The 113,122-nt window shown below is 65.3% G+C and carries 97 protein-coding genes, 1 tRNA gene and 4 pseudogenes (2 of these 102 running past the window's edge); 48 read left to right on the top strand and 54 right to left on the bottom strand.

The window, feature by feature from the left end:
• From AQ611_RS13720 to AQ611_RS13700, 5 genes are all read right to left on the bottom strand, one after another.
• Positions 1-1,039, bottom strand: the 5' portion of a protein-coding gene (locus tag AQ611_RS13720; RefSeq protein WP_059520582.1) for a porin. Its footprint begins 68 nt before the window's first position; only the first 1,039 of its 1,107 coding nucleotides appear in the window; its start codon is at positions 1,037-1,039; its stop codon lies beyond the left edge, outside the window.
• Positions 1,040-1,569: 530 nt separating this feature from the next.
• A complete protein-coding gene (locus tag AQ611_RS13715) occupies positions 1,570-2,349 on the bottom strand; it encodes an ABC transporter ATP-binding protein (protein WP_059520366.1) in 780 nt (259 codons plus the stop codon).
• A gap of 16 nt (positions 2,350-2,365) precedes the next feature.
• Complete coding sequence (locus AQ611_RS13710; protein WP_059520365.1) at positions 2,366-3,079, bottom strand: ABC transporter permease; 714 nt, start codon at positions 3,077-3,079, stop codon at positions 2,366-2,368.
• Positions 3,076-3,765 carry an ABC transporter permease gene (locus tag AQ611_RS13705; RefSeq protein WP_059520364.1) on the bottom strand — a complete coding sequence of 230 codons (690 nt, stop codon included), beginning with the start codon at positions 3,763-3,765 and terminating at the stop codon, positions 3,076-3,078. The genes AQ611_RS13710 and AQ611_RS13705 overlap by 4 nt, the downstream gene beginning before the upstream one ends.
• 229 nt (positions 3,766-3,994) lie before the next feature.
• Positions 3,995-4,771 (bottom strand): ABC transporter substrate-binding protein, encoded by a 777-nt coding sequence (locus AQ611_RS13700; protein WP_069235308.1) that lies wholly within the window; start codon positions 4,769-4,771, stop codon positions 3,995-3,997.
• Between the two features lie 300 nt (positions 4,772-5,071).
• On the opposite strand from AQ611_RS13700, the gene AQ611_RS13695 reads away from it, so the two are divergent.
• On the top strand, positions 5,072-5,770 hold the full coding sequence (locus AQ611_RS13695; protein WP_069234829.1) for a pirin family protein: 699 nt from the start codon (positions 5,072-5,074) through the stop codon (positions 5,768-5,770).
• 188 nt (positions 5,771-5,958) lie between these two features.
• On the opposite strand, the gene AQ611_RS13690 is transcribed toward AQ611_RS13695, so the two are convergent.
• Positions 5,959-6,510: a Spy/CpxP family protein refolding chaperone gene (locus AQ611_RS13690; RefSeq protein ID WP_059520362.1), complete on the bottom strand. Its 552-nt coding sequence runs from the start codon at positions 6,508-6,510 to the stop codon at positions 5,959-5,961.
• A 229-nt stretch (positions 6,511-6,739) separates the two neighbouring features.
• On the opposite strand from AQ611_RS13690, the gene AQ611_RS13685 reads away from it, so the two are divergent.
• Together AQ611_RS13685 and AQ611_RS13680 are read left to right on the top strand one after the other, a co-directional pair.
• The gene (locus tag AQ611_RS13685; RefSeq protein ID WP_059520361.1) at positions 6,740-7,465 is read left to right on the top strand and encodes a response regulator; all 726 of its coding nucleotides are present in this window, start codon (positions 6,740-6,742) and stop codon (positions 7,463-7,465) included.
• Positions 7,449-8,765: an ATP-binding protein gene (locus AQ611_RS13680; protein ID WP_069234828.1), complete on the top strand. Its 1,317-nt coding sequence runs from the start codon at positions 7,449-7,451 to the stop codon at positions 8,763-8,765. Before AQ611_RS13685 ends, AQ611_RS13680 begins: the two co-directional genes overlap by 17 nt.
• A 72-nt stretch (positions 8,766-8,837) precedes the next feature.
• On the opposite strand, the gene AQ611_RS13675 is transcribed toward AQ611_RS13680, so the two are convergent.
• Positions 8,838-9,104 carry a double-stranded DNA-specific endonuclease gene (locus AQ611_RS13675; RefSeq protein WP_059520359.1) on the bottom strand — a complete coding sequence of 89 codons (267 nt, stop codon included), beginning with the start codon at positions 9,102-9,104 and terminating at the stop codon, positions 8,838-8,840.
• A 574-nt stretch (positions 9,105-9,678) separates the two neighbouring features.
• Here AQ611_RS13675 and AQ611_RS13670 point away from each other — a divergent pair.
• Both AQ611_RS13670 and AQ611_RS13665 read left to right on the top strand, forming a co-directional pair.
• Positions 9,679-11,436 carry an ABC transporter permease gene (locus tag AQ611_RS13670; RefSeq protein WP_069234827.1) on the top strand — a complete coding sequence of 586 codons (1,758 nt, stop codon included), beginning with the start codon at positions 9,679-9,681 and terminating at the stop codon, positions 11,434-11,436.
• Positions 11,437-11,495: 59 nt separating this feature from the next.
• Entirely contained in the window at positions 11,496-12,839 is a 1,344-nt protein-coding gene (locus tag AQ611_RS13665) for an ABC transporter ATP-binding protein (RefSeq protein ID WP_069234826.1), read from the top strand.
• 172 nt (positions 12,840-13,011) lie between these two features.
• On the opposite strand, the gene AQ611_RS13660 is transcribed toward AQ611_RS13665, so the two are convergent.
• Together AQ611_RS13660 and AQ611_RS13655 are read right to left on the bottom strand one after the other, a co-directional pair.
• A complete protein-coding gene (locus AQ611_RS13660; protein WP_059520356.1) occupies positions 13,012-13,518 on the bottom strand; it encodes a hypothetical protein in 507 nt (168 codons plus the stop codon).
• The gene (locus AQ611_RS13655; protein WP_069235307.1) at positions 13,515-14,078 is read right to left on the bottom strand and encodes a hypothetical protein; all 564 of its coding nucleotides are present in this window, start codon (positions 14,076-14,078) and stop codon (positions 13,515-13,517) included. The genes AQ611_RS13660 and AQ611_RS13655 overlap by 4 nt, the downstream gene beginning before the upstream one ends.
• A gap of 284 nt (positions 14,079-14,362) precedes the next feature.
• Between AQ611_RS13655 and AQ611_RS13650 the strand changes: the two genes are divergently transcribed.
• The 3 genes and pseudogenes from AQ611_RS13650 to AQ611_RS24765 form a co-directional block, all read left to right on the top strand.
• The gene (locus tag AQ611_RS13650; protein ID WP_059520355.1) at positions 14,363-14,560 is read left to right on the top strand and encodes a hypothetical protein; all 198 of its coding nucleotides are present in this window, start codon (positions 14,363-14,365) and stop codon (positions 14,558-14,560) included.
• 127 nt (positions 14,561-14,687) lie between these two features.
• Positions 14,688-16,106: an alpha,alpha-trehalose-phosphate synthase (UDP-forming) gene (gene otsA, locus AQ611_RS13645; RefSeq protein WP_069234825.1), complete on the top strand. Its 1,419-nt coding sequence runs from the start codon at positions 14,688-14,690 to the stop codon at positions 16,104-16,106.
• A 61-nt stretch (positions 16,107-16,167) separates the two neighbouring features.
• Positions 16,168-16,344 (top strand): annotated as a pseudogene (locus AQ611_RS24765) (AAA family ATPase); the annotation flags it as partial.
• 66 nt (positions 16,345-16,410) lie between these two features.
• On the opposite strand, the gene AQ611_RS13640 reads toward AQ611_RS24765, so the two are convergent.
• A complete protein-coding gene (locus tag AQ611_RS13640; protein ID WP_069234824.1) occupies positions 16,411-16,899 on the bottom strand; it encodes a hypothetical protein in 489 nt (162 codons plus the stop codon).
• A 174-nt stretch (positions 16,900-17,073) separates the two neighbouring features.
• Between AQ611_RS13640 and eco the strand changes: the two genes are divergently transcribed.
• Positions 17,074-17,616: a serine protease inhibitor ecotin gene (gene eco / locus AQ611_RS13635; protein ID WP_059520352.1), complete on the top strand. Its 543-nt coding sequence runs from the start codon at positions 17,074-17,076 to the stop codon at positions 17,614-17,616.
• Between the two features lie 186 nt (positions 17,617-17,802).
• On the opposite strand, the gene AQ611_RS13630 is transcribed toward eco, so the two are convergent.
• The gene (locus AQ611_RS13630; protein WP_059520351.1) at positions 17,803-18,027 is read right to left on the bottom strand and encodes a hypothetical protein; all 225 of its coding nucleotides are present in this window, start codon (positions 18,025-18,027) and stop codon (positions 17,803-17,805) included.
• A gap of 197 nt (positions 18,028-18,224) precedes the next feature.
• On the bottom strand, positions 18,225-19,127 hold the full coding sequence (locus tag AQ611_RS13625; RefSeq protein ID WP_059520350.1) for a choline sulfate utilization transcriptional regulator: 903 nt from the start codon (positions 19,125-19,127) through the stop codon (positions 18,225-18,227).
• Positions 19,128-19,333: 206 nt separating this feature from the next.
• Here AQ611_RS13625 and betC point away from each other — a divergent pair, with 206 nt between their 5' ends.
• The 3 genes from betC (at position 19,334) to AQ611_RS25580 (ending at position 22,425) form a co-directional block, all read left to right on the top strand.
• The gene (gene betC / locus AQ611_RS13620) at positions 19,334-20,872 is read left to right on the top strand and encodes a choline-sulfatase (protein ID WP_069234823.1); all 1,539 of its coding nucleotides are present in this window, start codon (positions 19,334-19,336) and stop codon (positions 20,870-20,872) included.
• 25 nt (positions 20,873-20,897) lie between these two features.
• A complete protein-coding gene (gene choX, locus AQ611_RS13615) occupies positions 20,898-21,860 on the top strand; it encodes a choline ABC transporter substrate-binding protein (RefSeq protein WP_083237324.1) in 963 nt (320 codons plus the stop codon).
• 139 nt (positions 21,861-21,999) lie between these two features.
• The gene (locus AQ611_RS25580; RefSeq protein ID WP_102720112.1) at positions 22,000-22,425 is read left to right on the top strand and encodes a hypothetical protein; all 426 of its coding nucleotides are present in this window, start codon (positions 22,000-22,002) and stop codon (positions 22,423-22,425) included.
• Between the two features lie 163 nt (positions 22,426-22,588).
• Here AQ611_RS25580 and AQ611_RS26735 read toward each other — a convergent pair.
• From AQ611_RS26735 to AQ611_RS26675, 3 genes and pseudogenes are all read right to left on the bottom strand, one after another.
• A pseudogene (locus AQ611_RS26735) lies at positions 22,589-22,753 on the bottom strand (integrase); the annotation flags it as partial.
• A 130-nt stretch (positions 22,754-22,883) separates the two neighbouring features.
• Positions 22,884-23,807, bottom strand: coding sequence for a hypothetical protein (locus AQ611_RS13605; RefSeq protein WP_125910541.1), 924 nt, complete (start codon positions 23,805-23,807; stop codon positions 22,884-22,886).
• 204 nt (positions 23,808-24,011) lie between these two features.
• Positions 24,012-24,929: an acyltransferase family protein gene (locus AQ611_RS26675; RefSeq protein WP_335645248.1), complete on the bottom strand. Its 918-nt coding sequence runs from the start codon at positions 24,927-24,929 to the stop codon at positions 24,012-24,014.
• Here AQ611_RS26675 and AQ611_RS13590 point away from each other — a divergent pair.
• The 4 genes and pseudogenes from AQ611_RS13590 to AQ611_RS26670 all read left to right on the top strand — a co-directional run.
• Positions 24,859-25,356 (top strand): lysozyme, encoded by a 498-nt coding sequence (locus AQ611_RS13590; protein WP_069234819.1) that lies wholly within the window; start codon positions 24,859-24,861, stop codon positions 25,354-25,356. The two genes, AQ611_RS26675 and AQ611_RS13590, sit on opposite strands and share 71 nt — an antisense overlap.
• Positions 25,356-25,847: a DUF2514 family protein gene (locus AQ611_RS13585; RefSeq protein ID WP_069234818.1), complete on the top strand. Its 492-nt coding sequence runs from the start codon at positions 25,356-25,358 to the stop codon at positions 25,845-25,847. The genes AQ611_RS13590 and AQ611_RS13585 overlap by 1 nt, the downstream gene beginning before the upstream one ends.
• A 409-nt stretch (positions 25,848-26,256) precedes the next feature.
• A complete protein-coding gene (locus AQ611_RS25575) occupies positions 26,257-27,045 on the top strand; it encodes a hypothetical protein (protein ID WP_069235305.1) in 789 nt (262 codons plus the stop codon).
• Between the two features lie 469 nt (positions 27,046-27,514).
• Positions 27,515-27,727 (top strand): annotated as a pseudogene (locus AQ611_RS26670) (DNA adenine methylase); the annotation flags it as partial.
• Positions 27,728-27,989: 262 nt separating this feature from the next.
• Here AQ611_RS26670 and AQ611_RS13570 read toward each other — a convergent pair.
• Positions 27,990-28,283, bottom strand: coding sequence for a hypothetical protein (locus tag AQ611_RS13570; protein WP_083237322.1), 294 nt, complete (start codon positions 28,281-28,283; stop codon positions 27,990-27,992).
• A 452-nt stretch (positions 28,284-28,735) separates the two neighbouring features.
• Positions 28,736-28,810, bottom strand: a tRNA-Arg gene (locus tag AQ611_RS13565).
• A 560-nt stretch (positions 28,811-29,370) separates the two neighbouring features.
• Between AQ611_RS13565 and AQ611_RS13560 the strand changes: the two genes are divergently transcribed.
• The 3 genes from AQ611_RS13560 (at position 29,371) to AQ611_RS13550 (ending at position 32,861) form a co-directional block, all read left to right on the top strand.
• The gene (locus AQ611_RS13560; protein ID WP_374755063.1) at positions 29,371-30,528 is read left to right on the top strand and encodes an HPP family protein; all 1,158 of its coding nucleotides are present in this window, start codon (positions 29,371-29,373) and stop codon (positions 30,526-30,528) included.
• An 84-nt stretch (positions 30,529-30,612) separates the two neighbouring features.
• Positions 30,613-31,026, top strand: a complete 414-nt coding sequence (locus AQ611_RS13555; RefSeq protein ID WP_069234816.1) for a MarR family winged helix-turn-helix transcriptional regulator — start codon at positions 30,613-30,615, stop codon at positions 31,024-31,026.
• A gap of 20 nt (positions 31,027-31,046) precedes the next feature.
• Positions 31,047-32,861 (top strand): chloride channel protein, encoded by a 1,815-nt coding sequence (locus tag AQ611_RS13550; protein WP_069234815.1) that lies wholly within the window; start codon positions 31,047-31,049, stop codon positions 32,859-32,861.
• Positions 32,862-33,508: 647 nt separating this feature from the next.
• Here the strand turns inward: AQ611_RS13550 and AQ611_RS13545 are convergent.
• Positions 33,509-33,691, bottom strand: coding sequence for a rubredoxin (locus AQ611_RS13545; protein ID WP_059512960.1), 183 nt, complete (start codon positions 33,689-33,691; stop codon positions 33,509-33,511).
• Positions 33,692-33,847: 156 nt separating this feature from the next.
• Here AQ611_RS13545 and AQ611_RS13540 point away from each other — a divergent pair, with 156 nt between their 5' ends.
• The 5 genes from AQ611_RS13540 (at position 33,848) to AQ611_RS13520 (ending at position 41,797) form a co-directional block, all read left to right on the top strand.
• On the top strand, positions 33,848-34,255 hold the full coding sequence (locus AQ611_RS13540; RefSeq protein ID WP_069234814.1) for a DUF4399 domain-containing protein: 408 nt from the start codon (positions 33,848-33,850) through the stop codon (positions 34,253-34,255).
• Positions 34,256-34,515: 260 nt separating this feature from the next.
• Entirely contained in the window at positions 34,516-36,480 is a 1,965-nt protein-coding gene (locus AQ611_RS13535; protein WP_069234813.1) for an ATP-binding cassette domain-containing protein, read from the top strand.
• Positions 36,481-36,667: 187 nt separating this feature from the next.
• A complete protein-coding gene (gene parE, locus AQ611_RS13530) occupies positions 36,668-38,650 on the top strand; it encodes a DNA topoisomerase IV subunit B (protein WP_059512966.1) in 1,983 nt (660 codons plus the stop codon).
• Positions 38,651-38,708: 58 nt separating this feature from the next.
• Positions 38,709-41,027, top strand: coding sequence for a DNA topoisomerase IV subunit A (parC, locus tag AQ611_RS13525; protein WP_059512968.1), 2,319 nt, complete (start codon positions 38,709-38,711; stop codon positions 41,025-41,027).
• Between the two features lie 311 nt (positions 41,028-41,338).
• A complete protein-coding gene (locus AQ611_RS13520; protein ID WP_069234812.1) occupies positions 41,339-41,797 on the top strand; it encodes a CopD family protein in 459 nt (152 codons plus the stop codon).
• A 103-nt stretch (positions 41,798-41,900) separates the two neighbouring features.
• On the opposite strand, the gene AQ611_RS13515 is transcribed toward AQ611_RS13520, so the two are convergent.
• On the bottom strand, positions 41,901-42,785 hold the full coding sequence (locus AQ611_RS13515; protein WP_069234811.1) for a LysR family transcriptional regulator: 885 nt from the start codon (positions 42,783-42,785) through the stop codon (positions 41,901-41,903).
• A gap of 93 nt (positions 42,786-42,878) precedes the next feature.
• Between AQ611_RS13515 and AQ611_RS13510 the strand changes: the two genes are divergently transcribed.
• Positions 42,879-43,334, top strand: a complete 456-nt coding sequence (locus AQ611_RS13510) for a multidrug/biocide efflux PACE transporter (protein WP_059512975.1) — start codon at positions 42,879-42,881, stop codon at positions 43,332-43,334.
• A 152-nt stretch (positions 43,335-43,486) separates the two neighbouring features.
• On the opposite strand, the gene AQ611_RS13505 is transcribed toward AQ611_RS13510, so the two are convergent.
• From AQ611_RS13505 to AQ611_RS13475, 7 genes are all read right to left on the bottom strand, one after another.
• Complete coding sequence (locus AQ611_RS13505) at positions 43,487-44,689, bottom strand: chromate transporter (RefSeq protein WP_374755064.1); 1,203 nt, start codon at positions 44,687-44,689, stop codon at positions 43,487-43,489.
• A gap of 184 nt (positions 44,690-44,873) precedes the next feature.
• Positions 44,874-47,231 carry a bifunctional diguanylate cyclase/phosphodiesterase gene (locus tag AQ611_RS13500; protein WP_069234810.1) on the bottom strand — a complete coding sequence of 786 codons (2,358 nt, stop codon included), beginning with the start codon at positions 47,229-47,231 and terminating at the stop codon, positions 44,874-44,876.
• Between the two features lie 236 nt (positions 47,232-47,467).
• Positions 47,468-48,370: a PhzF family phenazine biosynthesis protein gene (locus AQ611_RS13495; protein ID WP_069234809.1), complete on the bottom strand. Its 903-nt coding sequence runs from the start codon at positions 48,368-48,370 to the stop codon at positions 47,468-47,470.
• Between the two features lie 4 nt (positions 48,371-48,374).
• Positions 48,375-48,842, bottom strand: coding sequence for a RidA family protein (locus AQ611_RS13490; protein ID WP_059512981.1), 468 nt, complete (start codon positions 48,840-48,842; stop codon positions 48,375-48,377).
• A 90-nt stretch (positions 48,843-48,932) separates the two neighbouring features.
• Positions 48,933-50,114 (bottom strand): aminotransferase-like domain-containing protein, encoded by a 1,182-nt coding sequence (locus tag AQ611_RS13485; protein ID WP_059512983.1) that lies wholly within the window; start codon positions 50,112-50,114, stop codon positions 48,933-48,935.
• Positions 50,115-50,175: 61 nt separating this feature from the next.
• Positions 50,176-51,084 carry a DMT family transporter gene (locus AQ611_RS13480; RefSeq protein WP_059512985.1) on the bottom strand — a complete coding sequence of 303 codons (909 nt, stop codon included), beginning with the start codon at positions 51,082-51,084 and terminating at the stop codon, positions 50,176-50,178.
• Between the two features lie 43 nt (positions 51,085-51,127).
• Positions 51,128-51,814: a VOC family protein gene (locus AQ611_RS13475; protein WP_069235301.1), complete on the bottom strand. Its 687-nt coding sequence runs from the start codon at positions 51,812-51,814 to the stop codon at positions 51,128-51,130.
• Between the two features lie 297 nt (positions 51,815-52,111).
• On the opposite strand from AQ611_RS13475, the gene AQ611_RS13470 reads away from it, so the two are divergent.
• The 8 genes and pseudogenes from AQ611_RS13470 (at position 52,112) to mctP (ending at position 61,245) form a co-directional block, all read left to right on the top strand.
• Entirely contained in the window at positions 52,112-53,566 is a 1,455-nt protein-coding gene (locus tag AQ611_RS13470) for an aminotransferase-like domain-containing protein (protein WP_069234808.1), read from the top strand.
• A gap of 190 nt (positions 53,567-53,756) precedes the next feature.
• Positions 53,757-55,655: a molecular chaperone HtpG gene (gene htpG / locus AQ611_RS13465; RefSeq protein WP_069234807.1), complete on the top strand. Its 1,899-nt coding sequence runs from the start codon at positions 53,757-53,759 to the stop codon at positions 55,653-55,655.
• Positions 55,655-56,107, top strand: a pseudogene (locus tag AQ611_RS26665) (chorismate--pyruvate lyase family protein); the annotation flags it as partial. The gene htpG and the pseudogene AQ611_RS26665, both read left to right, overlap by 1 nt.
• Before the next feature lie 254 nt (positions 56,108-56,361).
• Positions 56,362-56,838, top strand: a complete 477-nt coding sequence (locus AQ611_RS13455) for a DNA-deoxyinosine glycosylase (RefSeq protein WP_059512992.1) — start codon at positions 56,362-56,364, stop codon at positions 56,836-56,838.
• 426 nt (positions 56,839-57,264) lie between these two features.
• Positions 57,265-57,723, top strand: a complete 459-nt coding sequence (locus AQ611_RS25570) for a hypothetical protein (RefSeq protein ID WP_125910309.1) — start codon at positions 57,265-57,267, stop codon at positions 57,721-57,723.
• A 347-nt stretch (positions 57,724-58,070) separates the two neighbouring features.
• Positions 58,071-58,994 carry a class I SAM-dependent methyltransferase gene (locus AQ611_RS13450; protein WP_069234805.1) on the top strand — a complete coding sequence of 308 codons (924 nt, stop codon included), beginning with the start codon at positions 58,071-58,073 and terminating at the stop codon, positions 58,992-58,994.
• 452 nt (positions 58,995-59,446) lie between these two features.
• On the top strand, positions 59,447-59,698 hold the full coding sequence (locus AQ611_RS13445; protein ID WP_069234804.1) for a DUF3311 domain-containing protein: 252 nt from the start codon (positions 59,447-59,449) through the stop codon (positions 59,696-59,698).
• On the top strand, positions 59,695-61,245 hold the full coding sequence (gene mctP, locus AQ611_RS13440; protein ID WP_069234803.1) for a monocarboxylate uptake permease MctP: 1,551 nt from the start codon (positions 59,695-59,697) through the stop codon (positions 61,243-61,245). The genes AQ611_RS13445 and mctP overlap by 4 nt, the downstream gene beginning before the upstream one ends.
• Positions 61,246-61,356: 111 nt before the next feature.
• Here mctP and AQ611_RS13435 read toward each other — a convergent pair whose 3' ends face one another.
• The 5 genes from AQ611_RS13435 to AQ611_RS13415 all read right to left on the bottom strand — a co-directional run bounded on the left by AQ611_RS13435 (position 61,357) and on the right by AQ611_RS13415 (position 66,601).
• The gene (locus AQ611_RS13435; protein WP_059513000.1) at positions 61,357-61,788 is read right to left on the bottom strand and encodes a VOC family protein; all 432 of its coding nucleotides are present in this window, start codon (positions 61,786-61,788) and stop codon (positions 61,357-61,359) included.
• Between the two features lie 232 nt (positions 61,789-62,020).
• Positions 62,021-62,974 carry a transaldolase gene (tal, locus tag AQ611_RS13430; RefSeq protein ID WP_059513002.1) on the bottom strand — a complete coding sequence of 318 codons (954 nt, stop codon included), beginning with the start codon at positions 62,972-62,974 and terminating at the stop codon, positions 62,021-62,023.
• A 158-nt stretch (positions 62,975-63,132) separates the two neighbouring features.
• Positions 63,133-64,350 (bottom strand): benzoate/H(+) symporter BenE family transporter, encoded by a 1,218-nt coding sequence (locus AQ611_RS13425; RefSeq protein WP_069234802.1) that lies wholly within the window; start codon positions 64,348-64,350, stop codon positions 63,133-63,135.
• Positions 64,351-64,506: 156 nt separating this feature from the next.
• Complete coding sequence (locus AQ611_RS13420) at positions 64,507-65,682, bottom strand: vWA domain-containing protein (RefSeq protein WP_059513006.1); 1,176 nt, start codon at positions 65,680-65,682, stop codon at positions 64,507-64,509.
• Positions 65,683-65,758: 76 nt separating this feature from the next.
• A complete protein-coding gene (locus AQ611_RS13415) occupies positions 65,759-66,601 on the bottom strand; it encodes an AAA family ATPase (RefSeq protein WP_069234801.1) in 843 nt (280 codons plus the stop codon).
• Between the two features lie 244 nt (positions 66,602-66,845).
• Between AQ611_RS13415 and AQ611_RS13410 the strand changes: the two genes are divergently transcribed.
• The gene (locus AQ611_RS13410; protein ID WP_059513010.1) at positions 66,846-67,205 is read left to right on the top strand and encodes a c-type cytochrome; all 360 of its coding nucleotides are present in this window, start codon (positions 66,846-66,848) and stop codon (positions 67,203-67,205) included.
• A 40-nt stretch (positions 67,206-67,245) separates the two neighbouring features.
• The gene (locus tag AQ611_RS13405) at positions 67,246-67,614 is read left to right on the top strand and encodes a c-type cytochrome (RefSeq protein ID WP_069234800.1); all 369 of its coding nucleotides are present in this window, start codon (positions 67,246-67,248) and stop codon (positions 67,612-67,614) included.
• A 206-nt stretch (positions 67,615-67,820) separates the two neighbouring features.
• Here AQ611_RS13405 and AQ611_RS13400 read toward each other — a convergent pair whose 3' ends face one another.
• The 3 genes from AQ611_RS13400 to rsxB form a co-directional block, all read right to left on the bottom strand.
• Positions 67,821-68,255, bottom strand: a complete 435-nt coding sequence (locus tag AQ611_RS13400) for a DUF1841 family protein (protein ID WP_069234799.1) — start codon at positions 68,253-68,255, stop codon at positions 67,821-67,823.
• 401 nt (positions 68,256-68,656) lie between these two features.
• Complete coding sequence (gene nth / locus AQ611_RS13395) at positions 68,657-69,301, bottom strand: endonuclease III (protein WP_069234798.1); 645 nt, start codon at positions 69,299-69,301, stop codon at positions 68,657-68,659.
• Positions 69,302-69,305: 4 nt separating this feature from the next.
• The gene (rsxB, locus tag AQ611_RS13390; protein ID WP_231935855.1) at positions 69,306-70,211 is read right to left on the bottom strand and encodes an electron transport complex subunit RsxB; all 906 of its coding nucleotides are present in this window, start codon (positions 70,209-70,211) and stop codon (positions 69,306-69,308) included.
• 235 nt (positions 70,212-70,446) lie between these two features.
• On the opposite strand from rsxB, the gene AQ611_RS13385 reads away from it, so the two are divergent.
• Positions 70,447-71,079 (top strand): TetR/AcrR family transcriptional regulator, encoded by a 633-nt coding sequence (locus AQ611_RS13385; RefSeq protein WP_069235299.1) that lies wholly within the window; start codon positions 70,447-70,449, stop codon positions 71,077-71,079.
• A 92-nt stretch (positions 71,080-71,171) separates the two neighbouring features.
• On the opposite strand, the gene AQ611_RS13380 is transcribed toward AQ611_RS13385, so the two are convergent.
• On the bottom strand, positions 71,172-72,674 hold the full coding sequence (locus AQ611_RS13380) for a polyhydroxyalkanoate depolymerase (RefSeq protein ID WP_069234797.1): 1,503 nt from the start codon (positions 72,672-72,674) through the stop codon (positions 71,172-71,174).
• Between the two features lie 216 nt (positions 72,675-72,890).
• Complete coding sequence (locus AQ611_RS13375; protein WP_069234796.1) at positions 72,891-74,723, bottom strand: glycoside hydrolase family 15 protein; 1,833 nt, start codon at positions 74,721-74,723, stop codon at positions 72,891-72,893.
• A gap of 236 nt (positions 74,724-74,959) precedes the next feature.
• Here AQ611_RS13375 and AQ611_RS13370 point away from each other — a divergent pair, with 236 nt between their 5' ends.
• Positions 74,960-76,138, top strand: a complete 1,179-nt coding sequence (locus AQ611_RS13370; protein WP_102720115.1) for a lactonase family protein — start codon at positions 74,960-74,962, stop codon at positions 76,136-76,138.
• Between the two features lie 177 nt (positions 76,139-76,315).
• Here AQ611_RS13370 and AQ611_RS13365 read toward each other — a convergent pair whose 3' ends face one another.
• From AQ611_RS13365 to AQ611_RS13350, 3 genes are all read right to left on the bottom strand, one after another.
• Entirely contained in the window at positions 76,316-80,791 is a 4,476-nt protein-coding gene (locus tag AQ611_RS13365) for a DNA translocase FtsK (RefSeq protein WP_069234794.1), read from the bottom strand.
• Between the two features lie 201 nt (positions 80,792-80,992).
• The gene (locus tag AQ611_RS13360) at positions 80,993-81,541 is read right to left on the bottom strand and encodes an META domain-containing protein (RefSeq protein WP_059513027.1); all 549 of its coding nucleotides are present in this window, start codon (positions 81,539-81,541) and stop codon (positions 80,993-80,995) included.
• 496 nt (positions 81,542-82,037) lie between these two features.
• Positions 82,038-82,961: an alpha/beta hydrolase family protein gene (locus AQ611_RS13350; RefSeq protein WP_069235298.1), complete on the bottom strand. Its 924-nt coding sequence runs from the start codon at positions 82,959-82,961 to the stop codon at positions 82,038-82,040.
• 555 nt (positions 82,962-83,516) lie between these two features.
• Here AQ611_RS13350 and purT point away from each other — a divergent pair.
• The 4 genes from purT (at position 83,517) to AQ611_RS13330 (ending at position 87,313) form a co-directional block, all read left to right on the top strand.
• On the top strand, positions 83,517-84,731 hold the full coding sequence (purT, locus tag AQ611_RS13345; RefSeq protein WP_069234792.1) for a formate-dependent phosphoribosylglycinamide formyltransferase: 1,215 nt from the start codon (positions 83,517-83,519) through the stop codon (positions 84,729-84,731).
• A gap of 134 nt (positions 84,732-84,865) precedes the next feature.
• On the top strand, positions 84,866-85,027 hold the full coding sequence (locus tag AQ611_RS26655; protein WP_059513272.1) for a DUF6726 family protein: 162 nt from the start codon (positions 84,866-84,868) through the stop codon (positions 85,025-85,027).
• 64 nt (positions 85,028-85,091) lie between these two features.
• Positions 85,092-85,487 carry an MliC family protein gene (locus AQ611_RS13335; RefSeq protein ID WP_069234791.1) on the top strand — a complete coding sequence of 132 codons (396 nt, stop codon included), beginning with the start codon at positions 85,092-85,094 and terminating at the stop codon, positions 85,485-85,487.
• 374 nt (positions 85,488-85,861) lie between these two features.
• Positions 85,862-87,313 (top strand): DEAD/DEAH box helicase, encoded by a 1,452-nt coding sequence (locus tag AQ611_RS13330; RefSeq protein WP_069234790.1) that lies wholly within the window; start codon positions 85,862-85,864, stop codon positions 87,311-87,313.
• A gap of 498 nt (positions 87,314-87,811) precedes the next feature.
• Here AQ611_RS13330 and gluQRS read toward each other — a convergent pair whose 3' ends face one another.
• Together gluQRS and AQ611_RS13315 are read right to left on the bottom strand one after the other, a co-directional pair.
• Complete coding sequence (gene gluQRS / locus AQ611_RS13320) at positions 87,812-88,708, bottom strand: tRNA glutamyl-Q(34) synthetase GluQRS (RefSeq protein ID WP_069234788.1); 897 nt, start codon at positions 88,706-88,708, stop codon at positions 87,812-87,814.
• 48 nt (positions 88,709-88,756) lie between these two features.
• The gene (locus AQ611_RS13315) at positions 88,757-89,638 is read right to left on the bottom strand and encodes a sulfurtransferase (RefSeq protein WP_069234787.1); all 882 of its coding nucleotides are present in this window, start codon (positions 89,636-89,638) and stop codon (positions 88,757-88,759) included.
• Between the two features lie 432 nt (positions 89,639-90,070).
• On the opposite strand from AQ611_RS13315, the gene dnaE reads away from it, so the two are divergent.
• Positions 90,071-93,607: a DNA polymerase III subunit alpha gene (gene dnaE / locus AQ611_RS13310; RefSeq protein WP_069235297.1), complete on the top strand. Its 3,537-nt coding sequence runs from the start codon at positions 90,071-90,073 to the stop codon at positions 93,605-93,607.
• A gap of 109 nt (positions 93,608-93,716) precedes the next feature.
• Complete coding sequence (locus tag AQ611_RS13305) at positions 93,717-94,853, top strand: glycosyltransferase family 9 protein (RefSeq protein ID WP_069234786.1); 1,137 nt, start codon at positions 93,717-93,719, stop codon at positions 94,851-94,853.
• On the opposite strand, the gene AQ611_RS13300 is transcribed toward AQ611_RS13305, so the two are convergent.
• Genes AQ611_RS13300 through AQ611_RS13290 form a run of 3 tightly spaced genes read right to left on the bottom strand, consistent with a single transcriptional unit; the run spans position 94,813 to position 97,783 of the window.
• On the bottom strand, positions 94,813-96,114 hold the full coding sequence (locus tag AQ611_RS13300) for an O-antigen ligase family protein (RefSeq protein ID WP_069234785.1): 1,302 nt from the start codon (positions 96,112-96,114) through the stop codon (positions 94,813-94,815). The genes AQ611_RS13305 and AQ611_RS13300 overlap by 41 nt on opposite strands.
• Positions 96,115-96,173: 59 nt before the next feature.
• A complete protein-coding gene (locus tag AQ611_RS13295) occupies positions 96,174-97,007 on the bottom strand; it encodes a glycosyltransferase family 2 protein (RefSeq protein ID WP_069234784.1) in 834 nt (277 codons plus the stop codon).
• On the bottom strand, positions 97,004-97,783 hold the full coding sequence (locus AQ611_RS13290; RefSeq protein WP_059513058.1) for a glycosyltransferase family 2 protein: 780 nt from the start codon (positions 97,781-97,783) through the stop codon (positions 97,004-97,006). Before AQ611_RS13290 ends, AQ611_RS13295 begins: the two co-directional genes overlap by 4 nt.
• Before the next feature lie 344 nt (positions 97,784-98,127).
• Between AQ611_RS13290 and msbA the strand changes: the two genes are divergently transcribed.
• A complete protein-coding gene (gene msbA / locus AQ611_RS13285) occupies positions 98,128-99,909 on the top strand; it encodes a lipid A export permease/ATP-binding protein MsbA (protein WP_059513060.1) in 1,782 nt (593 codons plus the stop codon).
• Between the two features lie 92 nt (positions 99,910-100,001).
• Here the strand turns inward: msbA and AQ611_RS13280 are convergent, their stop codons facing one another.
• The 4 genes from AQ611_RS13280 to AQ611_RS13265 all read right to left on the bottom strand — a co-directional run bounded on the left by AQ611_RS13280 (position 100,002) and on the right by AQ611_RS13265 (position 103,524).
• Positions 100,002-100,559 (bottom strand): FUSC family protein, encoded by a 558-nt coding sequence (locus AQ611_RS13280; RefSeq protein ID WP_069235296.1) that lies wholly within the window; start codon positions 100,557-100,559, stop codon positions 100,002-100,004.
• A 17-nt stretch (positions 100,560-100,576) separates the two neighbouring features.
• On the bottom strand, positions 100,577-101,845 hold the full coding sequence (locus AQ611_RS13275; protein ID WP_069234783.1) for an MFS transporter: 1,269 nt from the start codon (positions 101,843-101,845) through the stop codon (positions 100,577-100,579).
• Positions 101,842-102,822, bottom strand: coding sequence for a photosystem reaction center subunit H (locus tag AQ611_RS13270; protein ID WP_069235295.1), 981 nt, complete (start codon positions 102,820-102,822; stop codon positions 101,842-101,844). Before AQ611_RS13270 ends, AQ611_RS13275 begins: the two co-directional genes overlap by 4 nt.
• 243 nt (positions 102,823-103,065) lie before the next feature.
• Positions 103,066-103,524 carry a hypothetical protein gene (locus AQ611_RS13265; RefSeq protein ID WP_146011850.1) on the bottom strand — a complete coding sequence of 153 codons (459 nt, stop codon included), beginning with the start codon at positions 103,522-103,524 and terminating at the stop codon, positions 103,066-103,068.
• A 722-nt stretch (positions 103,525-104,246) separates the two neighbouring features.
• Here AQ611_RS13265 and AQ611_RS13260 point away from each other — a divergent pair.
• Positions 104,247-106,373: a hypothetical protein gene (locus AQ611_RS13260; protein WP_069234781.1), complete on the top strand. Its 2,127-nt coding sequence runs from the start codon at positions 104,247-104,249 to the stop codon at positions 106,371-106,373.
• A 225-nt stretch (positions 106,374-106,598) separates the two neighbouring features.
• Here AQ611_RS13260 and AQ611_RS13255 read toward each other — a convergent pair whose 3' ends face one another.
• Entirely contained in the window at positions 106,599-107,165 is a 567-nt protein-coding gene (locus tag AQ611_RS13255; RefSeq protein WP_059513066.1) for a helix-turn-helix domain-containing protein, read from the bottom strand.
• A gap of 131 nt (positions 107,166-107,296) precedes the next feature.
• On the opposite strand from AQ611_RS13255, the gene AQ611_RS13250 reads away from it, so the two are divergent.
• The 3 genes from AQ611_RS13250 (at position 107,297) to AQ611_RS13240 (ending at position 109,755) form a co-directional block, all read left to right on the top strand.
• Entirely contained in the window at positions 107,297-108,079 is a 783-nt protein-coding gene (locus tag AQ611_RS13250; RefSeq protein ID WP_059513068.1) for an aldolase, read from the top strand.
• 75 nt (positions 108,080-108,154) lie between these two features.
• On the top strand, positions 108,155-109,051 hold the full coding sequence (locus AQ611_RS13245; protein ID WP_069234780.1) for a dihydrodipicolinate synthase family protein: 897 nt from the start codon (positions 108,155-108,157) through the stop codon (positions 109,049-109,051).
• Positions 109,048-109,755 carry an MOSC domain-containing protein gene (locus tag AQ611_RS13240; protein ID WP_069234779.1) on the top strand — a complete coding sequence of 236 codons (708 nt, stop codon included), beginning with the start codon at positions 109,048-109,050 and terminating at the stop codon, positions 109,753-109,755. The genes AQ611_RS13245 and AQ611_RS13240 overlap by 4 nt, the downstream gene beginning before the upstream one ends.
• Before the next feature lie 56 nt (positions 109,756-109,811).
• Here AQ611_RS13240 and rng read toward each other — a convergent pair whose 3' ends face one another.
• The 5 genes from rng to AQ611_RS13215 all read right to left on the bottom strand — a co-directional run.
• A complete protein-coding gene (gene rng / locus AQ611_RS13235) occupies positions 109,812-111,281 on the bottom strand; it encodes a ribonuclease G (protein WP_059513072.1) in 1,470 nt (489 codons plus the stop codon).
• Positions 111,282-111,288: 7 nt separating this feature from the next.
• A complete protein-coding gene (locus tag AQ611_RS13230) occupies positions 111,289-111,918 on the bottom strand; it encodes a Maf family protein (protein WP_059513074.1) in 630 nt (209 codons plus the stop codon).
• Between the two features lie 50 nt (positions 111,919-111,968).
• The gene (gene rlmH / locus AQ611_RS13225; RefSeq protein ID WP_069234778.1) at positions 111,969-112,439 is read right to left on the bottom strand and encodes a 23S rRNA (pseudouridine(1915)-N(3))-methyltransferase RlmH; all 471 of its coding nucleotides are present in this window, start codon (positions 112,437-112,439) and stop codon (positions 111,969-111,971) included.
• An 87-nt stretch (positions 112,440-112,526) separates the two neighbouring features.
• Complete coding sequence (gene rsfS, locus AQ611_RS13220) at positions 112,527-113,009, bottom strand: ribosome silencing factor (protein ID WP_069234777.1); 483 nt, start codon at positions 113,007-113,009, stop codon at positions 112,527-112,529.
• Positions 113,010-113,012: 3 nt separating this feature from the next.
• Positions 113,013-113,122 carry the final stretch of a nicotinate-nucleotide adenylyltransferase gene (locus AQ611_RS13215; protein ID WP_069234776.1) on the bottom strand. 640 nt of this gene lie beyond the right edge of the window, so only the last 110 of its 750 coding nucleotides appear in the window; its start codon lies off the right edge, out of view; it ends in the stop codon at positions 113,013-113,015.

The raw sequence follows: 113,122 nt of genomic DNA, 5'->3' as shown, positions 1-113,122 counted from the left end.
AGCCGCCGCCTTGGATCGGGCCGCCAGGGCCTGCGTTGTTGGCCTCGAGGCCGAAGTTCGCGTTCTTGCTGTTGCGTACCGTCGCGACCTGGAAGTCGAGCAGCGTGCGCTTGGACAGGTTGTACGTGCCGCCGAGCGTGTAGATGTTCGCGTTGCCGCCGCCGTGGTTCGCGTTCACGTGATAGACGGCGGCGATCAGCGCGGCGGCCGGCGTTGCCTGCCACGTCACGCCGCCCCAGACTTGCTGGGTGCCGGTGATGCCCTGATTCGCCGGCGGCGCGCCGTCGGCGTGCGAAGCCTGGTAGGCCGCTTGCAGCTTGAATTGGCCGAGGAACACGTTCACGCCCGCAAAGTATTCGCGCGAGTAGTTGAACACGTCGTCGAGCTTGCCGTTTGCCGGATTACGCGCTTCGTCGTAGATGCCGCGGACCTGGAACAGTGAGTTCGTGTAGGTGAGCTGCAGGCCCGCGCTGCGGCCCTGGCCCGTGGTGCCGTTGCCGTTCCAGTTCGTCGCGTTCGACAGCGAATACTGGCCGTAGACGTCGAAGCCGTAGAACTTCGGCGATTGATACGAGATGTTGTTGCTCGTCTTGTTCCAGTTACGGCCGCGCACGAGCGAGGCGGTCGACCAGGCGGATTGACCGAACGGGTCGAAGTCCCACACGCCGTTCGCGATCGCGAGTTCGCGACCCAACAGCAGCGTGCCGTATGCGTCGTTCGACAGGCCGACGGTCGCCCAGCGGTTCCAGATACTGCCGCCGCCTGGGCCGCTGCCGTCCATCGTGTTGAAACTGCCTTCCAACTGGAACACGACCTTATTGCCGCCGCCGATGTCTTCCGTACCCTTCAAGCCCCAGAGGCTCGTGCCCCAATCGCCGCTTTCCGCGCGCCAGCGGTTGGTCTTTTGGCCGTTCGCGCCCACGAGACCGTTGATGTACTCGATACCGGCATCGAGACGGCCATACAGCGTCACGCTGCTTTGAGCGTGAGCCGCCACTCCGGCAGTCGCCAGCACCGCCGCGAGCATTGCTTTTTTCATCATCCCCTCCATACCCTTTGTCAAAAAAGTTAACCCGGAACTACGCGACATGCCCGGCGTTGCAGGCCGGGCAAAATGGGGTAACCAGGGAGACCACATCCGGTCGAGAGTGCGGCACGCACGTGAGCGAGCGGGTGAAAACGCTGTTTTGCGAACCCGTGCGGCCGAAGCACGCGACCTGTCGGGGTCTCCTGTTGCCATGAAGTAAAACTACATTTCATGGCTTTCGTTTTGCTACTTTGGTTACTAATTTAGCAAAAATAAAATTTTGTGGCGATGGAAATCGTTGTTTGACTAGCGCATGTCGCCAAATTGCCATAGCCGTGTGCCGCAGCGCACTCAGCGGCACTGGGACAGGCACCCGAAACCCTTGTCGTGCAAGACATTTGAGGATTCGGGCGGGAGGGGTCAAGGATTGCCACTATTGACGCTGGGCAGGCGTGGGGGTAAAGCGCGCCGATGCGGATCGGGCGAAGAATGCGTAACGAAAACGAAGGGTTGGGCGGGCGCCGGACAGCGCCCGCGGCGCATTACTTGAGGCTGCCGGACAGGAACTGCTTGAGGCGCTCGCTCTTGGTCGCGCCGAATACGTCGGCGGGCGCGCCTTGCTCCTCGACGCGCCCCTGGTGCAGGAACATCACGTGATTCGACACGTTGCGCGCGAAGCCCATCTCGTGCGTGACCACGATCATCGTGCGCCCTTCCTCCGCGAGCTTCTGCATCACCTTCAGCACTTCGCCCACCAACTCCGGGTCCAGCGCCGAGGTCGGCTCGTCGAACAGCATCACGTCCGGATGCATCGCCAGCGCGCGCGCAATCGCCACGCGCTGCTGCTGGCCGCCCGACAGATGCGACGGATACTGCTTCTCCACCCGCGGCGCGAGCCCGACCTTCTCCAGATATTCGCGCGCGCGCTCCTGCGCCTCTTTCTTCGGAATCCCGAGCACATGCACCGGCGCTTCCATCACGTTTTCCAGCACGTTCATGTGCGCCCACAGATTGAAGTGCTGGAACACCATCGCGAGCTTCGTGCGCACGCGCTGCAACTGCTTCGGATCGGCGGCCTTGAGCACGCCCGTCTTGTCCTTCGCGGTACGCACTTCCTCGCCATCGACGAAGATGCGGCCCGCGTTCGGCTGCTCGAGGAAATTGATACAGCGCAGCATCGTGCTCTTGCCCGAGCCGGACGAGCCGATCACGCTGATCACGTCGCCCGCTTGCGCGCGCAGCGATACGCCCTTCAGGACTTCATTGTTGCCGTAGCATTTGTGGAGATCGTCGACGAAAAGCTTATGCATCTGGGAGTTCATCAGAGGCGGTCCGGGTTCATTTGCCTTGCGGGCGCAGATAGGCGAGCCAGCGACGCTCGGCGCGGCGGAACAGCCACACGAGCGCAAACGAGATCGCGAGGTAGAGCAGGGCGGCGATGCCGAATGCGTGGAACGACATATAGGTCGCCGAATTGACGTCGCGCGCGATCTTCAGGATATCGGGCACGGTCGCCGTGAATGCGACGGTCGTCGCGTGCAGCATCAGGATCACTTCGTTGCTGTACAGCGGCAGTGCGCGGCGCAACGCCGACGGCAGCACGATGCGCCGATACAGCGTGAACGTCGACATCCCATAGGCGCGCGCGGCCTCGATCTCGCCATACGAGGTCGCCTTGATCGCGCCGGCGAAGATCTCGGTGGTGTACGCGCAGGTGTTCAGCGTGAATGCGAGCAGCGTGCAATGCATGCCGTCGCGGAAGAACGCATCGAGCATCGGCGTGCCGCGCACGATCTGCAAGCTATAGAGGCCGGTGTAGCAGAGCAGGAGCTGCACGTACAGCGGCGTGCCGCGAAACACGTAGGTATAGAGCCACACAGAGAACGCGAGCCATTTGCGCTTGGACACCCGCGCGACCGCAAGCGGAATCGACAGGCAGAACCCGAATCCGATCGACACGACGAGCAGCCACAGCGTGATCGTGAGGCCGGTGAATCGATACCCGTCGGTATACAGATAGTTGCGCCAGTATTCTTGGATCAGCTCGATCATAGGTCAGCCTTGCGTACACCCGTCGAATAGCGCTTCTCGAGCCACATCAGCACGAAGTTCGAGAGCGTCGTGATCGCGAGATAGATTGCGCCCGCGAGCAGCGTGAAGAAAAAGAACCGCAGCGTGCCCTTGCCCGCATCCTGCGATGCCTTCACGACGTCGGCGAGGCCGATGATCGACACGAGTGCGGTGGATTTGACGAGCACCTGCCAGTTGTTGCCGATGCCGGGCAGCGCGAAGCGCATCATCTGCGGGAACATGATGCGCGAGAACACCTGCCAGTTCGTCATTCCATACGCGCTACCCGCTTCGAGCTGGCCGCGCGGCACCGACAGGAACGCGCCGCGGAACGTCTCGGTGAAGTACGCGCCGTAGATGAAGCCGAGCACGAGCACGCCCGCCGCGAACGGATCGATGTCGATCTGATCCCAGTTCATCACGTCGGTCAGCTGGTTGAGCCAGATCTGGATGCTGTAGAAGAGCAGCAGCATCAGCACGAGATCGGGCACGCCGCGGATCAGTGTCGTGTAGAGCGTCGCGGCGCCGTTCGACAGCCGGTTCTTCGACAGTTTCGCCGCCGCGCCGAGGAGGCCGAGCAGAAACGACAGCGCGAGCGACAGCACCGCGAGCTTGACGGTTTGCCAGGTGCCGGAAAGTATCAGCGGGCCGTAGCCTTGAAGAAACATATGAAATCCTTGACGACGCGCCAGGCGCAACGCAGGCGTGCATCGCGCGTTGCGCGGGGCGCGCCGTGCATATCGAACGTATCCCGCGCCGTTCTCGCTTTCGCGTAAATGCGCCGCTCCAGTGGGCGGCGTGCGGTGTCCCGCGACCGGCGGTTGCTGCTGCGCGGGCCGCGCGCCGGTCGCGCCGTGCGGCTCACGCCGGCCTTGCGGCCGCTATCGGCCGTTGCCGTTACTTCGCCGAATAGATGCTGTACGGGAAGTATTTGCGCGACAGCTTGTCGTAGGTGCCGTCCTGATGGATCGACGCGAGCGCGCGGTTGATCATCGCTTTCAGCTCGGCGTCTTCCTTGCGCAGGCCGATCGCCGTGCCGTCGCCGAGCGTCTTCGGGTCCTGCACGGCCGGTCCCGCCCATGCGAAGCCTTTGCCGCGCGGCGTGCGCAGGAAGCCGTAGTCGGCTTGAAACTCGTCTTGCAGCGTCGCGTCGAGGCGGCCGGAGCCGAGATCCGCGTACACCTGATCCTGATTCTGGTACGACACGATCGTCACGCCCTTGGGCTCCCAATGCGCCTTCACGAAAGTCTCCTGCGTCGAACCCTGCTCGACGCCGACCCGCTTGCCCTTGAGCGACTCGACGCTCGGCACCAGCGGCGAGCCGGCCTTCGCGATCATTCGCGCGGGTGCGTCGTACAGTTTGTCGGAGAAATCGATCTGCTCGCGGCGCTTGTCGGTGACGGTCAGCGACGACACGATCACGTCGAACTTCTTCGCCTTGAGCGCGGGGATGACGCCGTCGAGATCCTGCGGTATCCAAACGCACTTGACGTTGATCCGCTTGCAGATTTCCTTGGTCAGATCCACGTCGAAACCGACGATCTCGCCGTTCGGCGCGGTCGATTCGAACGGCGGATAGCTGGCATCGACGCCGATCCGCACGGTCTTCCATTCTTTCGCGAAGGCGCCGCCCGCCGCGAAGGCGAGAGCCGCGCACAGGGCGAGCTTTTTCATGTCGTTCCTCTTGCTGACTTTCGGGTGCGTGCCGCGGTTATCGGGCCACGTGCGCCGGGCGTATTCTAGGCGGTCAAAATTCGCGTTCGTCGGCTCGACGCGGCCTGCCGCGGCGGCGGTGTTCGGCGTGAGCGGCCAAAAGCGCGGTATTTTACCCGAACGTCGGCCGCGATTTCGCGGAAATGGTCCGCGCGCCGATTGGAGCGATAGATGCAACAAATCGGTGCAGTCGGATCGATTGATGCGAGGGGGTGGCGCCCTTACATTGGAGTCATATCAATTTTGTTTGGGAGAGACGCCATGTTTCAGATCCTTCGCGCGAACGACCGCGGCCATGCGAACCACGGCTGGCTCGATACTTGGCACAGCTTTTCGTTCGCCGAGTACTACGATGCCGAGCACGTTCATTTCGGCCCGCTGCGCGTGCTCAACGACGACCGCATCGCGCCGACGCGCGGCTTCGGCATGCATCCGCACCGGGACATGGAGATCATTACGTATGTGCTCGACGGGGAGCTTGCGCACCGCGACAGCATGGGCAACGGCTCGATTATCCGGGCGGGCGACGTGCAGCGCATGAGCGCGGGTACCGGGATCGTTCATAGCGAGTACAACGCATCGCGGGATACGACGCTGCATCTGTTGCAGATCTGGTTGATTCCGACCGAGCGCGGCGGCAAGCCCGGCTACGAGGAAGTGCGCTTCACCGATGAGGACAAGCGCGGGCGGCTGCGGCTCGTCGCATCGCCGGACGGGCGCGACGGCTCGGTGTCGATGCGCGCGGATGCGTCGATCTATGCGGGTCTCGTCGACGGCGACGAGCGCATCGAGTTCGCGTTACCGCCCGGGCGGCGCGCATATGTCCATGTCGCGCGCGGCCGCGTGACGGTAAACGGCCAAGCGCTCGAGGCCGGGGACGGCGCGCGGCTGGCCGACGTCGAGACGGTCACGTTCGAGCACGGCAGCGCGGCGGAGGTGTTGTTGTTCGATCTGGCGTGATATCGGGCCGGGCGCTGCCACCGGCCGGCGCGGGCCGGGTCTGCCGCGCGAGCCGTTGCTTCGGGCAGGCGCTGAAACGCCGCGAGCGCACGCCAGTGCGCCGCGGCGTTTTTTTCAACATGCGGCAGCGTGGCCGGCCGTGCCAGCCGCGCTGTCCGCGTCACCGGGCCGACGTTGCCCGGCTCCGGTCACTGTTGCGGCGCGGCGTCGGGGGCCGGCGCGCCCTGCGCCGCGCGGCGTTGCTCCCAGCGCTCCTTCATCTTTTCGCGACGCTGCTCCATCTTCGCGAATTGCTGCTTGATCGCCGTGCTGACCGTCGTTTTCTGCTGATTGTTCAGCCCGTTGTAGAACGCGAGCCACGCGGATGCCGTCTGCTCGCGCAGTTGCGCATCTTGCTGTTCGGCTTGCTGACGCGCCGAGTGCAGCGCGCTCAGGTCGAGGATCGGCTGGTTTTGCTGCGCCTGGAACTGCCCGCGCAGCGCTTCATGGCTTTTGCGCATCGTGTCGCGGTTCTGTTTCATCGTATTGACGGCGGTCTGCCATTGCTGTTCCTGCGCAGCCGTCAGATTCAGCTTGTCGTGCAGTCGCATGATCACGCCGAACGGGCCGCCTTCCATCGAGTGGTGCGCGCCAGGGCCGCCGGGCGGCGGCGCGTCGGCAGGCGCGGCATGCGACACGGCGCTGAACGACAGGGCGAGCACGGCGGCGGCAATAGCGAGGCGGGAAGTCTTTTTCTGCATGTCAAACAACTCCTATTCTGAGAAATCCGGTATTGCGGCCGGCTTAGGGGCGGCATCGCCCGCCGGCATCCGGTAAGTTGCAGCGTAGCCAAGCGACGCCGCCGTCGTGTTACGTATGAGCAAGCTGCGTTTACGCCGCATTACGCTTGCCTTGCACGGTAACCCGCAGTAACCCTTTTGGATATTTGTTTCGTGTTCGCCCACCCACCTGCACGGTAAACTTTACGCCATGACTACCCAGATCCTCATCGTCGACGACGACCAAGAACTACGCGATTTGCTGCGCGACTATCTCGTCCGGCAAGGCATCGAGGTATCGGTGCTGCACGATGCCGCGACGCTCGAAAAGCGCCTCGAACGCGAGCGCCCCGATCTCATCGTGCTCGATCTGATGATGCCGGGCGTCGATGGCCTGAGCGCGCTGCGCCAGCTTCGCGCGGCGGGCGACGACATCCCCGTGATCATGCTGACGGCCCGCGCGGACGACGTCGATCGCATCGTCGGTCTCGAACTCGGCGCGGACGATTATCTCGGCAAGCCGTTCAATCCGCGCGAACTGCTTGCGCGCGTGCAGGCGGTGCTGCGCCGCCGCCGCGCGACGCCGTCGGCCGCCGCGCCGGAGCAGCGCGAGCCATACGCATTCGGCCGTTTCGTGCTCGATTTCCAGGCGCGCACGCTCGCCGTCGACGGCCGGCCGGCGACGCTGTCGAGCAGCGAATTCGCGCTGCTGAAGATCTTCGTCAGCCACGCGTTGCGCACGCTGACCCGCGAGCGCCTGCTCGAACTGTTGCACGGCCCCGAATACGACGGCACCGATCGCGGGATCGACGTGCAGGTATGGCGCTTGCGCCGGATTCTCGAAACCGATCCGTCGACGCCGCGTTTCATTCAGACGGTGCGGGGCCGCGGCTACGTGTTCGTGCCGAACGGCGAGGCTCATGCGCAAGCCCATTGATTCGCTGTTCGGCCGGCTTGCGCTGCTCGTCGTCTGTGTGCTGTTGCTGTCGCACTTCGCGTGGTTCTTCGCGATCAAGCTCGAACGCAACCGGGTGCAGACGCGCTATGCAGTCGAGGAGGCCGCGTTTCTCGTCGACGCGGTGCGCCAGCATGTCGAGCGCTCGCCGGATCAGCCGTTGCCGTCGCGCGTGCGGCTCGTCGCGCCGGCGAGCAGCGATGTGCCGGCCGACGGCAACGAGGACGATCTTCCGTCGCCGCTCAAGCGTTTCACCGAGGACCTGCGCGAGCGTCTGCCGTCCGGCACGCAAGTACGGGTCGGCCCGCCCGGCCATCCGCCGGTGGTATGGGTCAAGCAGCCGGACGACCGCAACTGGATCGTCGTGCCGGTACAGCCGTTGCGGCCGCCGCGTTCGTTCGACCGGATGGTGATTTGGCTCGCCATGATCTTTTCGGCCGCGGTGATGGCCGCGCTGTTCGCCGCGTGGCAATTGCAGCAGCCGCTGAGTTCGCTCGCCCGCGCGGTGGCGCGCTTCGGCCGCGGGATGGTGCCGCCGCCGCTCGCCGAGCGCGGGCCGCGCGAGTTGCGCCAGCTCACGCGGGGCTTCAATCAAATGGTGCAGCAGGTGTCGCGGGCGGAAAACGATCGCGCCGTGATGCTCGCGGGCGTCGCGCACGATCTGCGCACGCCGCTCGCGCGGATGCGGCTGCGCGCCGAGATGATGGAAGACGCGCGGCTGCGCGACGGCGTGGTGCGCGACGTCGATTCGATGACGCATATCGTCGACCAGTTCCTCGTATTTGCGCACGGCGGCGTCGATCGCAGCGAGATCGTGCCCGTCGATCAGGCGTGTGAGCGGATCGCGCGCACCTACCGCGCGGTCGCGCCGAATGCGCCTACCGTGCAGACCGAGCTGGCGGCCGGGCCGGGCTTCAAGCTGCCCACCGCGACGCTCGACCGCGTGCTGTCGAATCTGCTCGACAATGCGCATGCGTATGGCGCGCCGCCCGTGGTGATTTCGACGGCGCGGACCGCCGACGGCTACACCCTCGAGGTCAGCGATCACGGCCAGGGCATCGCGCCGCGCGATCTGGCCGATGCGACCCGGCCGTTCGTGCGCCTCGATCCGGCGCGCGGCGGCAACGGACATAGCGGGCTGGGGCTCGCGATAGTCGATCGGCTGGTGGCGCGCACGGGCGGTGCGTGCGAAGTCGGCAACCGCGAGCAGGGCGGCCTGCGGGTGGTGATGACGTTCCCGTTCGACGTGATGCCGAAGTCGGAACCGGCGACGGTGCCCTGATGCGCGCCGCGGCTGAAAGGCCGGGCGCCAGGCGGGGCGGTCGCCCGGGCTTTGCCGGGCGCCGCGGGCCGATTATTCGCCGAACAGCGTGCTGAGTGTTTCGGCGGCGTTGCTGTCGATCGTGTTGTAGGTCACGCTCGTTGCTTCGAAGATATACAGCGTTGTGTACTTGCCGAGCCGATCGAGGATCGTCTCCTGAAGGGTCTCGGGAACGATGTTCATGTTCAGATACCAAGCCGTCGACGATAGCCGCGTCTGGAACGAGCCGTACTCGTGCATTAGTTGATCGAACGCGTCGGCGTCCTGGTCGCGGCATACGATAACCAGATTTCCTGCCATTCATTTCCTCCGGCTGATTGACCATCGGCTCTTGCCGGCTCGCGCGGTTTCCCGCCGCGCTTGCGTTCGGAGCCAGCACCCATCATAACCTGCTTCGGCGCGCTGTCTGCCAGTCAGGTGTCACCGGCTGCGCCGCGTCGCCGCACGGGCGCCCGCCATGCGGGTTCCCGGCGGCACCGGATCACGGCATAATTCGGCGTTGCGGCGCAGCAGCGAGGCCAGCCGGCGCACGCCCCTCCTCGTCGATCCGTCCGTCCGCCGTCCGCTTGCCGTCCGTTTCGTCGTCCGCCTGCCGTGCGCGGGTTTTGGGCGATTGTTGCGCGGCAACGCCGGATTTCTTCGATTCGTTGCCCAAAAGGTTGTGCCTGAAATACCGGATGGTGTAGTGTCGTGCCGTCGCGAAGCCGGGTGGGTTCCGTTCGCGGGTGAAAGCCGGCGGTCTCGGTGCGCGTGCAGCCGCTTTCGCGTCGTCGCAGTCGAAATGAATTACCGCGCAAGTGCGCCTTGCCATGAGTCACATTCTCTTTCTGGCTTCTTTTATTGATTCGCACGGCTTTGCCGGGGAGGGCGCCTGATGGATCTCGGACTCCTCGATCCGAACCGCACCGCCAATGCGTCCGCATGGCGCGTATTGCCCAACCGCTGGGATTTCGTCGCGTTTCCGCTGATCATCTGCCTGATCGCGATGGCGTCGATCGGCTTTCACGAGACGATGGCGCCGATCACGACGCTCGACACGCAGAAGATCTCGCTCGATCCCGCGAATCTGCCTGAGTACGCGCTGCGCACGACGCTGCGGATGCTCGCGGCGATGGTCGCCTCGCTCGTGTTCACGCTCGTCTACGGCACGCTTGCCGCGAAGAGCCGCCGCGCGGGGATGGTGCTCGTGCCGATCCTCGACATCCTGCAGTCGGTGCCCGTGCTCGGCTACATTTCTTTTACGGTCACGTTCTTCCTCGCGCTGTTCCCGAGCCGCGTGCTCGGCGCCGAGCTGGCCGCGATCTTCGCGATCTTCACGAGCCAGGCGTGGAACATGACGTTCAGCTTCTACCAGTCGCTGCGCACGGTGCCGCGCGATCTCGACGAGGTCTCGCGCGGTTTTCACCTGACCGCGTGGCAGCGCTTCTGGAAGCTCGAAGTGCCGTTCTCGATGCCGGGCCTCATCTGGAACATGATGATGTCGATGTCGGGCGGTTGGTTCTTCGTCGTCGCCTCCGAGGCGATCACGGTCGGCAATCACACGATCACGCTGCCGGGGATCGGCGCGTATCTCGCCCAGGCGATCGCCGAGAAGAGCCTGGGCTCGGTCGGCTGGGTGATTCTGGCGATGACCGTCGTGATCCTCGCCTACGATCAATTGCTGTTCCGTCCGCTCGTCGCGTGGGCGGACAAGTTCCGGATGGAAAACACGAGTTCGGGCGACGCGCCGGAATCGTGGCTGCTCGATCTCGTGCGCCGCACGCGCCTGATCCATCAGCTTCTCGTGCCTGCCGGATGGTTCTTCGCGAAGGCCGCGCGGATTCCGCTGCGCGTGCCATCGCTCGACGCGGTCCGCTTCTCGATGCCGCGCGTCGAGAAGAAGGCGTCGCGCCTGGCCGATATCGGCTGGGCGATTCTCGTGATCGCCGGCACGCTCTACGTGGTGTGGCGCGTGGTCGCGTATGTGAAAACCGGGGTGACGCTCGACGAAGTGGGCCACGTGTTCGTGCTGGGCCTCATCACGCTGCTGCGCGTCACGCTGCTGATCGCGCTCGCGTCGCTGATCTGGGTGCCGGTCGGCGTATGGATCGGCCTGCGGCCGACGATCGCCGAGAAGGTGCAGCCGCTCGCGCAGTTTCTCGCGGCGTTTCCGGCGAACCTGTTGTTTCCGGTGTTCGTGATCGTGATCGCGCGCTACCACCTGAACGCCGACATCTGGCTGTCGCCGCTCATCGTGCTCGGCACTCAGTGGTATATCCTGTTCAACGTGATCGCGGGCGCGACCTCCTACCCGAACGATTACCGCGAGGCGGCCACTAATTTCCGTATCCGCGGCTGGCAATGGTGGCGCCAGGCGATCCTGCCGGGCATTTTCCCGTATTACGTGACGGGCGCGATCACCGCGTCGGGCGGCGCGTGGAATGCGAGCATCGTGTCCGAGTTCGTCCAATGGGGCGATACCAAGATCCAGGCGCACGGTCTCGGCGCGTACATTGCGCAGACGACGGCCGCGGGCGATTATCCGAAGATCATTCTCGGCATCGCCGTGATGTCCCTGTTCGTCACGCTGTTCAACCGCCTGTTGTGGCGTCCGCTGTATGCGTATGCCGAAGCGAAGCTTCGTCTCGATTGAGCGAGATTCGAAACCTGTCTGCCTGTCTGCCTATCGAGACCGACCGAGAGCGAAACGCGATGCAAAACCTGAATGCTGTGAACGCCCCTGTTCAGACCCCGACGCCGAGCGCGCCGCGCCTGGGCGACGAAATCCTGCGCGTCGACAACGTGAGTCGCGGCTTCAATAAGACCCAGGGCGAACTCCTCGTGCTCGACGGCGCGAACCTGTCGCTGCGCGAGGGCGAGATCGTCGGCTTGCTCGGCCGCTCGGGCTCCGGCAAGTCGACGCTGTTGCGCATCATCGCCGGCCTGATCGAACCGACGGGCGGTGAGGTCACGTATCTGGGCAAGCCGCTGTCGGGCCCGGCCGAAGGCGTCGCGATGGTGTTCCAGACCTTCGCGCTGTTTCCTTGGCTCACCGTGTTGCAGAACGTCGAGGCCGGGCTCGAGGCGCTCGGTGTCGGCGCGCGCGAGCGTCGCGAGCGCGCGCTCGCCGCGATCGACCTGATCGGTCTCGACGGCTTCGAGAACGCGTATCCGCGCGAGTTGTCGGGCGGCATGCGCCAGCGCGTGGGCTTCGCGCGCGCGTTGGTCGTCGATCCGACGCTGCTCTTGATGGACGAGCCGTTCTCCGCGCTCGACGTGCTGACCGCCGAAACACTGCGCACCGACTTGCTCGATCTGTGGACGCAGGGCCGCATGCCGATCAAATCGGTGCTGATCGTCACGCACAACATCGAGGAAGCGGTGTTCATGTGCGACCGGATTCTCGTGCTGTCGTCGAACCCGGGCCGCGTGATCGCCGAGATCAAGGTGCCGTTCAAGCACCCGCGCAATCGCCTCGACCCGGCGTTCCGCCGGCTCGTCGACGACATCTACGCGAAGATGACCGCGCGCCAGCTCGGCGAGGCGACGAAAAAGGGGCTGGAACTTGGAAGCTGGCTGCCGCGGGTGTCGACGAACCTGATGGCCGGCTTGATCGAAACGTTGGCGATGGCGCCGTACCACGGCCGCGCGGACATGCCGGAAATCGCGCGCACGCTGCATCTGGAGGTCGACGATCTGTTCCCGATCGCCGAAGTGCTGCAGCATCTCGGGTTCGCCGACGTGCGCGAGGGCGACGTGTTTCTGACCCCGCCCGGGCGCGTGTTCGCCGAGTTCGGCACGCAGGAGCGCAAGATCATGTTCGCCGAGCATCTGCTGCGCCACGTGCCGCTCGCCGCGCGGATCAAGAAGGTGCTCAACGAGCGGCCGGGGCATCGTGCGCCGCGCGTGCGCTTCGAGCAGGAGCTCGAGGATTTCCTGTCGGACGGCGCGGCCGAGGAGACGCTCGACGCGGTGATCGACTGGGGCCGGTATGGCGAGATCTTCTCGTACAACGACCAAACGGAAATCTTCAGTCTCGAGGACGTCGAGTCCTGATCCGGCGCGGGTGGCGACGCAGCCGCCGGTTGCCGTCGCTTGTCGGGATGTTTTCCGCTGGCAGCGAGGCGTGGGCGCTGCCAGCGATGTCAGCCGGTAACGGCGTGGGCAACGTATCGGATCACAGCGCTTGCGCGCGGCTTGCCGTGGCTATGCCGCTTCGGTCACCGCATCACTGCAGATTGCCCCAGCGCTCGACCGCCGGCTCCGCCGCCGCCCATTGCCAGCCATGCTGGCCTTCACATGCGCTCGCGAAATACCAGTCGGCGCGTGCGCCGTCCTTCACCGAGAACGCAAATTCCTTGCAGAGCGCAAGCGGCGTCGTGAACGCGCGCGTCACGCGTACTTCGCCTTCGCCGTTTTCGAGCGGCACGACGTTCTTTACCCGCCATGCGCGGGTCTCGCCGACCGCAAGGCCTGCCGCTGCCTGCGCGATCGCATCCTGCTGATTCTTGTGCAACTGCTTCATCGTGCGATTGACGGCTTCGTCTGTCGCGGCCTGCACCGCGATGCCGACGCCGACGCCGACCGCGGGGTTCGCGGTGACCAACCCCGTCGCGGCGCCCGCAAGCGCGCCGCTTGCCGCGCCGACCGAACCGCAGCCGGTGAGCCCGGCCGCCGCGGCGGCCAGGGCGAGGGCGGCCGCGAGCGGCAGTACCGCGCGCGTGGCCGCGCTCATTGCAGTGCTCCCCAGCGCTCGGTTGCCGGCTCCGCGGACGCCCACTTCCACGTTTGGCCGTCCCGGCAGAGCGTCGCGATATAGAAGCCCGATTGGGTCGGCGCGCCCGGTTTCGCGTTGGTGTCGACCGAAAAGACGATTTCCTTGCAGTCGAGCGGCCCGACGCTGATGAGCCGGCTGACGGTCACGCGGCCATGTTCGTCGTCTTCGATCGGGAACGAATGATGCGCCGACCACGGGGCGACGCCGCCGACGTCCAGAGGCCCGGCCGCCTCGGCGATCTTCGCCTGCGTGTAGCGGTGCGCGACGCGCTGAGTGTACTGAACGCCCGCGCGTGCGCCGGCGACGGCGCCGAGGCCGATGCCGGTTGTAACGGAGGCGTTTGTGGTGACTTTCGACGCAATGGCCGCGCCGGCGATGCCGGCGCCTGCCGTTGCTCCTTCGCTATACAGCGAGTTACAGCCCGACAAGAGTGCCGAGCACGCGGCGGCGCCGAGCACGGCCCATGCCGCCCAACTGCGCGCCCCACTGCGTGCGGGCGTTGCGATGCGATGGTTCATCCCTGATTGCGATCCTGTCTTTCTGCGCTGCGGCGCAGGCACCGCAAGCGTAGCGCCATTGTTCTGCAATTGTCCGACGAGAAATGCAAAAAATTGACAAACGCATGCCGCGCGCATCGCGCGGGCAATCTTTGGCATTGTGGTGCAAAGCAGGGCGCGGGGGTCGAATCGTTACAAATTGAATGTCATTGTTACCGCGAACTAACTGAATGGCTCCTACACTAATTGACCATGGACTGTTTCGACGGCGGCTTCGCGCCGCGCTGATCATGAGACACCCTGCCATGCGCCGCTCCAAGCGCCCCGAACCACGGGTGCGCGACGCCGGCACCGGCTCGCAGCAGCCGGTCAACGCACCGACTTCCCCCGCGCCCGCCGGCTCGGCACCCGCACATCCGTCCGACGGCGATCACAACCAGGGCGGCGCACGCCCGGAAGGGCTCGACTATCAACGCGATCTCGGCATCGATCAGGATGCGTGAACGCGTCGTTGTTACATGTGTTTGCATGTTTAACGCTTGAAATGTCGCAAGTGGCATGCGACTTGCTCGCTTCGACGGGGACGGTTTCCGTTGTACCGGGCAATCAGCAAACAGGAGGGTAGCCGTAATGAGCAGATTGATCGTGGTATCGAATCGCGTGGCGGCCGGCCAGGATGCGCGTCCGACAGCGGGCGGGCTTGCCGTGGGGGTGCTCGACGCGCTGAAGGAAACGGGCGGCATCTGGTTCGGCTGGAGCGGCGACATCGTCGGGGAGGCTGGCGAGCCGGTGATCGAGCGCGACGGCAAGGTCACCTATGCCACTGTCGGCCTGACGCGGCGTGACTATGACCAGTACTATCGGGGGTTCTCGAACGCGACGCTCTGGCCGGTGTTCCACTACCGGGTCGATCTCGCGCGTTTCGACCGGCAGGAGTACGCGGGCTATCTGCGCGTGAATTCCGCGCTCGCCAAGCAGTTGAGCGCGCTCATTCAGCCCGACGACATCATCTGGGTGCACGACTATCATCTGCTGCCGTTTGCGCATTGCTTGCGCGAACTCGGCATAAAAAATCCGATAGGCTTTTTCCTGCACATTCCGTTTCCCACGCCGGAAATTCTGCGCACGGTGCCGCCACACGAAGAACTGATCAAATTCATGTGCGCGTATGACGTGGTCGGTTTTCAAACGGAAGGCGACAAGCAGTCGTTCGTCGATTACATCGAGCGGCGTGGGCTCGGCACGTCGAGCGAAGACGGGATGCTGCATGCGCACGGCCGGGTCGTGAAGGTCGCGGCCTATCCGATCGGCATCTATCCGGACGCAATCGGCAAGGCGGCCGTCGAGTACGGATCGCGCAAGGCGGTCAAGGCGCTGCGCGATTCGATGCGCGATCGCAAGCTCGTGATCAGCGTCGATCGCCTCGATTATTCGAAGGGCTTGGTCGAGCGTTTTCAGGCGTTCGAGCGGATGCTCGCGAACGCGCCCGGCTGGCAGGGGCGCGTATCGCTCGTGCAGATCGCGCCGCCGACGCGCTCGGACGTGCAGACCTATCAGCGCATTCGCCAGACGCTCGAAGGCGAGGCGGGGCGCATCAACGGCCGTTTCGCACAGCTCGACTGGACGCCGATCCAGTATCTGAACCGCAAGTACGAGCGCAATCTGCTGATGGCGTTGTTCCGGCTGTCGCAAGTCGGCTACGTGACGCCGTTGCGAGACGGAATGAATCTCGTCGCGAAGGAGTACGTCGCATCACAGGATGCCGATAATCCGGGCGTGCTCGTGCTGTCCGAGTTCGCGGGGGCGGCGGCGGAACTGCCGGGCGCGTTGCTCGTGAATCCTTACGATTTGTCGCAGATGGCGGAATCGCTCGAGCGTGCGCTCGCGATGCCGCTCGACGAGCGGCAGGCGCGCCACGCGGACAACTTCGCGCGGCTGCGCGGCAACGATCTGTCGGTATGGCGCGATTCGTTCCTCACCGATCTGCGCAGCGTTGCGACGGCGGCATCGGTGACGCAACGCGCGGGGCGGCGCATCGCCAATGCGTGAAAAGCGCGGCGCACGCGCGGCGAGCAGCGCTGAACGCGTGCGCCGAGGTTGACGTTGACGTGTCGGGCGCGGGTTCGTCGTCACCGGCGGCCCCGGCTCGGGTAAGAGCACGTTGATCGGCGCTCCGCACGCGCGAGGCTGCGCGTGCTCGGACGAAGCGGGGCCGGGCGTGATCCGGGATCAAATCGCGATTGGCGGGCGCGCGATTGCCGGTTTCGAATCACGCGCATCGGTAGCCGTTTCGATACATCTCGTTGCAAATTGACGGCCGGCCGGTCTCTTGGACCGACCTCTCGGAACAACCTCAATGCCGGCCGCCGCCGGCTCCATCGCCGCCGCCATTGCCGCGGCCGCCTTGCCAGCCGTTGCCCCGATCGCTATGCCAATTGCCTTGCCAGCCGTTGCCGCGATCGCCGCCGCCATTGCCGCGGCCGCCTTGCCAGCCGTTGCCCCGATCGCTATGCCAATTGCCCTGCCAGCCGTTGCCGCGATCGCCGCTGTTGCCGCGGCCGCCTTGCCAGCCGTTACCGCGATCGCCATGCCCGTTGCCTTGCCAGCCATTGCCGCGATCGCCACGCCAGTTGCCGTCGCGCCAATGATCGCGGTCACGCCAGCCGCCGCCTCCACCGCCCCAAATATTGACTGTCCCGTACACGGGGGCGTAGCCCTGGTCATACACATAACCGCCGGGGTAGGCCGGCTGTCCGTAATCGTAGCCGTAGCCGCCGTCCGGCACGGCGACGCAGCCTGCAAGCAGCGCGGCGGTCCCCAACGCAATGAGCCGTTTTAGCATGGTGTTCTCCCTGTTTACTGTTTTCCCCGTCGTTTTACTGAGTTAGGAAGCCCACGCCTATACCAAGTTCGAGACGAATTGTGTCCGCACATTACAATCGCGTAAGCGATAATTGGGGCACGCAGGCGGCGCGCGTGCCGCTTCGCGCATGGTCAACTTTTTTGGGAGTACTGGATGAAGTCAGTCATTCGTTCTGCCGCCAATGCAGCTTGCGTCGCGGTATTCGCCGGCTTTTGCGGATTCGCGGTCGCGGCGAGTGAGCCGTCGCCCGACGCGGCCGCCGATGCGGCATCGGCGCCGAAACTGTCGGCCAACGACGTCAAGATGTTTCCGGCTGCCAAGCCGGGCCAGAAGCGCGTGGTGATCGCGCTGCCGGCCGAGCGTCAGGAGGACGACATCCGGGTCGAGCTGATTGTCGGCAAGACGATGCAGGTCGACTGCAATTCTCACTGGTTCGGCGGCGATCTCAAGCACGAGACCGTGCAAGGCTGGGGCTATTCGTATTATTCCCTCGCCGATGCGAAGGGCCCGGCCGCCACGCTGATGGCGTGCCCGTCGCAGGCGGCACGCGAGGACTTCGTGCCCGTCAGGGGGAGCGGTTATCTGCTGCGTTACAACAGCCGTTTGCCGATCGTCGTCTATGTGCCGAGCGGGTTCGACGTGCGCTATCGGTTGTGGTACGCGTCGAATGAAGTCGCGCGGGCCGTCGAGCGATAAACGCGGGCATTCCGGCCGCCGCGTGCGGCCGATACAGGGCGATGGCGCGCGGCCGTGCCGTCGGCGGGCACGCGAGCCGGCGCGGGCATCGCACGGGCGGCGCGGCCGTCCGGGCTGCGGGCGCCATGCCGCACGGCATCGGCCGCACGCCGCATCACGGAGCGCGGCATCATGGCCGGATGCGCGTCATTCCCAGATGCCGCGCACCGCGACAGCGACGATCACCGGCACGGAAAAGACGAGCGGAATCGCGAAGTAGGGCGCTTCACGATCGACGTACCAGCGATAAATCACCCAGGCTGCGCCGAGGCCGAACGTGACGATGCCGATCAGCACGGCGAACACGTTGAGCGCGAGGTTCGAAGGGCGCCGGCGTTTGGGCTTGACCGGATCGGGCAGGTTCGGGTTCATCGCGCTAAGGTGGGCAAGAGTCGGACGCGGCAAGCCGCTTGTGGCGCTTTGGCGCGATATCGATCATCGCAGCAAAGCGCGCCTCCGGGAACAGGCTACGCCAAAATCCAGCCGCTTGGCGGGAACCTGTGCCGGCGGCTTTGCCCGGTTTCGCGGCGTGTCGGCGTGCTTTCGGATATTTCGTTTAGCCGCGCTGATCAACCGCATTCGGCAAGCAGCCACCGCCGAAAGCGCGGCGCCGCGGCCGCTTCGGGCCGCGCGGCCGGGCAGACGAGAAAATAGCCGCGCGATGTGGTGACCGGCGCATCGAACAGCCGGACCAACTGGCCGCCTGCGACGAGTTCGTCGGTGAGCGGCGTCCAGCCAAGCGCGACACCCTGGTTCATCAGCGCGGCATGGATAACGAGCGCATAGCTGTTGAACATCATCCCGCATCGCTCGTCGGGCGCATCGAGCGACTGGGCCGAGAACCAGCCGCGCCATGACAGCCAGCGTTCGGGGTCGGTTGGCTGTACATGCAGCAACGGCAGGCCGGCCAAGCCTGACGGCGACGCGGCGTTCGGATGCGCGGCGCGAAACGCGGGCGAGCAAACGGGCGTTACCGCTTCCTGAAACAGCCGCGTCGATGCGCATGGCGCCCAGTCGCCGCTGCCGAACGCGATGGCGATATCGGCGCGGTCGCGCTGCGGATCATACGCATGCTGCGACGTGACGATCTTCACGTTCAAATCGGGCAACGCCGCTTTCAGCCGCGCGAGCCGAGGCATCAGCCAGTACGTTGCAAACCCGAAATCGGTGAGGATCGTCAGCGCTTCGCTCTCGCGGCGTGCGCGGATACCGGCACTCGCGATGCGAATCGCATCGAGGCCGTGCCGCACCGCCTCGAACAGCCGCTCGCCCTCGGGCGTGAGCGTGACGCCGCGATATCCGCGTTCGAACAGCGGCGCGCCCAGATCCGTTTCGAGTTGAACGACCCGCTGACTGACCGCCGGCTGAGTCGAGCCGAGTTCGCGCGCGGCAGCCGTGAAGCTGGCGAGGCGTGCGGCCGATTCGAATACCGCCAGCGTCTGCAGCGGCGGCAGGCGATCCTGTTCCGGCATAAGTTCCTCTTATGTTTCCATAAGCGCCCGGCGTCTTCACACGGGATATCCGAGCGGCGATAGTACGCGGGTCGGTTCCTCGACGAAACGCACGCAGGTTGCCCGCATGGAACTGTCCCTCGCGCATTGCTCGTCGCGCGGCGGACGGTGTGTCGTGCAACGTGGCGCTCCTGCGCAATCCGTCACGATTCTAGCCGCCCCGGTCCATGAGCCTTAGCAAGAAGCCGAATATCCTTATTCTGATGGCCGACCAGATGACGCCGCTTGCGTTGCGCGCATACGGCCACCGCGTATCGTCGACTCCGCGCCTCGACGCGCTCGCGCGCGAAGGCGTGGTGTTCGATTCCGCTTATTGCGCGAGCCCGTTGTGCGCGCCCGCGCGCTTCTCGATGCTGGCGGGCAAACTGCCGTCGCACATCGGCGCTTACGATAACGCGGCGGAATTTCCAGCGCAAACGCTGACGTTCGCGCACTATCTGCGCGCGGCCGGCTACCGGACGATCTTGTCCGGCAAGATGCATTTCTGCGGCGCAGATCAGCTCCACGGCTTCGAGGAGCGGCTCACGACAGACATCTATCCGGCCGATTTCGGCTGGGTGCCCGATTGGGAGCGCCCTGACGTCCGGCCTAGCTGGTATCACAACATGAGTTCGGTGATCGATGCTGGCCCCTGCGTGCGCACCAATCAGCTCGATTTCGACGACGAGGTCACGTTCACTTCGCGCCAGAAGCTTTTCGACCTTGCGCGGGAGCGGGCCGCAGGCCGCGACGAGCGGCCGTTCTGCATGGTCGCCTCGCTCACCCATCCGCACGATCCGTATGCGATCACCCGCGAATACTGGGACCGCTATCGCGACGAAGATATCGATCCGCCGCATACGTCGCTGTCGTTCGACGAAAGCGATCCGCACTCGCAGCGGCTGCGCCGCGTTTGCGAGACCGACCGCACGCCGCCAAGCGCGCAGCAAGTTCGCCACGCGCGCCGCGCGTATTACGGCGCGCTGTCGTATGTCGACGCGCAGTTCGACGCGATTCTCGATGCGCTCGCGCAAACCGGCATGGCCGGCGAGACGATCGTGATCGTCACGTCCGACCACGGCGATATGCTCGGCGAGCGCGGCCTTTGGTACAAGATGACGTTCTTCGAAGGCGGCGTGCGCGTGCCGCTGATCGTGCATGCGCCGGGGCGCTTCGCTGCGCGCCGCGTGGCGGCGTCGGTGTCGCATGTCGATCTGCTGCCTACGCTCGTCGAGCTTGCGACGGGCGAGCGGCGCACCGTGTGGCCCGATCCGGTCGACGGGCAAAGCCTCGTTGCGCATCTGCGGGGCGACGCGGGGCATGACGAGGCGATCGGCGAATATCTGGCGGAAGGGGCCGTCGCGCCGATCGTGATGCTTCGGCGCGGCGCATGCAAGTTCATCCATTCGCCGGCCGATCCGGATCAACTCTACGATCTTTCGCGCGATCCGCATGAACTGCGCAATCTGGCGGCCGATCCCGAGGCCGCGCCGCTCGCAGATGCGTTTCGCGCCGAGATCGCGCGCCGCTGGGATCTGCCCGCGCTGCATCGCGACGTGATCGCGAGCCAGCGCCGGCGCCGCTTTCATTTCGCCGCGACCACGCAAGGGCGAATCCACGCGTGGGACTGGCAGCCGTTCAACGATGCGAGCCAGCGCTACATGCGCAATCACCTTGAACTCGATGCGCTGGAGGCACTCGCACGTTTTCCGCGCGCGGCGCGCTGATCGTTCACGCCATACGGAGGTCACCATGAAAAGCCGCTGGATTGCCGCGCTGACGTGCGCGCTTGCAGGCATGCTGGCGTTGGCGCAGCCGGCGCGGCCCGCGCACGCGGCGCAACCGCAAACCTGCGAGACGGTGCGTATGGCCGGGCCGGGATGGACCGACATCGACGCGACCAACGCGGTGGCCGGCGTGATCCTGAAGGCGCTCGGCTACCGTCAGAGCGTCTCGAATCTGTCGGTGCCGATCACTTACCAGGGCCTGAAAAAAGGGCAGATCGACGTGTTCCTCGGCAACTGGATGCCCGCGCAAGGCCCGCTCGTGAAGCCGTTCGTCGACGAGCACGCGATCGACGTGCTGCACGCGAATCTGAGCGGCGCGAAGTTTACGCTCGCCGTGCCGGATTACGTCGCGGACGCCGGCGTGCGAACCTTCGCCGATCTTGCCAAGCACGCGGACCAATTCGGCCGCCGCATCTACGGGATCGAGCCGGGCGCGCCCGCGAATCAGAACATCAAGAAAATGATCGCCGACAATGCATTTGGCCTCGGCAACTGGTCGATCGTCGAGTCGAGCGAGACCGGCATGCTGACCCAGGTCGAGCGCGCCGGGCGCGACAGGAAGTGGATCGTGTTTCTCGCGTGGGAGCCGCATTTGATGAACACGAAGTTTCATCTGCACTACCTCGCGCTCGGCGATGCGTACTTCGGTCCGAACTATGGCGGCGCGACAGTCAACACGGTGACGCGCGCGGGCTTTGCCGGCGAATGCGCGAACCTGGGGCGATTCTTTACGCAACTCACGTTCGACGTCGATCTTGAGAACCGGATCATCGCGGATATGTTGCAGGACAAGCTCGATGCGTCGACAGCCGCGCGCCGCGCGCTGCAACGCAATCCCGCGCTGTGGCGTGCTTGGCTCAAGGGCGTCACGACGGTCGACGGCCGTGACGGAGTGCAGGCGGTCAATGCAGCGCTGGGGCTGCGTTGATGAAACCTTGGAGGGTGATCGGCTCCCGACGGTCTTCGTATTTCCACGTTTGAGGGCTGTCACCGATCCCAACCAACTCGGAATAGAAGTGGTCTGGCAGTTCTGCTGACAATATGTCTAATAAGACCAGGGGAACGCCATGTCCAAAATCATTAATACCGTTGTGACGGGGATTGTTACCGCTCTGTTGCCTCTGATCTCAAGTGAAGCTTCGAGCTATTTCAGCGGTAATGGTGGCACGATACGTGTCAGTAGGCTGGTGCCAATTGGCGGGGCGGAAACCACTCTGGTTTTCATCGAAAATGAATCGCAGCGAGTAGTCAATGACGTAACATTTGAGCTGCCTGCAAGCGTGCAACCCTCCCAGATAACCGCCGACACGGCGGTAAAGATTGTCGACAACGGTATTGCGAGCAATCAGGCATTGCGCACGGTGACAGTCGGACTCAGCGTTTTGACCTTGAAGCGATTCGAGTTCTTAACACGCATGAAGTGGGGTAACCGTATGACGGTCTGCGTCCTCCCGTTTATAACGCGATCGCGTTTACAGGATTGGCGGCATTGATCCAAGGGTTAATCCTAGCATTAGGCGTATATGTACTTTTAAGCACTCAGGAAGGCATCACACGAAGATTAGAGAAAGCTGAAAAAAACATGAGAGCCTCAGCGTCACACTAGCGCAGGTCCGTGCAACAAACACGAAGCCTCGCATCCTGTTGCTAGCGCGAATCCGCGACTACGCGAAAGAACTCGACTTCTGGCGAAACGCTAGCCGCCAGCCCGCGAAACCCGTGCCCCGTCATTCGCGGCTTGTAGCCCATGCGATAGAGCGCATAGAGCATGATGTTGTTCGAAATGTGGCTTCGGCCCCGCACGCTGTAAAAGGTGGATCTTGGATTGCTGTTGGGGGGAGCACTGGTCCGCGTGGAGTTTGTGGAGTCGCCGAAGTCGCAAGGTTGCTCCGGCGAGTGATTCCCCCGTCATCAACTGACACCTTTAACTGGCCTCAGCACACGAAATTCCTCACACGTCCGTTCGATTCAAGGCTGCCGTATTGTGCAGCTTTCCATCGTTTCCCCGGTAAATGCATATGGGACGATCGTTTTGACTCAGCAGCGCTGGCGAACTCGTTGCCGTGTTTGGATTAGTGTCCAGCCAAGTATCCTTTCCCCATGACTCGTTATTTATGCTTGTCAGGTAAAACAGGTTCCCGTCGCCGTTGTGGTCCAGGTGAACGAGAGCGAACCCCAGCGCCTTCGAGTACATGGCTGCCGGTGCTGCGTCCATCGCGACCAGCGCATTCACGCGTTCGTCGGCTCCCCATTGAATTCCGTTGGTCCACGTGACCCAACAGCGGTTGACTTCACTGCCATCGCCACGGTGATAAATCCAAAGCGTATCTCCGTTGACTGCCAGAGCAGGTGAGTCGGAAGTCGTCACGCCATCAATGCGCGTGTCTTTTGTCCACGCCAAGCCATTGTACTTGGTGTACCAAAGCTGATTGCTGTCACCTCCCTCGCCGCGATGCACGAGCCACAAGTAATTGCCAACTACGGCAAGGGCCGGATTTCCGGTGATGCCGACATTTTCGATGCGGGTATCTGGCTCCCATGTATAGCCGTCATCGTGGGAAGCCGTGATCCACACTTGGTTACCTTCGTTGCCTTGGCCTCGGTGGGCCAAGTACAGCGTGTTTTTGTAAATGGCCATGGCGGGGCCGCCCGACATTCCAACGCCGGGTACAAGCTTAGGTTCGCTCCATTGGGAATTGACGTATCGCGTTAAATACAATTCGCCGCTATTGTTCGGGCCTTGATACGCGATAAGGAGCCTGCCTAATAAGTAATTGATCGCCGCAGGCGTATCGCTCAGTGGATATGCTGGAACAAATTGGAAGTCGTTGTCGAGACTGGCCGACTCACCGGTAGTATGGTCAGGATTACTCATGTTTGCCTCATTTTGAAGAGTTAATAGGTTATAGGGAGATTCGGCGGCGCGATCGTGAGCCGGCGCAGGGTTTTGCGCCAATAATGGTGGCGCTCCATCGTCATGGTGACGCAGGCACACGAAGTCGGCGTTAGTAAAGGTAAGGTGAAGCTCGATTAGAATGAACCTCCCGAGATTAACCGGTTTAGGTCTACAACAGTGTGATTAGTGTTGTCTTGCCGGCAAGTTATCTCCAAGCGCGCGCTGGCTGCCGAGGAAAGCTGAAAAGCTTTTGAGTTGGAGCGCTGGTTTCTCAACACAGTGCCATGAAAGAAATGCGCAGATCATGGTTACAAGCACTGTCAGCGCAAGATGTAGGCTGAATGGAGCCGTGCGGCCTATCGCCCAAATAAGCGTCTGCTGCACCATGAATGCATAAATGTAGATGCCATAGGAGACATCTCCAAATCTGCCGAATCGACGAAGGATCGGAGTCGAAGATGATCCAATGATCACGGTAAATGGAGCGATTACAATTAGTTTAGCCAACAAATGCTGTTCAAGTATATATACGAGCGTGCCAGCCGCGACAGCAGTTATGGCAACCCATAGTTTTCGCGACTCCCACATGTCTCTGTAGAGCCATATCAGCACTCCGATGCAGAAATAGAGGCCGTATTCGCGATTCATGCTTCGATCGGCATTCGTTTCGGCATGGAAGATGCCGAACTGATAGACCAAAAAAAATAGGATCGTGGTCAGGACGAATTTCCGTTTCCGCAGACATGTCAGGAGTCCGGCGATCGCCAGATAGATGTACCAGCGAGCCTCTATAGGAATCGTCCACGTCGAACCGTTAGCCGCCTTCGGGCGGTTTTTTTCGAGGGCTTGATGAAAAGCGAAGTCATTGCGAGTGCGGTGAAAGCCGCACCTGCGGTTGGCGGCAATTTTTGGCTGTGGCTGACAAGCCACGACATCAACTGGTACGTCGCGCTTGCGACACTCGGGTACATCGGGTTGCAGGCGTACTACCTTATTCGAAACAAGGGAAAGCGAGGCGAGTGGCTGCTCGATGGCTAACGTTTCAAAGAAGACTCTCGCTGGCGTTGTGGGGGCTGCTACGGCAGCCCTTCTTTTTTCCATCGTCCCGAAGTTCGAGGGCGAGGTACTGGTCGCGCGCGCAGACCCGATCGGGATCGTCACTGCGTGCTATGGCGATACGAAGAACGTGCGCGCTGGCCAGCGCTTCACGCCAGACGAGTGCCACGCACGTCTCGAACAGCGTCTCATCGAGCATGCCGAGCCGGTGCTGAAGTGCACTCCGGTGCTGAAGGGGCACACGTATCAGCTCGCGGCGGCAGTCAGCTTCGCCTACAACGTAGGGCCGGTGGCTTACTGCGGCAGCACGACGGCAAAGCGGTTCAACGCCGGTGACTGGAAGGGCGCGTGCCGCGCGATGAACGAGGCGGACAACGGCCGTCCGCAGTGGGTGACGGTTGGCGGGCGAGTGCTGCCTGGTCTGGTGAAGCGGCGCGCGGAAGAGCGCGCTTTATGTGAGCGGGGGCTGTGATGCTGAAAACCGTATGGCCGTATCTGCTGGCCTTGCTGCTGGGTGTCGCGGCCGGCTTCGGCCTCGAGCACCTGATCAGCGCAAGGCAGATTGCCGACATGAAGGCGGTCGCGCAGAAGGCGCAACTCGAGGCCGTCGACGCGGCTCGCGCTGAAGAACGACGCCACACCGCGGCCCAACAGGAGATTGCTGAAGATGCTGCGAAACAACGTGACCGGGCGCGCGCTGATGCTGCCGCCGCTGCTTCTGCTGCTGACGGCTTGCGCAAGCAAGTCGCCGTGCTTGTCGGGCGTGCCCGCCATTCCGCCGTTACCGCCGGAAGCGCGCCAACCGGCGACGCCCTCGATTTGCTTGCCGACGTGCTCGGCCGGACTGATGCACGAGCGGGAGAGTTGGCGCGCATCGCTGATGAACGGGGCGTCGCCGGCCGGCAGTGTGAAGCCGATTACGACGCGTTGACGCGCATCACGCGAACTGAGCGGCCGCATTAGCGTGGCGATTGAGAGAAACAGGGCGACCGAGGGGCGTGCGGGAGCACGTTCCTCGACCGTTTTCCACTGTGCGTGCCAGTGAATTGGCCAAGGCCCTGCTACCTACCGGTAGGCGGGTCGGATCGTTTCCACCCACAAGTTTAAAAACGGATTTGTCAATTGTAGATAAGGGTATTAATTGAATTAGCGGCAAGTGCCATCTTGTTAATTGGTAATTTTGTTTTTATAAAAACTGTCAACTAAGATATTTATTGTGATGTAAGTGGTAAAAAATTTTGTGATTAAAGATGTGAGTTCTATTCTGAACCTTGTTGGGGAGTGGTGAGTTGTATGCGCTTGCCATTGTTCAATGAGTGTGGGCGTCAGTATGGCATATGTCCGAGTTCGTCAATAAAATTTGGAGATGATCATGGAACAAATTGAAGAGGCTGCTGAGTGGCTGAAAAGTCTGTCGCTTCCTCATGAAAAGCTCACGAGGGGGTTGAATGTCTTCAGCGACCTTCGAGCCAGTGTCGCACAAAACCCAACTTTTGCCAGTTCAACGAATGATTACGAAAAAAATGCAAAGGAGCAAGAATCGCCAGGAACGTTTCCAGTAAGTATCTACGAGGGGTTGCAGACGGTCGTGAATCTTTGTAGAACAAAGTCTGGATTCAATCCGCTAAACCCGACCGGAAGCGGTGATAATGCTCATTTTATTGCGTTCACCGATGAGGTCGCTGGTGTTCCATTTTTTTCGCTGGATAGCTCATTTAGAAAGGATATTCATCAAAGAAGTCAGAATGCCGATGAAATAATTAATTCTTTCATCAGTGGATTTTCTGGTATCGCGGAGGGTGATATTGCAAAAATAAGGAATTCGCTTAAATCCCTTGTTTCGGCGGCATTGTCATACGCGACTGCGCAGCAAACGCAGTCGAACTTCACTCAAAATATTCTAGAAGAGGGAGGCAATAAAGTTATGTTTACGCTATACGCCAGTGACTTCGCGATCGAGGCGCGAAGCGGGAAAGGGACTATTAAGTTTCAATCGCGTTACCAGCTTCGGCAGGCCCAGTATTCGCTTTCCAGGGCATCATGGAACAATATTCGAGAGTTGTTCCGTGATCGGGAGAAGACGGACGCTGAGCGTTGGCTGGGACTCATGCGCACGGAAATCAATCCCAATTCTGAACTTCGAATTCCGTGTTTTGAGTAAGCACGTTTATCACTCGTGCGTATTGTGATGAGGTAGCACTGATCCCGTTGGTACATACGAGTGCCGGTGGCAGATCTATGTCGCTGGCGCTCGAGCAACTGTTTCCTGTTGCTTGGTGGTCGCGGAAGGGAACGGAAATTGACTTGGGAGATTGCTGCTGGCTGACTGGATTAGTTGAATCTCGCGGCATCGGTTGTTCGCCGTAGCCGGTTGAAGGCGGACGAGTCGAGGGTTCCGCTTTCATTCAATTCACTCTCGGACGCACGAGTACGTGTGTCGATGTGGCGCAGTACGTGACGCGCCTGTACGACCTAAATCATGAAACCCTACTCGAGCGTCAGCCTTCCCCTACCGGTGTAGCTGGTTGCATTCCACGCATCGCGCAAATCTGTCCAGTTCAAGCGCTCGAATTCGGGCAGTTTCGTTGCCTGATCCGGGATTCGGCTCGTCAGGCATATCGTAAAGTTTGCAGCGGATGGCTGCGCGGTTTTGTTCAATCAAGGGGCGGGTGATCGTGAGTCTCAACGATCATCCGGACATTCGGTGCGTATTCGACGGATTCCACATTGAGGCTGTGCCGATCCAGTACACGGTGGTTGGCGGTGCGGCCGGGCGCGTTGACCGGCGCAAACTCATTATTTTCAGTTGGGCTGATGCAGCAGAGCCGGCTGGGTTGTTCTAATTGTGAAGATCATGGAGACGGTTGCATCAAATCGACATTGGAGGCGATTCACGGCCTTTCCTTCAAAAAAAAGTGCGCTCGTTGCGAGTGCACTGCGGAAGGCTTTTGGCCGCCAAAAGCGCGACATCCCTCTTAGGCCGTAAGAGTTGGCGGGGAGGCAGATTCCCGCCGCAACGGATATCACGACACCGATGCTGGGGCGTTGAATACCCACAGCGAAGTCTTTCACGTTGGGTGTAATCAAACACCCAATGAAACCCAACTATTCGAGCGAAACGCGGAGCTCTTTAACGTCCGGGCACGTTTCCGCTATGAAGTCGACGGCGATATCAAGGCGTCGCCAAAGTTTGGTCTTCGCCAACGCCGTTTGAACTTCGAATTCCTGACCTCGGGATGTGACTACTAGCATCTTCCACCATCGCTCGTCCTCGATCATGGTTCTAATCAGGTGTATTTCGAGATCCGTGTGCATTTGCCCGAGTAGCAACAGTTCCTTCTTTGTTACCGCCGGCATCTCTTTGCCCTTCCCAAATAACAAGGAAAGGAGTAATGCCATGTCGGCGACCTAGTTTCTACGTTTCATTCAAACTTTTTCATGTTTGATGCGATTTGTGAAAACAAATCGTATCAAACGATATGGTAAACGGTTTCGATCGTCAACGTGAATTATGATTTTTTATATTGCGAAATTTGGGGTGCGAGTAGGATGGTTGGATTTTGATTGACGGTGATGTCGGGTGCGAGACGTCACTATGCGAAGGTTCTGCGGCTTGATGTACGCGGCAAGTAGCGGCGCCGGTATTGCCGGCAGGTAATGTGAGTGCGTCTACGTCGGTGGTGACGCTGCGGCAGGATGATTGAAGGGATGACAGTCGAACTTGAGGCAGTGAAAGCGATGCCGCACCTCTGGTGGGCGACAAGGTGGTGGCGCCCAGGTGTGCGATTACGCCAGAATTACGCCAAATTAGCCGGGAAGGCTTGTCGGATAAGGCGGGGAGGTGGTGTTCCTGGTCCCCCCGACAGGAATCGAACCTGTATCTAGCGCTTAGGAGGCGCTTGTTCTATCCATTGAACTACGGGGAGCGGATAGTTTGAGAGGCATGGGGCGGCGCTTGATGAAAGCGGGTCAAACCAAGCCTTGTCCCAACTGCCTTGGCGGAATATCAGCGCGTGTGTGAATAACGTGCGCTGATATGTCATGAAGCGTGGTTGATGACTTCGCCCCAGCTGTATCGCAGCGCTGCCTTCGCTGGATGGTTACAGTCTTCAGACGAAGCAACGCAGGCTTCGATGTTGCCGATCGGCAAATGCCGGCCGAATCGATTCGGTGTCCGCCGGCGAGGACAGAGTATATCAAAGCGATATGCGTGAAGGGAATCGATGAGGGTCGGACGCTGAGCGTCGCATGCGCCGGGTTCGAAAGACGTGGACGTAGTGTGCGTCGCCGCTGAGGAGCACGCGATTGCCGATTTCCCCACACTCAGGCCTCAGGCAACGCAAAGCACAAAACATAAAACGCGCAACCCCAACCAGCGTGCGGCGAATGACGTCTTCCCATCAGGATGGTCGTCGCCAAATATATCACAATCACATATAATTTCCGCGCCCGCCGCTTGCCGGCGCACGTCGACCATCCTTCCGTCATGCCGATGCCGTTTCGCTTCGTTTTCCCGTTTGCGCAGTTATGCACGTGGCTGCACCATTTCGTTCCGCTTCCGGTTACGTTGAGCCGGCGCGAACGGCTGCGCTCCTGTATCGGCGCGTTCGTCGGTATTGCATTTGTCGGTTGCATCATGCGTGCGATGCCGGGGGAGGTCGCACATGCGCCGCTGCTCGTCGCGCCGATGGGCGCGTCCGCGGTGTTGCTGTTCGCGGTGCCCGCCAGTCCGCTCGCTCAGCCTTGGTCGTTGATCGGCGGCAATTTCGTTGCGGCGACGGTCGGTGTGGCTTGCGCGCGATGGATTGGCGATCCGGTATTTGCAGCGGCGGCGGCGATCGCGGTTGCCATCGCCGGGATGTTCGCGTTTCGATGCGTTCATCCGCCATCGGGCGCGGTTGCGCTGACGGCTGTCATTGGCGGCCCGGCGATCCATGCGTTGGGCTTTCATTTCATCGTCGTCCCGATTCTGTTGCAATCGATGGCGTTGCTTGGCGCGGCGCTCGTCTATCACGCGCTGACGGGGCACCGTTATCCGCATGGCAACGCGCTTGCGAAGCCGGGCGCGCAGCACGGCGGCCAGCCGCAGCCTGTTGCGATGGGCTTCACCCGGGCCGATCTCGAGGAGGCGCTGCGGCGACGGGACGAATGGCTCGACATTGCGCCCGACGATCTCGAAGCGTTGGTTCAGGACGCCGAAATGCACGCGTATGCGCGGACATTCGACACGCTGTCGGCCGCCGACGTGATGACCTGTCCCGCGTTGAGCGTGCGACCCGAAGCGCCGGCGTCCGCCGCGCTCGCGCTGCTGAATCGGCATCGGATCAAGGCGCTGCCGGTCGTCGATGCGTCGTCGCGCGTCGTCGGCATCGTCACCCGCGCGGACCTCGCCGCACACGGCCGCCCGCGCTGGCGCGGGGCCGTCCAGTTCGCTTCTGCGCGCGAGATCCGTTCGCTGATGGCCACGCATGTCGAAACGGTTCGCACGACGACGCCCATCGCGGCGCTCGTGCCGCTGTTCGCGGATCGGGGCCATCACCATATTCCGGTGGTCGACGCCGATCATCGGCTTGCCGGCATCGTCACGCAGTCGGATCTGATCGCGGGCCTGTACCGGCAGACGCGGATGCAGCGCGTGGCATGATCCGGCTCGGGCGGCGCGGGCCGTTTGCCGGCATTTTCATCACATTGTGATATATTTGCGCGTGCACTGATCCATGGAATCTCGATGACCGACGCTTTCCGAGTTCTACAAAAAACCGATTTCGAGCAGCTTTCGGAGTTTCGTTACCAGATGCGGCGTTTCGAGCGTTTTTCCGAACAAGCCGCGCAAAGCGAGGGCATCACGCCGCTGCAATATCTGCTGCTGCTGCATATCAAGGGTTATCCGGATCGCGAGTGGGCAACGATCGGCGAGCTGGCCGAACGGTTGCAAGCGCAACATCATGGCGTGGTCGCGCTGGTGTCGCGTTGCGAGAAGCTGGGGCTCGTCAGGCGCAAGACGAGCGATGTCGATCGGCGGCAGGTCGAAGTCCATTTGGAAAAGACCGGCGAGAAGCTGCTCGCGCGGCTCGCCGCGTTGCATCGCGCGGAGCTGAAATCCTTGCGTGGCGCATTCCAGGTGCCTCAAATCGATTATTGACCGCTCGCTTTTTCTCCATCATGTCTCTTTCCGTTTCGCACAAGCGCGATTTCGCCCCGGGCGCGCGGCTGCCGCGTCTCATCGCGCTCGCGTTCGTGATCGGCCTGACGAGCACGCTGGCCGCTTATGTGCTGCTGAATCTGATTCACCTGTTCACGAATCTGTTTTTCTTTCAGCAGTTTTCGTTCGCGGACCGCTCGCCCGCAACGAATGCGCTTGGCGCGTGGGTGGCCGTGGTGCCGGTCGCAGGCGGGCTGATCGTCGGCTGCATCGCGCGCTTCGGCTCGGACAAGATCCGCGGGCACGGCATTCCGGAGGCCATCGAGGCGATTCTGTTCGGCAAGAGCCGGATGTCGCCGAAAGTGGCGATTCTGAAGCCGCTGTCGTCGGGAATCGTGATCGGAAGCGGCGGCCCGTTCGGTGCGGAAGGGCCGATCATCATGACGGGCGGCGCGCTCGGCTCGCTGATCGCACAGTTCGTCAAGCTGACTGCGGCCGAACGCAAGACCCTGCTCGTCGCGGGCGCCGCCGCCGGCATGACCGCGGTGTTCGGCTCGCCTGTCGCGGCGGTGTTGCTCGCGGTCGAGCTGCTGCTGTTCGAATGGCGTCCGCGCAGCTTCCTGCCGGTCGCGCTCGCGTGCGCGACGGCCGGTTTCGCGCGCGCGGTGTGGTTCGACGCGGGGCCGTTGTTTCCGCTGACGAGCGCTGCGCCGACGCCGGTTGCGTTCGGTTCATGCATCGTCGCGGGGTTGCTGTCCGGCGCGCTCGCGTGCGGGCTGTCGGCCGCGCTCTACAAAACCGAGGACTGGTTCGGGAAACTGCCGGTGCATTGGATGTGGTGGCCGGCGCTCGGCGCGCTCGCGGTCGGCATCGGCGGGCTGGTCGAGCCGCGCGCGCTGGGCGTCGGCTATGACGTGATCGGCGATCTGCTGCACGGGCATCTGGCGCTGCGCATCGCGCTCGCGCTGCTGCTCGTGAAGGCGGTGATTTGGGTCGTCGCGCTCGGTTCGGGCACGTCGGGCGGGGTGCTTGCGCCGCTGCTGATGCTCGGCGCCGGACTTGGCACGTTGCTGGGGCCGGTGCTGCCAGGCGGCGAGGCCGCGCTGTGGCCGCTCGTCTGCATGGCGGCGACGCTCGGGGCCACGCTCGGCGCGCCGCTCACGGCGATCGTGTTCGCGCTCGAACTCACGCACGACGTCAACGCGCTATTGCCGTTGCTCGCCGCGACGCTCGTTGCTCACGGTTTGTCGATTGCGGTGATGAAGCGCTCGATCATGACGGAGAAAATTGCGCGGCGGGGTCATCATATCTACCGCGAGTACGGTGTCGATCCGCTCGAGCGGCACTATGTCGATGAGGTGATGGCGCAGCCGGTCGTCACGATTGACGCGGATGCGGCACTCGCCGACGTGCAAGTCGAATATTTCAGCCGCACGCAGCGTCATCGCGCTTATCCGGTGACGCGCGGCGGCGCGCTGGTGGGCATGCTGGATCGGGCGGCGTTCGAGCGCGCGATCGACGCCCTTGGCAGCCGCGCGAATGCCGGTGAAGCCGTGCGCGCCGCCGCGCCCACGCTCGCGTATGCGCTGCCGCACGAGACCTGCCGGCTCGTCGCGACGCGGCTCGCTGTGCGGGAACTGGAGCGCTTGCCGGTGGTGGCCGATGCCCGGGGCTTGCGTGTGGTGGGCATCGTCGCGCGCAGCGATCTCGTCAAGCCCGCGCTCAAGCATTTCGACGAGGAGCACAAGCGCGAGCGATTCCGGTACGCGTATGCGCCGAGGGCGAGGCGCGGTGCGAGCGCCGCGAAAGCAGTGACCGGCCGGGCTCCGCGCTGAGCCGCGCAGCGTCGCGGCGGCGGATTGTCTGCCAAGCGCCGCCGCGGCTTGGGCGGCTGCGCCCGGCGGCGCACGCCGAGCGGGCCGGTCGCGCATCCCGCCGCGGCCCGGCGGCCGCCGCGGCATAGGCGCCGCTGCTCGATGAGGGCGCGCGCCGCGCGAACCGACGCCGCCACGAGCGGGCCGAGAGAACGCCAAGCCGGCGTGAATGGCGTGACCCTCGCCGATCGGACGCGCGGTGACGAGCGCCGCTTTCGCACGGTTCGCTTCTGTTCAGTTTCCTAAATAAATCGGCTCGGCACCTGCGCACCGGGAATTGCGCGGGGAGTGGCGCTGCACGCCGGCGCGCGCAGCAAGACGGGCTTCGCCGCATGTCGACGGGCCTTCGGCCATTTTCGTAGGCCGCGTGATTTCAGCGGAAATAAAGACGCCTATCCGATTTGGACTGCGTCGTTAGCCGGGCAAGCAGGTGCTTGGCTACGCGAACCGGTGTGCGCCGCAGGCGACGGCCGCTTCCTTTGCGCTCCGGGAAAGGGGCGCTGTCGACGCGCGTCGTTCGTTGAAAGGGCGTTGCGACGCGCATGGCGCTGGCAGGCGAGGCGGGCCGACGCCTTCCCGGCGGATTCGGGCGGGCGCGCAACCGACACTCAGAATTCCACAGCCGCGAATTCTTCCTTGCTGACGTCGCACAGCGGGCATCGCCAGTCGTCCGGGATATCGGCGAACCGCGTACCGGGCGCGATGCCTTCGTCCGGCAGGCCCTCCGCTTCATTGTAGATCCAGCCGCAAATCAGGCAGACCCAGCTCTTGTATTCGATGACTTCACTCATATCGCACTCTGAAAATGACACGGCATTCGGTCCGCCCGGCGCGCGCGGCGCATCGGGGCGGGACGGCGCAATGGTACCGGAATTGCAGGAGGGATTCGTCGGCGCTTGGCGCACGGTGTATCCTTCGATAACCTTTCAACCCCATAGGAGAAAGCGATGTTCAATACCAAATGGCTGGCCGGCGCGTTTGCGGCGGCTGCGTTCGGCACATCCGCCGCCGCTTACGCGGAAACCAACGTGTATTTTGCCGAGCCGGCCAATGGTGCGACGGTCACGAGCCCCGTTCATCTGAAATTCGGTCTCGAAGGCGACATGGCCATCAAGCCCGCGGGCGACATGACGGTGAACACCGGCCACCATCATCTTTTGATCGACGGACAGCCGATTCCGAAGGGCGAAGTGATTCCCGCGAACGAACATTCGCTGCACTACGGCAAGGGGCAGACTGAGGCCGACGTGAAGCTGTCGCCCGGTCCGCATAAGTTGACGCTGCAGCTCGGCGACGGCATGCACCGCTCGTATGGGCCCGAACTGAGCCAGACGATCACGGTCAACGTCAAGTAAGCCGGCGCGCGGCTTGACGCTGCGCGTCGGGCGTCCGGGCAACCGGGCAACCGGGCATTCGGGCGCACACCGGGCGCGCCGTGGGCCGCGGCCGTCGCGAACAGGTTTTCCCGAGCCCGCCGCCCGTCAATCGGCCCGGCCGGTCGGATCGGAAAATCACCGGCCCCGCACGCGCCGGCACGGCAGGCCGTCCGGCCATGTCGGCAGCGCGTGCGGCCCCCGGTACAATGTGCGTCCGATTCCTCTTTGCTGTCTTTCCCATGTCGCTTTATTCGATCACCGGCGCGCAACTCGCGTTCGGCCATGTCGCGCTGCTCGATCACGCGGACTTTTCGCTCGAGGCCGGCGAGCGTGTCGGGCTCATCGGCCGCAACGGCGCGGGCAAATCGTCGCTGCTCAAGATCGTCGCGGAGCTGGCGAAGCCGGACGACGGCCTCGTCACGCGCCAGCAGGGGCTCGTGACGGTCTATGTGCCGCAGGAGCCGGAATTCGACGCGGGGCAGACGGTGTTCGACGCGGTCGCATCCGGCGTTGCCGGCGCGCGCGCGCTGCTCGCCGACTACGACGCGATCGCGCACCGCCTGGCGCAGACGCCCGAAGGCGCGGAGCACGACGCGCTGCTCGCGCGGATGAACGTGCTGCAATCGTCGCTCGATGCGGCCGATGCGTGGAATTGGCGCACGCGGGTCGCAACGACACTCGCGCAAATCGGGCTCGACGCAGCGTTGCAGGTCGACGCGCTGTCCGGCGGGATGCAAAAGCGCGTGGCGCTCGCGCGGGCGCTCGTCGTTCAGCCCGACGTGCTGCTGCTCGACGAGCCGACCAACCATCTGGACTTCGACGGCATCCGCTGGCTGGAGGAATGGCTCGTCGCGCAGCGCGCGGGGCTGCTGTTCATCACGCACGATCGCGCGTTTCTCGACCGCGTGGCGACGCGCATCGTCGAACTCGATCGCGGGCGCCTGCTGTCGTATCCGGGCAATTTCTCCGCGTATCAGACACGCAAGGCGCAGCAGCTCGAAGTCGAACGCATCGAGAACGAGAAATTCGACAAGCTGCTCGCGCAGGAGGAAGTCTGGATTCGCAAGGGCGTCGAGGCGCGGCGCACGCGCAGCGTCGGCCGCATTGCAAGGCTCGAGCAGATGCGCCGCGAGCGCGCGCAGCGTCGCGCCGTGCAAGGCAATGTGCGGCTCGATGTCGCGCAGGGCGAGAAGTCCGGCAAGATCGTTGCGGAACTGACCGACGTGACGAAACGTTTCGGTGAGCGTACCGTCGTCGAGCGTTTCTCGGCGGCGGTGATGCGTGGCGACAAGATTGGCTTCGTCGGCCCGAACGGCGCGGGCAAGACGACGCTGCTGAAGCTGATTCTCGGCGAGTTGGCGCCTGACGAAGGCGTGGTGCGCGCCGGCGCGAACCTGCAGGTCGCGTATTTCGATCAGATGCGCGCGCAGCTCGATCCGGAAAAGAGCCTGGCCGACACGATCAGCCCCGGCAGCGATTGGGTCGAGATCGGCGGCGCGAAAAAGCATGTGATGAGCTATCTCGGCGATTTCCTGTTTGCCCCCGAGCGGGCGCGCTCGCCGGTCAAGTCGCTGTCGGGCGGCGAGCGCAACCGCCTGCTGCTCGCGCGTCTGTTCGCGCGGCCTGCGAACGTGCTCGTGCTCGACGAGCCGACCAACGATCTCGACATTCCCACGCTCGAGCTGCTCGAGGAGCTGCTGACCGACTATGACGGCACGGTGCTGCTCGTCAGCCACGACCGCGCGTTTCTCGACAACGTCGTCACGTCGGTGATCGCGGCCGAGGGCGGCGGCCGTTGGCGCGAGTACGTCGGCGGCTTCACCGACTGGCAGGTGCAGCGCGAGCGTGCGCAGCGGCTCGCCGACGAACAGGCGGCAAAGCATGCGGCGAAGGAGCCCGCGGGCGCGAAGGATCAGAAAGACCAGAAGGACGATGCGCCGAAGAGCGCGGCAGGCCGCAATGCGCAGCGCACGGTGAAGCTGTCGTTCAACGAGCAGCGCGAACTCGACGCGCTGCCCGACAAGATTGCCGCGCTGGAGGCCGAGCAGAAGGCGATCGGCGCCCAGCTCGACGACGGCGCGATTTTCGTGACCAACCCGCAGGAAGGCACGCGGCTCACCGAGCGCTTCGCCGCGCTCGACGACGCGCTGCTCGAGGCGCTCGAGCGTTGGGAGGCGCTGGAGGCGAAACGCAAGCCGTTGTGATCCGTCGTTGCGGAACCAGTAAAATACGCCGCGTCGCGGGCAGGCCGTTCGCGGCGCGCCGCCCGCTTTCGGAGCACGGCGCGCACGTCCTTGTTTCGACTCGAATTTTTATCGAATTCAACGTTTTGTCCACGACCTTATCCACACGAGCTGGGGATAAGGTCCCGGTGAATGACGACACTGATCTATGTCCATGAAAAAGCCCGCAGCGGCCTATAGCGAAGCATCGATCAAGGTGCTGAAGGGCCTCGAGCCCGTCAAGCAGCGGCCCGGCATGTATACGCGCACGGAAAACCCGCTGCACATCATTCAGGAAGTGATCGATAACGCCTCCGACGAGGCGTTGGGCGGTTACGGCAAGCTGATCACGGTTACGCTGCATGCGGACCAGTCGGTGTCCGTCGAGGACGACGGCCGCGGCATTCCGTTCGGACTGCATCCGGACGAAGGCGTGCCGGTCGTGGAGATCGTGTTTACGCGGCTGCACGCCGGCGGCAAATTCGATAAGGCGAAGGGCGGCGCGTACACGTTCTCCGGCGGCTTGCACGGCGTCGGCGTGTCGGTGACGAACGCGCTCGCGACGCGGCTCGACGTCAGCGTCTGGCGCGACGGCAAGCTTGCCACGCTCGGCTTTGCGGACGGCGACGTGGTGCGGCCGCTGGCGACGCAATCGGCGGCGCGCGGCGACAAGAAAACCGGCACGCGCGTGACCGTCTGGCCGAATCCGAAATATTTCGATTCGCCGAACCTGCCGATGGGCGAACTGCAACGGTTGCTGCGCTCGAAGGCGGTGCTGTTGCCCGGCGTCGAGATCGTGCTCGTCAACGAGAAGACGGGCGAGCGGCAGAGCTGGAAGTACGATGACGGCCTGCGTGGCTATCTGCTCGACGAGATGAACGGCAGCGAGCTGCTGATTCCGCTCTTCGAAGGCGAGCGCTTTGCCGATTCGCGTTCGGGCGACGACACGTTTGCCGAGGGCGAGGGCGCGTCGTGGGTCGTCGCATGGAGCGAGGAAGGCTCGCTCGTGCGTGAATCGTATGTGAACCTGATTCCGACGCCCGCGGGCGGCACGCACGAATCGGGCTTGCGCGACGGCCTCTATCAGGCGGTCAAGAGCTTCATCGAGCTGCACAACCTGCAGCCGAAGGGCGTGAAGCTGCTCGCCGAGGACGTGTTCGCGCGCGTGTCGTTCGTGCTTTCCGCGAAGGTGCTCGATCCGCAGTTCCAGGGGCAGATCAAGGAGCGGCTGAACAGCCGCGACGCGGTGAAGCTCGTGTCGTCGTACACGCGTCCGGCGCTCGAGCTGTGGCTCAATCAGCACGTCGAGCACGGCAAGAAGCTTGCCGATCTCGTCATCAAGCAGGCGCAGGCGCGCACGCGCGCGGGGCAGAAAGTCGAGAAGCGGAAGAGTTCGGGCGTGGCCGTTTTGCCGGGCAAGCTGACCGACTGCGAAACCGAGGACATCGCGCGCAACGAGCTGTTCCTCGTCGAGGGCGATTCGGCGGGCGGCTCGGCGAAGATGGGCCGCGACAAGGAATACCAAGCGATTTTGCCGCTGCGCGGCAAGGTGCTGAATACGTGGGAAACCGAGCGCGACCGGCTGTTCGCGAACAACGAGGTGCACGACATTTCCGTGGCGATCGGCGTCGATCCGCACAGCCCCGACGAAAGCGTCGATTTGTCGAACCTGCGTTACGGCAAGATCTGCATTCTGTCGGACGCGGACGTCGACGGCGCGCACATCCAGGTGCTGCTGCTCACGCTGTTCTTCAAGCATTTCCCGCAATTGATCGAGCGCGGCCACGTGTTCGTCGCGCGCCCGCCACTGTTCCGGGTCGACGCGCCCGCGCGCGGCAAGAAGCCCGCGCAGAAGCTCTACGCGCTCGACGAAGGCGAACTCGACGCGATCCTCGACAAGCTGCGCAAGGACGGCGTGCGCGAATCGCAGTGGAGCATCAGCCGCTTCAAGGGCCTGGGCGAAATGAGCGCCGAGCAGCTTTGGGACACGACGATGAACCCCGACACGCGCCGCCTGATGCCCGTCGCGCTCGGCGAGCTCGATTTCGAATCGACCGTCAGGCAGATGACGATGCTGATGGGCAAGGGCGAGGCGGCCGCGCGCCGCAACTGGCTCGAGGAAAAGGGCAACGAAGTCGAGGCGGATATCTGAGCGAAGCCGGGCGCGCGCCCGGCATTGCACGCATCGCATATACGGACACGGAATCTAGATGGACGACAACACTCCCGATCTTTTCGCCGAGCCGGCCGCGCCCGAGGGCGATTATCTGACGCTCGGCCGCTACGCGGAGCGCCAGTATCTCGACTACGCGGTGAGCGTCGTGAAGGGACGCGCGCTGCCCGACGTCTGCGACGGCCAGAAGCCCGTGCAGCGGCGCATTCTTTACGCGATGAACGAGATGGGCCTCGGCGACAGTGCGAAGCCCGTGAAGTCCGCGCGCGTCGTCGGCGACGTGCTCGGCAAGTATCACCCGCATGGCGACCAGTCCGCGTATGACGCGCTCGTGCGGCTCGCGCAGGATTTCTCGATGCGCTATCCGCTGATCGACGGCCAGGGCAACTTCGGCTCGCGCGACGGTGACGGCGCGGCGGCGATGCGCTATACCGAAGCGCGCCTCACGCCGATCGCGAAGCTGCTGCTCGACGAGATCGACCAGGGCACCGTCGATTTCATGCCGAACTACGACGGCTCGTTCGACGAGCCGAAGCTGCTGCCGAGCCGGCTGCCGTTCGTGCTGCTGAACGGCGCGTCCGGGATCGCGGTCGGGTTGGCGACCGAGATTCCGTCGCACAACCTGCGCGAGGTCGCGGCGGCCGCCGTCGCGCTGATCCGCCAGCCGGCACTGCCGCACGCGGAACTCATGCGGCTGGTACCGGGGCCGGATTTTCCGGGCGGCGGCCAGATCATCTCGAGCGACGCCGAGATTTCGGCCGCTTACGAGACGGGCCGCGGCAGCCTCAAGGTGCGCGCGCGCTGGAAGATCGAGGATCTCGCGCGCGGCCAGTGGCAGTTGGTCGTCACCGAACTGCCGCCGAACACGTCGTGCCAGAAGGTGCTCGAGGAAATCGAGGAGCTGACGAACCCGAAGCTCAAGGCCGGCAAGAAGACACTCACGCAAGAGCAGGCCAATACGAAGAAAGCGATGCTCGATCTGCTCGACGCGGTGCGCGACGAATCAGGCAAGGACGCGCCCGTGCGGCTCGTGTTCGAACCGAAGTCGCGCACGATCGACCAGACCGAGTTCGTCAACTCGCTGCTCGCGCACACGAGCCTCGAATCGAATGCGCCGCTGAACCTGGTGATGATCGGCGAGGACGGGCGGCCCGCGCAGAAGGGGCTGGCGTCGATTCTCGGCGAGTGGGTGCGGTTCCGTCAGGTCACCGTCACGCGCCGCTGCCGCCATCGGCTCGGCAAGGTGAACGACCGGATCCACATCCTCGAAGGGCGGATGATCGTCTTTTTGAACATCGACGAAGTGATCCGCATCATCCGCGAATCGGACGAACCGAAGGCCGCGCTGATTAACGCGTTCGAGCTGACCGAGCGGCAGGCCGACGACATTCTCGAAATTCGTCTGCGCCAATTGGCGCGGCTCGAGAAGATCAAGATCGAGAAGGAACTCGACGAATTGCGCGCCGAGAAGGACAAGCTCGAGGAACTGCTCGCGAACGACAGCGCGATGAAGCGGCTGATGATCAAGGAGATCGAGGCCGACGCGAAGCAATTCGGCGACGAGCGCCGCACGCTAATCCAGCAGGAAAAGCGCGCGACGTTCGAGGCGAAGGTCGTCGACGAACCGGTGACGGTGGTGGTCTCGCAAAAGGGCTGGGTGCGCGCGCTGAAGGGCCACGGGCTCGATCCGGCCAGCTTCTCGTTCAAGGCGGGCGACGGCCTGTATGCGGCGTTCCAGTGCCGCACGCCGGACACGCTGATCGCATGGGGCAGTTCGGGCCGCGTCTATTCGGTGCCGGTGCAATTGCTGCCGGGCGGGCGTGGCGACGGCGTGCCGGTCACGTCGCTGATCGAGCTTGAATCGGGCTCGCACCTGCTGCATTACTTCGCCGCACCGGCCGAACAGCCGCTTCTGCTCGCGTCGAGCAACGGCTTTGGCTTCGTCGCGAAGGTCGGCGATATGGTGAGCCGCGTGAAGGCGGGCAAGGCGTTCATGACGATCGACGACGGCGCGGTTCCGCTCGCGCCGATGCCGGTGCCGCCGGATGCGGCGATGGTCGCGTGTTTGTCGAGCGGCGGGCGTCTGCTCGTGTTCGGCATCGACGAGATGAAGACGCTCGCGGGCGGCGGGCGCGGCGTGACGCTGATGGCGCTCGACCCGAAGGAGACGCTCGTGCAGGCGCTGGCCGTCGGCGCGACGGGCGTGGTGCTGACCGGTACGGGGCGCGGCGGCAAGGTGCAAGAAGAAACGTTTGCCGGCGGCGCGCTCGAGCCGCATATCGGCAAGCGCGCGCGTAAAGGGCGCGCGCCGGACACGAAGCTGAAGATCGCCGGGTTGCGGCCAGTGCTCGGCTGACGGGCAGGCGGCGCGGCCGCCCGGGCGCAGGTGGCGGCGGCCGGCTTTGCGTGGCGGTTCGGGATGGCGGATGCGCGTTCGTGCCGGACGGCGGCTGGCTGCGGATGGTCAACGAGGTGATTCGGCCATGGCCGTTCGGCGCCGGCGGGCGCGCTGGTGGTTCAGGTGCCAGCGGCGCGGCGGGTTTCGCGCCGACCGTGAGCCATTGTGGCCCATTGCGCTGAACCGTTGCGCGCCGCGGCTGTCGAACGCGCTCATCGTGCCGTGCGCCGCACGGCATTGCAATCTGAAAAACCACCAGGATTCCTCACATGTCTCACGCCATAGCCGTCGCCTTGTTTGTCCATTTGCTCGCGGTCGCGGTGTGGGTGGGCGGCATGGTGTTCGCGCACTTCTGTCTACGTCCCGCATTGTCCGATCTGTCGCCGCAGCTTCGCCTGCCGCTCATCGAGGCGGTGTTCGGCCGCTTCTTCAACTGGGTGGCGGGCGCGGTGATCGCGATCCTGCTGACGGGCGGCGTTTTGCTGACGAGCTTCGGCGGCGCGCACGCGAGTTGGCCGCTGCATGCGATGGCGGGACTCGGCATCGTGATGATGCTGATTTTCGGCCACATCCGCTTCGCGATCTTTCCGCGCATCCGCCGCGCGGTGCAGGCGCAGAATTGGCCGGACGGCGCGCGCGCCGTCAATGCGATGCGTTTGCTCGTTGTCGTGAATCTCGTGCTCGGCGTCGTGACGACGGGGGCGGCAGTGCTGTCGCGCGGCTTCTGAGCGCCGATTCGCGGCGGCGGGCCGGTTTCATGCCGGCTTTCGCGCTTCGTTGCCGTTTTGCGCCGCGCGCGAATGCCGGGTCACGGCCGGTATGCGCCGGGCGTCACGCCGCGAGCATCGTGTCCAAAAGCCATGACCCGGCCGGCCCGAGCGGCCGGCTGCGCGACCATACCGCATCGACGGGCACCCGCCGCGGCCAGCCGCGCGCATTGAGTTCAACGAGCCGTTCGCGCGCGAAATGCTCGACCATCCAACGCGGCAGTTCCGCCCAGCCGAACCCCGCGACCGCCATTTCCAACAGCAGCAGATAACTCGGCGCCGACCAGTAACGCCTGCCCGCGACCAGCCCTGTCTCGATGCGCTCGCCATGCGGCGCGACATACGTGTTGAGCCGCAGCTCGCGGGCGTCGTGCAGCGCGGCAAGCGGCACTTCGGCGTTGCCGTGCGCCGCGAACGGATGCTGCAAGCCGACGTACAGACCGATTTCCGAGCGTTCGGCGACCGTTGCCGCGCCGATGTCGGGCGGGTACGTGCTGCGCGCCGCCATCAGCCCGAGCTGCGCGCGCCCCTGCTGGATCAGGTCGAGCACGTCGTCGTGTTCGGCAATCTGGCATTCGAATTCCAGCGTCGGAAAACGGCGATCGAGTTCCGCGAGCGTCTGCTCGTACCGGCTCGACTGGTAGGTATCCGATACGACGAGCGTCAGCCGCGCTTCCTCGCCGCCCGCCAGGCGGGCGGCGACCTGATCGATCGCCTCGCTGGCCTCCAGCACGCGATGCACGTCGGGAAGCAGCGCGCGGGCGGCGTCGGTCAGCGTCGGCTGACGGGTCGAACGGTCGAACAGCGTGACGCCAAGGTCGATTTCGAGATTCGCGATCGCCTCGCTGATGGTCGACTGCCGCTTGCCGAGCTTGCGCGCGGCGGCGGAGAACGACCCAAGGGCGGCCGCTTCGGCAAACGCGAGCAGCGCTTCGGGGGAATGACGCATGGCGCATCGTCCTTTTTTATATCGGAAAAACCGATGCTATTTAATTGGATAATTTCGGTCAATCCGATAAAAATAGTGCCATGTCGTTGACCGATGGAGATGTTCATGCAAAAGCTGATTCCGCAGAAAACCCTGACCGAGCGCCTGATTCACGCGCTCGTTTTCGAAGTGACCGCGATCGCCATTTGTGCGCCGTTCATGAGCTGGTTGCTCGGCTTGTCGCTCGTGCATGTCGGCGCATTGACGGCCGTGGTGTCGCTGATCGCGATGGCGTGGAACATGGCGTTCAACGCGTTGTTCGAGCGGATCGAGCGTCGGTATCGCTTGACGCGCACGCTGGCGTTGCGCGCGGTTCACGCGATCGTGTTCGAACTCGGCCTGATCGCGATGGCGTTGCCGCTTGCGTCGTGGTGGCTCGAAATCACCCTGTTCGAGGCCCTGTTGCTCGACCTCGGCATTCTGCTGTTCTTCTTGCCGTACACGTTCCTGTTCAACCTGGGCTACGACCGCCTGCGCACGCGCTGGGTTGCGCAAAGGGCGGTGGCCTGATGACGAACGTAAAGCGAATCGATTGCAGGGGTTCGAGACGAAAGCCGGCGCGACTGCCGGCTTTTTTTATGCTTCGCGCGCGGAGTTTTTCGGCGCGACTGCCGGCGCTTTGCCGTGAGAAGGCGGCCGGCAGGCAGGGCGCAGCGGCCGCCTCAGCCGTGCGCGGACAAAATCAGCCAGCCGCCGCAGCCTGCCGCGACCGCGCCATAGACGGCATAGACGGGCATCTTGAAGCGCGCGAGGCACAGCCAGGCGAGCGCGCCCGTCGCCCAGTACATTGGCTCGGCGGGCGTTTTCACGATGAGGCGCGCGGACGCAATCGCGAGAAACGCCGTGGTGGCGGCGCGCAGCATGCGCATGCCGTTTGCGAAGCGCGGGTGGCATTTCAGGCGCTCGACGTGCCGGCGCGCGAGCACGACCAGACAGCCCGACGGCACGAAGAGCGCGATGGTCGACAGCAGCGCGCCGCGCCAGCCGTCTTCGAGATAACCGAGAAACGGCACGACGTTCAACAGCGGCCCCGGCGACACTGGCGACAGCGTGAACGCGAGCATGAAATCCTGCTCGGAGATACCCGTCGCGCCCGTGACGAACAGCGATTTCAGCACCGGCAACGCGGAGAAGCCGCCGCCGAAGAGCATCATGCCGGCGCCCGCGAGTCGCGGCCAGAGCAGCGGTATTTGATATCGGATGGGCAGTGGTAGTGCGAAGAGGGCGATCAGGATCGCGAACAGGATCAGAAGCCGCCATTCGCGCGCGGGCAGCGCAAGCCGCATCGGCTCGCTGCGCCACCGGCCGGTGGCAAGCCAGCCGGTGGCGAACGCCGCGGCGAGAATGGCGACGAATGCCGCAGGGCGATGCGCGAGCGCGAGCAGCACGGTCGCGAGCGCGGCCATGCTGCGCTCGAGCGGCGCATGCACGAGCGTGCGAACTTGCCTGAACCAGGTGAGCCCGATCAGCGCGGCGAGCACCATGCCGAAGTGATGAAGCAGCACAGGCGACGCAAGGGAGCGGACGAACGGCGTGCGGTAGAAAATCGCGAATAGCGTCATCGCTGCGAAGAACGGCAGCACGCTCGCCGCGCCGGCGGCCCATGCGCCGGCAGGGCCGCGCAGCACATGGCCGACCTGAATCGCGACATTGCAGCCGACGGGGCCGGGCATCATCCAAGCAAGCGAGACGAGATCCGCGAACGATGCCGCATCGATGCGCCGCTGCCGCTCGACGTAATGCCGTTCGAGCTGGGCCATCATCGCCAAACCGCCCCAGGACACGGCGGACACGCCGGCGACGGTCCTGAACAGCGCCCACAGCGGCTCCTGCTCGCCGCGTAAGGCGGCGTTGAGGTTTGTCATTGGCATGATGATGTGCGGATGGAACGTGCACGCCCGGCCTGGCATGCATCGAAACTTGGCTGTCATTGTGCCACCGGGACGCCGCTTTTTTCGGATTTTTGAGGATTGCGAAAATTGATGGCGAATAGGGCAGCGGGGGCCCGGTTGCGTGGCCAATCGCCGCGCAGCGCGGCCCATCGTTTGTTTAGTTTTTGTCGGCCGATTGTTTAGCGATGCTTGCCATTTCCGCGCTTGCGTCGTGCGGCGTCGTGCGGCCGCAGACGCCGAAGCGCGCGAGCAGGGCGGCGATGCCGTCCGCGGGCACGGGGCGCGAGAACAGGAAGCCTTGCGCTTCGATCTGGCCGAGCGCGGCGAGCCAGGCGACCTGCTCTTGCGTCTCGGTGCCTTCGACAACCACCGTGAGCCCGAGCGCACGTGCCAGATGCACGATCGACGACACCATGACGCAGACGTTGCGGTCGGTCGGCACCGCCTGGATGAACGAGCGGTCGACCTTCAGCGTATCGACCGAGAAGCGTTGCAGATACGACAGCGACGAATAGCCGGTGCCGAAATCGTCGAGCGCGATGCGAATGCCGAGCTTTTTCAGCGCGGCGATTTTTTCCGACACCAGTTCCGGATATTCCATCATCGCGGTCTCGGTGATCTCGATTTCCAGGCGGCGCGCTTCGATGCCCGTTTGCGCGAGCGCGTGCGCGATCGTCTCGATCAGGTCGCCGCGCCAGAACTGGACGGGCGAGATGTTGACGGCAAGCGTCAGCGTATCGAGGCCCTCGTCGCGCCAGCGCGCGAGTTGCTCACATGCGCTCTGGATCACGAAATCGCCGATCGGCACGATCAGCCCGGTTGATTCGGCAATCGAAATAAATTCGTTCGCCGAAATCACGCCGTGTTCGGGATGATCCCAGCGCACGAGCGCTTCGAAGCCGGTAATACAGCGTTGCGCGAGATCGATCTTCGGCTGATACGCAAGGAAGAGTTGCTCATCCGACAACGCGATGCGCAATTGTTGCTCCCATCGCATCAAATGATCGGCGCGATGCGACAGATGCGGCGCATAGAACTGATAGCAGTTCTTGCCCGCGTCCTTCGCGCTGTACATCGCGAGGTCGGCCTTTTTCAGCAGGTCGATTTCGCTTTCGTTCGCCACCGAATGCAGCGCGATGCCGATGCTTGCGTGCAGTACGAACGTGCTGCCGCGCACGTCGAACGGCGCGGAGAACATCTGGATGATCGCCGCGGCGAGGCGCTCGGCGCGCCGCTCGACATGGTCGCCCTTGACCACGACGACGAACTCGTCGCCGCCGATGCGCGCGAGCGCGCCCTCGTTGCCGACCGCGTCGGATAGCCGCGCGGCCGTCATTTGCAGCACGATATCGCCGGCATTGTGGCCGAGCGTATCGTTGACGGTTTTGAAGTTGTCGAGATCGATGAACAGGAGCGCAAGCCGCGACAGGCTCGAGGCCTGCGCGACGTCGTTGCGCAACCCGCGCAGCGTTGCATAGCGGTTCGCGAGGCCGGTGAGCAGATCGTATTCGGCCAGTTGCGTCATTTCGCGCTCGCGGCCGAGCAGCTTGCCGATCAAGCCGGTCGCCACGCCGAAGAACGACAGCATCGCGAGCGTGATGAAGCTCGTCATCAGCAGATAGATGTTGCGCGTGTGGCGGTAGTCGGCGAATTCCTCGGCCTGCGACAGCCCCACCAGCACGCCGAGCGGATAGCCGTCGAGATGGCGATACGACACGATCCGCGCGATGCCGTCGATCGGATCGACATAGGCGCCCGACGCGCGCTCCGGCGGCGAATACACGCCCGAGGCCGTGAACGCGCCGAGCGCCCGCTTGTTGGCGCCGGTGCGGCGCGCCAGTACGGCGCCGGTGTCCGAGACCACGGCGATCACGCCTTCCTTGCCGATTGCCGCGTTGTTATAGAAGTCGCTCGTGAAGTAGTTCGGATCCTCGGACACGACGACGATTCCCGCGAACGTGCCGTCGGGGTGGTTTAGACGCCGCGTCATTTGCAGCGTCCAGCGGCCGGACACGCGGCCGAGCACCGGGCGGCTGATGTAGAGCTGATCGTCGTTGCGTTGCGCGTGAAATTTGAAGTGCTCGCGATCGGACAGGTCGATGGGTTTGGGGTGCGCGTCGGCCGTACTCGAGATGAGCTTTCCGTGCGCGTCGATCAGCGACACCTGGATCAGCGTATCGCTCGGCACCACGCCTTTCTCGACCGTGTTCGCGAGATTGAAGTGCGCGGGCGATTTCTCGAACTCGTATTTGACGAAGCGGGTGATCTGGTCGACCTGATGGATCGCCTTGACCGTGTGCTGCTCGAGCGCGGCCGACAGGATCGCGGCCGACGCGGTGGCTTCGCGATAGGCGCCGTCTTTCTCGACGGACAGGCGCGCGACGATCACGACCCACAGCAGCACGAGCGCGAGCGTGCCGAGCAACGGAATCGCAAACAGCGCGCGGCGGCGCGACATGCGCTGCACGCGTACCGGTCTCCCGGTACGGGAGGCATGGGACCGAAACGGACTCATCGGACGGAAGGTGTCCTTTCGCGCATGGTCGATTCGACGGAATGACGGGATGAACGGTCAAAATTGAGATGACCGATGAGGTCCGATATTACTGAATGACCGTGCTGGAATTTATCCCGGGCAAGCTATCGCTAGCCGCCGGCGCGCGAAGCGCTCGGCACGGCGGTGCCGGCAAGCCCGTGCCGGCGGCGCGCCAAGGCGCGGAAACGGTCGGTGTCGCGCACGCCGCCGGCGTTTCAGCGCAAGCGGATGCGGCCGTCGATGACCGTCACGCTCGCGCCGCCGATCCAGATCTTGCCGGCGTCGTATTCGACGCCGATACGGCCGTCTCGTCCGATACCGGTGCCTTGGCGGGCCGTGTAGCGCGAGCCGGGCGGCCGCCCCGCATCGGCGAGCAGGCCGGCGATCGCCGCGTTCGCGCTGCCGGTGACGGGATCTTCGCTCGCGCCGAATGCGTCGTCGAGCATCAAGCAGCGCACCTCGAACGTCGCCGGGCCGCCCGCCGGATGCGGCCCATATACCGCGACGCCGTGCGTGTCCATCGCGGCGGCGAGCGGCGCGAGCGCCGCGTAATCGGGGGCGAGCGTCAAGCAGTCGGCCGCCGATGCGAGCCGCACGACGAGCCATGGCGCGCCGTTGTCGACCGCCTGCGGCGGCATGCCGGCGTAATCGATCGACTCGGTGCGCAATGCGGCCGCGAGCGCCGGATAGTCGCGCTCGGGCAGCGGCGTGACGCGCGCGGGCGGTGCGGCGAATGCCCAGCAGCCGTCGCGCTCGGCCAGCTCGACGAGCCCCGCGCCGCATTGCTGGACGAGCTTGCCGGGTGTTTTCGGCTGCCCGCCGGCTTCGAGGAACGCATGCGCGGTGCCGAGCGTCGGATGGCCGGCGAACGGCAGCTCGCCGCCCGGCGTGAAGATCCGCACCCGGTAGTCGGCGCCGGGATCGGTCGGCGCGACGATGAAGGTGGTCTCGGACAGGTGGGTCCAATGCGCGATCGCGCGCATGGCCGCGTCGTCGAGCGCATCGGCGTCGAACACGACGGCGAGCGGATTGCCCTTGAACGGTGTCGACGTGAACACATCGACCTGCTTGAAGCGCACCGTCGCGATGGCGCCCGGTGCGACGGTGCGCGCGGCCATCGCGTTATGCGTCGCCGGCGACTTCGGCGATCAGTTCGATCTCGACGCACGCGCCAAGTGGGATCTGCGCGACGCCGAACGCCGAGCGCGCATGCTTGCCGGCGTCGCCGAACACCTCGGCGATCAGCTCGGACGCGCCGTTCGTGACCAGATGCTGTTCGGTGAATTCGAGCGTCGAATTCACGAGGCTCATCAGCTTGACGATCCGCTTCACGCGGTTCAGATCGCCCGTGTGCGCGTGCAGCGTGGCGAGCAGGTCGATCGCGACCGCGCGCGCGGCGGCCTTGCCGTCTTCCGTGCTCAGGTCATGACCGAGCTTGCCGGCCCACACCTTGCCGTCCTTTTTCGCGATGTGGCCGGACAGATACACCGTGTTGCCGCTTTGCGCGCTCATCACATAGGCGGCGGCCGGCGCGCCGGCGGCGGGCAGTTCGATTCCGAGTTCCTTCAGTTTGTCGTAGACGTTCGCCATGGCGTTGCTGTCCTTTCTGTCAATCGTAACAATGTGAATGGCTGAGTGAAGCCGTCCGCCGGTTGCATGAAGCCGGCGGACGGCGGCCTGTCACAGGCGTTCGCGCAGCAGCTTGCCGAGCCGCGCGACGCCTTCTTCGATCCGCTCGGGCGGCACCGTGACGAACGACAGCCGCAGCGTGTTCTGCTGCGCGTCGTTCGCGAAAAACGGCGCGCCCGGCACGAAGGCGACATGATTGGCCACCGCGGCGTCGAGCAGCTGCATGCTGTCGATCCGCGCGGGCAATTTCACCCAGATGAACATCCCGCCTTCCGGACGGTTCCAGCTCACGCCTGGCGGCATATGCCGCGCGAGCGACGCGAGCATCGCGTCGCACTGCGCGGCGTAAAGCTGGCGGATGGCCGGGATGTGCGTGTCGAGGAAGCCATCCTTGATCACTTCGTATGCGATGCGCTGCGTGAGCGACGGCGTATGCAGGTCCGTCGCCTGCTTGGCCTGCACGAGCTTGAAGTGCAGCTCCTCGGGCGCAATGATATAGCCGATCCGCAAACCCGGCGCGAGCACCTTCGAGAACGTGCCGAGATGGACGATATGCTCGGGCGCCATCGACAGCATCGTCGGCAGCGGCTCGCCCGCGTAATTGAGCGCGCCGTAGGGATCGTCCTCGAGCACCGGAAACGGGCTTGTCTGCGCGAGCGCGGCGAGCGCGCGGCGGCGCTCGACGGGAAGACGCCGGCCGGTCGGGTTCTGGAAGTTCGGCTGCGCGTACAGAAGACGCGCGCCGCGGGTCAGCTCGGGTGTCAGCGCGTCGGGCAGCAGGCCGGCGTCGTCGGTCGGCACCTGCACGTAGTGCGGCTCGTACAGCGAGAACGATTGCAGCGCGCCGAGATAGGTCGGCGTCTCGACGAGCACGCGGCAGCCCGGATCGACGAGCGCCTTGCCGAGCAGATCGAGCGCCTGTTGCGAGCCCGTCGTGACGAGCACTTGCGTCGTGCGCACGCGGTAGCGCTCGGCGATCCATTCGCGCAGCGGCAGAAAGCCCTCGGTCGCGCTGTATTGCAGCGCGGCGCCGGGAGCGTCGCGCAGCACGCGATCGGCGGCCTCGCGCATGCGTTCGGCCGGGAACGTCGCGGGCGCGGGCAGACCGCCCGCGAACGAGATTACTTCGGGGCGCTCGGTCACTTTCAGGATTTCGCGGATCGCCGAGCTGGTGAGCTTGCGCGCGCGTTCGGACAGGGTCCAGCGAGGCGGCTTGAGATCGCTCGAATTCATGTGTCTCCTCGTTCGGTATCGTAGTGAATGGGATGCAAGGAAGCGATTATCGCTCGCCGGATCAGCCCGCGCGAGCCGGCAGCGGTGCGGTGGTGATCGTGGTGCGACGGCCGAGCATGACGGTGGCGATCACGGCGGCGGCGAACAGCCACGTCGACGGCGCGACGGTCTCGCCGAAACAGAGCGCCGAAAACGCGATCGTGAAGAAGATTTGCAGCAGTTGCACTTGCCCCACGCGCGCGGTGCCGCCCATCGCGAGCGCCGCGTACCACGCGAAGAAGCCGATGAGCTGCGAGAACAGCGTCACGTAGCCGAACGCGAACCACACGCGCGGCGATATGGGCTGCGGATGCGCGACGTGGTGCGTCCACGCGAGCCAGCCGACGGGCAGCACGAGAAACGGCGCGGACACGACGAGCGCCCAGCAGATCACCTGCCAGCCGCCCATCTCGCGCGCGAGCCGCGCGCCTTGCGCGTAACCGAGCGCGCCGAAGCCCACCGCGCCGAGCATCAGCAGATCGCCCGCTTGGAACGTGCCGCCGCCGTCGCGCAGCGCGAATGCGACGACGATCGCGCTGCCCGCGAGCGCGCATGCCCAGAATGCTTTCGACGCCCGCTCGTGCGACAGCCACGCCGCATACACCGCGACGAAGAGCGGCTGCAGTCCGCCGACGACCGCACCGTGCGATGCGGGCACGGTTTTCATCGCCCAGGCGGAAAGCACCGGGAACGCGATGATCACGCCCGCCGCCGTGATGCCCAGGCTTTTGAGCTGCGCGCGGGTGGGCAGGGCTTCGCGGCGCAGCGCGAGCAGCAGCGCCGCCGGCACGGCGGCGACAAGTGCGCGGCCCAGGCCGTTCAGAAGCGGGTGGAGTTCGGTGACGGCGATGCGCGTCATCGGCAACGTGAGACTGAAGATCATCACGCCGATGAGGCCGAGCAGCATACCGCGGGTTTCGCGTGAATCCATCGAGGCGGGTCCTTATGGAGGGCGGGTTGCGGGGCGGTGCGCGTCAGCGCAGCGTGCGCATGCCTGCCGGGGTTTCGAATTCGGCAACGAGCGCGGGCGTGTCGCCCGCGTCGATATCGATCAGATGCTCGGCGCGCAGCCACGCGAGCTGCTCGCGCAGCACGTGCGCGCGAGGGTGCGCGCCGTTGAGCTTCCTCAACGCGACGCCGCCGTGCGGCAGCGTATCGGACGGATGGCGCGCGTCTTGCCATTGGATCAGCGACGGCAGCACGCCGTCGCCCGCGTGTTGCCACGCGGGCAGCGCGCCGTCGTCGGGAACCGTCAGCTGCCAGTGGAAATCGCCGCGCGACATCGGCACGACGCGCGCGATGCGCGCAGGATATTGCCGCTGCCACCGGCCCAGCTCGCATGGCCGCTCGACGCGCACCACCCAGTGCGCGAGATACGGGCCATGCTCGCGCCGCGCGCGGGTGGCCGGATCGTCGAGACCGAAGAGCCGGGGCCGCGGCTGTTCGCCGGCAGCGGGCGGCGGCGCGTCGGGATCGGGCGCGATCACCTCCAGATACGCGCCGCCCCACAAGCCGAACAGACGGTTGTGCGTGCGCATCGACGCATGCGCGCCGCCGCCGGCGGGCTCGATGCCGAGCGTGTCGGCGACATATCGGGTGCCTTCGTCGAGTGTGCGCGCCGCGACGACGAGATGATCGAGTGTCAGGGGATGAGCAGCCATGAATTGAAACGAAATCGGAAAAACGGAATCGGTTTGGCGGATGCCGGTTGGAACATGCGCGCGGCCTAGGCATGCGGTTTGGCGGATGGCGCGTGCGCCAGGCGCGTTGCGCGCGGCGCCGCGATCTTGCCGATTCGCCGTGCCGTGCTTGGCTCGCGTCTTCCGGGTGTCTTTGGGGCGAGCGTGCCGCCGGCCGCGCATACCATCGACCCGACACACTGTAATCGTGCTGACCGGCACAGTAACGGTACAATCGATGCAATAATTTTCTGTACAGTTCGAGGTTGGAGATCCGCGATGTCCACCGTCCCGCTTGAGCAGATCCCGGCGCCGCACGATACCGCGACGCTCACGCTCGTCGACCAGCTCGTTCAATGGGCGCGCCGCCGGATCGATGAGCGCGTGTTCCGGCCCGGCATGCGCATGCCGTCGATCCGCAAGCTCGCGCTCGACAAGAGCGTATCGCGCTTCACGGTCGTCGAGGCTTACGAGCGGCTCGTCGCGCAGGGCTATCTCGATTCGCGCCGTGGGTCGGGCTTTTACGTGCGCGAGCGCGCGGCCGGGCCGCCTGCCGTCGCGCTGACGGGTGGCGCGGATGCGCCGCCCGCGCATAACACGATCGATGTCGTCTGGCTGCTGCGCAACATGCTGCATACGGTCAGCCCGGAAAAGGGGCCGGGGCTGGGCTATCTGCCCAGCCGCTGGCTCGACGGCGAGCTGATCGGGGGCGCGTTGCGCGCGCTCGGCCGGCAGGCCGGCGCGCAGATGCTCGGCTTCGGCTCCGCGCAGGGTTTTTTGCCGCTGCGCCAGCAATTGCAGACGCGGCTTGCCGAAATCGAGATCGGCGCGACGCCCGAGCAGATCGTGCTCGTGTCCGGCATTACGCAGGCGATCGATCTGATCGCGCGTCAGTATGTCGGCGCCGGCGATGCGGTGATCGTCGGCGATCCGGCGTGGTTCCAAATGTTCGGCCGTTTCGCGTCGCAGGGCGCGCAGCTCGTCGGGATGCCGTATACCCCCGACGGCCCCGATCTCGACGCGCTCGAGCACCTCGTGCAGCTTTGGCGCCCGAAAATGCTCGTGATCAATTCCGTGCTGCAGAACCCGACGGGCACGTCGCTGTCGGCCGCGCAGGCGTTCCGGATCCTCAAGCTCGCGGAAACCTATGATTTTCTCGTCGTCGAGGACGACGTTTATGGCGATCTATGCGCGCCGAACTATCCGGCCACGCGCCTGGCGAGCCTCGATCAGCTGAAGCGCGTGATTTTCCTGGGCAGCTACTCGAAGACGCTCGCGCCGAATCTGCGGGTCGGCTATATCGCGTGCGCGCCGGAGCGTGCGACGGTGCTGACCGATCAGAAGATGCTGGCCGGGCTGACCACGCCCGAGCTGAACGAGCGCGTGCTGTACAAGGTGCTCACCGAAGGGCATTACCGCCGCCACGTCGAACGGCTGCGCGCGCGACTCGACGGCGTGCGCGACAAGACCGCCCGAATGATCGAGCGCGCCGGCATGCGGCTGTTCGCGACGCCGGCGGCCGGCATGTTCCTGTGGGCCGACACGGGCGTCGATTCCGACGCGCTCGCGGCGGCCGCGCACGAGGCGGGCTTCCTGCTGACGCCGGGCAGCCTTTTTTCGCCGAAGCAGTCGCCGTCGACATGGACGCGCTTCAATGTGGCCAATTGCGGCGATCCGGCGCTGCCCGCGTTCCTGTCGCGTTATCTGGACAACGTGGGGCGCCGCATGCCGTGAGACTGCGTGCGCGCCTCTTGAAATTCGCGCGAACGCCCTTATCTGCGCTCGCGGTCGAGCGACGCGGGCCGCCGCGCGCCGGCCCCGATGGGGTCGTAAATCGAAAACGTCGCGTCGAGGGCGGCCAAGCCTGACCGGCCGTGCCCATGTAGACCGTGTCCATCCTGACGCAATCAACAGGTAAACCAAGATGACTCAGCAAACCATGAGCTTTCAGGCGGAGGTCAAGCAACTCCTCCACCTGATGATCCACTCGCTTTACAGCAACAAGGAAATTTTCCTGCGCGAACTCGTGTCGAACGCGTCCGACGCCGCTGACAAGCTCCGTTTCGAGGCTCTGGAAAACAACGCGTTGTACGAGAACGATCCGAACCTGCGTATCCGCATCGCATTCGACAAAGCCGCGCGGACGATCACGATCGACGACAACGGCATCGGCATGAGCCGCGACGAGGCGATCGCGAACCTCGGCACGATTGCGCGCTCGGGTACGAAGGAATTCTTCTCGAAGCTCTCCGGCGACCAGCAGAAGGATGCCGCGCTGATCGGCCAGTTCGGCGTGGGCTTCTACTCCGGCTTCATCGTCGCGGACAAGATCACCGTCGAGACCCGCCGCGCGGGGCTGCCCGCGGCGGACGGCGTGCGCTGGGAAAGCGCGGGCGAGGGCGACTTCTCGATCGACACGATCGAGCGCGCCGCGCGCGGCACGACGATCACGCTGCATTTGCGCGACGGCGAGGACGAGCTGCTGTCGGCCTACCGGCTGAAGTCGATCGTGCAGAAATACTCGGATCACGTCGCGCTGCCGATCCTGATGAAGAAGGAAGAGTGGGATCAGGAAAAGGGCGAGATGGTCCAGAAGGACGAAGACGAGACCGTCAATCAAGCCAGCGCGCTGTGGACCCGCGCGAAAAGCGACATCACCGACGAGCAGTATCAGCAGTTTTACCAACACCTCGCGCACGACCATCAGGACCCGCTCGCGTGGACGCACAACCGCGTCGAGGGCCGCAGCGAGTACACGCAACTGCTGTACGTGCCGTCGCATGCGCCGTTCGATCTGTGGAACCGCGATTATCGCGGCGGCCTGAAGCTGTACGTGAAGCGCGTGTTCATCATGGACGACGCCGAGCAATTGTTGCCGCAATATCTGCGTTTCGTGAAAGGCGTTGTCGATTCGTCCGATCTGCCGCTCAACGTGTCGCGCGAAATCCTGCAGGAAAGCCGCGACGTGAAGGCGATCCGCGAAGGCGTGACCAAGCGTGCGCTGTCGATGCTCGAGGAACTCGCGAATGCGCAGGACGACGCCGGTCGGGAAAAGTACCGCACGTTCTGGCGCGAGTTCGGCCAGGTGCTCAAGGAGGGCGTGGGCGAAGATCACGCGAACCGCGAGCGGGTCGCGAAGCTGCTGCGTTTCACGTCGACGCACGGCGACACCGACGAGCAAAACGTGTCGCTCGCCGATTACGTCGCGCGCATGAAGCCCGAGCAGACCAAGATTTATTACGTGACGGCCGATACGTGGCAGGCCGCGAAGAACAGCCCGCATCTCGAAGTGTTCCGCAAGAAGGGCGTCGAGGTGCTGCTGCTGACCGACCGTGTCGACGAGTGGATGCTGTCGTTCCTGCACGAGTTCGACGGCAAGCCGCTCGCGAGCGTGGCGCGCGGCGATCTCGATCTCGGCGCGCTGAACGACGAAGAGAAGAAGGCCCAGGAGCAGACCGGCGAGGCGTTCAAGCCCGTCGTCGACAAGATCAAGGAAACGCTTGGCGACAAGGTCAAGGACGTGCGCGTCACGTTTCGCCTGACCGATTCGCCGTCGTGCCTCGTCGCCGACGACAACGACATGAGCGGCTATCTGCAACGGATGCTGAAGGCCGCCGGCCAGAAAGCGCCGACCTTCCAGCCGATCCTCGAAGTGAATCCCGAGCATCCGCTCGTCAAGGCGCTGAAGACCGATGCGGCCGATTTCGGCGACTGGTGCCACCTGCTGTTCGAGCAGGCGATGCTTGCCGAGGGCGGCGCGCTCGAGGACCCGGCGAGCTTCGTCAAGCGGACCAACGCACTGCTGTTGTCGCGCGCGCTCTGATGGCGCGAGTGCGGTTCGATGCGGCCGACGCGCACTGGCGCGAGACGCCGCGCGCCGGCGCGTCGGCCGCTCAGAAGGATTGGCTCACGCGCGGCGGGTCGCTGACCGCCCATCTCGCGCGGCTCGGCGACGTGACGGTGCGCGTGACGCGCGAGGCTGTCTCGACGCCGTGGGCCGACGAGCATGCCGCGCTCGCGTGCGCGGCGCGCGCGCCCGTTTGGGTGCGCGAGGTCGTGCTCGCGGTCGATGGCGTGCCGTTCGTCGCCGCGCACAGCATCGCGCCGCTTGCCGCGAGCAAAGGCGTTTGGCAGGCGATCCGCCGGTTGCGCACGCGGCCGCTCGCTGAGTTGCTGTACAGCGATTCCGACGTGACGCGCTCGCCGCTCGTGAGCCGGCGCGTGATCGCCCGGCATCCGCTGTTCGCACTGTCGGTGCGCGCGCTCGCGGGCGCCGGCGAAGGCGCGACGGGAACGGCCTCGGAAATCGGCGCCGAGGCCGCGACGGCGACGGCGACAATTTTCGCCGTGGATGCCGCGGCACGGGCGGCCGCCGAGATCGCCGCCGTGCCGCACGCGTTCGCCGCGCGCCGCTCGGTATTCGAGCGGCATGGCGCGCCGCTGATGGTGACGGAGTGCCTGCTGCCCGCGTTGTGGCGGCATCTGGACGCGCACGGCGAGCGGCGTGCGCGCGGCGCGAAGGTGAATTGATGCTGCGCGGCTTTCCTCCAGTCGTGTCTGCCGATACGCATACGCTGATTCTCGGCAGCTTTCCCGGCGAGGCGTCGCTTGCCGCCACGCAGTATTACGCGCATCCGCGCAATCAGTTCTGGCGTTTGCTCGGCGCGGTGCTCGGCGAGCCGGGGCTGCACGATTTACCGTATGAAGCGCGCCTCGCGCGCGTGCTGGCGCACGGTTTCGGCATCTGGGACGTGCTTGCCGCATGCCATCGCGAGGGCAGTCTCGACGCGGCGATCCGCAATGCGCAGCCGAACGATTTCGACGCGCTGCGCGAAGTGGCGCCCAAGCTCGCGAAGGTCTGCTTCAACGGCAAGACGGCCGGGCGCTTCGAACCGGTGATCGCCGCGGCCGGCTACGACACGCTCGTTCTGCCGTCGTCAAGCCCGGCGAATGCGATGTTGTCGTTCGAGCAGAAACTGGCGGTTTGGCGGGGAATCGCCGGCTGAGCGGTTGTTCCGGCGCGTTGCCCGCTGCGCGATGCGCTTGCGCGGGGAGCGGCAACAGTGCGGCTGGCGCGCAAATAGGCGTGGCTCGAACAGCATTCGATATAAATAAATCGGCATTAGCGGAGTGGTGCTGAAATATTCACGAAAATCTATCTCCCGGAACAACGTGATTCGCGAATGCGTGCCGCTCGGTGGCGGTGTTCGTCATTTCACTGCGCTGCACTATGGTCGAAATTGGTGAATGTCGATTCGATTAATTTAAATAGATATCTTTGTTATCGCCGATTTTGATGTATTTTAAAAATCGGCTGTGTCTGATTTTCATTTTCAAGAGGTGGATTGTTTGCGGCCATAATTCAGGGATTTATGGCTTATCTGAAATCGAGCGTGTGATTATTATTGCGCGATGTAATTCAGGGGAATTATATGTCGACGGCAGTCAATATTTATAGTCCGAGTGAGCAACTTTTTCTTTCGGTTCAAAACGATGGTGTAAGTGGTTTTTTGCCCATTTTCAGTGCTCAGGCATCGATATGGTGGATCGACAACTTTCCTGCCAGTGCCAATGATATAGGGCCAGGTTTTATTTCGATCATACGTTTTCTCGACAGTGTCAGCGGTCGATCGTTCAACCTGTTCGCCGATGTCGGTCTGTTGCAAACAATAGGCAGCGCACCGCTTGGCTTGTCCGAATCGAGCGCGGTTGTTTTCCGCATTGGGGGGATCGCCATCGACGCAAACCGCCCCATTCGGCTGAATGGAGTCGATGATGTGTCGATCGGCGCTGATACGGTTAACACTAGCCCATCGCCGATTAACCCATCGCCGCTTCTCATCAAGACAGAAAGCATTGCGCCTTGGGTCGTCTCATACGCGTCGCTTTGACGGTTGGGGCGTTTGCCGTTCACGCGTCGACGCGGTTCATGGCGGCTGAGATCTTGGTCGGATCTCAGCCGCCATCGGAATTTCATCGTATCGATATCGTCCGATGTCCGGCATGTGCGCATGCGGGCGAACAGCTTTCCACCTTATCTCCTTCGTTAGCCGACAGCGGGACGGGCGACAGCGGCCATCGCCACCGGCGCTGTCATCCCGATCGTCGCGCAAACGATGCCGCAACGATCCGGCAAGCCAGCGCATCGACCAAACCTCGCAGTGCGGGTGCCGGCGAATGCTATGCTCTCGGTCCCGTCGTTTGATTAGACATCGCGCGTCGAGCGCGATATTTCTCCATGACCCGATTGATCAAGCGCGCATCTGCCGAGGCGCGCGCGTTTAAGCGCAACCGGCCGTCGTCGTATGACGGCACTGAAAAATTCCGCCAGCCTCGGGCCGTGCGCAATCGCGCCGAACCCGACGGCGATGCGCGCGACGTTCCCGTTCTCGATGCGCCGCGCAAGCCGCGCTTTGCGCCCGTGACGTTTTCCGAAGAGCGGGGCGTGCGTTATCTGCACTTCGGCACCGAATGGGTGCAGGGCGCGATGCGACTGTCCAAGCCATATCACATCGAGCTGGAATACGCGCAGCAGATGATGGCATGGCTGCTGTTCCTCCAGACGCCCGAGCGGATTGTGCAACTCGGCCTCGGCACCGGCGCGCTGACGAAGTTTGCACACCGTTTCCTGCCGGACGCGTGCGTCGACGCGGTCGAATTGAATCCGGCGGTGATCGTCGCCGCGCGCTCGATGTTCGAGCTTCCGCCCGACGACGCGCGCCTCACGGTTCACGAAGCGGATGCATGGGATTTCGTCAACGATCCTAAGAATCGCGGGACGATCGGTGCGTTGCAGATCGATTTGTACGACGCCACCGCGCGCGGCCCGGTGCTCGACAGCGTCGCGTTTTATCGCGCGGTGCGCGCCTGTCTTGCCGATGCGGGGATCGCGACGATCAACCTGTTCGGCGATCACCCGAGCTTCGTGCGCAATATCAAGCATCTGAACGCCGCGTTCGATGCACGTGTGATCGCGCTGCCCGAAGTGCATGACGGCAACCGGATCGCTCTTGCGTTTTCCGGGCCGCCGCTGCGGGTGTCGTTCGCGCAATTGTCGGCGCGCGCGAAGCTGATCGAGACCGAACTGCGGATGCCCGCCCGCACGTGGGTGAAAGCATTGAAAGCATCGGTCGGCGAACGCGCCGAGTTCTTCGAAATCTGATTGCTCGACGCTCGACGCTCGACGCTCGACGCTCGACGCTCGACGCTCGACGCCCGACGCCCGACGCCCGACGCCTGACGCCTGACGCCTGACGCCCGACGTCGGGCATCAGGCGTCGAGTGTCGCCTACCAGGACGGAGCCACCCCACACCCGTCCTGACCATCGGGCGGTCGACATCCGGACGACGCTTCCCTTCATCGTCCCGATAGCAGGCCGCCGCGCTTCAATCCGCGTCACGCACGCGCCGGACGGGGCACGCCGGCTCCGGGTTCGCCCTCGTATGACGGGGCACGGCCGACTTCTATACTCACTGACGCCAGGGAAGCCGCGGCCGATCTGTCCACGCGCGCCGGGACGGCTGTTGCCGAACGCTTGCCGCCGCGTTCCCCTTCGCGCCGCCGTACCCTTCAGTTCAGAACACGTCGACAACCGCGAATGAAGAGGAGACGTCATGGCTTACGATGCCGACGCGAGTCCGGCCGCGAACCGCGCTGCCAAACGCTGGCTCTGGTTGCTCGTCCTGCCGCTCGTCGCGATGGTCTGGGTGCCGTCGTACAACCGTGTCGAGCCGCAATGGCTCGGCTTTCCATTCTTCTACTGGTATCAGTTGCTTTGGGTGTTCATTAGCGCGGTGATCACCGCGTTCGTTTATACGAAGACGAAGCATTGCTGGACGAGCGGCCCGCGGAGGAACGGTCAATGAATCTGACTGCGACGTTTGTCTTCGTGCTGCTGTTCGTCGGCGTGACGATCATGGGCTTTCTCGCCGCGCACTGGCGGCGCGGCGATCTTGCACATCTCGACGAATGGGGGCTCGGCGGCCGCCGTTTCGGCACGATCGTCACGTGGTTTCTGCTCGGCGGCGATCTCTACACCGCATACACGTTCGTCGCGGTGCCCGCGCTGGTGTTCGGCGCCGGCGCAACGGGCTTCTTCGCGCTGCCGTATACGATCCTCATCTATCCGTTTGCGTTTGTCGTGTTTCCGAAGCTTTGGAGTATCGCGAAGCGTCACGGCTACGTGACGGCCGCCGATTTCGTCGGCGCGCGCTACGGCAGCCGCTCGCTCGCGCTCGCCATCGCGGTGACGGGCATCGTCGCGACGATGCCGTACATCGCGCTGCAACTCGTCGGCATCGAAGTCGTGATCGGCGGCCTGGGCTTCGATACGAAGGGTTTCGTCGGCGATTTGCCGCTCATCATCGCGTTCGCGATTCTGGCCGCGTACACGTATACGTCCGGGCTGCGCGCGCCCGCGATGATCGCGATCGTCAAGGACATTCTGATCTACCTGACGATCGCGGCGGCGGTCGTCGTGATCCCGGCGAAGCTCGGCGGCTTTTCGCAAATCTTCGGCTCGGTGCCGCCGGCGAAGCTGCTGCTGAAGGCGCCGGATGCATCGAGCCTGAACGGTTACAGTGCGTATGCGACGCTCGCGGTCGGCTCGGCGCTCGCGCTGTTCCTGTATCCGCATTCGGTGACGGCGATCCTGTCGTCTTCGTCGGGTAACACCATCCGCCGCAACATGGCGATGCTGCCGGCGTATTCGTTCGTGCTCGGCTTGCTCGCGCTGCTGGGCTACATGGCGCTCGCCTCCGGCGTGAAGGACATGCCGCAGTTCGCGCCGTACTTCAACGCGTATGGCGCGAATTTCGCGGTGCCCGCGCTATTCCTGCATTTCTTCCCGTCATGGTTCGTCGGCGTCGCGTTCGCCGCGATCGGGATCGGCGCGCTCGTGCCGGCCGCGATCATGTCGATCGCGGCGGCGAACTTGTATACGCGCAACATTCATCGCGAGTTCATCAATCGCAACATGTCGCACGATCAGGAGACGCACGTTGCAAAGCTCGTATCGCTGATCGTCAAGGTTGGCGCGATCGCGTTCATTCTCGGGCTGCCGCTGACTTATGCGATTCAACTCCAGTTGCTCGGCGGGATTTGGATCATCCAGACGCTGCCCGCCATCGTGCTCGGCCTCTATACCCGCATGCTCGACTATCGGGGGCTGCTCGCGGGATGGGCTGCCGGGCTTGCCTGCGGCACGTGGATGGCGGTTTCGCTGAAGCTCGCCGGTTCGATCTTCACGCTCCATCTGTTCGGCTATGCGATTCCCGGCTATGCGGCGGTGTGGGCGCTCGTCGTGAATCTCGTCGTGTCGGTTGCCGCGAGCGTGCTCGTGCGCGCGCTCGGTGGCGCGCACGCGGAAGACCGCACGCGGCCGGAAGATTATCTCGACGTCGTCGAGGGTTGAGCGCGGCCGTCTCCAACGAAAACGCCCGCGGCGCATCGCGCGCCGCGGGCGTCGTGCATGCCGCCGCGCTCGGGTCGATCATGCACGTTTCGGCTTCCGAAGCGTTTGCGCTTACTTCTTCATGTTCGGATCTTCGACGTTGATCATCCAATGCACGCCGAAGGGGTCGCGTACCATGCCGAAGCCGAGTGCCCAGAAGGTTTTCTCGAACGGCATCGTGACCGTGCCGCCACGGGCGAGCGCGTCGAACAGCTTCTTGCCTTCGTCGACGCTCGCCGCGCTGATCGATAGCGAGTAGCCTTCGTGCGCCTGCTCGTTGCCCGATTCGCATCCGCCGTCCGAACCCATCAGCGTCGTTTCGCCGATCTGGAAGCTCGCATGCATGACCTTGTCGGCCATCTCAGGCGGAATCGGCCGCTCGGGATTGGGCGGCGCTTCGCTGAAGCGGGTCAGGAACGTCACTTTTGCGCCGAGGGCGTCGCCGTAGAATTTGAGCGCTTCGTCACAGCGCCCGCCGAAATGCAGATACGTTTGCACTTGCATTGCCTTCTCCTTATCTCTTCGACCGGGAACAGGGCATCATGCGCCCGTGCCGACGATTGTAGTGCGCCAGAATGACGATAGCAGGAATAATCGGCCGGATCGCAACGGATGTCGGGAAATCGACAGAAAGAAACGAAAGAAAGCAGAGCCGGCGGCAGTTGATTCGCATCCCAAAAAAAAGCGGGCGCCGATAGGGCGCCCGCCGGTATCGCTCGTTCGAGCGCCGTGCGCGTCAGTGCAACGCTTCGATCATCTTTTCGAGCTTTACCGCGTCGGCCGAGAACAGACGGATGCCTTCGGCAAGCTTTTCGGTGGCCATCGCGTCATCGTTCAATTGGAAGCGGAACGACGGCTCGTCGATCGCGACGCGCTCGAGCGCCGCATCCTTCGCCGCTTCCGGCGACAGCTTGCGCGTGACCGTCTCGGTGCTGTCCTGAAGCTTTTGCAGCAACTCGGGGCTGATCGTCAGCAGATCGCTGCCGGCAAGCTCGGTGATCTGGCTGGTCGTGCGGAAGCTCGCGCCCATTACCTCGGTCGGATAACCGAAGTGTTTGTAGTACGCATAGATCCGGCGCACCGACTGCACGCCCGGATCGTTCGCGCCGCCATTCTTTGCTTCGTCCCAATCGGCGCCCGCCTGCTTCTTGTACCAATCGTAGATCCGGCCGACGAACGGCGAGATGAGCTGCGCGCCGGCGTGCGCGCAGGCCGCCGCTTGCACGAGCGAGAACAGCAGCGTCATGTTGCAGCGGATGCCTTCCTTTTGCAGCACCTCGGCCGCGCGGATGCCTTCCCATGTCGAGGCGAGCTTGATCAGCACGCGCTCGCGGCCGATGCCGGCTGCTTCGTACAACTTGATGAGTTCGCGGCCCTTGTCGATCGAGCGCTGCACGTCGAACGACAGGCGCGCGTCGACCTCGGTCGATACGCGCCCCGGAATCAGCTTCAGGATTTCGGTGCCGAACGCGATCAGCAGGCGATCGATGATGAAGTCGGTCGGCTGGCCCGCGTGATCGCGGACGGTTTTCTCGAGAATCGGCCTGTATGCGTCTTTTTGCACGGCCTTGAGGATCAGCGACGGATTCGTCGTCGCGTCCTGCGGCTGGTACTGGGCAAGTTGCTGGAAGTCGCCCGTATCGGCGACGACGGTCGTGTACTGCTTGAGCTGGTCGAGTGCGGTAGTCATGTCGAGTCTTGAGCGTGGCGCGGCGCGCCGGATGCGGTGAACGAGGGCCGGGCCGTGGGGCGCGCGGCGGTTGCGCAAGGCGGCGCGCGCTGCGGCGCGCACTGCCGGGATTTGCTATTTTAGGCGCGAATCGGGGAGCCGGTACCGAACCGTGTGTTTTATGCGGGCCGGCGCGCGTTCAGAATCGTCTGGGTCAGCACGCCCGCGACGAGCCCCCAGAATGCCGGGCCGATCGACAGCAGCGTGAAGCCCGAGGCGCTCACCATGAACGTGACGAGTGCGGCTTCGCGCTGGCGGGCGTCGTGCATGGCGTTGGCGAGGCCGCTGGCGATCGAGCCGAACAGCGCGAGCGCCGCGACCGATACGACGAGCGCCTTCGGCAGCGCGGCAAAAAGGGCCGCGATCGTCGCGCCGAATATGCCGGCGACGAGGTAGAACGCGCCGCACCAGACGGCCGCCGTGTAGCGCTTCGCGCGATCCTCGTGCGCTTCGGGGCCGGTGCAGATCGCGGCCGTGATCGCAGCAAGATTGATGCCGTGCGAGCCGAACGGCGCAAGCGCGAGCGACGCGACGCCCGTCGTCATGACGAGCGGCGACGATGGCGTCGCGTAGCCGTCCGCGCGCAGCACCGCGATGCCCGGCACGTTCTGCGAGGCCATCGCGACGACGAACAGCGGGATGCCGATGCTGACGATTGCCGATAGCGAGAACGACGGCATCGTGAACACCGGGCGCGCGAGCGCGACATGGAAACGGCTGAAATCGACGAGGCCGAGCGCGAGCGCAAGCGCGACGCCCGCGACGAGCGTCGCGACGATCGCATAGCGCGGCGCCGCGCGCTTGATGATCAGGTACGTGAAGAACATCGCGAGCACGAGCGCGGTTTGGAACTGCGCGGCGCGAAAGATCTCGATGCCGATTTCGAACAGGATGCCGGCGAGCAGCGCGGCGGCGATGCCCGACGGAATCTTGCGTATCAGCGTATCGAACAGGCCGCTCGCGCCGATGGCGGTGAGCAGCAGCGCACAGACGACGAACGCGCCGATCGCCTCCGGATACGCGACGCCCGGCAGCGAGGCGACCAGCAGCGCCGCGCCGGGCGTCGACCACGCGACGACCACCGGTGCGCGAAAGCGCAGCGACAAGCCGATCGTCGTCACCGCCATCCCGATCGACAGCGCCCAGATCCACGACGAGATCTGCGCATCGGTCAGATGCGCGGCGCGGCCGGCCTGGAACATCAAGACGAGTGAACTCGTATAGCCGGTCATCATCGCGACGAAGCCGGCGACGAGCGCGGACGCGGACGTATCGGAGAAGAAGCTCGGCCGCGGGATCGCGGGCGGCAGATTCGGAGCGGACGGAGGAAGGCTCATCGGCGGGGCAGTGCGTTGAAAGCGGGACAGTGACAGTGCGGGCAATGCATGGTGCAGGGTTGGCAGTGGCGAGACGGTGATTCGGACGCGGAAACGGTTGAGGCGGCGGCGCCGTCGCGCGCGGCATGCGCCAACCGCGGCGGGCCGGTGCGCCGGCTACTTGCTGAGCGCGCGCATCGCGGTCTCCAGGCCCGCGAGCGTGAGCGGATACATCCGGTCGCCGAGCACGTCCCGGATGATCGCGATCGACTGCCGGTATTCCCACAGCCGCTGCGGCTCGGGATTGAGCCACGCGTGGTGCGGGAACTGGTCGGCGAGCCGGCGCAGCCACACCGCGCCTGCTTCCGCGTTGTTGTACTCGACCGAGCCGCCCGGTTGCAGGACCTCGTATGGGCTCATCGTCGCGTCGCCGACGAAAATCAGCTTGTAGTCGGGCGTGAACTTGTGCAGCACGTCCCAGGTCGGCGTGCGCTCCGCGTGGCGGCGGCGGTTGTTCTTCCACAGATGGTCGTACACGCAGTTGTGGAAGTAGTAGAACTCGAGATGCTTGAATTCGGCCTTCGCGGCGGAGAAGAGCTCCTCGGTGCGCTTGATGTGGTCGTCCATCGAGCCGCCGACGTCGAGCAGCATCAGCACCTTCACGTTGTTGTGGCGTTCGGGCACCATCCGCAGGTCGAGCCAGCCGGCGTTCGCGGCGGTGCTGCGAATCGTGCCGGGCAGATCGAGTTCCTCGGCCGCGCCTTCGCGCGCGAAGCGGCGCAGCCGCCGCAGCGCAACCTTGATGTTGCGCGTGCCGATCTCCACCGAATCGTCGTAGTCGCGGTACGCGCGCGCTTCCCACACCTTGACGGCGGTCCGGTTGCCGTTCGACGGCCCGCCGATCCGGATGCCTTCCGGATTGTAGCCGCCGTGTCCGAACGGCGACGTGCCGCCCGTGCCGATCCACCGGTTGCCGCCTTCGTGGCGCGCTTTCTGCTCGTCGAGCAGTTGCTTCAGGCGTTCCATCAGCTTGTCGAGCCCGCCGAGCGCCTGAATCTGCGCTTTTTCCTCGGGCGTGAGTTCGCGCTGCAGGCGCTTTTCGAGCCAATCGAGCGGAATCTCGAACGCGTCGGCGGGCAGCGCGGATACGCCATGAAAATACGCGCCGAACGCGCGGTCGAACTTGTCGAAATACTGCTCGTCCTTCACGAGCGTCATGCGCGCGAGATAGTAGAACGCATCGAGCGACGGCTCGATCACCTGCGCCTTCAGCGCCTCGACGAGCGTCAGGTATTCCTTGACGGACACCGGCAGCTTGGCCGCGCGCAGCGAGTAAAAGAAATCGATCAGCATGAGCAGGCCCTCGCGAATGCGGAACAATGGATCGAGCGGCTCATCGTCGGCGTCTCCTCGCGGGCCCGGGTTGGGCTCAGCGGTTGTGGCGGTTCATCTGGACGAGCCGCTCGAACAGGCTCAGATCCTGCTCATTCTTCAGCAGCGCGCCCGCGAGCGGCGGCACGATCTGCTTCTGATCCTTCGAGCGCAGCGCGTCGGGCGGAATGTCTTCCGCGAGCAGCAGCTTCAGCCAATCGAGCAGCTCGGACGTCGACGGCTTTTTCTTCAGCCCCGACACGCCGCGCAGCTCGAAGAAGCTTTCGAGCGCCGCGCGCAGCAGCGTCTGCTTGATGCCGGGGTGGTGGACCTCGACGATCTTCTGCATCGTCGAAGGGTCGGGGAACTGGATGTAGTGGAAGAAGCAGCGTCGCAAAAACGCGTCGGGCAGCTCCTTCTCGTTGTTCGACGTGATGATCACGAGCGGCCGGTGTCTCGCGCGCACCGTCTCGCGGGTTTCGTAGACGTGGAACTCCATCCGGTCGAGTTCGCGCAGCAGGTCGTTCGGGAATTCGATGTCGGCCTTGTCGATCTCGTCGATCAGCAGCACCGTCGGCTGGTCGGCCTCGAACGCCTGCCAAAGCACGCCCTTGACGATGTAGTTCGAGATGTCCTTCACGCGCGCGTCGCCGAGCTGCGAGTCGCGCAGCCGCGATACCGCGTCGTATTCGTAGAGCCCTTGCTGCGCTTTCGTCGTCGATTTGATGTGCCATTGCAGCAACGGCATGCCGAGCGCCGTGGCGACTTCCTCGGCGAGCATGGTCTTGCCCGTGCCGGGCTCGCCCTTGATGAGCAGCGGGCGTTGCAGGGTCAGGGCGGCGTTGACGGCGAGTTTGAGATCGTCGGTCGCGACGTATTGCGAGGAACCTTCGAAACGCATGGCGGCGAGCTTCCGGCAAGAAAAATGGCAGTATAAGTCAGAAGCGCGGCCGCTCGCCGGGCCGGCCAGGGGCCGTGCCAAACGGGGTCGCGGCCCGCGTGGTGGACGCATGGCCCGGCGACGCGGTACAATCCCCCGGTTTTTTTGGCCTGCGTGGCAGCCTTATCAGCATAAAACGGCGGTATAACGACGCTGGCTTGCCCATGCGCGCGCCAGTTTCCCCTCAAGCTAGGTTACAAGAGCTATGAACAAATTCGTCGGCAAGCATATCGTTGTCGCGGCGCTCGCGGTGCTCGCGGCCAACGCGCAGGCGGCCGGGGTGGTCGGCAACCCGAAGGACGGGGCAGGCAAGGTCGCGATGTGCATCGGCTGCCACGGCATCGACGGTTATCGCGTCGCTTACCCGGAGGTCTACCGGGTGCCGATCCTCGGCGGCCAGAACCAGACTTATCTCGAGAACGCACTGAAGGCTTATCGGAAAAAGGATCGTCATTTCGCATCGATGAACGCAATCGCGGAATCGCTGACGGATCAGGACATCGCCGATCTCGCGGCCTACTATGCCGCGCAAAAGCCCGATTCGAAGAACAATCCCTACAAGTAAGCGCGTGCTTGTTGATTTCAGCACCGGGATAGGAGCATTCATGAAGAAGTCTCAGACGGCACTCAAGACGGCGGCGGCGATCGTGTTCGCGGCTGGCTTCGCGATCGGCACCGCGCATGCGGCCGACGCATCGAAGGGCAAGGCGCTCGCCGAGTCGCACAACTGCGCGGCCTGTCACGGCGCGAAGCTCGACAATCCGATCAACGCCGAGTATCCGCGCCTTGCCGGCCAGCACGCCGACTATCTGGTCTGGGCGATGCGCCAGTATCAGATGGGGCTGTCGAACCCGCTGCTTGGCCGCAACAACGCGATCATGCAGGCGCAGGTGCAGAGCCTGTCGGTCAACGACATGAAGGATATCGCCGCCTATATCGAGTCGCTGCCCGGCAGCCTCGTGTTCAAGAAATAACGCACGGCCGGTTTGCCGGCCGGCGTCGCGCGCGGCACGCTTCGCGTGCGAACCGCAAGCATGCCCCGCCTCGCGCGGGGTATTTTTTTGTCCGTGCGGCGATGAACGACCGGCGGCGCTTACTGCCGCCGGGGCCGGCTTCGCCATTCTCGCCGCGGCGGCGGCAAGGGTTCGGCGGCGGCGCGGGCAGGAGGGGCGGCGCGCGTTTAACTGCGCGACGCGCGTTGCAGGATGCGCTGCAGATACGCGTCGGAATCGGGGGGCGTGTTCGTGCGCTGCGCTTCCCAGATCGTCTCGCCGAGGCATTCCATGATCGCGTGCTGTGCGTCGTGCGCGGAATCGAAGCGGGCGGCGAGCTTGTCGTGCGCGGCCCGGATGCCGGGCGGCTGATCGATCGACAATTGCTCGCTGATCGCAAGATGCATCGACAGGTGCAGGAACGGATTCGTGCGGCCTTCGTCGGGCGTGTAGTTTTGTGCGCGCGCATGATCGGCGTCCGCGAGTGCCGCATGGTATTCGGGATGCTCGACGATCCAGTCGGCCGCGATTGCTTCGAGCGGCGTGAGGATCTCGCCCGAACGCTGCTTGCGCCAGGTGTCGACGAAAAAGCGACGCACGTCGTCGCGGCTCGGATTGAACATGATTTAAAGCGTGGGGCGGGTGGTGGGCCGCGATGTGGCTACGTGGGGGCATATTTTACGCCGCTTGCGGCAGGCTTGCCGATACGGCGCGGGTAGAGCGGGTTGTCGCGGGTCGCGGCCCGGCCGGTTCGACGGACCAGCGCCGAGCCTGCCGATGCGCTTGCGCGAATCGCGCGCGTCATATGCTTGTTGCGTGCGACGGGTTGTGCGTCGTGCAGTTGGCCGGGTATGCGGCGTTGCCGGTCGGCGTCGCGCGGTACGGGGTGCTCGGCGCGCCGGCGGCTCTCGCGGGCAAGGCGACGGCGCGTTTTCGGTCGCCACCCGCGCGGGGGGCATCCGGTATCGACGGCGGTCGTGCGCAGAAGACGCGGGCCGCCCGAACTGGCGCGCGGGCAGCGCTTTTACAGCATCGGCGCGGGCGTCTTCGGCTTGAACTCGCAAAGCGGCTCGATCGCGCAGTGCCAGCACTCGGGCCGCCGCGCCTTGCATACGTAGCGCCCGTGCAGAATCAGCCAATGATGCGCGTCGTGCAGGAATTCCTTCGGCGTGAGCTTTTCGAGCGCAGCCTCGACCGCGCGCACGTCCTTGCCGGGCGCGAGCCCGGTGCGGTTCGCGACGCGGAAGATATGGGTGTCGACGGCGATCGTCGGATGGCCGAATGCGGTGTTGAGCACGACGTTCGCGGTCTTGCGGCCCACGCCAGGCAGGCTTTCGAGCGCTTCGCGCTCGGCGGGCACTTCGCCGCCGTAGCGCTCGAGCAGGATCTTGCAGGTCGCGACGACGTTCTTCGCTTTCGTCCGATAAAGGCCGATCGTCTTGATGTAGTCGGCGACGCCTTGCTCGCCGAGCGCGACGATCTGCTCGGGTGTGTTCGCGACCGGAAACATCTTGCGCATCGCCTTGTTGACCGATACGTCGGTTGCTTGTGCCGAGAGCATCACCGCGATCAGCAATTCGAACGGCGTCGTGTATTCGAGTTCGGTGGTCGGATGCGGGTTGAGGTTTTGCAGCGTTTCGTAGATCGCGCGTCGTTTGGTGGCGTTCATGCGGTTATCGCTTCGGGGGCGGCGGCGTGTTTGCGTCGTTCGCGTGATTCGGTTCGGTTGAGCCGTCCGGATGGCGCGCTTGGCCGGAATCGGCAGTACCGCCGGGCTGATCGGCCGTGTCGTGCCGCTCGGCGAGGCGGCGGCGGCGCGCCTCGGCCGCGTCGATCTGCGCCTGCACGGCCGCGCTCACGCCCTCGGTATTTTTCGGCCCCAGGCCCTGGGCGGCGAGCGCTTCCTTTTTCTGCCGCGCGCGCTCGAGCGCGGCCGCGATGATTGCGCGCTTCTTCGCTTCGGGGTCGTCCGGCGCCGCCGTGCTCGCGCCGGCGGCCGGTGCGGTGCCTGCCGTGCCCGGTGGGCTGCCGCCCGCCCGCCGCGCCGCCGCGCGCGCTTCGGCTGCTTCGCGGGCGCGCCGCAGGCGCGCGGTGCGCGCGTCGTGACGGGCGCGCGCGTCGTCGGCCTGGGATTGCGACCATGCGTCCCAGCCGGTGCGCTCACCCGTGACAGGAATCATCGCGATGCAATCGACGGGGCATGGCGGCACGCACAGGTCGCAGCCGGTGCAAAGCTCGGCGACGATGGTGTGCATCTGCTTGGGCGCACCGACGATTGCGTCGACCGGACAGGCTTGCATGCAAAGTGTGCACCCGATGCAAAGTTGTTCGTCGATCCACGCGACGGGCCGCGGCCGCTCCACGCCATGCGCGGGATTGAGCGGAATCACCGGTTTGCCGAGCAGCTTCGCGAGGCGAGCGACGCCTTCGGCCCCGCCCGGCGGACATTGGTCATAGCCGGCGGTGCCGGCCGCGATCGCTTCCGCATAGGGGCGGCAACCGTCGTAGCCGCATTTCGTGCATTGCGTCTGGGGCAGCAGATCTTCGATACGATCCGCGAGAGTCTTGGAATCGGTCACAGTGACAACGTGGGGAAGCATGCGGGCGCGGCGCGATGGCCGCGCGCGCGAAGGCAGCCGGAATTTTTTGCCAAGCAATAATTATCGCTGATTTCTCGCATTGCGCTTAACAATGCATGTGCCATAATCAAAACGCCTTTTCGTGACTATAGCAGGGTGTCCCTTAACGATGGCGCGCCCCGGTCATGCAGTCGGCGCGTGGGGCCGGCGCGGCATATCAAAGCAAAACGCCACCATGAATCAGCTCAAAAACAAAAGAGATCCGGAGGGAACCCGGCGCCGCATCTTGCTCGCGGCGGCGGAAGAATTTGCAAACGGGGGGCTGTTCGGCGCGAGGGTCGATCAGATCGCGCGGCGCGCCGAGACCAACGAGCGCATGCTCTATTACTACTTCGGCAGCAAGGAACAACTCTTCACCGCCGTGCTCGAGCATGCTTTTTCCGCGATGGTGGAGGCCGAGCGCGCGATGAATCTCGATGGGGTCGCGCCTGTCGAGGCGATCACGCGGCTTGCGCATTTCGTTTGGGATTATTACCGGGACCATCCCGAATTGCTGCGGCTTCTCAATAACGAGAATCTGCATCAGGCGCGCTATCTGCATAGATCGACGCGCATTCGCGAGATGATTTCGCCGTTCGTTGCGACGCTGAGCAGCGTGCTCGAGCGCGGCCGCAACGCCGGGCTCTTTCGCACGGACATCGATCCACTGCGTTTTTACGTGATGCTTTCGGGGCTCGGCTATTACATCGTATCGAACCGCTTCACGCTGTCGGCCATCTTCGACCGCGATTTCAGCGCACCCGACGAGCGCGCCGAAATGATCAAGGCGAATACCGAATTGCTGCTCGCGTATCTGCTCAGGCGTTGAGTCGCGTGCATGCCGATTACGCTGTTTTCGCGTGGCGCGAGGCGGGGGAATGGGCCGGCAGCGGCGTCGTGCCGCTGCCGCGCAGCCGGGCGTCAGGCAGCCTTGCGCGAGCGCGGCGGGCGTGCGGCGGCGGTTTTGGCCGCCGGGCGTTTCGCCGTCGCTTGGGTGGCCGAGCTTTTGGCCGACAGCGTTTTGGCCGCGCGCGCTTTCGGTGCCGCGCGCTTGGCCGCAGTCAGCGTGAGCGCCGTGGCTTTTGCCGCAGCGGCGCCTGCCGCGTTGCCGCTGGCGGCCTTGCCGCTACGGGCGGACGTCGGCGCCTCGGCTGCTTGCGGGGCCGGCTCCTGCGGCTGCACGACGTTGTGCTCGCGGATGAAGTCGCGCAACTGCGGGTAGATGATCGTGCGCCAGCGGCGCCCCGAGAAAATGCCGTAGTGCCCGCATTTTTCGGCGGTGAGGCTGCGGCGGTGCGCCTGCGCAATGCCGGTGCAGAGTTCGTGCGCGACATGCGTCTGGCCGCTGCCGGAAATGTCGTCGAGTTCGCCTTCGATCGTCATCAGCGCGGTCGTGCGGATGTCGGCCGGCGTTACGCGTTCGCCCCGCACGTCCCACGTGCCTTCGGCAAGACGGAATTCCTGAAACACGATGCGGATCGTGTCCAGGTAGTATTCGGCCGCCATATCGAGCACCGCGTTGTATTCGTCATAGAAGCGGCGGTGCGCGTCGGCGTCTTCCTCGTCGCCGCGCACGAGGCTTTGGTAGAAGTCCCAGTGTGATTGCGCGTGGCGCTCCGGATTCATCGCGACGAAGCCCGTATGCTGCAGGAAGCCCGGGTAGACCTTGCGCCCTTCGCCCGGATAGTTCGCCGGCACGGTGTGGATCACGTTGTTCTCGAACCAGGCGTGCGAGCGGTTCGTCGCGAGCGAATTCACCGAAGTCGGGCTGCGGCGCGCGTCGATCGGGCCGCCCATCATCGTCATCGTGAGCGGCGTGTCCTCGCCGCGGCTTGCCATCAGCGAGATCGCCGCGAGCACGGGCACGGTCGGCTGACATACGGAAATCACGTGCAGATTGCGTGCGCCGATGTGCCGGATGAATGTCTGGATATAGTCGATGTAGTCGTCGAGGTGGAACGGCCCGACTTCGGCGGGCACCATCCGCGCGTCGATCCAATCGGTGATGTAGACCTTGTGATCCTGCAGCAGCGTGCGCACGGTGTCGCGCAGCAGCGTTGCGTGATGGCCGGACAGCGGCGCGCACACGAGCACGACAGGCTCGTCCTTCAATTGACCGACGGCGCTCGAATCGTCCGCGTAGCGTTTGAAGCGCAGCAGCCGGCAGAACGGCTTTTCGACGATCGTTTGCTCGACGATCGGAATGTTGTGCCCATCCTTGACGATCTGATGAATGTCGAACTCGGGTTTTTCGTAGTCCTTGCCGAGCCGGTACAGCAGTTCATAGCCTGCGGCAAGCCGCGTCGCGCCGGGTACGAGCGACAGTGGGCTCGACGGATTCGCGAACGACTTGGAGGCTGCCTGGGCCCAGGCGGTCAGCGGGCTCAACATGGCCCGCTGGAATTCGTGCAGTTGGTAGAGCATGGGTGCTCCCGGGAGGACGGTGCGCGAATGCGTCGCGACGGACCGTATCTGTCAGCAATCGAACCGATTCGATCGCCGGATCGAATCAACCGCGACCGATCATAGCGAACAATCAGGGGTGCCGCAATGCAGCATACGTTTGCAAGATAACCATGTTTCGATCTCTTGTACCGGCGTCTGACCTTGTCTGACACTTCGGCGCACGGCCCGTGCGGATCAGCGTCCCGCGACGGCATCGGCGGGCGCGGGCTGGCCGGCGGCGCGCAGCATTTCCTCTTCATGGTGCATCAGATTGAACGCCGTGTGAACGAGCGCGACGTGCGAGAACGCCTGAGGGAAATTACCGACCTGCCGCCGCGCGACGGGATCGTATTCCTCCGCGAGCAGCCCGAGATCGTTCGCGAGCGACAGCAGGCGGCGGAACAGCGCGTGCGCGTCGTCGATGCGGCCGAGCAGCGCGAGATTGTCGACGAGCCAGAAACTGCACGCGAGGAACGTGCCTTCGCCGGGCGGCAGGCCATCGTCGTATACGGTCGTGTGGTAGCGCAGCACGAGGCCGTCATGCATCAGGCCGTGCTCGATCGCGCTTACCGTGTCCGCGATGCGCGGATCGGACGGCGGCAGGAAGCCGACGAGCGGCAGCATCAGCACGCTCGCGTCGAGCGCGTCGCCGCCATAGCTTTGCGTGAACGCGCGCAGGCGGGGATTCCAGCCGTGCTCGCAAACGTCCGCATGAATCTCGTCGCGCACTTCGCGCCAGCGCGCGAGCGGCGCTGGCAGCCGGAACATCTCGGCCGATTTGATCGCGCGATCGAACGCAACCCACGCCATCACCTTCGAGAACGTAAAGTGCTGGCGGCCGCCGCGCGTCTCCCAGATGCCTTCGTCCGGCTCGCGCCAGATTTTTTCCAGATGCGTGAGCAGCGCGGTCTGGACGGACCAGACCGTGTCGTCCGCCTGCAAGCCGCCCACGCGCGCGACGTGCAGCGCCGCCATCACCTCGCCGAACACATCGAGCTGAAGCTGGTTCGCCGCGTTGTTGCCGATGCGCACCGGCTTCGAATCCTGATAGCCGGGCAGCCAGTCGAGCGTCATTTCCGGCAGCCGGCGCTCGCCTGCGATGCCGTACATGATCTGGATCTGCTCCGGCGAGCCCGCCATCACGCGACCGAGCCACGTGCGCCACGCGCGCGCCTCGTCGTAGTAGCCGCCGCGCATCAGCGCGAGCAGCGTGATCGTCGCGTCGCGCAGCCAGCAGTAGCGATAGTCCCAGTTGCGCGTGCCGCCCAGCTGCTCGGGCAGCGACGTCGTCGGCGCGGCGACGATGCCGCCCGTCGGCTCGTAGGCGAGCGCCTTCAGCGTGATCAGCGAGCGCCGCACGGCGGCCGCGTAGCGGCCGCTCACCGGGCAGCGCGCCGACCATTCGAGCCAGTGGTTTTCGGTGCGCGCGAGCAACGAAAGCGGCTCGCGCGCAGGCGGCAGCCGTTGATGCGACGGCGCGTAGCTGAGCGAGAACGGCACGCGCTCGCCGGCCTTCACGGTGAATTCGGCAATCGTGTGCAGATTCTCGCCCGCGAGCGGCACCGGCGTGCGCAGCACGACGGTGTCGGGGCCCGCGATCGCCTTCACGCCCGCCTCGCGCGGCAGCCGCGTGACCCACGGCACCGAGAAGCCGTAGTCGAAGCGCAGCACGAGTTCCATTTGCATGCGCATCTCGCCGCGCCGGCCGACGACGATGCGCACCAGTTCCGACCAGCCGCTGCCGGGCGGCATGAAGTCGATGACGGTGACGGCGCCTTCGGCGCTTTCGTAGTCGGTCTCGAGGATCAGCGTGTCGCCGCGGTAGCGGCGTGACGTCGAGCTTACGTGCACGCCGTCGGCCGGCGCGACGAGCCAGCGGCCATGCTCGGGCGTGCCGACGAGCGCGGCGAAGCACGCGCCGGAATCGAAACGGGGCCAGCATAGCCAGTCGACCGAGCCGTCGCGGGAAATCAGGGCGGCCGTATGGCCGTCGCCGACGAGGGCGTAGTCTTCGATGAGGGCGGGCATGGGCGATCAATCTCCGTAATGCTTGTCGTTCACGATCTGGGCAACCGCCCCCCGCGCTGTACGACGGCACGCGGCGGCCCGGTATACTCGGCGGACGGTGCGGCGCGGGCGGCCAGTGCGCCCGCGCTTGGCCACATCACAACACTTGGGACGAATCAATGCAAGGAGGAGATCCGATGATCGATCGCATGCGTGCGCTGTCGCCTTTCGCGTTCCAGCTTAGGCTCAGTCACTGGATGAAAGGTTTCGCGCTGGCGCTGCCGCTGATGAGCGCTCATGCGTTCGCGCACGAAGCGGGCGCCGCGCCGGCGGGCGGCCTCTACAATCTGCTCGTCGGCACCTACACGGGCGCGGGCAGCGACGGCATCTACGTTTATCGCTTCGATACCCGCAGCGGCCGCATCACGCCGCTGTCGTCGGCGAAGACCGAGAATCCGTCGTATCTCGTCGCGAGCCGCGACGGCCGCCATGTGTACGCGGTCAACGAACTGCCGGGCGACGACGGGCCGGCGAACGTGCACGGCGGCGTCAGCGCGTTCGATTTCGACGCGAAGACGGGCAAGCTCACGTTCGTCAATCGCGTGCCGGCCGAAGGGAACGATCCGTGTTATTTGAGTTTGTCGCCGGACGGCAAGTATCTCGTCGCGTCGAACTATTCGGTTGCGGCGGACCCGGGCGGCAGCTTCTCGGTGTTTCCGGTCGATGCGCGCACGGGCGCGCTCGGCGCGGCCGCACAAAGCGTGCATCACGAGGGCACCGGGCCGGTGAAGGGGCGTCAGGATAGCGCGCATGTTCATTCGGCCGTGTTTTCTCCGGATCACAAGTACCTGTTCGTGCAGGATCTCGGCGGCGACCGGATCGAAAGCTACCGCTACGCGCCGGATGGCGCCGCCGCGGTGTTCACGCGGGACGAAGCGCGCCGCACCGCCGCGCAAGCGGGCGCGGGGCCGCGCCATCTGGTCTTCAGCGCGAACGGCCGCTTTGCCTATGCGATCACCGAACTGGATGCGACGGTCGTGGCGTATCGCTACGACGACGGGCAGCTCACGCCGATCGAGGTCGTGGCCCTCGCGGCGCCGGGCTTTTCCGGCAAGCTCGGCGCCGCCGCGCTGCATCTGTCGCCGGACGGGCGCTTTTTGTACGCGAGCAATCGCGGCGATGCGAACGAGATCGTGATCTACGCGGTGAACGCGGCGAGCGGCAAGCTGTCGCTGGTGGGCCGTCAGCCGACGCTCGGCAAGACGCCGCGCGAATTCGCGATCGATCCGAGCGGCAAGTGGCTGATCGCCGGCAATCAGGATAGCGACAGCGTGATCGTGTTCCGGCGCGACGTCGCGACCGGCAAGCTCACGCCGGAGCCGACGCGCTTGAAGCTCAGCAAGCCGGTCGACTTCAAGTTCGTGCCGGTGCGGTGATGGGGCGCCGCCGCGCGAGCGGCGTTGCGGCGCCCGCGCGATAGGCGGCGCGAGGCGGACCGAATGCGGCAGACCAGGCGATGCGGGCCGAGCCGGATGGGCGTGCGGGGCCGCATCGCGTGCCGTGCGCGCGTCGAGGCCGGACGTCGCGACGCGCGCACGCGTCAATCGGCCCGCCTACTCCGGCAGCGGCGGCGCGAGCACTTCGCGGCTGCCGTTGATGCCCATCGACGACACCAGGCCTGCCGCTTCCATTTGCTCGACGAGCCGCGCGGCGCGGTTGTAGCCGATCCGCAACTGCCGCTGCACCGACGATATCGACGCGCGCCGCGTGCGCACGACGAACGCAACCGCTTCGTCGTACAGCGGATCGGCTTCCGCATCGGGCGCCTCGCCGAACAGATCCTGCGCGCCGCCGCCTTCGGCTGCCGGCCCGTCGAGAATCCCTTCCTCGTACTGCGGTTCGCCGAATTGCTTCAGATATTCGACGATCCGGTGCACTTCCTCGTCCGCGACGAACGCGCCGTGCACGCGCTGCGGATAGCCGGTGCCCGGCGGCAGAAACAGCATGTCGCCCTGGCCGAGCAGCGACTCGGCGCCCATCTGATCCAGAATCGTGCGCGAGTCGATTTTCGACGACACCTGGAACGCGACGCGCGTCGGGATATTCGCTTTGATGAGGCCGGTGATCACGTCGACCGACGGACGCTGCGTCGCGAGAATCAGATGGATGCCGGCCGCGCGCGCCTTTTGCGCGAGCCGCGCGATCAACTCCTCGATCTTCTTGCCGGCGACCATCATCAGATCGGCGAGTTCGTCGATCACGACGACGATGAGCGGCAGCGGCGCAAGCGGCTCCGGATCGTCGGGCGTCAGCGAGAACGGATTGCCGATCTTCTTTTCCTTGGCGGCGGCATCGCGGATCTTCTGGTTGAAGCCCGCGAGATTGCGCACGCCGACCGCCGACATCAGCCGGTAGCGCTTTTCCATTTCGCCAACGCACCAGTTGAGCGCGTTCGCGGCGAGCTTCATGTCGGTGACAACGGGCGCGAGCAGATGCGGAATGCCTTCGTAGACCGATAGCTCCAGCATCTTCGGATCGATCATGATGAGCCGCACTTCCTCGGGCGTCGCCTTGTAGAGCAGCGACGCGATCATCGCGTTGACCGCGACCGACTTGCCCGAGCCGGTCGTGCCGGCCACCAGCATGTGCGGCGCCTTCGCGAGATCGGTGACGACCGGATTACCGGTGATGTCCTTGCCCATCGCGAGCGTCAGATGCGATGCCGAATGCTGGTACTGGCGCGACGCGAGAATTTCGGACAGCCGGATCATCTGGCGCTTCGCGTTCGGCAGCTCGAGGCCCATGCAGGTCTTGCCGGGGATCGTCTCGACGACGCGGATCGACGTCAGCCCGAGGCCGCGCGACAGATCCTTCATCAGCCCGACGATCTGGCTGCCGCGCACGCCGAGCGCGGGCTCGATCTCGAAACGCGTGATCACCGGGCCAGCCGATGCGCCGACCACGGTCACCGGCACCTTGAACTCCTGCAGCCGCTGCTCGATGACCTGGCCGGTTTGTGCGAGATGCGCGTCGGAGATGGTTTCGACGTCGTCGGATGCGGGTTCGAGCAGCTCGAGCGTGGGCAGCTCGACGTTCGACGCGGCGGGCGCGTGGAACTCGAACGCGTTCGGGGCGGGCTGGCGGGCCGGGCGGGCGGGCTCGGTGGCGGAGCCGTCGGCAGCCGGCGTGGCCGCAGCGGCGACAGGGACTGGCGCGACGGGTGCCGCCGGTGCCGCGAGGCTTGCCGGGCCGGCTGAATGGGCGGGCGCGATGAGCGGATTCGATGCGGCAGGCAGTGGCGGCGTAGCGGCCGGCATCGCTTGCGCCGTTGCAATCGTGACGGCGGCCGGAGCCGATGCCGGTAGAGGCGGCGATGCGGCGGCGAGCGCCGGCACGACGGCAGCAGCCGGCGCTAACGCGGCCGTTGGTGCGGCGGCCGTTGCCGAGGCCGTCTGCGCTATGGGGGCCGCCGATGCGGCAGGCGCGTGCGAGGGTGCTTGAGCTGGCGTGACGGCCTGGGCGGCGGGAGCAGCGGGGGCGGCTGCCGCCGGCATCGGATCGCCGTGGGCGCGCTCGGCGGCGGCGGATGGAGCTGGGCTCGACGCCAGGTTTGAAACAGGTGCGGCAACGCCTGGCATGGGCGCACTTGCGGCCGTCGAAGAGGGGCGCGCATCGTCGCCAGGCGGCTGCATGATTGACGGGTTCGCGTGAACGGGAGCGGTGGCTCGAATGGCGATGCCGTCGCGAGTAGGCAAGCTGTGTTCGGCGATTTGCGGGACCAGGCTGCCCGTATTGGCGCGGGCCGGTGCGGCGAGCGCGCCGTGGCCGGCAGTATCGGCGTCGATGGCGGCTCGCTCGGCGTGTGCGCCGGTTTCGTCGGCGCAGGCGGCCGTGCCGGCCTCGTCGAGCGCCGCGTGTGTTCCGGTGTTCGGGCCGGTGGTGCCGGAGGAGGCGGCGTCGCCGAACGGATGTAGCGCTTGCCGGGGCGCGCCTGCTGTCGCGGCTGCGGCCGCGGCCGAGGGGGCGAGGGGGGCCGCCGTTGCGCCGGCGGCGCGGATTGCGGCGCGGATTGCGGTTGGCGCCGGTTCGCCGGCGGCGCCCTCAACCAAGGCTGTTGCCTCGGAGACGGCCGAATGATCCGTGCCGGTCTCGGCCTCGATTTCCGTTTCGACGCTGGCTTGGGCTTGCGCGCCGCCCGGCGCTTGGGCAACGATGCCGGCCGAAGCATCGGCGGGCGCGATCCCGGCGGCATGATCGATGGGGGTGCCGGCTTTGGTTGTTGTCGCGGCCGGTGGCATACCGGCGACAGCGTCGCTGGCCGATGCGGCGGGATTGGTCGCCGGCGCATCGACGACGTCGCCGCGCGGGCGTTCGATATCGGTTTGTCCGGCAGTGCCTGTATTCGAAGTGCTATGCGCTGTGACGGCTGCCGACGGCGATGCCACTGCCGTTTCCGCAGCCGCAGCCGTCGTAGGCGTAGGCGTAGGCGTAGGCGTAGGCGTAGGCGTAGGCGTAGGCGTAGGCGTAGGCGTAGGCGTAGGCGTAGGCGTAGGCGTAGGCGTAGGCGCGGAGACTGATGCCGGCGCGGCAAGTTCCCGCGTCGCTTCTCGCGCCGCCGAAGCGGGCGCGCCGGCGAGCGTCGCCCATTGCGCGGCACTCGCTTCGATCGAACGCAATGTCTCGTGCACGCTCGGCGCGGGCTCGATCGGCTGCGCGGGTTTTTCCGACCACGCATAGAGCGGCGCGCGAGCGTGGCTCACCGGCCGCTTGCGCGTGGCTTCGACGGCGGCCGGTTTGACGGACGAGTGCGCAGTGGAGGGGCGCGGCGTCCCAACGGTATTGCGCGGCGCGGCGGTGGCTTGCCGCGAGGGCGCAAACGTCATCGGGCGATTGCGCGCGGCGGCCACGGCAGCCTGTGCCGACGATCGGCGCGGTGCGAAGCGCTGCTCGGCCGTGGCGGAGCGGGTCGCAAAGGGGCCGCGGGCCGTAGCCGCCATAGACTGGGCCGGTCCTGCCGAGGCTCGGCGTGCCGGGCCGGAAGCGAATGGCGAATGCGGCGTGGCGGGCGTCGACGGTGCACCGCCGCGCGAGCCGATCATGGCCGGCTCGCCCGGACCGTTCGTCAACGCAGGCGGGCGGATTCCGGTTGCGGCCAGAGCGGCGGAAGACATCTGGTCCGCCGATTTCGCCACGGCCAGGTGAGCGGATGCGATTGCGCTCGTGGCGCTCGCCACGCCGCTCGCCGATGCTTTCGCATACGCTGGGCTAGTCGTTTTTATCGCAGGATTGGCCAAGCGTGCCATATCGGCAGACTGAAGCGACTGAGGCAATTGAGGCAATTGAGGCGATTGAGGCGATTGAGGCACGCCGCCCGTCCTGGCGACGCTGGCCGTTTTGGCGATGTCGCCTGCCGTGGCGCCGGCCGCTTTCGCCGTGCCGCCTGCCGCCGCCGTACCGCGTGCGGCCGTGCTGGGCTTAGGCCAGCCGACGGGCGCGGCCGTCGGCGTCGTCGCTCGTGCGCCGGCGGCCTGCGCGCGGCGTTCGTGCGGCGCGTCGCTGGGTTTCCACGGCGTGGGCCGTGCGTACCGGCCGTTTTGCCGCGGCGCCATCGAATTGACTGTATGCGCGCTCGTCGGCTGCATGTCGGCGCGGCCGTCGTCGCGATGCGGCGCGGTGCGCGGCAATTCGGCGGCACTGCGCGGTTCGTCTGCGCCGTGCTCGCGAGTCAGGCGGATGCCGAGCGATGCGTCGAGCCACGCGCTCGCTTGCCGCCAGCGGACGTCGAGCAGCCAGGGCAGCCCGACGAAAAACAGCACGATCATCGCGAGCGGCGTGCCGATGCGTCCGAGCACGTGTTCGAAGCCGCCCGCGAGCGCATGGCCGAATGCGTTCGTCGTCGCGTCGCCGGGTAGCGCGGCCGCGAGCGTGCAGCTCGCGGCGAGCACGCACAGGAAGCCGAGCCACAGCCGGATCGAGCCGGGGCCCGCGAGGCCGCTGCCGCCCGGCAGCATCGCCTTGACGAGCCGCCAGAAAAGGGGAATGAACCAGACGGCCGAGAAGCCGAACCAGCCGAGAACTACCGTTTGCATGCTCAGAGACAGCTCAGAAACTGAAGAAGGGTGGGCGCGCGATGCGCGATCCCGATGAGTTTAACCGGTCGGCTAGGAAGGTTTGGCGAACGGCGCGCGTGCCGCGTGCCGTTGCCGCAGTTGCGGGGCCGGCGCTCCGCATCGGGTGCGCCCGATCGAGGGGCCGCGCACCCGGTTCGCCGGCGTGCCGCCGCGCGGCGCTTATTTGGCGTCGCGCCGCGCGAACGTCAGCGTCGCGCCGTCGTCGGTGACGATGATGAGCTGCTGCGGGTCGCGCATCTGCACGCCGGCCTTCGCGATATGCTCGAGCGCCGCGAGATAGTCGCGTTCGAGCGCGCCGCGCGCCGGGGTGATGCAGGCCATCCGCGTGCTGACGAGCGGGCCCATGCTCAACACGCCGTTCTTCACGTCGTAGGGAGCCATGTAGCGATTGCAGCCCGAAAAGCCGGCAACGCGCCGCACGCCCGTTTGGGACGACAGCGCGAGCGCGATCGGCTCGCCGTTGTCGCCGTGCGGGATCTCGCGCGACGAGCCATCTGCGTTGCGCCAGTTGACGAGTTCCCAGCTTGTATTGTCGATGAGCTGGATCGTCGCGGGGTTGAACGGATCGGGCGCGGGCGCGTTTGAATCGGGATGGGTTGGCATCGTGCAAGCGGCGAGAAGCGCGGCGGCGCTCAGCGCGCCGAGCGGCGCGCGCAGCAAGCCGGCAAAGCGAAAGCGCTGGCGTGCTGCTGCGGATGAAATGAACATGGCCTCGTTCCTCTTCAAATCTTTCAATATGGCTGAACAAGCCATAAGGGTAACGCACGAGGGACAGTTCCCGCCAATTGCCATCCGGCCAGCGTGCGCTGCCGGGCGTTGTGCGGCGTGCGCGGCGGTGCGGCACGCCGGCATGAGGCGCGGGCGATGGGGCGCGTACCGCTTCGATGGCGGCGAGCGGAATGACTTGCGCGAGACGGCGGGCCGCTTCGCATAATTGAAGAACGAGCGACGAGCGACGAGCGACGAGCGACGAGCGACGAGCGACGAGCGACGAGCGACGAGCGACGAGCGACGAGCGACGAGCGACGAGCGACGAGCGACGAGCGACGAGCGACGAGCGACGAGCGACGAGCGACGAGCGACGAGCGACGAGCGACGAGCGACGAGCGACGAGCGACGAGCGACGAGCGACGAGCGACGAGCGACGAGCGACGAGCGACGAGCGACGAGCGACGAGCGACGAACGACGAACGACGAACGACGCTCAGCCGGCATGGCCCGCGAGGCTCGGCGACGGTGCGGCGTCGTCCGCCGCATCGGGCGCGGCGGACAGCGTCGAGGCGAGCCAATCGACGACGCCCGGCCATAAGACCTTGCCCGGCGCGCTGCGGAAAAAGCCCATGTGCCCGATCGGTCCGCAGCCGGTCGCGCGCGGATCGATTTGGCGGCGCTCGATGCGCGCATGTGTGAGGAAGCCGATCAGCAGGTCGATCGCGGCGGGCGTGGCCCACGGATCGTCGTCGATGCCGAGCGCAAGGATGGGCAGCGACGCGCGCGCGAAGCGCGCGGCGGCGTCGAGCGTCGGATCGTCGAAGAAATAGCGGGGCAGTGTGGTCCAGCCGGCCCACTCGCGCATCACGCCGGCGGGCAGATCTTCGCCAAGACGTAAGCGCCGGCATGGCGCGTAGCCGCACAGCGCGCAAGCCACGGGCGCGATCGCGCCGAGCACCGTTCGTACCCGGAGCCGTTCGAGACGGCTGCGAATCAGGCGCGTACTGCCTGCGTGCGAGGCGACGAGTACGCCCGCGCGTAAATGGCGCGTCGCGTCGCAGAGGCCGATCGCGTGGCCGCCGAAGCTGTGGCCCACCGCGACGAGCGGCAACTGCGGGAAGCGCCGCCGGGCCCAGACGGTTGCCGCTTCGACGTCGTAGTCGGCCCAGTCGCGCATGCGTGCGTCGAGCGCGCGCAGATCGGCCGGGCGCGAGCCGTCGACGCCGCGATAGCTGTACGTGAGCGCGGCGAAGCCGCGGGATGCGGCGTACTGCGCGAAGCCCGCGTATAGGCGTTCCGGTACGGCGGTGGCCGGATGCACGAGCATGGCCGCATGCGTCTGGCCCGCCGGGGGCCAGAGCGTGCCGCGCAGCGTATAGCCGTCGCTGGCGGCGAATTCGATCGACTCCGGTTGCATCGCGTTTTCCTCGCGCATTTAATTCGTGTGCGAAATATAAGGGAGGAAAATACTTCGCGTGAGAAATAAATTCGAGGCGCCGCTCGATGCCCGGCTGCGATGACCGGCGCACGGCGGCGCGGGCAGTGGAAGGGGCAGCCTGCGATCGCGTGCCGGTTCGACTCGATATGGCCGAGTGGGGCTCGGGCTTATCGCGCTCTCAATGCCGCATGCTTGTTTTTTGTCGCACTTTCTGCCGTGCCGCGATGGCCGTCGATGCAGGTTCGAGCCGCGCATTCGCGGCATTCGTCCACCTGCGCATTGGCGGGCAAGATAGAGCGGCGCTCGTTTGCCGCGACATCGGCGCGTTTTCAACCTTCAGCTTTCAATGGCGCGCGCCATACGCGGCCTGCCGGCTTGGGGCGCGTGGGCGTTTGCGCGTCGCGCCGGCAGCCGCAGCCGCAGCCGCAACGGCCACTGCGCCAATCCCGCGTATGCGCGTGTTAACATCGCAGCTCGCTTTCGCGATCCTCCATCGAATCCACACAACCACACATCCACGAAGCGGGACATCTCATGCAGATCGGTCAGCGGCTCGGTACGCCGCTTTCGCCGTCCGCCACGCGCGTCATGCTGCTCGGCGCGGGCGAGTTGGGCAAGGAAGTCATCATTGCGTTGCAGCGGCTCGGCGTCGAGGTGGTCGCCGTCGATCGTTATCCGAACGCGCCCGGCCATCAGGTCGCGCATCGCGCGCACGTGATCGACATGACCGATCCGGCCGCGCTGCGTGCGCTCATCGAGGCCGAGCGGCCGCATCTCGTGGTGCCGGAAATCGAGGCGATCGCCACCGGCGCGCTCGCCGAAATCGAGGCGGCCGGCGTGGCGGAAGTGATCCCGACGGCGCGCGCCACGCAGCTCACGATGAATCGCGAAGGCATCCGCCGGCTCGCGGCCGAGGAGCTTGGGCTGCCGACGTCGCCGTATGCGTTCGCGCAATCGTTCGACGAATTCGCGGCAGCCGTCGCGCGCATCGGCGTGCCGTGCGTTGTCAAGCCCGTGATGTCGTCGTCGGGCAAGGGGCAGTCGGTCGTGCGCGCGCAAGCGGATATCGAGCCCGCATGGCAGTACGCGATGGCGGGTGGCCGGGTGAATCATGGCCGCGTGATCGTCGAGGGCTTCGTGCATTTCGACTACGAGATCACGCAGCTCACGGTGCGTGCGCTCGATCCCGTCACCGGTGAGATCGGCACCTATTTTTGCGAGCCGATCGGCCATCTGCAGGCGGCGGGCGATTATGTGGAATCATGGCAGCCTCAGCCGATGAGCGCGAAGGCGCTCGAACGCGCGCGCGACATCGCGCGGCGCGTGACATCGGCCCTCGGGGGGCGCGGCCTGTTCGGCGTCGAGTTGTTCGTGCGCGGTGACGACGTGTGGTTCTCCGAAGTGAGTCCGCGTCCGCACGACACGGGGCTCGTCACGCTTGCGTCGCAGCGCCAGTCCGAATTCGAATTGCATGCGCGCGCGATTCTCGGTTTGCCGGTCGACACGACGCTTGCGACGCCCGCCGCGTCGGCGGTGATCTATGGCGGGCTCGACCAGGCAGGCATCGCATTCGAAGGCGTGCGCGACGCGCTCGCGGTGCCGGGCGCGGATCTGCGCCTGTTCGGCAAGCCCGAGAGCTTCGCGAAGCGCCGCATGGGCGTGGCCGTGGCGGTCGGCGCGGGCGTCGACGAGGCGCGCGAGCGCGCGAAGCGCTCGGCCGGCGCGGTGCGGCCGGTGTCCGCGCGCTGAACGGAATGCGCGGGCGCGTGTCCATTGCATCGGTGCCGCGCGTGCCGACGGCGCGCTTCGGGCCGGATCGCGAGCCGTCGGGGCGTGGTTTCATCAGCACGCGCGGCGCGCGGGCGCGAAGAAAGGAGGTTGCGATGAAGTGGATGCTGATCGCCGTGTTGTGCCTGTCGAGCGCCGGCTGCGGGCTCGCGGCGGCGCCGTGCCGGGTGGCGTCGGCGGGGCTGAAGATCGTGCCCGTCGTCGGCCATGTCGCGGCGGCGCCCACCGACGCGTGCGCGGACGTCATCGACCCCTGATGGCGAGCGTGCGGCCGGCCGAAGTCCGAGTTCGATTCGACTCGACTCAATCAAGGAATGATCGATGAAGCGCAATACAAGCTGGATCTGGTTCGCGATCGGCGTGGCCGGTTTGACGCTCACCGCGGGTGCGGCGCATGCGGCGCGGCTGACGGTCGCGGAAATCGACGCAGGCGCGCGTCAGACCGCCGTTTACCGATGCGCGAACGAGCCGCGGCCGCTGCGCGTGTCCTACTGGAACGCGAGCAATGGGCAGAGCTTCGCGCTCGTGCCCGTCAACGGCGCGCGTCTGCTGTTTGTCGACACAGTGTCGGCATCGGGCGCGCGGTATCAGGCGGGCCAATATGTATGGTGGACGAAGGGGCCCGCCGCGAATTTATACGATGAAAACGCCGGCGACCACGCGCCGCCGTTGCTTGGCGATTGCAACGAAATCCCGAAAAAGGCCGCAAACCACTGAAAAACCGAACGGTAACGGTTTCAGGCAATCGGCGCGCTGCGCGATGGCCGTCCGATTTCATCGGCGGTTGCGGCGCGGCCGCAGCCCGTTTGCCTCGGCAGCCGGGCCGCTTGCTGCGTACGCGCCGACGCGTCGGTTCCGCCACGGCGAAGCTGTCCCGCAACGATGCTACAATACTGCCCTTTCTGCCGGCACGCCTGCCGGACGAAGCCTCGCGCAACGGCCGCGCCTGCTTTTTGCAGGGCCTAAGCGCCGGCGGCGCCGCGCGGCGCGCCGCGGCTTCGTCTTCATTCCGAAGTGGTTTGCGCGGCCCGTCTCGCGGGCGAGCCTGCCGCGCTGGATGTCCCGCCGCGCTTTTTGAGCGAAACGCCACTATGTCCGATTCTGTTGCCAAGCCTGTCGACGCGACGTTCGACCAATTCGGCCTTGCCGCCGAGATTCTGAGAGCGATTGCCGAGCAGGGCTATACGACGCCGACGCCGATCCAGGCGAAAGCGATTCCGGTCGTGCTGTCCGGCCGCGACGTGATGGGCGCCGCGCAGACCGGCACCGGCAAGACCGCGAGCTTCTCGCTGCCGATCATTCAGCGGCTGCTGCCGCAGGCGAACACGAGCGCGTCGCCTGCGCGCCATCCCGTGCGCGCGCTGATTCTCACGCCGACCCGCGAGCTGGCCGACCAGGTGGCCGCGAACGTGCATGCGTATGCGAAACACACGCCGCTGCGCAGCGCCGTCGTGTTCGGCGGCGTCGACATGAACCCGCAGATGGCCGAGCTGCGCCGTGGCGTCGAGATCCTGATCGCGACGCCGGGGCGGCTGCTCGATCACGTGCAGCAGAAGACCGCGAACCTTGGCCAGGTGCAGATTCTCGTGCTCGACGAAGCCGACCGGATGCTCGACATGGGCTTTCTGCCCGATTTGCAGCGCATCCTGAACCTGCTGCCCGATGCACGTCAGACGCTGCTGTTCTCGGCGACGTTCTCGCCCGAGATCAAGAAGCTCGCGGCGACGTACCTGCGCGACCCGCAGACAATCGAGGTCGCGCGCAGCAACGCGACCGCCGCGACGGTCACGCAGATCGTCTACGACGTCGCCGAAGGCGACAAGCAGGCGGCCGTCGTCAAGTTGATCCGCGATCGCGGGCTGAAGCAGGTGATCGTGTTCTGCAACAGCAAGCTCGGCGCAAGCCGGCTCGCTCGGCAGATCGAGCGCGACGGGATCGTCGCGGCGGCGATCCACGGCGACCGTTCGCAAAGCGAGCGGATGCAGGCACTCGACGCGTTCAAGCGCGGCGAGATCGAGGCACTCGTCGCAACCGACGTGGCCGCGCGCGGGCTCGACATCGCCGAGCTGCCGGCCGTGATCAACTTCGATTTGCCGTTCAACGCGGAAGATTATGTGCACCGGATCGGCCGAACGGGCCGCGCGGGCGCGTCGGGTGACGCGCTGTCGCTGTGCAGCCCGAACGAGCGCAAGCAGCTCGCCGACATCGAGAAGCTGATCAAGCGCACGCTGCCGCTCGAGATGCTGGCGCTCGACTTGCCGCGCCATCGTCACGATGAGCATCGCGGCGGCGGCGGTCGGCGCGAGCGCGACGAGCGTCGCGGCGGGCCGATCGGCGTGCGCCGCGTGGCGGGCGGCGAGCGCGCGTATCATCCGCGCCGCGAAGCGCCGATCGACGAGTTCTTCCTGAAGCCATACGAGCCGTCTCCGTCCGTGCGCCAGCCGGAAGAGGCGAAGTCCGCGCAGCCGGAGAAGAAAGCGCCGAAGCCGCGGCTCGCCGCGCTGCTCGGCGGGTTCGGGATGCCGCGCAAGACGTCGTCTTGACATGAGCCGGGCGCCGGACACGGATGCCGGGCGCCCCGTGCAGGCGTGGCGGCGGAGACGCTTAAATTTTCCGTCGAGCGACGCCGTAGCCGCCGCAGTCGCCGCGGGTTCGAGAGCGAAAGCCCCAATGGTTCTCCGCGCGGAAAGCACCGCGTCCGGCATGACGATCCGGTCGGCGGCGCGGCGCGTTGATCGGCACGAATGGACCGCTTTGCGCGGGGACGACTCGGCGCGGCCCATGCGGCCGTCGTCGCTCATCAAGTCAATATCCGTATTCGATCGATTGCCGCTCGGATGCCGGCATGACGACATCACTCAATCTTTTGCCTGGTCACGAAGTTCGGTTTGCCTGCCGCGCGGGCCGCGGAAGGCGTGCGCCGCACTGGCGAAGCGGGGCGGCGAGCGCTGCGCACGCGTATCGCGGCGCTGAGCGTTGCGCGGGTGACGGCGTCCCGGCGCTGCCGCTTGGCGGCGCTGAGCACCGGCGTGCGGACGCGGTCAGCCGCGCGCGTGAGGGCCGAAGCGCGCTGCCCAAGCGGCGATCGCGGCGGCATGGAACGCGTCGAGCGATTTGCCCGCGGACGGTTCGAGCGCCAGCCCGAGATGCGCCGCCGCCGCGACGAGCGCGGGCAGCGGCTCGGCGGCATCGAGCGCGGCCGCGCCGGTTTGCTTGCTGAGCTTTTCGCCGTTCGCATCGACGACGACGGGCACGTGCAGATAGTGCGGTGTCGGCAGCCCGAGACAGCGTTGCAGGTAGATTTGACGCGCGGTCGAATCGAGCAGGTCGACGCCGCGCACGACGTGCGTGATGCCGGCATCGCCGTCGTCGACGACGACCGCGAGCTGATACGCCCATTGGCCGTCCGCACGCTTGAGCACGAAGTCGCCAACTTCGGTTGCGAGATTCTGGGTTTGCGCGCGCTGCCAACGGTCATCGAACGTGACGATGGCCGCCGCGCCGTCAGGCACGCGCAGCCGCCATGCGCGTGCGGGTTTGCCGCGCAGGCCCGTGCGGCACGTGCCGGGATACGCGAGGGTCGTGTGCCGCTCGTGAGCGGCGCGCAGCGAATCGGCGATTTCCTTGCGAGAGCAGCCGCATGGGTAGACCCATCCCGCGGCCGTGAGCCGCTCGAGCGCCGCCGCGTAGTGCGGGATGCGCGCGCTTTGCCAAACGGGCGGCTCGTCGGCAACGAAACCGAAGCGCCGCAGCGTGGCGAGGATCGCGTCGGCCGCGCCGGGCACGGTGCGCGGCCCGTCGATATCCTCGATTCGCACGAGCCATGCGCCGCCCCAGGCACGCGCATCGAGCCAGCTTGCGAGCGCGCCGACGAGCGAGCCGAAGTGCAACGGCCCGGTGGGCGACGGCGCGAAGCGGCCGCGATAGGCTTTCGTCATTCGCTGGCTGACCTGCTGGGTGATCGGTAAAGGCGACGCAGCGCGGCCTCAGGCGGCGTGCGCCGGTTGCGCGTGCCGGCTCGCGGGCTGATCGGGATGGCACGCGGGGCACGACTTGCCGGGCACGTAGAGCGGCGAGCGTTGCGCGTCGGCCGTCACCACCGCGCGGCACGCGAAGCAGGTGACGTCGGCCGTCGGCGCGAGGCTCGGGTTGAGCGCGGTACGGTAATCGAACACGAAGCAGTCGCCGTGATAGTGCGCGCCGCCCACTTCTTCGAAGTATTTGAGAATCCCGCCTTCGAGCTGGTAGACGTGATCGATGCCGATTTCCTTCATGTGGATCGCCGCCTTTTCGCAGCGAATGCCCCCCGTGCAGAACGACACCACGGTCTTGCCTTCCAGATCCGCGCGGTTCGCGTCGATCACGTCGGGGAACTGGCTGAATTTGTCGATCCGGTAATCGAGCGCGTCGTCGAACGTGCCGACGTCGACTTCGAATGCGTTGCGCGTGTCGAGCATCACAACGGGGCGGCCCGCGTCGTCGTGGCCTTGGTCGAGCCATGCCTTCAGCGTGCGTGCGTCGACCGACGGCGCGCGACCCAGCTCGGGCTTGATCGCGGGCTTTTTCATCGTGATGATTTCGCGCTTGAGCCGTACCAGCATGCGCCTGAACGGTTGGGAGTCGGACAGGCTTTCCTTGAACTGTAAGTCGGCGAACTTGCCTTCGAACAGCGGATCGTGACGCAGGTAATGCACGAATGCATCGGTGGCGTCGCGCGGGCCCGCGATGAAAAGGTTGATGCCTTCGGGCGCGAGCAGGATCGTGCCGCGCAGGCCGAGTTCGTTGCAGCGGGCGGTCACGAGCGGGCGCCATTGCTCGATCGAGTCGAGCGAGACGAAGCGGTAGGCGGCGAGATTGACGGTGGTCATGTCGATCGGAAAACGGTAAAGCGGCTGCGGCTTGCCGATGCGGGCGCGCCGCGCGGTGCGCGCGCGGCGGGACGCTCGGGGCCGGAGCAGACGAAAACGGAAAGACCGTATTATCCCGCAAATGGCGCGGCTTTCCGCAGTCGGCCGAACGGCCGGTCGCGCGAGCGCGGCACGCGCTTTCGTTTTCGTATCGCGCCGGCCGCGCGGAACGGGGGCGGCAGCCCGCGCGGCCGCGCGGCTCGGTGTTGCGGTGCGCCGTACCGTCGCCGCCGAATGGGCGGGATCGTCGGCGCGCCGGCGTCGGTGCCGGTGTACCGCGCAGCCGCGCGCGATACGGCCGATACGGCTTCGACCCTCCGCCGAACGGCCAACGCCGGCATTTTTACGCCGCGTGCGCGATGGCCCGGCCGTGGGGCGGCTACAATAGCGCCCATGTCAGATCCCCGCTTCGTTCATCTTCGCGTCCATTCCGAATTCTCGATCGCCGACGGCATCGTGCGCCTTGACGACATCGTCAAGGCGGCGGCCAGCGACGCTCAGGGCGCGCTCGCACTGACCGACCTCGGCAACGCGTTCGGTCTCGTCCGTTTTTACAAGGAAGCCCGCGGCGCGGGCATCAAGCCGATTGCCGGCTGCGACGTCTGGATCACCAATCACGACGATCGCGACAAACCGTCGCGCCTGCTGCTGCTCGTCAAGAACAAGCGCGGCTACCTGAATCTTTGCGAGCTGCTTTCCAAGGCGTGGCTCACGAACCAGTACCGCGGCCGCGCGGAGCTTGACGCGAGTTGGTTTGAAGACGGCCTTGCCGAAGGGCTGCTCGCGCTGTCGGGCGCGCAGCAGGGCGACATCGGCATTGCGTTCGCGGCCGGTAACGACGCGGCCGCGCGCCGCCACGCCGCGCGCTGGGCGAAGCTGTTTCCGGGCGGTTTCTACATCGAACTGCAGCGTTATGGCCAACCAGGCGCCGAAACGTATATCGAGCAGGCCGTGACGCTCGCGGCCGAACTGAAGCTGCCCGTCGTCGCGACGCATCCGCTGCAATTCATGACGGCTGACGATTTCACCGCGCACGAGGCGCGCGTGTGCATCTCGGAAGGCGACATCCTGGCGAATCCGCGCCGTCAAAAGCGTTTCACGACCGACCAGTATTTCCGCACGCAGGACGAGATGGCCACGTTGTTCGCGGATCTGCCGTCGGCGCTCGCGAACACGGTCGAGATCGCCAAGCGCTGCAACCTGACGCTCGAACTCGGCAAGCCGAAGCTGCCGCTCTTTCCGACGCCCGACGGGATGTCGCTCGACGACTATCTCGTGCAGCTGTCCAAGGAAGGGCTCGAGAAACGCCTCGCGCAGCTCTATCCGGACCCGGCCGAGCGCGATGCGCAGCGCGCCACGTATTACGAGCGTCTCGATTTCGAGTGCGGAACGATCAAGAAGATGGGCTTTCCCGGCTACTTCCTGATCGTCGCTGACTTCATCAACTGGGCGAAAAACAACGGTGTGCCGGTCGGGCCGGGCCGCGGCTCCGGCGCGGGCTCGCTCGTCGCCTATGCGCTGGGTATCACCGATCTCGATCCGCTGCGCTACAACCTGCTGTTCGAGCGCTTCCTGAATCCGGAGCGGGTGTCGATGCCCGACTTCGATATCGATTTCTGCCAGCACGGCCGCGACCGCGTGATCCAATACGTGAAGGAGAAGTACGGCGCGGACGCGGTGTCGCAGATCGCCACCTTCGGCACGATGGCCGCGAAGGCGGCCGTGCGCGATATCGGCCGCGTGCTCGATCTCGGCTATATGTTCACCGACGGCGTGGCGAAGCTGATCCCGTTCAAGCCGGGCAAGCACGTGACGATCGCCGACGCGATGAAGGAAGAGCCGCTGTTGCAGGAGCGTTACGACAACGAGGACGAAGTTCATCAACTGCTCGACCTCGCGCAGCGCGTCGAGGGCTTGACGCGCAACGTCGGGATGCATGCGGGCGGCGTGTTGATCGCACCGGGCAAGCTCACCGATTTCTGCCCGCTGTACACGCAGGGCGACGACAGCGGCGTCGTCAGCCAGTACGACAAGGATGACGTCGAGGCGGTCGGCCTCGTGAAGTTCGACTTTCTGGGTCTGACGACGCTGACGATCCTCGATTGGGCCGAGCGCTACATCCGCAGGCTCGATCCGGCAAAGGCCGACTGGTCGCTCGCGCAGGTGCCGCTCGACGATCCGGCTTCTTTCCAGATCCTCAAGAAAGCGAACACGGTCGCGGTGTTCCAGCTTGAAAGCCGCGGGATGCAGGGGATGTTGAAGGATGCGCAGCCCGACCGCTTCGAGGACATCATCGCGCTCGTATCGTTGTACCGGCCGGGGCCGATGGACCTGATCCCGAGCTTCTGCGCGCGCAAGCACGGACGCGAGAAAGTCGATTATCCGGACCCGCGCGTCGAGCCCGTCCTGAAAGAGACCTACGGGATCATGGTCTATCAGGAGCAGGTGATGCAGATGGCGCAGATCATCGGCGGCTACTCGCTCGGCGGCGCGGATTTGCTGCGCCGTGCGATGGGCAAGAAGAAGCCGGAGGAGATGGCCAAGCATCGCGAGATTTTCGCCGAAGGCGCCGCGAAGAACGGCCTGTCGCGCGAAAAGTCCGACGAGATCTTCGACCTGATGGAGAAGTTCGCGGGCTACGGCTTCAACAAGTCGCATGCGGCGGCATATGCGCTGCTCGCGTACTACACCGCGTGGCTGAAGGCGCACCATCCGGCCGAATTCATGGCCGCCAACATGACGCTCGCGATGGACGACACCGACAAGGTGAAGATCCTGTTCGACGACTGTCTTGCAAACGGCCTCGCGGTGCTGCCGCCCGACATCAACCATTCCGGCTACCGGTTCGAGCCGGTCGCGGAGGCGTCCGGCAAGCGCTCGAAGACGATCCGCTACGGCCTCGGGGCGGTGAAGGGCAGCGGGCAGAACGCGATCGAGGAGATCCTGCGCGCGCGCGAAGAAAAGCCGTTTGCCGATCTGTTCGATTTCTGCGCGCGGATCGACCGGCGCGTGGTCAACCGCCGCACGATCGAAGCGCTGATCCGCGCCGGCGCGTTCGACTCGCTGCACGCGAACCGCGCGCAACTGATCGCATCGGTGCCGCTCGCGGTGGAGGCGGCCGATCAGGCGGAAGCGAATGCGTTGCAAGCCGGGCTCTTCGACATGGGCGACGAGCCCGCGCATGCGCACGCGCTCGTCGACGAGCCTGCGTGGGACGACAAGCGCCGGTTGCAGGAGGAGAAGACCGCGCTCGGTTTTTACCTGTCCGGCCATTTGTTCGATGCCTACCGCGACGAGGTGCGGCGCTTCGCGCGCCACAAGCTCGGCGAATTGAAGGAAGGGCGCGACAAGCTCGTGGCCGGCGTGATCGTGTCGCTGCGCACGCAAATGACCCAGCGCGGCAAGATGGTGATCGCGCTGCTCGACGACGGCACCGGCCAGTGCGAAGTGACGGTGTTCAACGAGCAGTTCGATGCGAACCGTGCGCTCTTCAAGGAAGACGAACTGCTGATCGTGCAGGGGCAGGCACGCAACGACGCATTCACGGGCGGCATCCGTTTCACCGCCGACAGCGTGATGGATCTCGAACGCGCGCGCAGCCGCTATGCGCAGGCGGTGCGGATGACGATGAACGGCAATGCGGACGCGGGCGCGCTCAAACGCGTGCTCGAGGCGCATGTCGCGACGGCCGATGCGTCCGCCGAACCGGGTGCGCCGAGCGCGCCGCCGCGCGGTGCACGCAACGGCGACGGCGGGCGACGTGCGCAGCCGCCGTTGCCGAACGGTCTCGCGGTGCAGATCGTCTACCGTAATCAACGCGCGCAGGGCGAAGTGCGTTTGAGCGACGCGTGGCGCGTGAAGCCGAGCGACATGCTGCTCGCGGAACTGCGCGCGGCGTTCGGCGAGAGCGCGGTCGAGATCGCGTACTGAGCGCCGCGCGAAGCCTGTCCGAAGCGCCGTATCCGATTCGCCGGTTCCGCGCGCGGCCGCACGCCGCGTGGCGGAATCGGGTACATTGCCAGCCACAACCGCCCGCTCGATGGATCGTCCCTTGGCCGCCTTGTTTGCTCCCGATCGCCCGCCCCGTACCATTCTCGTCTGCAGCCCGCGCCGGATCGGCGACGTCTTGCTGACCACGCCGCTCGTGCGTTCGCTGAAGGCGCGTTGGCCCGGCGCGCAGATCGACATGCTGGTGTTTCGCGGCACCGAAGGCGTGCTCGAAGGCAATCCGGACGTGCGGCGGGTGATCGTCGTCGCGCAGCGTGCGAAGTTCGGCGAGCGCTTGCGCGATGCGATGAGGATCTGGCGCCGCTATGACCTCGCATGCGCGGCGCTCAGTTCGGACCGGCCGCGCTTCTATAGCTTCTTCGCCGGCAAGAAGCGCGTCGGCCTCGTCGATCCGGACCGCGTGACGCTGCTCAATCGCTTCATGCTCCACCGTATCGCCCTCAATCGGCACGAGGCGGTGCATACCGTCAGCAGCAGCCTGGCGCTCGCGGCCGTGCTCGACATCGAGCCGCATGCGCAGGTCGTCGCGCCCGGCTTCGGCGACGATCCGGCGCGGCATGCGCGCTTCGATGCGAGTCTCGTCGCGCCTGCCGCGCGGCAGGCGGGGCAGGCGCTCGTCGTCGTGCATCCGGTGCCGATGTTCGAATACAAGCGCTGGCGGATCGACGGCTGGGCCGAGCTGATCCGCTGGCTGTGCGCGCGCGGCTTCGCGGTTGCGCTGTCGGGCGGGCCAGCGCAGGCCGAGCTCGACTATGCGGCGCGCGTCGCCGAGATGGCGGGCGAGCCGGTGCTGAATCTGGTCGGGAAGCTGTCGTTTGCCGAAAGCGCGGAGCTGTATCGCCGCGCGCGGCTCTTTATCGGGCCGGATACCGGCGCGACGCATGTCGCGGCCGCGACGGGCGTGCCGACGATCGCGCTGTTCGGCCCGTCGGACCCGGTGCGCTGGGGGCCCTGGCCGAACGGCTGGCCGCCCGGCAACGATCCGTGGCCGCTGCGCGGCTCGGCGCAGCGCGGCAACGTCTATCTGCTGCAGGGCGAGGGCGCGTGCGTGCCGTGCAAGCTCGAAGGGTGCGAGCGCCGCCTCGACAGCCCGAGCGCGTGCCTGACGGAGCTGGCCGCGAGCCGCGTCATTGGCGTGGCGGCGCGGATGCTGGGGTGCTTGCCGTAACCGCGTCGCGGGCGCCGGCCGCCTGGTCGCGCCAGCCGCAGCCAAGCAGGATGCCGGCAAGCAGCGTGAGCAGATGCCCTTCGGTGAAGTCGAGGAGCATCGAATTCGCGAGACAGCCGAGCGCGAACGCGAACAGCCACGCGAGCAGCAGATGGCGCGAGCGCGGCTCGAGCGTGGCCGCGTCCCGCCCGATCCGGGCCAGCAAGTAGACGAACAGCGCGGCGCCAATCACGCCGAGCTGCACCGCCATCAGCAGATATTCATTGTGCGGGTTGTGCGTGAGTTCGCCTTGCGCGCCGGTCTTGCCCGCCGTCAGCTTCTCGAATTCCGTGCCGAGGCCGCCCGCACCGTAGCCGATCACGGGCCGCGCCTCGATCAATTCCAGGCTCTTGCGATACCACTCGACGCGCAGGCCGGTCGAGGTGACCGCGTTCGATTCGCGATACTCGCGCACTTCGCTGACGACCTTCATCATCCGCTCGCCGGGCATCGTGCAGGCGACGACGATGGCGGCCACCGCTGCTGCGGCGATGCCGATGCCGAGCAGCAGCGGGCGGGGGCGCAGCGCGTCGCGATGCTGCAGCGCATAGCGCGCGGCGATGGCGAACACGAAGAGAATCGCGACGATTTGCCCGGTGCGGCCTTGCAGCATCACGAGCACGTTGACGAGCGTGAGCAGCGCGATCGCGGCGAAGATCGCGCGTGCGCGGCGGCTGCCGGCGGCGAGCGCGAAATCGGCGGCTTGATAGAACAGCAGCGCGCCCAGCATGCCGGCGGCGATGTGATTCTTGAACACCCACGCACGCGAGAGCGGCTCGCCCGCGATATGCGCGGGGCCGATCGCGGTCAGTCCGAGATAATTGGTCGTCGACAGCACGGTGACCGCGATGAGCGTGACGAACAGGCTCCAGCAGGCGATCTTCTGCCAGCCCGAATCCTTGAACGCGATGATGGCGAGCGGCAATGCAAGCAGCTTCACGTACTTGCCGACCCATGACCACGCCTCGTGCTGCGGTGCGACGCTATAGGCAACGCTTGCGGCGAGCGCGGCGAACAGCAGCAGCGCGGCGAGCGCGGACCGGTGGCGCGGCATCGACGGCAGCCGGCGCCAGAATTCGGGCGAGCTGACGAGCGTGAGCACGAACAGCGCGGACATGATGTTGGTGAGCGCCGTCGACAGCGGCACGCTGCAAAGCGCGGCCACCGCGCAGGCGCGCGCGGCGGTCAGACGCCGCGACGCGTCGTGAGGGGCGAGCTTCATCGAGAGTTGCAATTCATCGCTCCGGAAAAAGGGGAGAGTAGTAGGTCAACGCGCGTGCGTTACGGCGCCGGCGCGAGTTCGTCGAGGCCGCACTCCGCGCGGGTGCTGCCGTTCGCGAGCCGCGCGAGCACCTTCGCGTGATTGGGTCCCTCGCGCTCGCGCGACGCTTCGCGATGCCAAAGATGCAGCACTTCGGTCGCCCAGAAGCCGCGCTTGCGCGCGACGCCCGCGTTGTGCAGCCGCGCGACGAAGTCCGCGTCCTCGTGGCCCCAGCCGGTGAACGTTTCGTCGAAACCGTTGACGGCGAACGCATCGCTGCGCCAGACGGCGAGATTGCAGGTCTTGATGCCGCGCCAGACGAAGCCCTTGACGCGCCGCTGAGGCAGATCGGGCAGTTTCACGACGAGCGGCAGCACTTTGTTGATTCCGCCCGTCGCGCGCTCGCGCAGCCAGAACGACGCGCGTTGCGCATCGAGCGGCAGGCGCCGCGCGAGCGCCTGTTGCGTCAGGCGCGGCGACAGCAGAATGCGGCTGCCCGTCACCACGGTGCGCGGCGCGGCGAGCGCGCGGTGGCGCGCGACGAAATCGCGTTGCGGCACGCAGTCGCCGTCGAGAAAGATCAGGTAGTCGCCGCGCGCGCGGGCGATGCCCTTGTTGCGGCTTGCCGCCGCGCGAAAGCCTTCGTCGGGCTGCCAGACATGCGCGATCGGCACCGGGGCGCGCGCGGCAATCCGTTCGATTGTCTCGCGCGTCGGCGCGCCCGAGCCGTCGTCGGCGATCACGATCTCGAAGTGGCGGTCGGTTTGCGCGACGCAGCCGTTCAGCACCAATTCGAGCGCATCGGGGCGATTGTAGGTGGTGATCACCACGGTAATGAGCGGATCGCGGGTCATGGCCGGTCCTCGCGCGGCACGCTCGGCGCGTCGTGCATCAGCATCAGCTTCAAATAGCGGTAATACGTTCCTTCGGCGTTCGACACGGCAAGCATCAGGCCGGTGCGCCCGTCGAGAAAGCCGCGTTGCAGCACGTAGGTGCGCACGAACGCCCAGGCGCCGCGCGCGAGCGCCTGGGCGAGGCTGCCGCGCCGGCCTGCCGCGTGCCGCTGGCGCGCGCCGGCAGTCGAATACGAGTCGATCTTGCGCAGCACCGTCTCGAAATTCTCGTATGAATAGTGAAACAGCTTACCCGGTAGCCGTGCCGGAGCGCCGTCGAATATCAGCCGTTCGTGGACCAGATCGTCGGAGAAGCGCGCCGCGCCGCGGCGAAAGAGCCGCGGCACCCAATCCGGATACCAGCCGCTGTGGCGCACCCACGCGCCGCAAAAGCTCGACAGCCGGTCGAGCGCGTAGACGGACGCGGCGGGCGCGGCGAGCGCCGCGCGGATCGACGCGGCTAGCTCGGGCGATACGACTTCGTCGGTGTCGATCGACAGAATCCAGTCGGTCGACAGCTCGGCGATCGCGCGGTTTTTCTGCGGGCCGAATCCCGGCCAGTCGGTTTGCACGATGACGCGTGCGCCGTGCGCGCGGGCGATGGCGGCGGTGCCGTCGGTGCTGCCGCCGTCGATGACGACGACGTCGTCGGCGAACGACAGCGCGTCGAGGCACTGCGCGAGCCGCGCCGATGCGTTGAGGGCGATGAGGGCCACGCCGAGGGTGGGTTCTGCCATGAATCGAAAGCCGGGACGGGTGCGCGTTGCGCGATGAGTATCGGACGCGAGAGTATACCTGTGCGGCGGCCGGGCCGGCCGCGGCTTCGTCGGCCGTGACGGCGGGGCGGCTATAATGTGCGGCCCCGTGTGCATGCCGGCGGCCGTCGCGGGTTTTCCGCCGGGCCTGGGTTCGATGCGCGCGCCGGCGCACGCCGGCCGCCGCCGTGGCCCATACCGGTATGCGGGATCCGGCCCGCGTCGGCATTGGCGCGGCGCGCGGCGGCTTCGGCAACGCTCCCCGCCTGCGGCGCGACCGCGCGCCGGCATGAGAAAGCACCGGCCGCAACCTCAGAAGGATCGCCTTGGAAACCCAGAACACTCTACGCAAGCCGACGAGCGCGGCGGGCACCTCCGCGAAATCGGTGCTCGTGCGCCTGTGGCCGTATATCAAGCCGCTGCTGGGCGCGATCGCGCTGGCCGTCATGACGATGGGCATCGTCGCCGCGACGGAGGCGGGGATTCCGGCGCTGCTCAAGCCGCTGCTCGATCACGGCTTCGGCTCGCACGGCAGCGACCGCGCGAAATGGTACGTGCCCGCCGCCGTGATCGGCCTGGCGCTCGTGCGCGGCCTCGCGCAGTATTCGTCGAATTACCTGCTGAACTACGTGTCGAACCGGATCCTGCTGAAATTGCGGCTGACGATGTTCGAGCGAATGATTCATACGAGCGCGTCGTTTTTCCAGCGGGAGACGGCCAGCACCGTGATCAACGCGATCGTCTTCGAGGTCAACCAGATTCTCAACGTGCTGACGGGCGTGATGATCACCCTCGTGCGCGATTCGTTGACGGTGATTTTCCTGCTCGGCTATCTGTTCTACTTGAATTGGCGGCTCACGCTGATCGTCGCGGTGATCCTGCCCGGCATCGGCTGGCTCGTCAGCAAGATCAACCGGCGGCTGCGGCGGCTCAACCGCGAGCATCAGACGCTGACGAACGAGCTGTCATACGTGGTCGAGGAGACCGTCGCCGGCTACAAGGTCGTCAAGGTGCATAACGGCGAGCGTTACGAACTCGACCGCTTCACCGCGATGAGCAAGCGCCTGCGCGGCTATGCGATGCGCATGGCGGTGTCGGGCGGCCTCGCGCAGCCGCTCACGCAGTTTCTCGCGTCGATCGCGCTGGCCGTCGTGATCACGATCGCGGTCGTGCAGTCGTCGAACGATCAGACCACGGTCGGCGGCTTCGTCGCGTTCGTCACGTCGATGCTGCTCGTGATCTCGCCGCTCAAGCATCTGATCGACGTGAACCAGCCGCTGCAACGGGGGATGACCGCGGCCGAGCTGATTTTCGGGCTGATCGACGAGCCGCTCGAGCCGAAGGGCGGCGGTCGGCCGCTCGCGCGCGCGCGCGGCGAAATCGAGTTCCGCGACGTGTCGTTCGATTACGGCGCGACCGAGCGGCCGACGCTCGACCGGGTCTCGTTCAAGGTCGCGCCGGGCGAGATGGTCGCGCTCGCCGGGCCGTCCGGCAGCGGCAAGACGACGCTCGTGAACCTGCTGCCGCGCTTTTTTGATCCGACGGACGGTGCGATCTATTTGGACGGCGTGCCGACATCGGATTACGACGTGCACGCGCTGCGCGCCCAGATCGCGATGGTGAGCCAGGACGTCGTGCTGTTCAACGATACGATCGCGGCGAACGTCGCCTATGGGCAGACGCCCGAGCGTGCGCGCGTGCAGGCGGCGCTCGAGGCGGCGAACCTGGCGGATGCGGTGGCCGCGATGCCGGACGGCATCGATACTGTCGTCGGCGGCAACGGGATGCGGCTGTCGGGCGGCCAGCGCCAGCGTCTTGCGATTGCGCGCGCGATCTACAAGGACGCGCCGATCCTGATCCTCGATGAAGCGACCTCCGCGCTCGATTCCGAATCGGAGCGCCATGTGCAGGCGGCGCTCGAGCGGCTGATGCAAGGGCGCACGACGCTCGTGATCGCGCACCGGCTGTCCACGATCGAGCGCGCCGACCGCATCCTCGTGCTCGAAGGCGGCCGGATTGCCGAAGCGGGCAGCCACGGCGAACTGCTGCAGCGCGGCGGGCTCTACGCGCATTTGCATCGGATTCAGTACCAGCAGCAGGCGGCTTGACACCGCGGGCGGCGGCGGCCTCGCGTCGGGCCGCCAACGACGCCAACGACGCCAACGACGGCGCGCGCGCCGCGCCTCCCCTTTTCAGCGCTTCAAGTCTTGGCCAGCCAGCGGCGCTCGATCTGCGTAATCGTCCAACTCACCACGGTCGCGCACGCGGTGCCGAGCGTCACCTCGCCGAGCCTGACCAGCGGCACGTCCCACAGCGGGCCGCCGCCCGGAAACAGCAGCACGATCGTCGCGGTGATCGCGCCGAGCCGTGCCGCGCTGCCGACGTTCAGGCACCAGCAGCAGACGATCGCGGCCACGATCGTCATCGCATAAGCGGCGACATGCCCGATGCCTGTCGCCGCGCCGGCGAAACCCACCAGGCCGCCGACGATCGCGCCGACGAACTGGTCGCGCGACAGACTGATCGTATCCGCGTAACTATGCTGCGTGACCGCGATCGCGGTGATCGCGGCCCATACCGCCTGCTCGGTGTGCAGCGCGCGGCCGATTCCGTATGCGAGGCACGCGCCGCTCGCCGCCTGCACGGCCATCAGCAGCCCTTGCAGCAGGCGCTCGCCGAGCGGCAGTCCCTTGAACAGGTCGAGCGCCGAGCGTTGAATCTGCTGGCGGGCGCTGTTGAAGGACTTGATCGTTTCCATCTGATCCGAATCCGTCGTCATTGCACCGGTTCGGCGGACGACGCTTGCTCGTCGCCGACGGACGCCGTGTCGCGCGTCTCGGGCATCGCGAGCCAGACGAGCAGCGTCGCGAGCGCGCCGGCGGCCGCCAGCCCGAAGAAGCTCGCGGTGTTGCCGAAGCGATCGGCGGCGAAGCCGGCGAGCGCGGTGCTGAGCGTCGCGCCGATGCCCGCGGCGAGCCCGAACAGCCCGATGCACAGGTTGTAGCGCCCCTTGCCGCCCGCGACGTCCGCTGCGATCAGCGGCAGCATCACGCCGAACACCGCCGCGCTCAGGCCGTCGAGCATTTGCACCGGCACGAGCAGGTAAGGGCTCGACACGCCGGCGAACAGCAGCGCGCGCGCGGGCAGCGCGGCGAAGCCGAGCAGCAGCAGCGGCCTGCGCCCCCAGCGCTGCGCGCCACGGCCCACCCACGGCGAGAGCATCGCGACGATCGCCTGCGGCACGATGATGCACGCGGCGATCACGAGCTGGACGTTTTCGCCCATGCCGGCGGTCACTTCGCCTGCGGCGAGGTTGAGCATCGCCGCGTTCGATAGATGGAACAGCACGACGCACGCGGCGAAAATCAGCATGTGCCGGTCGCGCAGCAGTTCGCGCAGCGTTTCGCGCGATTCGCCGTCATCGGCGTCCGTGCCGGCGCCGGCGCGCGGCATATGCGCGCGGGGCGGCGCGGCGTGACGCGGCAATTCGATCATCGCGAGCGCGACGAGCGCGGGCATCGCGAGCGCGGCCGTCAGCCAGAACACCGCGCGTGCGGACAGATATTCGCCGGTGAGCCCCATCAGCCCCGCCGCGATCGCGCTGCCGATCGACGCCCAGCGCGCATTGCGGCCGAGCCGGTCGCCGAGGTTCTCGCGCCCGACCAGCGCGAACGAGATCGCGGCCATCGCCGGCACCAGCATGCAGCTCGCGAAGCCGTGGAACACTTCGGCGGCGATCACCGGCACGACGGTCGGGCTTGCGGCGAGCAGCACCGCGGACAGGATGATCGCGACGATCGCCCACGCGGCCGCGCCTTTCTTGTTCTTCAGCGCGTCGACGGCCGCGCCGCCCGGCACCTGGCTGACCATTGCGCTGATCGTGCCGATCGACAGCGCCATGCCGATTTCGCCCTGCGTCCATTTATGCGACGCGAGATACGACGCGATGAACGGGCCAAAGCCGGTTTGAACGTTTGCGACGAAGAAGTTGAGCCAATCGAGGGCGCGCAGGCTTCGTACGCTGAGCACGTGCCGGACCGTCATCGTTTCACACTCGACGCGGCGGCGGCCGGCATGCTTGCGCCGGCAGGCGGCGCGATGGATGAAGCAACGGGCGGCGAGACGGCGACGATCGGCTTGTCGCCCGCATACGGCGGCGATGCCTTCAGTTGCATATCGTTCATATCGAGCCACGCGCGCGGCGGCTTGTCTTTCGGCGCGAAGCGCAGCGCCGACCAGCTCGCGGCGATCGTGCGCCGGTTCGGATCGACGAGGCCGCCGACTTCCAGCACGATGGCCTGCGGATCGCCGCCGCGGCCGATCAGCACGTCGACGACGCGGCCGATCCTCGCGCCGCCGGGGCGCTCGATATCGGCGTCGATGATCCGCATGCGGCCGGTTTCGGCCAGCACGTCGGCGGAGCCCGTGAGCGGCAGCGTCTTCGGGCGAGCCGCGGCGCTCGGCATGTCGAGCGCGATCGGTGCTTCCTTGCCGCCCGGCGTGAAATGGAACAGCCGCCACGGCAGGATCACCTTGCGGTCGCCGACGCCCATGAAGCCTTGCAGATTCACGATCACGTCGCGCGGCGCGCCGCTTGCGTCGGCGGTCATGTCGACCGCGCGGCCGACGATCTTGCCGTCGCGCCGCACTTCGCTGTCGAGCAGCGTGCGCACTTGGGCGCGGTCGATCGTGCGTGTCGCGATCAGCGGCGCGGGCGCGGGGGGCGGCGCAGGCGCAGGCGCGGCGGGACGGGCGGGCTTGCGCGGGCGCGGCGGCTCGCGGTGCGGCTTTTTCGGCGCGGACGCTTCGACGGGCTCGGGCGCGCTGGCGGGCTCCGGCGTGGCCGGGGGCTCGCTCGCCGGCTCGACGGGGGTGGCGACGGCTTCGACGATCGGCGCGGGCGTTTGCGGCGCGCGAAACAGGGCGCAGCCGGACAGCGCGAGCAACGCGATGAACAAGGGGGCCGCAGTAGCGGTGCAACGGACGAGACGGGGGGCTGAACGCGGGAATCCGCCGCTCATGGGATCGTACTCCATGACTGGGGCAGGCCGCCGGGCACGGCGCTGCTGTCGGTGATGACGCGGGCCCGGCGGCCTCGCGCGAGCCCAGAGTTTAACCTGTGATGAATGAGGGCCGCGAAAACAGGGGCGGGGTGGAGGCGTTTGAGGGAACTGCGGCGTTTGCGGGAGAGGGGCGGAGGGAGGACGTTGACCGGGCGGGCGCTGCCGCTCGAGGGCGCCGCCGCGGGCGGACAGTGAGTGCACTCAAGGCCGCGAGCGCGCCGTTGTCTGGCCGGCTCCGCGGATGCCGGCGGCCGCGTCGCACGCCGGCGCATTCGCGCCACGCCGATTGGGCCGTTCGCGGCGCGAAGCTTCGCGTGTGCCGGCGCGGCCATCCCGTGTCGCCGGCGCGAACGGCGCCGGGCTCGCGCCGGTTTCGACGACATGGGCGGCGGTGTCGACCGCATGGCGGGATTCGCATCGATATGCGACGTGCCGAATTATCGGCGCATACGTGCGGTTTTTTCGTGGGTTTGAAATCAAACTTTGTTTTTCAAGTGCCGGGTATTTTTTATCGATATGGCGTTCATTGCCGGAACCGAATGCTGGCATTGATTTAAAAATACACTGCGAAATCTCTGAATTTTTGTCGAAAAAATATTCGCTTGATTTGCTGCAAAATGCTGCGGGCGGCCAATTGCCGGTCGGGAGGGAAAGCTGCAATGCCGGTGTTACACGGTGCTCGAAACGATGGCGAAGCGGTCCGGGCCGTGCGAAAAAATACGCGTCTCGCTCCGATTGCGAAAGCGCTTAATTTATTTAGACGAATTAATTTTAAAACGGTGTTTCACTGAATTATTTCGTTTTGGCGGATATTATTTCGTATATTTTCTATATGGGGGATGGCGGCGGCCTATCAAATAACTCGGATGTCGGTTAAAAGTAACGGCATCCTGCGTGCCGGACGGCGTTAAGATCGGCGGGCGGATACGAGAGTGGGACTATTACTTCGTAAATATTGGCGCGATGCTCGAAACGAACGTGCAACCCACAACAATAATGGAGACGTAAATGAATTCGTTCGACAATTTATCGGAATGCGACAAGCCTGCTTCGTCGCATGGTCCGGCAGTGGATTGCGCAATCGTCACCGCGCTTTCCTGTATCGATCGTTGAGGAGCGTACTGATGCCTAAGCAAAGCTCCTCGATCCATGGCGCTTCCTGCGCGATTTCGAGTCATCCGTGCGGAGAGTCGGATTCACCGAGCAATAAGCAGCCGTGCACGACCAAGGCGGTCAGGCGCGCAAGCTGGCCGCAGATGGGCGGATTCGCGTCTCTCAATGGGCTGCCGCGAAAGGAGTGGTCCACGCCGAGCGCTTCGCCGATCCGCGCGCCAACAGCGGTTGCCCCGATGCCAAGCGAACCGGTCCGCGCTGGATTTGGAATGGAAATCGAAATCGATAGCGTCTTGGTAGAGGGCAATACCGGCGACGGTCGGCCGCTTCGCCAGCACGACGTTTTACTCGAGTCCAAGGATAAGAAATGGAAATTGGTGTGTGACGAGACCAGGGCGGGGCTCGATCTCGAATTCGTGACCGTGCCATTGGCGAGTAAGGACGAGGTGCGGGAGGTCATAAGGGAAATCGCCGCCGTCTGCAATAAAATCCGCCAAAGCGGATTAGAACTCAACAAGAAAAGAGAAGGCGAATCGGTGGAGGTGCGGCTCAGGAAATTGGTCGAAGGTATGAACGTGGATCTGGTGGCCGATTGCCAACTGCGGATCAAAAAGCCGGGGGCGCAGAGCACGTTGCAACCTACCGGATGCAGCAATTTACCCGTGCTGCAGATCAAGAAAGCGGAAATGACGGCCGTACTGCAAACGACGTGGGGCGTCAGTCTCGAGAAACTGCCGGAAATGATCGAGGAAATCGATCCCTTGTATTACACCGGTGAATCGAAATATAAAAAAGTACAGAAAGATTTCGATGAGATCGACCCGCGCTTCAGAGGCATCAAAGCCATGACGGAGAACGTAAGAAACTATGTTCTCAAGCATCATGGTTGGGTTTTGAGCAAAAAGGTGGAAGGGTTTGTCAGTCTGCTGAATATGTATTTGGCCAGGGCGCAGTCGCGTAAAGCAATTCCGTCCGGCAGCACGATTCACGTGAGATTCAGGATGGAAGCGCGCAGCGATTTTTGCTCGATATTTTCGACGCTGCTGGACGACGGCGATCGAAGTGTCATGCGCAAGCTGCTTCTTACGGATGAAGGCGAAACAGTACCCATCTTGATGAAGGCCTTGGGGTGCGAGGACCCGGAGCAATACGTCTTCGCGATGGAATATGAAACGCAGGACGATCGGGGTAAGCAGCGAGGCAGCACGATCAAGGATTGGTTTGCGTCCATCATAAATGGACGCGGTGAAGGCGAATTGATTAAAGATCTGATGTCGCCGCCGCGGGGTTATCGGTTGCACAACGGCAATAAAGGTCAGAAAGACTATGGAATGGGTGCGATGGGCGTTGACGAGAAAAACGGACTTGTTTTATTCGAATTCCGTGGCATGCCCGATCGTCAAAAGAATTTGCCGATTCGGGAATTGGAAAAAAGAGTGATGAATGAGTATCGGAAGGCTCTGGAAAATAATTCGAGCCTGACGGAAACCGTTCATGAAAAAAATATGGATTTTCACGAGCGCGTGGAATTGAATAATTTGAATGCCGTGAAGGAAATAAACAAGGAAATGGAGAGGGATGCCGCTGAAAGAGAGGAGGCGGCAAGCGCGAAGTATGGGCTGGTGAATAAACTTCTCGGACGGCAGGGGAAAACCGCTGGGCAGATCAGGAAAGAGAGGCTTAGAAAGTTTTTAATCGACAAGGCCCCGGTAAAAGATAAGAAGGACGAGGATGTGGATTCGGCTCGGAAGAAAAAGACGAAAGACGCATGGCCCATGCCGTTTCCGTTGCCTATCAACGACCGACCGTCCAGCGGTGCGGCATCTGCGGCGAAGTGCGATGCGCCCGTCGAGGGCTTGGCCTCGACGGGCGCGTATACATCGGCGCGGGCGCATGCAAGCGAATGGCCATCGGGTTCTAAAGCGTCGAATGACGCCATATCAGTAACGAGTGCTTTATTGTCGCTTTTTTATCAAATCGGAACTGAAAATCAAGCGCGGCTGGAGAGGATCAATGCCGAAAAAGAAGCCGAGTCCATTCAGTTTCATGCGCGAAGAATGGCATCGTATGAACCTTCGTCAAACCCGGCGTTCAGCCAGCCATTGCCGGAATCAGCCTATTATCCATTCCTGGTATCGAGCGCGAGCCCAAGCTATCGTGTGCCGCCGTCTGTGACGCAACCCATGCCGCCTGCTGAAGCATTACCCGCGAGCGGCGCCAGCATTGCGCCACGAGGGTTCGGGCCCAGGAGGGGATCGATTACCGATTCGATGATTTCCCGTGAAGAAAGAGTATTGCGCGCCACGTTGAAAAGGGACGGCGAGGGCTATATCAGCCCAGAAGCGGGGGAGGAGACGCGCAGGCAGACAACGGGCATCCACATCCAAGAAGATTGAATCCCCATGTCCCGGCCCGGTTGGCGGGTTGGAAAGCGGCTTCGCGGGTTATCCGAACCGCTTTCGGGAATTCCGTGATGCCGCTTCGCGGCACGCGGGCAGCGCTTTTTTATGCTTGTTGTACCGCCGACGGCCGAGCTGGGCCGTTTTCATCGACCGGGCCGGCTTGATGGCTGATGGCAGCACGCGTGCGACGTACCGCGGGCGCGTATATTGCGCCGCGTGCTATCGCGAGCCGTCGTCGTGCAAACCTTCGTCGTTGCTCACCACGACCAGTACCTCCGCCTGCGTCGCGCCGACGCTGCGCATGCGGTGCGGGATCAATGCATTGAAATAGACGGAGTCACCCGTTTTCAGTTTGATCGTCTCGCTCGGAAATTCGACTTCGACGCTTCCCTTGTGGACGAACAACATCTCCTCGCCTTCGTGCTCGCGAAATGCCGACTTCACGTAATCGCGCGGCGGATGCACGACGAACGGCAATAGCTTCTTCGGCGCGGCGCCCGCCGCGATGCTCTCGTACATGCGTGCGTGCGCATCGGCCGCGCTGCCCATCGGCGTGCGCTCGCCCGCGCGGGTGAGCACGATCAGCTCCCGATCCCGGCCTTCGGAAAACAGTTGCTCGACATCGATCTGCAACACCTTCGACAGTTTGAGCGCCACCGCGATCGACGGCACGCTCAGCCCACGTTCGATTTTCGACAAATAGCTCTTCGTGAGGCCGCTTGCTTCGGCCAGCACGTCGAGCGTCCATCCCTTCTGCCTTCTCAAAAGCTTCAGGCGAATCGTCATGACAAGCAATGTCTTTTAAAAAACCCATTGTATCGCATGACACTTTGTGTCATATAATTCACTTTGTGTTCTTGATGTGCGTCATCGCGCATCACAGGCACCGCACACATCCTTTACGCGTCGGAGGCGGTATGGTCGATACCTTGAAGATGGGCAAGCACGAGCTTGTCGCGCTCGCGCAGCGGCGGCTCGATAATGAAATGGCAGACAGTGGCTGGAGCGCACGCGAGAAGCTTGCGCTCACGTGCCGGATTCTGTTCGACGACGGGCATGATTCCGGCCTAGCCGGACAGATTACCTGTCGCGCCGATGCGCCGCACACCTATTACACCCAGCGCCTCGGGCTCGGTTTCGACGAGATCACCGAGTCGAACCTGCTGCAGGTCGATCAGGATCTCGAAGTGATCGACGGCCAAGGCATTCCGAATCCGGCGAACCGCTTCCATACGTGGATCTATCGCGCGCGCGCCGATGTGAACTGCATCATCCACACGCATCCGGCGCATGTCGCCGCGCTGTCGATGCTCGAAGAGCCGCTCGCCGTCTCGCATATGGATACGTGCCCGCTCTACGGCGATTGCGCGTTCCTGAAGGAGTGGCCCGGCGTGCCCGTCGGCAACGAGGAGGGCGAGATCATCGCGAACGCGCTCGGCAGCAAACGCGCGATTCTGCTGTCGCATCATGGCCAGCTAGTCGTCGGCAAGACGATCGAGGAGGCCTGCATGCTTGCCATCCTGATCGAGCGCGCGGCGCGGCTGCAACTGCTCGCGATGGCGGCGGGCTCGATTAAGCCGATTCCGCCCGCGCTCGCGGCCGACGCGCATGACTGGATCTCGACGCCCAAGCGCGACGCGGTGACCTTCGCTTATTACGCGCGCCGCGCGCTGCGTCGTCACCCCGATTGTTTGGGTTGAATCGCGCGGATGCGCGCGCCGCGCCGGCGATATTTCGGACCGGCAATCCCGATCACTCTCTGAGCCCCTTTACCTATGTCCAACCTCTTGCAGGGCATCATCGCCTATCCTGTCACGCCCTTTTCCGCCGACGGCCGGCTCGACACGCCCGCGCTGTGCGCGCTCATCGAACGCTTGATCGCAAGCGGCGTGCACGGCATCGCGCCGCTCGGCAGCACGGGCGAGAGCGCCTATCTGTCGGATGACGAATGGCAGGCCGTTGCGACGGCGTCGATTCGTGCCGTCGCCGGCCGTGTGCCGACCGTCGTCGGCATCTCCGAACTCACCACCGCCGGCGCGGTGCGCCGTGCGCGATTCGCCGAGCAGGCGGGCGCCGACGCTGTCATGGTGCTGCCCGTGTCGTACTGGAAGCTGGGCGACGACGAGATCGTCGACCACTACCGCGCGATCGGCGACGCAATCGGCATACCGATCATGCTGTACAACAACCCGGCCACGAGCGGTGTCGACATGTCGCCCGAGTTGATTGCGCGCATCTTCCGCACGGTCGACAACGTCACGATGGTCAAGGAGAGCACCGGCGACATCAAGCGCATGCACCGGCTCGCGCAACTGGGCGAAGGCGCGATTCCGTTCTACAACGGCAGCAATCCGATGGCGCTCGCCGCGCTCGCGGCCGGCGCGACCGGCTGGTGCACCGCCGCGCCGAACCTGAACGCGCGCTTGCCGCTCGCGTTGTTCGACGCGATGCAGGCGGGCGATCTCGCGGCGGCCCGCGACGTATTCCACCGGCAATTGCCGCTGTTGCAGTTCATCGTCGCGGGCGGGCTGCCCGTCACGGTGAAGGCGGGGCTGCGGCTGACGGGCTTCGACGCGGGCGAGCCGCGCAAGCCGCTGCATCCGCTTGGCGAATCGAGGACGCGCGAGTTGGGCGCGATTCTCGACGCGCTGCGCGACGCGGCGCATCCGTGAACGCAACGGCGCGCGGGCAGCCGACGATTACGCCGCTCCACGCGTTATTGATCGGCGCGGCACGGCCGCTCGCCCGCACGCCGCACGCGAGCGCGATCGACAAGCGGCCGGTGCGCGAGCGCATATGGCTTGCCCGCGACGGGTTTGCCGGCGACGAGCAGGCCGATCACAAGCATCATGGCGGCCCGGACAAGGCGGTGCATCACTATGCGTTCGACCACTATCCGCTATGGGCCGCGCGGATCGGCCCGCGCGATGTGCTTGCCCGGCCGGGCGCGTTTGGCGAAAACCTGTCGACGCTGGGCATCACCGAGCGCGACGTGTGCGTGGGCGACGTCTTCACGCTCGGCGGCGCGATGTTGCAGGTATCGCAGTCCCGGCAGCCGTGCTGGAAGCTCAACGTGCGCTTCGGGTTCCCGGGGATGGCCGCATGCGTTCAGCAAAGCGGGCGCACCGGCTGGTATTACCGCGTACTCGACGAAGGCTGGGTGGAGCCCGGCGCCGGGCTCGCATTGCGCGAGCGGCCGCACCCGCAGTGGCCGCTCGCGCGTGTGCTCGACGTGCTGTACCGGCGCGCGCTCGATGCCGCTGCGCTCGAAGCGCTGTTGCGCGTCGACGCGCTGCCGGCGTCGTGGCGCGGGCTGCTCGAGCGGCGCTTGATCACCGGCGCGGCCGAGGACTGGACGAAGCGGCTCGATGGATGACAAGCATGCAACGCGGCGCGCGGCGCGGCGTTGCGGGATCGCGCAGGCCGCGGGCGCTACATCAGCACGATGTCGTACTGCTCCTGACTCAGATTCGACTCCACCTGCAACGACACCGGCTTGCCGATGAAATCGATCAGCATCGCGAGATGCTGTGATTCCTCGTCGAGAAAGAGGTCGATCACCTGCTGCGACGCGATCACGCGAAACTCACGCGGATTGAATTGCCGCGATTCGCGCAGGATTTCGCGCAGCACGTCATAGCAGACGGTACGCGCGGTTTTCACCTGCCCCTTGCCCTGGCACACCGGGCACGGCTCGCAGAGCACGTGCGCGAGCGATTCGCGCGTGCGCTTTCTAGTCATCTCGACGAGCCCGAGCTGCGAAAAGCCGTTGACCGTTACGCGCGTGCGGTCGCGCGCGAGCGCCTTCTTCAACTCGGCGAGCACGGCGTCACGATGCTCGGCGTTTTCCATGTCGATGAAATCGATGATGATGATGCCGCCGAGGTTGCGCAGCCGAAGCTGCCGCGCGATCGTGTGCGCGGCTTCGAGGTTCGTCTTGAAAATCGTGTCGTCGAAGTTGCGCGCGCCGACGTAGCCGCCGGTGTTCACGTCGATCGTGGTCATCGCCTCGGTCTGGTCGATCATCAGATAGCCGCCCGACTTCAGATCGACACGCCGCGACAGCGCGCGCTGGATTTCGGTCTCGATGTTGTACAGGTCGAACAGCGGCCGCTCGCCGGTGTAGTGGTGCAGCTTGACGCTCACGGCCGGGGTGAACGCGGCGGCAAACTCGGCAAGCCGCTCGTGCGTCTCGCGCGAATCGATCTGGATACGCGTCGTATCGTCGTTCGCGAAGTCGCGCAGCACGCGCTGCGCGAGGTCGAGATCCTGATACAGCAGGCTCGTCGCGGGCAGCCGCTGCCCTTGCGCGACGATCGTCGCCCAGGTTTTGCGCAGATAGGCGACGTCGGCGGCGAGTTCCTCGCTGGTCGCATCCTCGGCGATCGTGCGCACGATGTAGCCGCCTTTTTCCTCGCTGGGGATGACGGCGGTGAGCCGCGCGCGCACCGCTTCGCGCTCGGCCTCGCTTTCGATTTTCTGCGAGATGCCGATATGCGGCTCCTGCGGCAGATAAACGAGCGTGCGGCCCGCGATGCTGATCTGCGTCGACAGCCGCGCGCCCTTCGTGCCGATCGGGTCCTTGATCACCTGAACCATCAGCGTCTGCCCCTCGAACACGATCTTCTCGATCGGCTGGTGCGGCGCGCTCGACGGCGCGTCGCCCGCCGGGCGCGGCTGCCAGATGTCGGCGACGTGCAGGAACGCCGCGCGCTCGAGGCCGATATCGATGAATGCCGACTGCATGCCGGGCAGCACGCGCACCACCTTGCCGAGATAGATGTTGCCGACGCGCCCGCGCGACATCGTGCGCTCGACGTGAAGCTCCTGCACCGCGCCTTGCTGGACGAGCGCGACCCGCGTTTCCTGCGGCGTGACGTTGATCAGGATTTCTTCGTTCATGATGAGTTTAGAAGGCGACGCGCGCGGCGCGCAGCAGCGTCGCAGTCTCAAAGAGGGGCAGACCCATGATACCTGAATGGGAACCGTCGATCCGCTCGACGAATTCGGCCGCGCGCCCCTGGATCGCATACGCGCCCGCCTTGCCGAACGGCTCGCGGCTGTCGACGTAGCGCTCGAGCGCGGCGGCGTCCGCCGGTGCGAAGCGGACCTCGGAGCGTGACAGCGCGGGCGGCATCAGTTCGCCCGCGGCGTCGATCACGGCCACGGCGGTCAGCACCTGATGCGTGCGCCCGGCAAGGCGTGTGAGCATCGCGAGCGCGTGCGCGGCGTCGTCGGGTTTGCCGAGAATCGCGCCGTCGATCGTCACGGTCGTATCGGCGACGAGCACGGGCGCGGCCGGCTTGCCGCTCGCGACGAGCCGCGCGCGCGCCGCGTGCGCCTTCGCGACGCACACGCGCAGCACGTAATGATCGGGCGTCTCGCCGGGCTGCTCGGCCTCGAGCGCTTCGGCGTCCTCGTCGGCGCGCGGCAGCAGCAGTTCGTGGCGCACGCCGAGTTGATCCAGCAATTCGCGTCGCCGGGGGCTTTGCGATGCGAGGTAAATGAACGGGTAGGGTGGGGGAGCGTGCTCGGGCATGGTTCTTGGTGTTATCGAGCGCATGCGCGACGCGTCGGGACGACGCCCGCTCATGCGCGGTGATAGGGATGATTCTGCGTGATGCTCCACGCGCGGTAAAGCTGTTCTGCGAGCAGGACGCGCACCATGCCGTGCGGCAGCGTGAGGCTCGAGACGCGCAGCAGCAGTTCGGCGCGCGACTTAAGCTGCGCATCGAGGCCGTCCGCGCCGCCGATCACGAACGCGACGTCGCGGCCGTCCTGCTGCCATGTGGGCAGCGCCTGTGCAAGCTGCATCGTGGTCCAGTCGCGGCCGCGCTCGTCCAGCGCGACGACGCGCGCGTTTTTTGGCAGCGCAGCATCGATGCGTTGTTTCTCGGCGGCCATCACGCTGTCGGCGCTGCGCGCGCCCGAGCGTAGCTCGGGCTTCACTTCGCGCAGCTCGATGCGCAATTCGGGCGGCATGCGCTTCGCGTATTCGTCGAAGCCGGCCGCGATCCAGTCCGGCATCTTGTGGCCGACCGCGACGATATGCAGTTTCATGAAGAGCGAAAAGGCTGAAAGGAGGGCGAAAGAGACGCGAGCAGACGACCCGCGCGGCAGGGGCGCCGGCGCAGCGCTCGCGCCGCGTCAGCGGCGGCGCGCGGCGCTCTTGCGCGGCGCGCGCACGGGCGCCGGCGCAGCGGCGCGCTCGTCGGTCTCATCGTCGTCCACGTCATCCACGTCGGCTTCGTCGGCGGCGCGCGCTCCGCGCGCGTGGGGCGCCGGGCTGCCGAGCTTCATCCGAACCGGCTTGTCGCCCCAAATTTCCTCGAGGTTGTAGTACTGGCGCAGCGCCGGCTGAAGGATATGGACGACCGCGTCGCCGCAATCGACAAGCACCCATTCGCCCGTGTCTTCGCCCTCCGAGCTGACGACGTCGCCGCCGGCTTCCTTGACTTTGTCGCGCACGTTCGACGCAAGCGCCTTGGTCTGCCGGTTCGACGTACCGGATGCGACGATCACGCGGTCGAACAGTTCGGTCAGGTGGCTCGTGTTGAACACTTTGATGTCTTGCGCCTTGACGTCTTCGAGGGCGTCGACGATCACGCGTTGGAGTTTGCGGATATCCATGAGTCAGGGATGGTAGAGACGATGTTGAAGAATATAGGCCCACACGGCGGCGGGCACATGTTCGGCGGATGCGTCGGGCACCTGCGCGCGGCGCGCGATGCATTCACGCAAGT

The organism is Burkholderia singularis (genome assembly GCF_001718875.1).
In the GTDB taxonomy this organism is placed as follows: Bacteria; Pseudomonadota; Gammaproteobacteria; order Burkholderiales; family Burkholderiaceae; genus Burkholderia; species Burkholderia singularis.
This window is presented reverse-complemented; position numbering and strand designations above follow the sequence as displayed.

Excerpts from the sequence above, each read along its gene's own strand:
- rsfS (WP_069234777.1), bottom strand. The coding sequence starts at position 113,009 with ATGGATATCCGCAAACTCCAACGCGTGATCGTCGACGCCCTCGAAGAC.
- AQ611_RS13705 (WP_059520364.1), bottom strand. The coding sequence starts at position 3,765 with ATGTTTCTTCAAGGCTACGGCCCGCTGATACTTTCCGGCACCTGGCAA.
- AQ611_RS13625 (WP_059520350.1), bottom strand. The coding sequence starts at position 19,127 with ATGCCGGAACAGGATCGCCTGCCGCCGCTGCAGACGCTGGCGGTATTC.
- AQ611_RS13330 (WP_069234790.1), top strand. The coding sequence starts at position 85,862 with ATGTCCGATTCTGTTGCCAAGCCTGTCGACGCGACGTTCGACCAATTC.
- AQ611_RS13415 (WP_069234801.1), bottom strand. The coding sequence starts at position 66,601 with ATGCGTTTCGAAGGTTCCTCGCAATACGTCGCGACCGACGATCTCAAA.
- AQ611_RS13475 (WP_069235301.1), bottom strand. The coding sequence starts at position 51,814 with ATGGCTGCTCATCCCCTGACACTCGATCATCTCGTCGTCGCGGCGCGC.
- AQ611_RS13400 (WP_069234799.1), bottom strand. The coding sequence starts at position 68,255 with ATGTTCAATCCGAGCCGCGACGACGTGCGTCGCTTTTTCGTCGACACC.
- AQ611_RS13585 (WP_069234818.1), top strand. The coding sequence starts at position 25,356 with ATGCTGAAAACCGTATGGCCGTATCTGCTGGCCTTGCTGCTGGGTGTC.
- mctP (WP_069234803.1), top strand. The coding sequence starts at position 59,695 with ATGAATCTGACTGCGACGTTTGTCTTCGTGCTGCTGTTCGTCGGCGTG.
- AQ611_RS13695 (WP_069234829.1), top strand. The coding sequence starts at position 5,072 with ATGTTTCAGATCCTTCGCGCGAACGACCGCGGCCATGCGAACCACGGC.
- AQ611_RS13305 (WP_069234786.1), top strand. The coding sequence starts at position 93,717 with ATGGATCGTCCCTTGGCCGCCTTGTTTGCTCCCGATCGCCCGCCCCGT.
- AQ611_RS13520 (WP_069234812.1), top strand. The coding sequence starts at position 41,339 with ATGTCTCACGCCATAGCCGTCGCCTTGTTTGTCCATTTGCTCGCGGTC.
- AQ611_RS13255 (WP_059513066.1), bottom strand. The coding sequence starts at position 107,165 with ATGACGATTCGCCTGAAGCTTTTGAGAAGGCAGAAGGGATGGACGCTC.
- AQ611_RS13360 (WP_059513027.1), bottom strand. The coding sequence starts at position 81,541 with ATGTTCATTTCATCCGCAGCAGCACGCCAGCGCTTTCGCTTTGCCGGC.
- AQ611_RS13370 (WP_102720115.1), top strand. The coding sequence starts at position 74,960 with ATGAAAGGTTTCGCGCTGGCGCTGCCGCTGATGAGCGCTCATGCGTTC.
- AQ611_RS26655 (WP_059513272.1), top strand. The coding sequence starts at position 84,866 with ATGAAGTGGATGCTGATCGCCGTGTTGTGCCTGTCGAGCGCCGGCTGC.
- AQ611_RS13495 (WP_069234809.1), bottom strand. The coding sequence starts at position 48,370 with ATGGCCGCGCGCACCGTCGCACCGGGCGCCATCGCGACGGTGCGCTTC.
- AQ611_RS13675 (WP_059520359.1), bottom strand. The coding sequence starts at position 9,104 with ATGGCAGGAAATCTGGTTATCGTATGCCGCGACCAGGACGCCGACGCG.
- otsA (WP_069234825.1), top strand. The coding sequence starts at position 14,688 with ATGAGCAGATTGATCGTGGTATCGAATCGCGTGGCGGCCGGCCAGGAT.
- AQ611_RS13590 (WP_069234819.1), top strand. The coding sequence starts at position 24,859 with ATGGCTAACGTTTCAAAGAAGACTCTCGCTGGCGTTGTGGGGGCTGCT.
- tal (WP_059513002.1), bottom strand. The coding sequence starts at position 62,974 with ATGACTACCGCACTCGACCAGCTCAAGCAGTACACGACCGTCGTCGCC.
- AQ611_RS13425 (WP_069234802.1), bottom strand. The coding sequence starts at position 64,350 with ATGAGCCTTCCTCCGTCCGCTCCGAATCTGCCGCCCGCGATCCCGCGG.
- nth (WP_069234798.1), bottom strand. The coding sequence starts at position 69,301 with ATGAACGCCACCAAACGACGCGCGATCTACGAAACGCTGCAAAACCTC.
- parC (WP_059512968.1), top strand. The coding sequence starts at position 38,709 with ATGGACGACAACACTCCCGATCTTTTCGCCGAGCCGGCCGCGCCCGAG.
- choX (WP_083237324.1), top strand. The coding sequence starts at position 20,898 with ATGAAAAGCCGCTGGATTGCCGCGCTGACGTGCGCGCTTGCAGGCATG.
- AQ611_RS13510 (WP_059512975.1), top strand. The coding sequence starts at position 42,879 with ATGGAGATGTTCATGCAAAAGCTGATTCCGCAGAAAACCCTGACCGAG.
- AQ611_RS26675 (WP_335645248.1), bottom strand. The coding sequence starts at position 24,929 with ATGGAAAAAAGAAGGGCTGCCGTAGCAGCCCCCACAACGCCAGCGAGA.
- AQ611_RS25570 (WP_125910309.1), top strand. The coding sequence starts at position 57,265 with ATGTCGACGGCAGTCAATATTTATAGTCCGAGTGAGCAACTTTTTCTT.
- AQ611_RS13700 (WP_069235308.1), bottom strand. The coding sequence starts at position 4,771 with ATGAAAAAGCTCGCCCTGTGCGCGGCTCTCGCCTTCGCGGCGGGCGGC.
- AQ611_RS13485 (WP_059512983.1), bottom strand. The coding sequence starts at position 50,114 with ATGAATTCGAGCGATCTCAAGCCGCCTCGCTGGACCCTGTCCGAACGC.
- AQ611_RS13295 (WP_069234784.1), bottom strand. The coding sequence starts at position 97,007 with ATGACCCGCGATCCGCTCATTACCGTGGTGATCACCACCTACAATCGC.
- rng (WP_059513072.1), bottom strand. The coding sequence starts at position 111,281 with ATGAACGAAGAAATCCTGATCAACGTCACGCCGCAGGAAACGCGGGTC.
- AQ611_RS13560 (WP_374755063.1), top strand. The coding sequence starts at position 29,371 with ATGCCGATGCCGTTTCGCTTCGTTTTCCCGTTTGCGCAGTTATGCACG.
- AQ611_RS13710 (WP_059520365.1), bottom strand. The coding sequence starts at position 3,079 with ATGATCGAGCTGATCCAAGAATACTGGCGCAACTATCTGTATACCGAC.
- AQ611_RS13685 (WP_059520361.1), top strand. The coding sequence starts at position 6,740 with ATGACTACCCAGATCCTCATCGTCGACGACGACCAAGAACTACGCGAT.
- AQ611_RS13570 (WP_083237322.1), bottom strand. The coding sequence starts at position 28,283 with ATGGCATTACTCCTTTCCTTGTTATTTGGGAAGGGCAAAGAGATGCCG.
- eco (WP_059520352.1), top strand. The coding sequence starts at position 17,074 with ATGAAGTCAGTCATTCGTTCTGCCGCCAATGCAGCTTGCGTCGCGGTA.
- AQ611_RS13545 (WP_059512960.1), bottom strand. The coding sequence starts at position 33,691 with ATGAGTGAAGTCATCGAATACAAGAGCTGGGTCTGCCTGATTTGCGGC.
- AQ611_RS13555 (WP_069234816.1), top strand. The coding sequence starts at position 30,613 with ATGACCGACGCTTTCCGAGTTCTACAAAAAACCGATTTCGAGCAGCTT.
- AQ611_RS13670 (WP_069234827.1), top strand. The coding sequence starts at position 9,679 with ATGGATCTCGGACTCCTCGATCCGAACCGCACCGCCAATGCGTCCGCA.
- AQ611_RS13470 (WP_069234808.1), top strand. The coding sequence starts at position 52,112 with ATGTCCACCGTCCCGCTTGAGCAGATCCCGGCGCCGCACGATACCGCG.
- AQ611_RS13245 (WP_069234780.1), top strand. The coding sequence starts at position 108,155 with ATGTCCAACCTCTTGCAGGGCATCATCGCCTATCCTGTCACGCCCTTT.
- AQ611_RS13540 (WP_069234814.1), top strand. The coding sequence starts at position 33,848 with ATGTTCAATACCAAATGGCTGGCCGGCGCGTTTGCGGCGGCTGCGTTC.
- rlmH (WP_069234778.1), bottom strand. The coding sequence starts at position 112,439 with ATGAAACTGCATATCGTCGCGGTCGGCCACAAGATGCCGGACTGGATC.
- AQ611_RS13350 (WP_069235298.1), bottom strand. The coding sequence starts at position 82,961 with ATGCAACCGGAGTCGATCGAATTCGCCGCCAGCGACGGCTATACGCTG.
- AQ611_RS13410 (WP_059513010.1), top strand. The coding sequence starts at position 66,846 with ATGAACAAATTCGTCGGCAAGCATATCGTTGTCGCGGCGCTCGCGGTG.
- AQ611_RS13365 (WP_069234794.1), bottom strand. The coding sequence starts at position 80,791 with ATGCAAACGGTAGTTCTCGGCTGGTTCGGCTTCTCGGCCGTCTGGTTC.
- AQ611_RS13260 (WP_069234781.1), top strand. The coding sequence starts at position 104,247 with ATGGAAATCGAAATCGATAGCGTCTTGGTAGAGGGCAATACCGGCGAC.
- AQ611_RS13655 (WP_069235307.1), bottom strand. The coding sequence starts at position 14,078 with ATGAACCATCGCATCGCAACGCCCGCACGCAGTGGGGCGCGCAGTTGG.
- AQ611_RS13505 (WP_374755064.1), bottom strand. The coding sequence starts at position 44,689 with ATGACAAACCTCAACGCCGCCTTACGCGGCGAGCAGGAGCCGCTGTGG.
- AQ611_RS13405 (WP_069234800.1), top strand. The coding sequence starts at position 67,246 with ATGAAGAAGTCTCAGACGGCACTCAAGACGGCGGCGGCGATCGTGTTC.
- purT (WP_069234792.1), top strand. The coding sequence starts at position 83,517 with ATGCAGATCGGTCAGCGGCTCGGTACGCCGCTTTCGCCGTCCGCCACG.
- AQ611_RS13280 (WP_069235296.1), bottom strand. The coding sequence starts at position 100,559 with ATGGAAACGATCAAGTCCTTCAACAGCGCCCGCCAGCAGATTCAACGC.
- AQ611_RS13250 (WP_059513068.1), top strand. The coding sequence starts at position 107,297 with ATGGTCGATACCTTGAAGATGGGCAAGCACGAGCTTGTCGCGCTCGCG.
- AQ611_RS13660 (WP_059520356.1), bottom strand. The coding sequence starts at position 13,518 with ATGAGCGCGGCCACGCGCGCGGTACTGCCGCTCGCGGCCGCCCTCGCC.
- AQ611_RS13665 (WP_069234826.1), top strand. The coding sequence starts at position 11,496 with ATGCAAAACCTGAATGCTGTGAACGCCCCTGTTCAGACCCCGACGCCG.
- AQ611_RS13630 (WP_059520351.1), bottom strand. The coding sequence starts at position 18,027 with ATGAACCCGAACCTGCCCGATCCGGTCAAGCCCAAACGCCGGCGCCCT.
- AQ611_RS13290 (WP_059513058.1), bottom strand. The coding sequence starts at position 97,783 with ATGGCAGAACCCACCCTCGGCGTGGCCCTCATCGCCCTCAACGCATCG.
- AQ611_RS13275 (WP_069234783.1), bottom strand. The coding sequence starts at position 101,845 with ATGACGGTCCGGCACGTGCTCAGCGTACGAAGCCTGCGCGCCCTCGAT.
- AQ611_RS13715 (WP_059520366.1), bottom strand. The coding sequence starts at position 2,349 with ATGAACTCCCAGATGCATAAGCTTTTCGTCGACGATCTCCACAAATGC.
- AQ611_RS13230 (WP_059513074.1), bottom strand. The coding sequence starts at position 111,918 with ATGCCCGAGCACGCTCCCCCACCCTACCCGTTCATTTACCTCGCATCG.
- AQ611_RS13535 (WP_069234813.1), top strand. The coding sequence starts at position 34,516 with ATGTCGCTTTATTCGATCACCGGCGCGCAACTCGCGTTCGGCCATGTC.
- AQ611_RS13300 (WP_069234785.1), bottom strand. The coding sequence starts at position 96,114 with ATGAAGCTCGCCCCTCACGACGCGTCGCGGCGTCTGACCGCCGCGCGC.
- parE (WP_059512966.1), top strand. The coding sequence starts at position 36,668 with ATGTCCATGAAAAAGCCCGCAGCGGCCTATAGCGAAGCATCGATCAAG.
- AQ611_RS13385 (WP_069235299.1), top strand. The coding sequence starts at position 70,447 with ATGAATCAGCTCAAAAACAAAAGAGATCCGGAGGGAACCCGGCGCCGC.
- AQ611_RS13480 (WP_059512985.1), bottom strand. The coding sequence starts at position 51,084 with ATGGATTCACGCGAAACCCGCGGTATGCTGCTCGGCCTCATCGGCGTG.
- AQ611_RS13490 (WP_059512981.1), bottom strand. The coding sequence starts at position 48,842 with ATGGCGAACGTCTACGACAAACTGAAGGAACTCGGAATCGAACTGCCC.
- AQ611_RS13550 (WP_069234815.1), top strand. The coding sequence starts at position 31,047 with ATGTCTCTTTCCGTTTCGCACAAGCGCGATTTCGCCCCGGGCGCGCGG.
- AQ611_RS13450 (WP_069234805.1), top strand. The coding sequence starts at position 58,071 with ATGACCCGATTGATCAAGCGCGCATCTGCCGAGGCGCGCGCGTTTAAG.
- dnaE (WP_069235297.1), top strand. The coding sequence starts at position 90,071 with ATGTCAGATCCCCGCTTCGTTCATCTTCGCGTCCATTCCGAATTCTCG.
- AQ611_RS25575 (WP_069235305.1), top strand. The coding sequence starts at position 26,257 with ATGGAACAAATTGAAGAGGCTGCTGAGTGGCTGAAAAGTCTGTCGCTT.
- AQ611_RS13650 (WP_059520355.1), top strand. The coding sequence starts at position 14,363 with ATGCGCCGCTCCAAGCGCCCCGAACCACGGGTGCGCGACGCCGGCACC.
- AQ611_RS13380 (WP_069234797.1), bottom strand. The coding sequence starts at position 72,674 with ATGCTCTACCAACTGCACGAATTCCAGCGGGCCATGTTGAGCCCGCTG.
- AQ611_RS13455 (WP_059512992.1), top strand. The coding sequence starts at position 56,362 with ATGCTGCGCGGCTTTCCTCCAGTCGTGTCTGCCGATACGCATACGCTG.
- htpG (WP_069234807.1), top strand. The coding sequence starts at position 53,757 with ATGACTCAGCAAACCATGAGCTTTCAGGCGGAGGTCAAGCAACTCCTC.
- AQ611_RS13335 (WP_069234791.1), top strand. The coding sequence starts at position 85,092 with ATGAAGCGCAATACAAGCTGGATCTGGTTCGCGATCGGCGTGGCCGGT.
- AQ611_RS13640 (WP_069234824.1), bottom strand. The coding sequence starts at position 16,899 with ATGCTAAAACGGCTCATTGCGTTGGGGACCGCCGCGCTGCTTGCAGGC.
- AQ611_RS13445 (WP_069234804.1), top strand. The coding sequence starts at position 59,447 with ATGGCTTACGATGCCGACGCGAGTCCGGCCGCGAACCGCGCTGCCAAA.
- AQ611_RS25580 (WP_102720112.1), top strand. The coding sequence starts at position 22,000 with ATGTCCAAAATCATTAATACCGTTGTGACGGGGATTGTTACCGCTCTG.
- AQ611_RS13315 (WP_069234787.1), bottom strand. The coding sequence starts at position 89,638 with ATGACCACCGTCAATCTCGCCGCCTACCGCTTCGTCTCGCTCGACTCG.
- AQ611_RS13375 (WP_069234796.1), bottom strand. The coding sequence starts at position 74,723 with ATGCCCGCCCTCATCGAAGACTACGCCCTCGTCGGCGACGGCCATACG.
- AQ611_RS13420 (WP_059513006.1), bottom strand. The coding sequence starts at position 65,682 with ATGCTGATCGATTTCTTTTACTCGCTGCGCGCGGCCAAGCTGCCGGTG.
- betC (WP_069234823.1), top strand. The coding sequence starts at position 19,334 with ATGAGCCTTAGCAAGAAGCCGAATATCCTTATTCTGATGGCCGACCAG.
- AQ611_RS13515 (WP_069234811.1), bottom strand. The coding sequence starts at position 42,785 with ATGCGTCATTCCCCCGAAGCGCTGCTCGCGTTTGCCGAAGCGGCCGCC.
- gluQRS (WP_069234788.1), bottom strand. The coding sequence starts at position 88,708 with ATGACGAAAGCCTATCGCGGCCGCTTCGCGCCGTCGCCCACCGGGCCG.
- AQ611_RS13605 (WP_125910541.1), bottom strand. The coding sequence starts at position 23,807 with ATGAGTAATCCTGACCATACTACCGGTGAGTCGGCCAGTCTCGACAAC.
- AQ611_RS13690 (WP_059520362.1), bottom strand. The coding sequence starts at position 6,510 with ATGCAGAAAAAGACTTCCCGCCTCGCTATTGCCGCCGCCGTGCTCGCC.
- AQ611_RS13500 (WP_069234810.1), bottom strand. The coding sequence starts at position 47,231 with ATGAGTCCGTTTCGGTCCCATGCCTCCCGTACCGGGAGACCGGTACGC.
- AQ611_RS13435 (WP_059513000.1), bottom strand. The coding sequence starts at position 61,788 with ATGCAAGTGCAAACGTATCTGCATTTCGGCGGGCGCTGTGACGAAGCG.
- AQ611_RS13270 (WP_069235295.1), bottom strand. The coding sequence starts at position 102,822 with ATGAGCGGCGGATTCCCGCGTTCAGCCCCCCGTCTCGTCCGTTGCACC.
- AQ611_RS13680 (WP_069234828.1), top strand. The coding sequence starts at position 7,449 with ATGCGCAAGCCCATTGATTCGCTGTTCGGCCGGCTTGCGCTGCTCGTC.